General features: G+C 68.3%; 86 protein-coding genes and 5 pseudogenes (1 of these 91 running past the window's edge). 52 read left to right on the forward strand and 39 right to left on the reverse strand.

Annotated features, from left to right (window positions below):
• The 3 genes and pseudogenes from DFQ15_RS03660 to DFQ15_RS03670 all read right to left on the reverse strand — a co-directional run.
• Positions 1-320 carry the 5' end (the start) of an L-threonylcarbamoyladenylate synthase gene (locus DFQ15_RS03660; RefSeq protein ID WP_110464667.1) on the reverse strand. It extends 322 nt beyond the left edge of the window, so the window shows 320 of its 642 coding nt (coding positions 1-320); its start codon is at positions 318-320; its stop codon lies off the left edge, out of view.
• Between the two features lie 64 nt (positions 321-384).
• Positions 385-1,283 (reverse strand): annotated as a pseudogene (locus DFQ15_RS03665) (DMT family transporter); the annotation flags it as partial.
• A gap of 7 nt (positions 1,284-1,290) precedes the next feature.
• On the reverse strand, positions 1,291-2,145 hold the full coding sequence (locus DFQ15_RS03670; RefSeq protein WP_110464668.1) for a 3',5'-nucleoside bisphosphate phosphatase: 855 nt from the start codon (positions 2,143-2,145) through the stop codon (positions 1,291-1,293).
• Positions 2,146-2,497: 352 nt separating this feature from the next.
• On the opposite strand from DFQ15_RS03670, the gene DFQ15_RS03675 reads away from it, so the two are divergent.
• The gene (locus DFQ15_RS03675; RefSeq protein ID WP_110464756.1) at positions 2,498-3,367 is read left to right on the forward strand and encodes an SGNH/GDSL hydrolase family protein; all 870 of its coding nucleotides are present in this window, start codon (positions 2,498-2,500) and stop codon (positions 3,365-3,367) included.
• A gap of 70 nt (positions 3,368-3,437) precedes the next feature.
• On the opposite strand, the gene opgC is transcribed toward DFQ15_RS03675, so the two are convergent.
• Together opgC and DFQ15_RS03685 are read right to left on the reverse strand one after the other, a co-directional pair.
• A complete protein-coding gene (opgC, locus tag DFQ15_RS03680) occupies positions 3,438-4,610 on the reverse strand; it encodes an OpgC domain-containing protein (RefSeq protein WP_110464669.1) in 1,173 nt (390 codons plus the stop codon).
• A 120-nt stretch (positions 4,611-4,730) separates the two neighbouring features.
• A pseudogene (locus tag DFQ15_RS03685) lies at positions 4,731-5,499 on the reverse strand (IS5 family transposase).
• Positions 5,500-5,930: 431 nt separating this feature from the next.
• Here DFQ15_RS03685 and bioB point away from each other — a divergent pair.
• From bioB to DFQ15_RS03725, 8 genes and pseudogenes are all read left to right on the forward strand, one after another.
• A complete protein-coding gene (gene bioB, locus DFQ15_RS03690; RefSeq protein WP_110464670.1) occupies positions 5,931-6,968 on the forward strand; it encodes a biotin synthase BioB in 1,038 nt (345 codons plus the stop codon).
• A gap of 292 nt (positions 6,969-7,260) precedes the next feature.
• Positions 7,261-9,471 carry a bifunctional diguanylate cyclase/phosphodiesterase gene (locus DFQ15_RS03695; protein ID WP_158528999.1) on the forward strand — a complete coding sequence of 737 codons (2,211 nt, stop codon included), beginning with the start codon at positions 7,261-7,263 and terminating at the stop codon, positions 9,469-9,471.
• 112 nt (positions 9,472-9,583) lie between these two features.
• Positions 9,584-10,741, forward strand: a complete 1,158-nt coding sequence (locus DFQ15_RS03700) for an alpha-hydroxy acid oxidase (protein WP_110464757.1) — start codon at positions 9,584-9,586, stop codon at positions 10,739-10,741.
• 122 nt (positions 10,742-10,863) lie between these two features.
• On the forward strand, positions 10,864-11,172 hold the full coding sequence (locus DFQ15_RS03705) for a hypothetical protein (RefSeq protein WP_110464672.1): 309 nt from the start codon (positions 10,864-10,866) through the stop codon (positions 11,170-11,172).
• Positions 11,165-11,569 (forward strand): hypothetical protein, encoded by a 405-nt coding sequence (locus DFQ15_RS03710; protein WP_146228638.1) that lies wholly within the window; start codon positions 11,165-11,167, stop codon positions 11,567-11,569. Before DFQ15_RS03705 ends, DFQ15_RS03710 begins: the two co-directional genes overlap by 8 nt.
• A gap of 91 nt (positions 11,570-11,660) precedes the next feature.
• Complete coding sequence (locus DFQ15_RS03715) at positions 11,661-12,590, forward strand: EamA/RhaT family transporter (RefSeq protein ID WP_110464674.1); 930 nt, start codon at positions 11,661-11,663, stop codon at positions 12,588-12,590.
• A gap of 93 nt (positions 12,591-12,683) precedes the next feature.
• The gene (locus tag DFQ15_RS03720; protein WP_233504264.1) at positions 12,684-13,895 is read left to right on the forward strand and encodes a DNA polymerase Y family protein; all 1,212 of its coding nucleotides are present in this window, start codon (positions 12,684-12,686) and stop codon (positions 13,893-13,895) included.
• A gap of 268 nt (positions 13,896-14,163) precedes the next feature.
• Positions 14,164-15,267: pseudogene (locus DFQ15_RS03725) on the forward strand (DNA topoisomerase IB).
• A 49-nt stretch (positions 15,268-15,316) separates the two neighbouring features.
• On the opposite strand, the gene DFQ15_RS03730 reads toward DFQ15_RS03725, so the two are convergent.
• The 8 genes from DFQ15_RS03730 to DFQ15_RS03765 form a co-directional block, all read right to left on the reverse strand.
• A complete protein-coding gene (locus DFQ15_RS03730; RefSeq protein ID WP_110464676.1) occupies positions 15,317-15,985 on the reverse strand; it encodes a hypothetical protein in 669 nt (222 codons plus the stop codon).
• Positions 15,982-16,350, reverse strand: a complete 369-nt coding sequence (locus DFQ15_RS03735; RefSeq protein ID WP_110464677.1) for a response regulator — start codon at positions 16,348-16,350, stop codon at positions 15,982-15,984. The genes DFQ15_RS03730 and DFQ15_RS03735 overlap by 4 nt, the downstream gene beginning before the upstream one ends.
• Before the next feature lie 65 nt (positions 16,351-16,415).
• A complete protein-coding gene (locus DFQ15_RS03740) occupies positions 16,416-18,641 on the reverse strand; it encodes an ATP-binding protein (protein ID WP_110464678.1) in 2,226 nt (741 codons plus the stop codon).
• Entirely contained in the window at positions 18,638-19,252 is a 615-nt protein-coding gene (locus DFQ15_RS03745; RefSeq protein WP_110464679.1) for a biliverdin-producing heme oxygenase, read from the reverse strand. Before DFQ15_RS03745 ends, DFQ15_RS03740 begins: the two co-directional genes overlap by 4 nt.
• A 141-nt stretch (positions 19,253-19,393) precedes the next feature.
• Positions 19,394-20,239 carry an NADPH-dependent 7-cyano-7-deazaguanine reductase QueF gene (gene queF, locus DFQ15_RS03750; RefSeq protein ID WP_110464680.1) on the reverse strand — a complete coding sequence of 282 codons (846 nt, stop codon included), beginning with the start codon at positions 20,237-20,239 and terminating at the stop codon, positions 19,394-19,396.
• 64 nt (positions 20,240-20,303) lie between these two features.
• The gene (locus DFQ15_RS03755; RefSeq protein WP_110464681.1) at positions 20,304-21,182 is read right to left on the reverse strand and encodes a 2OG-Fe(II) oxygenase; all 879 of its coding nucleotides are present in this window, start codon (positions 21,180-21,182) and stop codon (positions 20,304-20,306) included.
• Positions 21,183-21,212: 30 nt separating this feature from the next.
• Positions 21,213-21,989, reverse strand: a complete 777-nt coding sequence (gene yaaA / locus DFQ15_RS03760; RefSeq protein WP_110464682.1) for a peroxide stress protein YaaA — start codon at positions 21,987-21,989, stop codon at positions 21,213-21,215.
• 191 nt (positions 21,990-22,180) lie between these two features.
• Positions 22,181-25,618, reverse strand: a complete 3,438-nt coding sequence (locus tag DFQ15_RS03765; RefSeq protein WP_110464683.1) for an Rne/Rng family ribonuclease — start codon at positions 25,616-25,618, stop codon at positions 22,181-22,183.
• 528 nt (positions 25,619-26,146) lie between these two features.
• Between DFQ15_RS03765 and DFQ15_RS03770 the strand changes: the two genes are divergently transcribed.
• The 3 genes from DFQ15_RS03770 (at position 26,147) to DFQ15_RS03780 (ending at position 29,112) form a co-directional block, all read left to right on the forward strand.
• Positions 26,147-27,154, forward strand: a complete 1,008-nt coding sequence (locus DFQ15_RS03770) for an RluA family pseudouridine synthase (RefSeq protein ID WP_110464684.1) — start codon at positions 26,147-26,149, stop codon at positions 27,152-27,154.
• Positions 27,155-27,240: 86 nt separating this feature from the next.
• On the forward strand, positions 27,241-27,903 hold the full coding sequence (locus DFQ15_RS03775) for an HAD family hydrolase (protein WP_110464685.1): 663 nt from the start codon (positions 27,241-27,243) through the stop codon (positions 27,901-27,903).
• Positions 27,904-28,083: 180 nt separating this feature from the next.
• Positions 28,084-29,112, forward strand: coding sequence for a S49 family peptidase (locus DFQ15_RS03780; RefSeq protein ID WP_110464686.1), 1,029 nt, complete (start codon positions 28,084-28,086; stop codon positions 29,110-29,112).
• A 93-nt stretch (positions 29,113-29,205) separates the two neighbouring features.
• Here the strand turns inward: DFQ15_RS03780 and DFQ15_RS03785 are convergent, their stop codons facing one another.
• From DFQ15_RS03785 to DFQ15_RS03795, 3 genes are read right to left on the reverse strand one after another with little or no spacing between them, the layout of a single operon-like run.
• The gene (locus tag DFQ15_RS03785; protein ID WP_233504253.1) at positions 29,206-30,360 is read right to left on the reverse strand and encodes an MFS transporter; all 1,155 of its coding nucleotides are present in this window, start codon (positions 30,358-30,360) and stop codon (positions 29,206-29,208) included.
• Positions 30,357-31,130 (reverse strand): SAM-dependent methyltransferase, encoded by a 774-nt coding sequence (locus DFQ15_RS03790; protein WP_110464688.1) that lies wholly within the window; start codon positions 31,128-31,130, stop codon positions 30,357-30,359. Before DFQ15_RS03790 ends, DFQ15_RS03785 begins: the two co-directional genes overlap by 4 nt.
• Complete coding sequence (locus DFQ15_RS03795) at positions 31,127-31,747, reverse strand: Maf family nucleotide pyrophosphatase (RefSeq protein WP_110464689.1); 621 nt, start codon at positions 31,745-31,747, stop codon at positions 31,127-31,129. Before DFQ15_RS03795 ends, DFQ15_RS03790 begins: the two co-directional genes overlap by 4 nt.
• Before the next feature lie 25 nt (positions 31,748-31,772).
• Between DFQ15_RS03795 and DFQ15_RS03800 the strand changes: the two genes are divergently transcribed.
• From DFQ15_RS03800 to nagZ, 22 genes are all read left to right on the forward strand, one after another.
• Positions 31,773-32,327 carry a YceD family protein gene (locus tag DFQ15_RS03800; protein ID WP_110464690.1) on the forward strand — a complete coding sequence of 185 codons (555 nt, stop codon included), beginning with the start codon at positions 31,773-31,775 and terminating at the stop codon, positions 32,325-32,327.
• Between the two features lie 130 nt (positions 32,328-32,457).
• Positions 32,458-32,640 (forward strand): 50S ribosomal protein L32, encoded by a 183-nt coding sequence (gene rpmF / locus DFQ15_RS03805; protein ID WP_055843463.1) that lies wholly within the window; start codon positions 32,458-32,460, stop codon positions 32,638-32,640.
• Positions 32,641-32,746: 106 nt separating this feature from the next.
• Entirely contained in the window at positions 32,747-33,826 is a 1,080-nt protein-coding gene (gene plsX, locus DFQ15_RS03810; protein WP_110464691.1) for a phosphate acyltransferase PlsX, read from the forward strand.
• 4 nt (positions 33,827-33,830) lie between these two features.
• Positions 33,831-34,832, forward strand: a complete 1,002-nt coding sequence (locus DFQ15_RS03815; protein ID WP_110464692.1) for a beta-ketoacyl-ACP synthase III — start codon at positions 33,831-33,833, stop codon at positions 34,830-34,832.
• 65 nt (positions 34,833-34,897) lie between these two features.
• Positions 34,898-35,848 carry an ACP S-malonyltransferase gene (gene fabD, locus DFQ15_RS03820; RefSeq protein ID WP_110464693.1) on the forward strand — a complete coding sequence of 317 codons (951 nt, stop codon included), beginning with the start codon at positions 34,898-34,900 and terminating at the stop codon, positions 35,846-35,848.
• 37 nt (positions 35,849-35,885) lie between these two features.
• Positions 35,886-36,632: a 3-oxoacyl-ACP reductase FabG gene (gene fabG, locus DFQ15_RS03825; RefSeq protein WP_110464694.1), complete on the forward strand. Its 747-nt coding sequence runs from the start codon at positions 35,886-35,888 to the stop codon at positions 36,630-36,632.
• 114 nt (positions 36,633-36,746) lie between these two features.
• A complete protein-coding gene (gene acpP, locus DFQ15_RS03830) occupies positions 36,747-36,986 on the forward strand; it encodes an acyl carrier protein (RefSeq protein ID WP_003058049.1) in 240 nt (79 codons plus the stop codon).
• Positions 36,987-37,043: 57 nt separating this feature from the next.
• A complete protein-coding gene (fabF, locus tag DFQ15_RS03835; RefSeq protein ID WP_110464695.1) occupies positions 37,044-38,291 on the forward strand; it encodes a beta-ketoacyl-ACP synthase II in 1,248 nt (415 codons plus the stop codon).
• 62 nt (positions 38,292-38,353) lie between these two features.
• The gene (locus DFQ15_RS03840; RefSeq protein ID WP_110464696.1) at positions 38,354-38,794 is read left to right on the forward strand and encodes a hypothetical protein; all 441 of its coding nucleotides are present in this window, start codon (positions 38,354-38,356) and stop codon (positions 38,792-38,794) included.
• Entirely contained in the window at positions 38,791-39,420 is a 630-nt protein-coding gene (rpoE, locus tag DFQ15_RS03845; protein WP_110464697.1) for an RNA polymerase sigma factor RpoE, read from the forward strand. Before DFQ15_RS03840 ends, rpoE begins: the two co-directional genes overlap by 4 nt.
• A 63-nt stretch (positions 39,421-39,483) precedes the next feature.
• Positions 39,484-40,227, forward strand: coding sequence for a sigma-E factor negative regulatory protein (locus DFQ15_RS03850; protein ID WP_110464698.1), 744 nt, complete (start codon positions 39,484-39,486; stop codon positions 40,225-40,227).
• A 10-nt stretch (positions 40,228-40,237) separates the two neighbouring features.
• Entirely contained in the window at positions 40,238-41,305 is a 1,068-nt protein-coding gene (locus DFQ15_RS03855; protein WP_233504254.1) for a MucB/RseB C-terminal domain-containing protein, read from the forward strand.
• A 159-nt stretch (positions 41,306-41,464) separates the two neighbouring features.
• On the forward strand, positions 41,465-42,949 hold the full coding sequence (locus tag DFQ15_RS03860) for a DegQ family serine endoprotease (RefSeq protein ID WP_110464700.1): 1,485 nt from the start codon (positions 41,465-41,467) through the stop codon (positions 42,947-42,949).
• A gap of 423 nt (positions 42,950-43,372) precedes the next feature.
• The gene (gene lepA, locus DFQ15_RS03865; RefSeq protein WP_110464701.1) at positions 43,373-45,181 is read left to right on the forward strand and encodes a translation elongation factor 4; all 1,809 of its coding nucleotides are present in this window, start codon (positions 43,373-43,375) and stop codon (positions 45,179-45,181) included.
• Between the two features lie 20 nt (positions 45,182-45,201).
• Positions 45,202-46,182, forward strand: coding sequence for a signal peptidase I (gene lepB / locus DFQ15_RS03870; RefSeq protein WP_110464702.1), 981 nt, complete (start codon positions 45,202-45,204; stop codon positions 46,180-46,182).
• A gap of 47 nt (positions 46,183-46,229) precedes the next feature.
• Positions 46,230-46,589 (forward strand): DUF4845 domain-containing protein, encoded by a 360-nt coding sequence (locus tag DFQ15_RS03875; RefSeq protein WP_110464703.1) that lies wholly within the window; start codon positions 46,230-46,232, stop codon positions 46,587-46,589.
• Complete coding sequence (gene rnc / locus DFQ15_RS03880; RefSeq protein ID WP_374940998.1) at positions 46,590-47,285, forward strand: ribonuclease III; 696 nt, start codon at positions 46,590-46,592, stop codon at positions 47,283-47,285.
• Positions 47,286-47,407: 122 nt separating this feature from the next.
• Positions 47,408-48,352: a GTPase Era gene (gene era / locus DFQ15_RS03885; RefSeq protein ID WP_110464704.1), complete on the forward strand. Its 945-nt coding sequence runs from the start codon at positions 47,408-47,410 to the stop codon at positions 48,350-48,352.
• 230 nt (positions 48,353-48,582) lie between these two features.
• Positions 48,583-49,344: a DNA repair protein RecO gene (gene recO, locus DFQ15_RS03890; RefSeq protein WP_110464705.1), complete on the forward strand. Its 762-nt coding sequence runs from the start codon at positions 48,583-48,585 to the stop codon at positions 49,342-49,344.
• Entirely contained in the window at positions 49,341-50,132 is a 792-nt protein-coding gene (locus DFQ15_RS03895; protein ID WP_110464706.1) for a pyridoxine 5'-phosphate synthase, read from the forward strand. Before recO ends, DFQ15_RS03895 begins: the two co-directional genes overlap by 4 nt.
• Positions 50,133-50,191: 59 nt before the next feature.
• Entirely contained in the window at positions 50,192-50,587 is a 396-nt protein-coding gene (gene acpS / locus DFQ15_RS03900) for a holo-ACP synthase (protein WP_110464707.1), read from the forward strand.
• Positions 50,588-50,620: 33 nt separating this feature from the next.
• Positions 50,621-51,721, forward strand: coding sequence for a beta-N-acetylhexosaminidase (nagZ, locus tag DFQ15_RS03905; RefSeq protein ID WP_110464708.1), 1,101 nt, complete (start codon positions 50,621-50,623; stop codon positions 51,719-51,721).
• 90 nt (positions 51,722-51,811) lie between these two features.
• Here the strand turns inward: nagZ and DFQ15_RS03910 are convergent, their stop codons facing one another.
• From DFQ15_RS03910 to DFQ15_RS03920, 3 genes are all read right to left on the reverse strand, one after another.
• Positions 51,812-52,885: a GGDEF domain-containing response regulator gene (locus DFQ15_RS03910; RefSeq protein WP_233504255.1), complete on the reverse strand. Its 1,074-nt coding sequence runs from the start codon at positions 52,883-52,885 to the stop codon at positions 51,812-51,814.
• A 168-nt stretch (positions 52,886-53,053) separates the two neighbouring features.
• Entirely contained in the window at positions 53,054-54,589 is a 1,536-nt protein-coding gene (gene lysS, locus DFQ15_RS03915) for a lysine--tRNA ligase (RefSeq protein ID WP_110464710.1), read from the reverse strand.
• 232 nt (positions 54,590-54,821) lie between these two features.
• Positions 54,822-55,463, reverse strand: coding sequence for an LON peptidase substrate-binding domain-containing protein (locus tag DFQ15_RS03920; RefSeq protein ID WP_110464711.1), 642 nt, complete (start codon positions 55,461-55,463; stop codon positions 54,822-54,824).
• 50 nt (positions 55,464-55,513) lie between these two features.
• Between DFQ15_RS03920 and DFQ15_RS03925 the strand changes: the two genes are divergently transcribed.
• Positions 55,514-56,068 (forward strand): YggT family protein, encoded by a 555-nt coding sequence (locus tag DFQ15_RS03925; protein WP_110464712.1) that lies wholly within the window; start codon positions 55,514-55,516, stop codon positions 56,066-56,068.
• 30 nt (positions 56,069-56,098) lie between these two features.
• Here the strand turns inward: DFQ15_RS03925 and accD are convergent, their stop codons facing one another.
• The 11 genes from accD to DFQ15_RS03980 form a co-directional block, all read right to left on the reverse strand.
• Complete coding sequence (accD, locus tag DFQ15_RS03930; protein WP_110464713.1) at positions 56,099-56,971, reverse strand: acetyl-CoA carboxylase, carboxyltransferase subunit beta; 873 nt, start codon at positions 56,969-56,971, stop codon at positions 56,099-56,101.
• A 76-nt stretch (positions 56,972-57,047) separates the two neighbouring features.
• Positions 57,048-57,857 carry a tryptophan synthase subunit alpha gene (gene trpA, locus DFQ15_RS03935; protein ID WP_110464714.1) on the reverse strand — a complete coding sequence of 270 codons (810 nt, stop codon included), beginning with the start codon at positions 57,855-57,857 and terminating at the stop codon, positions 57,048-57,050.
• A complete protein-coding gene (trpB, locus tag DFQ15_RS03940; RefSeq protein WP_110464715.1) occupies positions 57,854-59,149 on the reverse strand; it encodes a tryptophan synthase subunit beta in 1,296 nt (431 codons plus the stop codon). The genes trpA and trpB overlap by 4 nt, the downstream gene beginning before the upstream one ends.
• Positions 59,150-59,206: 57 nt before the next feature.
• Complete coding sequence (locus DFQ15_RS03945; protein ID WP_110464716.1) at positions 59,207-59,899, reverse strand: phosphoribosylanthranilate isomerase; 693 nt, start codon at positions 59,897-59,899, stop codon at positions 59,207-59,209.
• A complete protein-coding gene (gene truA / locus DFQ15_RS03950) occupies positions 59,896-60,705 on the reverse strand; it encodes a tRNA pseudouridine(38-40) synthase TruA (RefSeq protein ID WP_110464717.1) in 810 nt (269 codons plus the stop codon). The genes DFQ15_RS03945 and truA overlap by 4 nt, the downstream gene beginning before the upstream one ends.
• 40 nt (positions 60,706-60,745) lie before the next feature.
• Positions 60,746-63,229, reverse strand: a complete 2,484-nt coding sequence (locus tag DFQ15_RS03955; protein ID WP_310593106.1) for a FimV/HubP family polar landmark protein — start codon at positions 63,227-63,229, stop codon at positions 60,746-60,748.
• Positions 63,230-63,480: 251 nt separating this feature from the next.
• The gene (asd, locus tag DFQ15_RS03960) at positions 63,481-64,599 is read right to left on the reverse strand and encodes an aspartate-semialdehyde dehydrogenase (RefSeq protein ID WP_110464719.1); all 1,119 of its coding nucleotides are present in this window, start codon (positions 64,597-64,599) and stop codon (positions 63,481-63,483) included.
• 78 nt (positions 64,600-64,677) lie between these two features.
• Complete coding sequence (gene leuB / locus DFQ15_RS03965; RefSeq protein WP_110464759.1) at positions 64,678-65,778, reverse strand: 3-isopropylmalate dehydrogenase; 1,101 nt, start codon at positions 65,776-65,778, stop codon at positions 64,678-64,680.
• A 204-nt stretch (positions 65,779-65,982) separates the two neighbouring features.
• Positions 65,983-66,633, reverse strand: a complete 651-nt coding sequence (gene leuD, locus DFQ15_RS03970; protein WP_110464760.1) for a 3-isopropylmalate dehydratase small subunit — start codon at positions 66,631-66,633, stop codon at positions 65,983-65,985.
• A gap of 137 nt (positions 66,634-66,770) precedes the next feature.
• Positions 66,771-68,189 (reverse strand): 3-isopropylmalate dehydratase large subunit, encoded by a 1,419-nt coding sequence (gene leuC / locus DFQ15_RS03975; protein ID WP_110464720.1) that lies wholly within the window; start codon positions 68,187-68,189, stop codon positions 66,771-66,773.
• A 56-nt stretch (positions 68,190-68,245) separates the two neighbouring features.
• Complete coding sequence (locus DFQ15_RS03980) at positions 68,246-69,196, reverse strand: LysR family transcriptional regulator (protein WP_110464721.1); 951 nt, start codon at positions 69,194-69,196, stop codon at positions 68,246-68,248.
• Positions 69,197-69,407: 211 nt separating this feature from the next.
• Between DFQ15_RS03980 and DFQ15_RS03985 the strand changes: the two are divergent.
• Positions 69,408-69,522 (forward strand): annotated as a pseudogene (locus tag DFQ15_RS03985) (IS5/IS1182 family transposase); the annotation flags it as partial.
• A 159-nt stretch (positions 69,523-69,681) separates the two neighbouring features.
• Here DFQ15_RS03985 and xopO read toward each other — a convergent pair.
• From xopO to grpE, 4 genes are all read right to left on the reverse strand, one after another.
• Positions 69,682-70,314: a XopO/AvrRps4 family type III secretion system effector gene (gene xopO, locus DFQ15_RS16935; protein WP_146228639.1), complete on the reverse strand. Its 633-nt coding sequence runs from the start codon at positions 70,312-70,314 to the stop codon at positions 69,682-69,684.
• A gap of 441 nt (positions 70,315-70,755) precedes the next feature.
• Positions 70,756-71,907, reverse strand: coding sequence for a molecular chaperone DnaJ (gene dnaJ, locus DFQ15_RS03990; protein WP_110464722.1), 1,152 nt, complete (start codon positions 71,905-71,907; stop codon positions 70,756-70,758).
• Between the two features lie 86 nt (positions 71,908-71,993).
• Positions 71,994-73,934, reverse strand: a complete 1,941-nt coding sequence (gene dnaK / locus DFQ15_RS03995) for a molecular chaperone DnaK (RefSeq protein WP_110464723.1) — start codon at positions 73,932-73,934, stop codon at positions 71,994-71,996.
• Positions 73,935-74,057: 123 nt separating this feature from the next.
• The gene (gene grpE, locus DFQ15_RS04000; RefSeq protein WP_110464724.1) at positions 74,058-74,612 is read right to left on the reverse strand and encodes a nucleotide exchange factor GrpE; all 555 of its coding nucleotides are present in this window, start codon (positions 74,610-74,612) and stop codon (positions 74,058-74,060) included.
• Between the two features lie 274 nt (positions 74,613-74,886).
• On the opposite strand from grpE, the pseudogene rpsF reads away from it, so the two are divergent.
• The 5 genes and pseudogenes from rpsF to dnaB all read left to right on the forward strand — a co-directional run.
• Positions 74,887-75,261: pseudogene (gene rpsF / locus DFQ15_RS04005) on the forward strand (30S ribosomal protein S6); the annotation flags it as partial.
• A 110-nt stretch (positions 75,262-75,371) separates the two neighbouring features.
• A complete protein-coding gene (priB, locus tag DFQ15_RS04010; protein ID WP_055843389.1) occupies positions 75,372-75,662 on the forward strand; it encodes a primosomal replication protein N in 291 nt (96 codons plus the stop codon).
• A gap of 18 nt (positions 75,663-75,680) precedes the next feature.
• Complete coding sequence (gene rpsR / locus DFQ15_RS04015; protein ID WP_055843387.1) at positions 75,681-75,965, forward strand: 30S ribosomal protein S18; 285 nt, start codon at positions 75,681-75,683, stop codon at positions 75,963-75,965.
• Between the two features lie 12 nt (positions 75,966-75,977).
• A complete protein-coding gene (rplI, locus tag DFQ15_RS04020) occupies positions 75,978-76,430 on the forward strand; it encodes a 50S ribosomal protein L9 (protein WP_055843386.1) in 453 nt (150 codons plus the stop codon).
• 190 nt (positions 76,431-76,620) lie between these two features.
• A complete protein-coding gene (dnaB, locus tag DFQ15_RS04025) occupies positions 76,621-78,039 on the forward strand; it encodes a replicative DNA helicase (protein ID WP_055843384.1) in 1,419 nt (472 codons plus the stop codon).
• 88 nt (positions 78,040-78,127) lie between these two features.
• Here dnaB and DFQ15_RS04030 read toward each other — a convergent pair whose 3' ends face one another.
• The 4 genes from DFQ15_RS04030 to DFQ15_RS04045 form a co-directional block, all read right to left on the reverse strand.
• A complete protein-coding gene (locus tag DFQ15_RS04030; RefSeq protein WP_110464726.1) occupies positions 78,128-78,511 on the reverse strand; it encodes a hypothetical protein in 384 nt (127 codons plus the stop codon).
• A 28-nt stretch (positions 78,512-78,539) separates the two neighbouring features.
• Positions 78,540-80,429 carry a PhoH family protein gene (locus DFQ15_RS04035; protein ID WP_110464727.1) on the reverse strand — a complete coding sequence of 630 codons (1,890 nt, stop codon included), beginning with the start codon at positions 80,427-80,429 and terminating at the stop codon, positions 78,540-78,542.
• A 221-nt stretch (positions 80,430-80,650) separates the two neighbouring features.
• The gene (locus tag DFQ15_RS04040; protein ID WP_110464728.1) at positions 80,651-81,130 is read right to left on the reverse strand and encodes a peroxiredoxin; all 480 of its coding nucleotides are present in this window, start codon (positions 81,128-81,130) and stop codon (positions 80,651-80,653) included.
• 123 nt (positions 81,131-81,253) lie between these two features.
• Positions 81,254-81,652: an Mth938-like domain-containing protein gene (locus DFQ15_RS04045; RefSeq protein ID WP_110464729.1), complete on the reverse strand. Its 399-nt coding sequence runs from the start codon at positions 81,650-81,652 to the stop codon at positions 81,254-81,256.
• A gap of 150 nt (positions 81,653-81,802) precedes the next feature.
• On the opposite strand from DFQ15_RS04045, the gene DFQ15_RS04050 reads away from it, so the two are divergent.
• The 9 genes from DFQ15_RS04050 to DFQ15_RS04090 all read left to right on the forward strand — a co-directional run bounded on the left by DFQ15_RS04050 (position 81,803) and on the right by DFQ15_RS04090 (position 89,658).
• A complete protein-coding gene (locus DFQ15_RS04050) occupies positions 81,803-83,026 on the forward strand; it encodes a pyridoxal phosphate-dependent aminotransferase (protein WP_110464730.1) in 1,224 nt (407 codons plus the stop codon).
• A 79-nt stretch (positions 83,027-83,105) separates the two neighbouring features.
• Positions 83,106-84,467 carry a homoserine dehydrogenase gene (locus DFQ15_RS04055; RefSeq protein WP_110464731.1) on the forward strand — a complete coding sequence of 454 codons (1,362 nt, stop codon included), beginning with the start codon at positions 83,106-83,108 and terminating at the stop codon, positions 84,465-84,467.
• Positions 84,468-84,520: 53 nt separating this feature from the next.
• Entirely contained in the window at positions 84,521-84,778 is a 258-nt protein-coding gene (locus tag DFQ15_RS04060) for an AbrB/MazE/SpoVT family DNA-binding domain-containing protein (protein WP_110464732.1), read from the forward strand.
• On the forward strand, positions 84,775-85,179 hold the full coding sequence (locus DFQ15_RS04065; RefSeq protein ID WP_110464733.1) for a type II toxin-antitoxin system VapC family toxin: 405 nt from the start codon (positions 84,775-84,777) through the stop codon (positions 85,177-85,179). The genes DFQ15_RS04060 and DFQ15_RS04065 overlap by 4 nt, the downstream gene beginning before the upstream one ends.
• A complete protein-coding gene (locus tag DFQ15_RS04070; RefSeq protein ID WP_110464734.1) occupies positions 85,176-86,687 on the forward strand; it encodes a threonine synthase in 1,512 nt (503 codons plus the stop codon). Before DFQ15_RS04065 ends, DFQ15_RS04070 begins: the two co-directional genes overlap by 4 nt.
• Positions 86,688-86,747: 60 nt before the next feature.
• Positions 86,748-87,302: a molybdopterin-guanine dinucleotide biosynthesis protein B gene (gene mobB, locus DFQ15_RS04075; RefSeq protein ID WP_259292609.1), complete on the forward strand. Its 555-nt coding sequence runs from the start codon at positions 86,748-86,750 to the stop codon at positions 87,300-87,302.
• 203 nt (positions 87,303-87,505) lie between these two features.
• Positions 87,506-88,798 (forward strand): molybdopterin molybdotransferase MoeA, encoded by a 1,293-nt coding sequence (locus DFQ15_RS04080; protein ID WP_110464735.1) that lies wholly within the window; start codon positions 87,506-87,508, stop codon positions 88,796-88,798.
• 40 nt (positions 88,799-88,838) lie between these two features.
• The gene (locus tag DFQ15_RS04085) at positions 88,839-89,093 is read left to right on the forward strand and encodes a MoaD/ThiS family protein (protein ID WP_110464736.1); all 255 of its coding nucleotides are present in this window, start codon (positions 88,839-88,841) and stop codon (positions 89,091-89,093) included.
• An 85-nt stretch (positions 89,094-89,178) separates the two neighbouring features.
• Complete coding sequence (locus tag DFQ15_RS04090) at positions 89,179-89,658, forward strand: molybdenum cofactor biosynthesis protein MoaE (RefSeq protein WP_110464737.1); 480 nt, start codon at positions 89,179-89,181, stop codon at positions 89,656-89,658.
• Positions 89,659-89,778: 120 nt separating this feature from the next.
• On the opposite strand, the gene DFQ15_RS04095 is transcribed toward DFQ15_RS04090, so the two are convergent.
• Complete coding sequence (locus tag DFQ15_RS04095) at positions 89,779-90,390, reverse strand: MarR family winged helix-turn-helix transcriptional regulator (protein ID WP_110464762.1); 612 nt, start codon at positions 90,388-90,390, stop codon at positions 89,779-89,781.
• 76 nt (positions 90,391-90,466) lie between these two features.
• On the opposite strand from DFQ15_RS04095, the gene DFQ15_RS04100 reads away from it, so the two are divergent.
• Positions 90,467-91,408, forward strand: coding sequence for a tripartite tricarboxylate transporter substrate binding protein (locus tag DFQ15_RS04100; protein ID WP_233504257.1), 942 nt, complete (start codon positions 90,467-90,469; stop codon positions 91,406-91,408).
• A gap of 151 nt (positions 91,409-91,559) precedes the next feature.
• A complete protein-coding gene (locus tag DFQ15_RS04105; RefSeq protein ID WP_374940999.1) occupies positions 91,560-92,792 on the forward strand; it encodes a flavin-dependent oxidoreductase in 1,233 nt (410 codons plus the stop codon).
• Positions 92,793-92,991: the final 199 nt, after the last annotated feature.

The raw sequence follows: 92,991 nt of genomic DNA on the forward strand, positions 1-92,991 counted from the left end.
ACTTCCTTGGAGGCTTCCAGGATGAAGGTGTAGGCGCCGGGGGTGGCCGACTTCAGCAGCCGGAACTGCTTGTTGTCGACCCGCGCGTAGCTGGCCAGCTCGCTCAGGTCGCGGCAGATCAGGGTCAGGTGGTGGCGGTCGTCGACCTGGCGGATGCGCCGCATCGCGTCGACCGCGTCGCGGTCGTCCAGGTGGCAGACCAGCGCGTAGCTGGAGTCGGTGGGCACCGCGGCCACGCCGCCGCGCTGCAGCAGGGCGGCGGCCTGCTTCAGCAGCCGCGGTTGCGGATTGTCGGGATGGACTTCGAAATACTGGGCCATGGTCTTCTTCTCTCTTCAATGCGCTGCGGGGGAGCGGTGCGTCGCACCTCGCCCGGGGTGTGCTTCATCCCTCTGCCGGCTGGACGACGATGCGGCTTTCCCGCACGGTGAGCCAGGCGCCCATCGCGCCGCAGGCCGCGATCAGCAGGATGCCTGCCACCGATGTGCGGTCGGGTACGTGGTCGAACAAGAGCCAGCCCGCCAGAACCGCGAAACCGATCTGCGCGTAGAGACAGGGCATCAGCGTGGCGGCCGGCGCGCGGGCATAGGCCAGGTCAGCAGGAAGTGGCCCACGGTGCCCATCAGCCCCATCAGGCCGAGCGCCAGCCACACGCCGCCGCTGGTGGGCGTGACCCAGACGAACGGCAGGATCGCCGACATCACCAGGGTGCCCACCCAGCCGCTGTAGAACTGCATCACCATCGGGTCCTCGGTTTGCGCCAACCGGCTGGTGAGCACCTGGAACCACGCGTTGCAGGCCACCAGCCCCAGCGGCAGCAGCATTGCCCAGCCGAACGCGTCGCCCCCGGGCCGCAGCACCACCAGCGTGCCGGCGAAACCACCCGCCACCAGCGCCCAGCGCATGCCCGAGACCTGCTGGCGCAGCACGGTGGCGGCCAGCACGGTGATCGCCAGCGGCGTCACCATCACGATGGCGGTGAACTCGCCCACCGGCATGTGCTGCAGGCTGAAGAACGAGAACATGCTGGTCATCATCAGCAGCAGGCCGCGCAGGCATTGGAAGCGCGGGTGTTCGGTGCGCAGCGCCCTGAAGCCGCGGGTGGGAATGATGGCCGCGGTGGTCGACCAGGCCTGAAAGGCATAGCGGAACCACAGCGCCATCGCCAGCGGCACGCTGGCCCCGGCCACCTTGGTGCTGGCATCGAGGGTGGCGAAGCAGGCGGTGGCCACCACGGCCAGGACGAGGCCGGTCAGCGCGGACGGCGCCGGCGTCAACGCCCCGCGTCCTTCACCGTATCCTGTCCTGCAGCAGCGTCCAGACCGGTTCCAGATCGGCCGGCAGAGGCGGCAGGCCGCCCAGGTCGGTGCGGGATTCCTCTGGGCTGTGGAAATCGCTGCCGCGTGAAGCGGCCAGGTTGAACTCGCGCGCCATGTCGGCGTAGGTGACGTATTCCGACGGCGTGTGGCTGCCGGTGACCACCTCCACGCCGCGGCCGCCGTGGGCCTTGAATTCGCTGAAGAGCGCGAACTCCTCGTTGGCGGTGAACTTGTAGCGGCCCGGATGTGCAATAACCGCCACGCCCCCTGCGTAGGTGATCCAGTGCACCGCGTCCGAGAGCGAGGCCCAGCGGTGCGGCACGTAGCCCGGCTTGCCCTCGGTGAGGTAGCGGCGGAACACCTCGGGCGTGTCGCGGCAGACGCCGGTTTCGACCAAAAAGCGGGCGAAATGGGTGCGCGAGATGAGGGCCGGATTGCCGACGAACCGCAGAGCGCCTTCATAGGCACCCGGGATGCCGGCCCGCTCCAGTTGCGCCGCCATCTCGCGGGCCCGCGGACCACGGCCGTCGCGGGTGTCGGCCAGGCCTTGGCGCAGCTCGGCGTTCTCGGCGTCGAAACCCAGGCCCACGATATGCACCGTCTCGTCGGCGAAGGTCACCGACAGTTCAACGCCGGTCAGGTAGGGCAGGCCGACAGCCTTTGCGGCCGCTGCCGCGCGCTGCACGCCCCCGATCTCATCGTGGTCGGTCAGCGCCCACAGCTCCACGCCGTTGGCCTTGGCGCGCGACGCCAACACTTCCGGCGTGAGCGTGCCGTCGGACACCACGGAGTGGCAATGGAGGTCGGCGTTCTTGAAGGTAAGCACGCAGCCATTCTAGGGCGGCCGGTTGGTTATTTTTACGGATGGCGACAACCCAGCTCGGCGCCCAAGCCGGCCGCCGTGGCTGCCTCGCCACGCGCGCTGGTGGTGACCGCGTCGACGGCGGCAGCCGCGCCTGCTGCAGCCTCGGCTCCGGCCCGCCACACGGCGATGCCCGGCGACGACGACTGGCAGAGCTTTCGAACCGGCACGGTATTTGCATGGAGCGATAGGCTTGCATAAGGTACGGTGACCCTACAAATGCGATATCTTTTGCAGGCGACTGCGTAATATCCCGGAACTCTTCGCCTGCTTGCAGGTACCAAGCCTTTTCTTCACTTCATTGCTCGCCACCGCCATGCAACGTGATTTCCCCGTATTCCGTCGCCGTTTCGCCCTCTGTGCTTTCATCGTCGCCGTCCTGGCCGCAGGGGGAGGTTCCGCGGCGGTGCAGGCGGCACCGGCCGGGGACACGTTGGGCATGGCCGCATCGACCAACCCGCTGGCGCGGGCCATTCCCGCTGCCGAATTGCGTTGGCAGTCGAGCATGGCGGCCTTCGCCGCCTCCGACCGGGACAAGGCGCCGGCATCCGATGGCGTGCTGTTCGTCGGTAGCTCCACGATCCGCATGTGGACCGACCTGGCGCAGGACTTCCGCAAGCAGCCGGTGGTGATCAACCGCGGTTTCGGCGGCTCCACCATGGCCGACTGCAACTATTTCGTTAAGCAGCTGGTACTGCAGTACAAGCCGCGCCAGGTGCTGGTGTATGCCGGCGACAACGATCTGGCCGAAGGCCGCACGCCCGAGCAGGTGCTGGAGAGCTTCCAGGGCTTCGTGCGCACCGTGCGCAGCGAACTGCCGGACACCCGTATCGACTACATTTCGATCAAGCCGAGCCCGCTGCGGGCCAGCCTGATGCCCAAGGTGCGCGAAGCCAACGCCTTGCTGGCCGCCTATTTGCGCACCGTCCCCAATGCGCAGTACATCGACGTCTTCACCCCGATGCTCGACGCCACCGGCGCACCACGGATGGAGCTGTTCGGCCATGACCGTCTGCACATGAACGAGGCGGGCTACGATCTCTGGCAGTCGGTGATCGGCGCTTACGTGGATGCGCCGAACGGCAGCCCCGCCGACCGGCCCGCCACCTTGGCGACCAGCGCTCCGCCGGCCGCATCGACATCGGCGCCGGTACTGACGTCCTCGGCGGCCGCGGCCACCCGCTGAGGCGGGCTCGGCCCGGCGCCGGCCGCATGATGGCATGGCGCTCCGTCGGCGCTTACCCTGCGATCAGCGTTCAGCGCGACGACGCGCCCGCCCTGATCGTGTTCGGGGCCTGCCGGGGCGCTTCTTCATCGGGCGGCTTGTCCAGCCACAACGACACCCGCGCGACCAAGTACAGCGTGCAGAAGCAGGCCACCAGCAGCACAGCGTCCATCCACCAAGGGTGGACGACGGGGTTGGCGCCGAAGAAGGTCAGCACAAGCAGCACCACCACCAAGTGAGCGCAGAACACCGGCAGCGATGCGGCGCCCATTGTCTCCAGCCAGGGCAGGCGGGGCATGCGGCGCACCAGGGCCGGGCCGAAGCGGATCGCAATCACCATCAGGCCGAAGAGGTTGATCAGCCGCATCGGCGCCAGAGTCCATTTGTCGAACAGCAGGTTGAGTTGCGAACTGCCCTCGAACGGCGCCTGGCCCACCCGGTGGCGCCAGGTGAAGCCGATCACGACGACGAAGGTGGCGACCACCAGCGTCCAGTTGGGAAAGGTGAAGGGCGGCGCCTGCGGATCGTTGCGGCTGGCGCCCATCCAGAGGCCGAGCATCCACAGGAATTGCCAGCCATAGGTGGCGAAGGAACCGGTCTCGTGGAGCGGCACCGGCATGCCGACGAGGGCATCGGTCGCGTCGTAGATCCATTCGCCCAGCCCGAACTGGGCCAGCACCCAGAGCGCCACGCTCACGCCCATCACCGGGCCCCAGCCGTGGCGCAGCGCGGCGGCCAGTACCCAGGGGCTGGCCAGCATGAAAAGCACGTAGAGCGGCAAAATGTCGAGCAGCGCAGGCTCGTAGACCAGCAGCAAGCCGGCGATCAGCGCGGTGCCGGGGTTTTGAAGGTAGAAGGACATCAGATCCTTCACCGCGGGCTGGTCCACCTTCATCCCGAAGAAGGCGATCACGGTGAACAGGAAGATCAGCGTGGCCGCCTGGCACCAGTAGACCTTGAGCGCTCGGCGGAGGTAGGCCTTCTCCATCTCGGCGATGCTTTTCTTCCAGGCGAGGCGGCCGTAGACCATACCCGCCATGTAGGCCGAGAGCAGTACGAAGCCCTCTGCGGCTGAGACGTAGCCGAAGGGCTGGCCGGCCGGCGAGGTCAGCCGCGTGGGCAGGTGCGTCAGCGTCATCAGCACCAGCATCAGGCCGCGCAGGGCGTCGATTTCCCAGCGGCGGGAGGAGGGCGAGGGCGGCATGGGCGGCGTGGGCTGCAGCGTGGACGGCCGGGGATGGCGGAAGGGTGCGCGGGGCGGCGCGGCGGAAGAGAGTGGCGCAATTGTCGTCCCTGTCCCTCCGCGACGCCTGTAAGAGCGTGTTCAAAGTCTCCTGAGCGGCAAGGCCAGGAATGCCAAGTGGATGAACTGCAAACTGGTGTTGAGCCAGCGCTCGCAGTTTTTCCACAACCGCCGGTTTTTTCCAGCCAGGCGAAGCTGCGCTCGACCACCCAACGCTGGGGCATGAGCTTGAAGGTCGCTCCTTTTGGCAATCTGCACGCTCACCTGCGCACCCAATGTCTCGCGCACACCGTGTGCGAAGAGCGCTCCCACGTAGCCGCTGTCGAACAGCACGCTTTTGACTTGCCCAAGGCTCGACCGGCAGCGCTCCCTTGCGATTTGTCACCTCCGCGGTCGTCACGGCCACCGCATGCGGCAGGCCCTGCGTATCCACCGCGATATGGCGCTTGATGCCCGAGACTTGCTTGCCAGCGTCATAACCTTTCGAGCCCGCCGTGTCCGCGTTCTTCACGCTCTGCGCGTCGATGATCAAATAGCTGCTGCAGGCGTTGCGCCCCTGTCTCGCGCGGGCCGCGCCAACCCGATTTTTTTTAAAGCCTGCTCCAGCAGGCCGCCCCCTTCGCGCGGCTCGCTCCAGATGGTCCAGTACGAATGCACCGTGCGCCACTTCGGGAAATCCTCGGGCAGCATGCGCCACTGGCTAACCGCTGCGCAGCAGATAGAGCAGCGCGCAGAACACCTCGTAGAGATCTACCCGCCGCGGACTGGTCTTCTTGCGCGCGCTCTCCAACAGCGGCTTGATGATCTCGAATTGCGCCCGGCTCATGTCGCTCGGGTAGCTCTCTCTCATCCCCCAAGCGTCTCATACCTCCGGGGGAGACTTTGAATACGCTCTCAGAACATTCGGCCGCGCATCTTGGCGACCCGAAAGTCCACGAGGCACGAAGTCGTGCTCGAGGGCGGCTTGCGCGATATGCTCGGCGGCAGGCTTCGCGGGGTTGCCGGCCCTGGGCGCGGCATCGCCCGAGCAGGCTATGCGGCGGTCGACCGCACCGTTCATTTTCCCGCTTCGGGCGGAGATCTCTGCTGTCGGCATCGGACCAGGCGGTGCTGATAGGCAACCGGTGTCGTCGATCGATGCAGGCAGCTGAATTGGGCGGCTGATCTGCGCCATGTTGCGCGTATCCTCGCCCGCAAAGGCATCCTCTGCGGCCCTGTCGTTGCTGGCCTGGTGTCGACACGCAGTTTTGAGTGCATTCCCCAACTTTCCTCCCAGAATCCATGACCGAGCTTTCATCGCCCCTCGCCCCCATCCATCCCGTCACCCTGCACCGCCCCGCCGCCAGGCCACCGGCGGCGCCCGCCCGCTGGTCGGTGGCCGAGGTGCAGGCGCTGTTCGAGAAGCCGCTGATGGACCTGCTGTTCCTGGCGCAGACGGTGCACCGCCAGCACTGGCCGGCGGGCGACATCGAGCTGGCCACGCTGCTGTCGGTCAAGACCGGCGGCTGCCCCGAGAATTGCGGCTACTGCCCGCAGTCGGCCGAGTTCGACACCGGCGTGAAGGCGCAGAAGCTGATGGAGGTGGACGAGGTGCTGCGGGCCGCCACGGCGGCGCGCGACGCCGGCGCCACCCGCTTCTGCATGGGCGCCGCCTGGCGCGCGCCGAAGGACCGCGACATCGAGAAAATGGCGGTGCTGGTGGAGGCGGTCAAGGGCCTGGGCCTGCAGACCTGCGCCACCCTCGGCATGCTGGAGCCGCAGCAGGCGGTCGCCCTGCGCGATGCGGGCCTCGACTACTACAACCACAACCTCGACACCGCGCCCGAGTACTACGGCGAGATCGTCGATTCGCGCACCTACCAGGACCGGCTCGACACCCTGGCCGCGGTGCGCGCGGCGGGCATCAGCGTCTGCTGCGGCGGCATCGTGGGCATGGGCGAATCGCCGGTGCACCGGGCCGGGCTGATCGCGCAGCTGGCCAACCTGGAGCCGTACCCCGAGTCGGTGCCGATCAACAGCCTGGTGCGGGTGCCCGGCACGCCACTGGCCGACGCGGCGCCGCTCGATCCGTTCGACTTCGTGCGGGTGATCGCGGTGGCCCGTATCACCATGCCGACGGCGCGGGTGCGGCTCTCGGCCGGCCGTCAGCAGATGGGCGACGCGGTGCAGGCGCTGTGCTTCCTGGCCGGCGCCAATTCGATCTTCTACGGCGACAAGCTGCTGGTGACCGGCAACCCGGATGTCGAGGCCGACGTGCAACTGCTCGGCAAGCTCGGCCTGTCGGGCCGCAAGACCCAAGTGGCCGGCGACGGCCACTGATGCGGTGACGTGGGCGGTGCGCTTCGCGCGACGCGCTGAAGCCGCCGCGCACCGAGTGGTTCCTGGCCGGCACCGAGCAGCGCTGCAGGAAGAGGCACGTATCGGGATGCGCGGGACGGGCGTACGGTAGCGGCGCCATGACACACGGGACGCCGCGCGCGGCCCCTCGCCCTAGAATCTGCCATCGCACCCTCGCAGTGCTCTGATCGCCTGCCTCATGTCGCTTACCCCTTTTCGACGGGCATTGCCCCATTTGGCCGTTGCCCTGACGCTAGGCATAGGAACGCTGTTCGTGGCGGAAACGCTCTACAGCCGGCACGAATCGACCGCACTGGCGCAGCGCAACGGCCGCAACCTCTCCAACACGATCGAGGAGAACATCCGGCGCACGCTGGATTTCTACGACCGTTCGCTGCTCGGCCTGGTCGAAGAGCTGAACGATTCGTCCACCATGGCGCTGGCGCCCGGCGTGCGCAACCGGGTGCTGTTCGACAAGGCAATCACCACGACCGGCGTGTCCCAGGTATACGTGGTCGATGCGGAGGGCATCGTCCGGATTTCCAGCGTCAACCTGAGGCCCAATAATCCCAACAGCCTGGCCTACCGCAGCTATTTTCAGGTGCACAAAAACAACCCCGACATAGGGCTCTACATCAGCGAGCCGATCGTGTCGCGGTTCGACGGGCAGCCCTCGGTGGTGGTGTCGCGCCGGCTCAAGGACAAGGACGGCGTGTTCCAGGGCGTGGTCGCCGCGACCATCGGCACCGAGTACCTCAGCGACCTGTTCAACCAGATCAACCTGGGCGCCGACGGCCGCATCACGCTTACCCGCGCCGATGACACCATCATCTCGCGTTTCCCGTACGAAAAGTCGCTGGTCGGGCACGACCTGAGCAAGTCGCCGGTCATGAGCCATTTCCGCGCCACCGGGGAAGATTTTTTCTCGGAAACGTCGGCGATCGACGGCCAGAACCGCCTCTACAACCTCAAAAATTTCGATGGCTATCCCTTGACTATCGTCGTCGCGCAGGCCGCTTCGGTGGTTTATGCGGACTGGGTCCGCCGTTCCTGGCTGATGGGCGGCCTCACGCTCGTGATGATGCTGGCCTGCCTGGGTTTGGGACGCCTGTTCGTGCGTGAACTCGATGCGCGGCAACGCACCACCGAGCTGCTGCACGACGCCGAGCAGGACATGCGCACCATCCTGCACGGTCTGCCCGCGATGGTCGCGTACTGGGACCGTAAGCTCCGGATTCGGTTCGCCAACAACAGCTACCTGGAGAGCTTCGCCGAAACGCCCGAGCCGCCGCCGGTACGGCCTGGCGACACCGCTTTGCCGGCGGAGGCCGAAGGCCTGCGGCTCGCCGGTGCCAATGCCCACCACCTGCACCGCGCGCTGCAGGGCGAGGCGCGTGCCTTCGAGACGCCGCTGATCGACGGCGATGGCCTGCAGCGCCATGTGATGGTGAGCTTCGTGCCCGACCGGGCCGAGGGCAGCGGCGAGGTGCGCGGCGTGTTCGTGCAGGCCACCGACATCACCGAGCGCAAGCTGGCGGAAGACCGTCTGCTGGAGGAGAAGGAACGCTTCCGCGTGACGCTCGCCTCGATCGGCGATGCGGTGGTCAGCACCGATGCGCAGGGCCGCATCACCTACCTCAACCCGGTGGCCGAGCGGATCACCAGCTGGACCTCGGCTGACGCGATGGGCATGCCAGTCGAGTACGTGGTGCCGCTGCGCGAAGGCGCCTTCGACGGGCCCGACCGCAGCCCGATCCGCAACGCGCTGCAAAACGGCCAGGCGGTCGTCGCCAGCGCCAGCGGGACCCTGCTCAACCGGCACAGGGTGCGCTTCGACGTCGAGGACAGCGCCGCGCCGATCAAGGACGCGCACGGCGCGGTCGTCGGCGCGGTGATGGTGCTGCGCGACGTGACCCAGGCCCGCGCGATGGCGCTGCGCATGGCCCACCTCGCCCAGCACGACGCCCTGACCGGCCTGCCCAACCGGGTGCTGCTGGTCGACCGCGCCACCCAGGCGATCGCGCAGGCGGTGCGCGAAGGCACCGGCCTGGCCGTGATGTATATGGACCTGGACCACTTCAAAAACATCAACGACTCGATGGGCCACCGCGCGGGCGACGAGCTGCTGGTGGCGTTCGCCGAGCGCATCTCGCGTGCGCTGCGCCAGACCGATACCCTCAGCCGCCAGGGCGGCGACGAATTCGTGGTGCTGGCCTCGCTCGGGCACGACCCGAACGGCGGCAACGTGCTGGCCGGCGAGCTGGTGCGGCTCTGCGCCGAGCCCTTCGTGATCGAGGACCGGCGGCTTCAGGTGGGCACCAGCGTCGGCGTTGCGCTGTACCCGCACCACGGTCGCAGTTTCGAGGAACTGGCGCGCCATGCCGACATCGCGATGTACGCGGCCAAGCGCGCCGGCCGCAGCCGCTTCACCGTATTCGACGCGTCACTCGAGATGCAGCAGCCGGGCGAGCCGGTCGGCACTTGAGCCGGTGCGGGCGACCGGCCCGCAGGAAACAATGTCCCGCGCCGGACAAGAAAATTCGGCGCGCCCGCCGCCGTGCCGTCCTACGATGGCGCCCGACCCCGAAGGAGCCCGCGTGCCCGATCTCTCCCGCATCACCTGCATCGAGGACTTGCGCCGCGTCGCCCGGCGCCGGGTGCCGAAGATGTTCTACGACTACGCCGATTCGGGCGCCTGGACCGAGCGCACCTACCGCGCCAACGAAAGCGATTTCCAGAAGATTTTGCTGCGCCAGCGGGTGGCGGTGAACATGGAGAACCGCAGCACCCGCACCACCATGGTCGGGCAGGAGGTCGCGATGCCGGTGGCGATCGCGCCCACCGGCCTCACCGGCATGCAGCATGCCGACGGCGAGATCCTGGGCGCCCGCGCGGCCAAGGCCTTCGGCATTGCGTTCACCCTCTCGACCATGAGCATCTGCTCGCTGGAGGACGTGGCCGAGGCCACCGGGCGGCACCCGTTCTGGTTCCAACTCTACATGATGCGCGACCGCGATTTCATCGAGCGGCTGATCGACCGGGCCAAGGCCGCCAATGTCACCGCGCTGCAGTTGACGCTCGACCTGCAGATCCTGGGCCAGCGCCACAAGGACATCAAGAACGGCCTCACCGCGCCGCCCAAGCCCACGCTGAAGAACCTGCTGAACCTGGCCGCCAAGCCGCACTGGTGCTGGGGCATGCTGGGCACCAAACGCCGCACCTTCGGCAACATCGCGGGCCATGCCAAGGGCGTGGACGACCTGTCGTCGCTGTCGTCGTGGACGGCGCAGCAGTTCGATCCGCAGCTCAACTGGGGCGACGTCGAGTGGATCAAGAAGCGCTGGGGCGGCAAGCTGGTCCTCAAGGGCATCATGGACGCGGAGGACGCGCGCCTGGCGGTCGACAGCGGCGCCGACGCGCTGATCGTCAGCAACCACGGCGGCCGCCAGCTCGACGGCGCGCCGTCGTCTATCGCGGAGCTGCCGGCGATCGCGCAGGCGGTGGGCTCGGAGATCGAGGTGTGGATGGACGGCGGCATCCGCAGCGGCCAGGACGTGCTGAAGGCCCGCGCGCTGGGCGCCCGCGGCACGCTGATCGGCCGCAGCTTCCTCTACGGCCTGGGTGCCTACGGCGAGGCCGGCGTGACCCGCGCGCTGCAGATCATCCACAAGGAACTCGACATCACCATGGCCTTCTGCGGCCGCACGCGGATCGACACGGTCGACAGCAGTATCCTGCTGCCCGGCACTTTCTGAGCCGGCGGGGCCGCGTGCCGGCTCCTACGCCGGTGGCCGCCCTGCGCCGACAGGCGGCAACGGAGGCCCCGACGAGAGTAGACGTACTTGCCCGCAAGGGCGCAACTTCTACAGGAGCACCCATGGCACAAGCATCCGGCGGCGGCGACGACGACCGCGCCGCATCCCCCGTTTCCGACGCCACCGCAGCGGCCAAGCCCGACGCGGTAGGCCCGCACGACGAGGGCCAGCTCCCGGGCGGCATCGTCGATGGCGGCTCGGCCGGCGACCGCCAGGCGATCGACCTGGAAGACGACGAAATCTATTCCGGCCGCGGCAACGGTGCCGGCAAGGGTGGCACCACGCACGCGCCCGGCGGCGACAGCGGCCGGCTCGGCCCGCCGTCCGAGCAACTTTCGGATCGCAACGAACCTAGCGACCGCCGTGGTTGACGGCTTCTCGCCCGACCCGTCGGGGAGCGCGGTGACCACGCCGCGTTCCGAGGTGCTCGACGCGTGGGGCGGTGCCGCAGACGCCGATATCTTCCTGCCCACCCGCTACGCCGGTGCGGTACTGGTCTGCGCAAAGTGCGAAAAGCGCGACAAGGGGCCGCGCAAGCTGACCACGAAGACCCTGCGGTTCGAACTGCGCCAGGCGCTGGGGGGCGGCCGGTCGAAGCTGCGCATCGTGCAGACCTCGTGCCTCGGCCTGTGCCCGAGGAAGGCGATCGCGGTGGCCGCGGTCACGCCCGAAGCGGGATCGGTGCTGGCGGCCGTGCGCCGCGAACGCGATGTTCCGGCACTGGCGGCCGGGCTGGTGGCGGCCGCCCCCACTACCCCGCACATCTGACCGCGCTAGACAGACGGGCTGCTGAACCGCCCGCGCGGGTTACGCTTCGCCTCCGATTTCCCGACGGCTCCCCCCGGGCCGCGCCCTTCGCATGTCCCTCATCGCCACCGCCGCCTGGGCGTGGATTCCCATCGTACTTTGGGCCGCGCTGTCACAGACCGTGCGTAACGCGGCGCAGCGCACGCTGACAGCCGAAATCGGCACGCTGGCCGCCACGCTGGTGCGCTTTCTCTACGGCCTGCCGGTGGCGGGTGCGGCGGTCGCAGCGCTGTGCCTCTGGGGCGACGGCCTGGCGCCGCGCTTCGGATGGGGCTATGCGTGCTGGATCGCGCTGGGTGCCGTTGCCCAGGTGGTAGCCACCGCCCTGCTGCTGCTGGGCATGAAGGAGCGTAACTTCATCCTGGCGGTGGCCTATTCCAAGACCGAGGTGCTGCAGGTCGCGCTGTTCTCCAGCGTGTTGCTGCACGAGCTGCCCGGCGCGGTGACGATGTTGGCGATGTTCGCCGCCACGGCAGGCGTGCTGCTGCTGTCGCTGCCACCGGGCCCGCTGCGCGGCAAGGGGAACGGGCCGTTCCGGCAGGGTCGGTCGCTGTGGTACGGGTTAGTTTCGGGCGCCTGCTTCGCGCTCGCCAGCGTCGGGTTCCGCGGGGCGTCGCTGTCGCTGGGCGACGGCATCGCGCCGTGGACGGCCGGCGCCTGGGGCGTGCTCTGGGCGCAGCTGCTGCAGAGCCTGCTGCTGGGCGGCTGGCTGGCGGTGCGGCAGCCTGCGGCGCTCGGCGGGGTGTTGCGCTCATGGCGGCTGTCGGCGTTGGCCGGGTCGATGGGCGCGATGGCGTCGCTCGCCTGGTTCACCGCCTACGCGATGCGCCCGGCGGCCGAAGTGCGCACCCTGGGCCTGGTCGAGGTGCTGTTCAGCTACCTGGTGTCGCGCCGGGTGTTCCGCGAGAGCCTGACCCGTGCCGAGACGCTCGGCCTGGGCCTTGTGGGGGTAGGCCTGGTGGCGATCTGCACCCGGCTGTAGGAGGCGCGCAAGACCCGACGCCTGCGGCGGACCGCCGGCGTCGCTATGCTCGGCCGGGTGAATCCGCTTCCGCGCCGCATCGCCCACCTCGACATGGACGCCTTCTTCGCGTCGGTCGAACTGCTGCGCTATCCGCAGCTAAAGGGCCTGCCGGTGGTGATCGGCGGCGGCCGGCGGCGCGACGACGATGCATTGCTGGCCCATGCGCCCGACGGCGACCTGGCCGCGATCCCGGTCGATGCGTTTGCGCGGCTCGGCGGCTATGCCGGCCGGGGCGTGGCCACCACCGCCACCTATGCGGCGCGGCAGTTCGGCGTCGGCTCGGCGATGGGGCTGATGAAGGCGGCCAAGCTGTGCCCGCAGGCGATCCTGCTGCCGGTGGATTTCGACCGTGTGCGGCACTTCTCACGCACCTTCAAGACCACCATCCTGGAGATCGCGCCGGTGATGGAGGACCGCGGCATCGACGAGGTGTATATCGACTTCACCGACGTGCCCGGCGGCCAGCGCGACGGCGGCCGGGCGCTCGCCCGGCTGATCCAGAAGAGCATCCTGGCGGCGACCGGCCTGACCTGCTCGGTGGGCGTGGCGCCCAACAAGCTGCTGGCCAAGATGGCGAGCGAGTTCGACAAACCCAACGGCATCTCGGTCGTCGGCCCCGACGATCTGGAGACCCGCATCTGGCCGCTACCGGCCCGCAAGATCAACGGCATCGGACCGAAGGCCGACGGCAAGCTGGAGCGCTTCGGCATCCGCACCATCGGCGAGCTGGCGCGCCAGCCGACCGACTGGCTGATGGCGAACTTCGGCAGATCGACCGGCGCCTGGATGCATGCCGTGGCCTGGGGCCGCGACGACCGGCCGGTGGTGACCGAGAGCGAGCCGGTCTCGATGAGCCGCGAGACCACCTTCGAGCGCGACCTGCACCCGGTGCGCGACCGGGCCGAGCTGGGCGCGATCTTCACCGCGCTTTGCGAGAAGGTGGCGGCCGACCTGCAAAGGAAGGGCTATGTCGGCAAGACCATCGGCATCAAGCTGCGCTACGACGACTTCCGCATCGCTACCCGCGACCAGACGATCGCGGTGCCGACCGACGACGCCGCGGCGATCCGCCAGGCCGCCGGCCAGTGCTTGAAGCGGGTGCCGCTGCTGCGGCGGCTGCGCTTGCTGGGCGTGCGGGTGGGGACGCTGTCGCGGCCAAATGCGGCGCACGTGCAGGACGAGACATCGAATATGCCCGTAGCCGGCTATACACGACGGCTTGTTGCTATTAAAAAAGAAGCAGATCATCCCCAGTTGTTCTGAGCGGTCCTGAGGCCGGTGGTCGCCAGGACCATGGCACCGCGGCCCGGGACCGGGGCAAGGCATCGCGCGGGCCGAGTTCGAGCGGAGCCCTGACGCGCGGCGCGCGCACCGCGCCTGCCGCCGCATTCCTACACCGTCGCGCGGTGTGCTGGGGTGTAGTGCAGGGCTTTCGGTGCCCGCACCGCTCCTTTTTCACTGCGCCATGCCCGATATCATCGCCGTATCCGCCGCCCCTTTCCGCATCTCGTCCCGCACCGCCCCGGCTCGCATGCCGCGGCCGGCGCGTCTTCCGGGAGGTCTGGTCTACGTCACTCCAGAGATGCCCGGCCTGAGCCGGTTCAGGCGCGGCAAGGCGTTTCGCTACCGCCGCCACGATGGCGAGTGGCTGCGGGACCCGGACGAGATCGCGCGCATCGACCAGCTCGCGATTCCGCCGGCCTACACCCAGGTCTGGATCTGCCCCCTGGTCAACGGCCATCTGCAGGCCACCGGGCTGGACGCTCGCGGCCGCAAGCAGTACCGCTACCACGCCGACTGGCGGCTGCAGCGCGACGAAAGCAAGTTCGAGCGGCTGGAGGCCTTCGGTTCGGCGTTGCCGCGCATCCGGGCCCGCGTCGCCCGCGACCTGGTGCCGCCCACGGGCGAACCGCTGGGACGCACCGTGGTGCTGGCGACGCTGGTGCGGCTGCTCGACACCACCTACATGCGGGTCGGCAACGAGGAGTACGCCAGCACCAACGGCTCCTACGGCCTGACCACCTTACGGATGCCGCATGCCGGCGTGCGCGGCAGCGTGCTGAAGCTGCGGTTCCGCGGCAAGAGCGGGGTGCTGTAGGAGGTCCAGCTCGACGACCCGCGCGTCGCCCGCGTGGTGCGGCGCTGCCAGCAGCTGCCCGGTCAGGAGCTGTTCCAGTACGAGGACGAGAACGGCATGCCGCACGCGGTCGGCTCCAGCGACGTCAACGACTACCTGCGCGAGATCGTCCCCGGCGACGACGGCCTGCACTTCACCGCCAAGGATTTCCGTACCTGGCACGGCACGGTCCAGGCGCTGGAGCTGACCCGGCTCGCCTGCGGGCAGGAAGGTGCAGCCGCGTACAGTGCCAAGCACGTGCTGGCCGAGGTGGCCAGGCAACTGGGCAATACGCCGGCGGTGTGCAAAAAGTCCTATGTCCACCCTGCTGTGCTGGCACTCGGCGGCACGCTGGGGTCGGACGTGGGCACCGGCATCTCCGGCATCTGGGATCGGATCGCCGGGAAGTCGCAGCGCCAGCGCAAGCTGTATGCGGCCGAGCACCGCCTGCTGGCGTTTCTGCAGGAACACCGCAAGCGGCCGTTTCGGGCGCGTGCCGCGGTCGAGAAAGCCGCCTGACGCCGCGCCCGTGCGCGAGAGGCCCTGCGCACGAGGCGCGGGGGCCGGTTCAGGCCGTCGGGGCGCGCAGGATCACGCGGTCGGCGGTCACGTCGAGCGGCCAGCGCAGGTCGGCGCACAGCATCTGAAGCGCTGCGGCATCGACCTGCAGCCGCCGGGCCGACGGTCGCATCGACAGGTCGAAAGCGGCGCCCGTCGGGGTGCGGTGGAAGTGCAATCCGCCATCGGCAGCCACCGCACGGATCGCCATCGGTGCGGTAGCGCTGTCCTGCAGGTAGCACAGGGTGCCCAGCACCGCATACAGCACGCGGCCGGGGATGACCTCGGGCCAGTCCGCTGGGGCCGCCGCGCTCTCCGACAGCTGCATGTCGTAGAGATCGAGCATCGGCCGTGCCATCTCCATCGCCTGGGCGATGTCGGCGGGCGCCCGCTGGCCGTCCGTCGCCTCGGTGTCCCAGCGGCTCAGCGACCGGATGCCGACCACGGTCAACTGCAGCTGTTCCTCGGTCTGGCCGAGCCGTTTGAGGCTCTGCGCCATGTCGAAGGGTTCGGCGCCCAGGTAGCGGCGCAACACGGTATTGCCCATGCGCACCACCGAAAGGGGCCCCGCCATGTCGTGGCGGATGGCGGGCAGCACCCGCATCAGCAACTCGTGGCGCACGCCCGCGGCATGCCAGGCATCGGCCGGGGCCAGCGCGCCCCTGTCGTCGGGGCTCATCGGTTGTGCGCCACGTCTGCCAGGATGCGTTCGAGCTTCTCGAAGTCGACCGGCTTTTGCATGAAATGCGCGAAGATCGCCATGTCGTCGGCATTGCCGCCGTCGGCCGAGAGGCCGGTCACGGCGATCAGCAGCGGTGTTTCGGCTCCGGCCATCTGCTGCAGCTTGCGCCCCAACTCGGTGCCGTGCATGTCGGGCAGGGTCAGGTCGAGCAGGTAGACATGGGCCGGCGCCTCGGCGGCCATCGCCAGGGCCTGCTGGGCGTTGTAGGCGCAGCGCACGTCGTAGCCCTGCATGTCGAGCAGTTCCTGGAACAGCTCGGCCGCTTCGCGGTTGTCGTCGACGATGAGGATATTGAGTTCCACGGAGCACTTTCTACGAGATCGGGCGCAGCAGGATGCGGGCGACAGGGTCGCACGCGGCGCCTTGCCTATCCAACAGGAGACACGTCGGGCGGCTGCAGGGGCAGGCGTACCGTGAACACCACGTGGGGTTTTTCAAAAGAATAGCCGATGCTGCCGTGGTGGGCGGTAACGATTTCGTTCGCGATGTAGAGCCCCAAGCCCAGGCCGCTTTTGTTGCGCTCGTTGCCGAGCGACTGGCGCTTGAACGGATTGAACAGCACCGTCTCCAGCTCGGGCGGAATCGGCGATCCGACGTTGCTGACGGCCAGATGGACCGCGTCTCCTTCCCGACTGAGGCGCAGCACGATCGGCTCGCCGGAACCTCCGTGGTGGCGCGCGTTGCTCACCAGGTTCGTGACCACCTGCGCGGTGCGGTCGGGGTCCACGTGCGCGATCAGCCGCTCGGGCAGCTCGCGCGTGAACAGGCTGCCCGGATGCGCCAGCAGCGATTCGTCGAGCAGATCGTTGACCAGCGCCGCCAGATCGGTCGGCACGATATTGAGGCCCAGGCCCAGGCCGCCCTGGAGCCGCGATATGTCGAGCACCTGGCTCACCAGCCGCTGCATGCGGCTGCTGGACGACTGGATGCGCTGGCCCAGCCGGCCCTGGTGGTCGCTGCTGCCCTTCTCGAGCACCCGGGCGGCCATGCTGATCGAATGCAGCGGGTCGCGCAGGTCGTGGCCCAGGATCGCCAGCAGCTGGTTGCGGGCGCGGTGGAGCTCGGCCACCCGGGCCGCATTGGCGCGCATCAGCTCGTCGAGCAGCTGGCGGCCGATCTCGAGCGTCGTGGCGTCCCATTCGACCGCCCGGCCGCGCACCGTCTCGCGCCATATGGCGAAAGAGCCGCGCGGCGTGAGGCGCGAGCCCAGCGGGCCGACGGTGTATTCCTTCTCGGGCTTGCCGCCCCACAGGATGGTTTCGATCTGCTCCTTGCGCACCAGCACCAGCCAGCTATGCGACGCGGCGTCGAATCGCAGCCCCAGCACGCCGCACCAGTAGCCCAGTTCCGACTGCAACTGCGGCGGGAACTGCGCCAGCGCGCTCAGGTTGACCATGTGGCCCGACGCGTCGGTATCCGTGTCGTTGAGCCAGCGGACCAGCGCGCGGGCCGCCTCGACCGGCATGTCGCCCTCGACCGACAGCTTGCTGCCGTCGGCGACGATCAGCGCGTGGGCGCCGAAGATGTCCATCAGCGGCTGGCCCAGCGCGACGAAGGCCGCGGTGGGATCGTCGGCGTGCAACGCGCTTTCCATCACGCTGGCGCGGATCGTGGCGGCCGATGCCATGCGGGCCGCATGGTCGCGGGCGGTGACGGTCTGCACGTTGGCGGCCAGGATCTGCGCCACCACGTCGCAGGCCATACGTACCGAATAGGGCATCTGGCGCGGCGCCATGTGGTGGCAGGCGATCATGCCCCACAGCTCGCCGTGCACGACGATCGAGACGCTCATCGACGCGCCCACGCCCATGTTGGTCAGATACTCGATATGGATCGGCGAGACCGCCCGCAGCACCGCGTGGCTCATGTCCAGCGGGGTGTCGGCCGACTCCGTAGTCGCCAGCACGTCGACCGGCGCCGCGCCGATGTCGGCGATCAGGCGCAGCGTGTTCTCGACGTAGAGGCGCCGCGCCTGCGCCGGGATGTCGCTGGCCGGATAGCGACGGCCGAGGAAGGGGTCGAGCGATGCATCGCAGTTCTCTGCGACCACCTCGCCACTGCCGTCGGGGCGGAAGCGGTAGGCCATGACGCGGTCGAAGCCGGTCAGCTGGCGGATCTCGTGCGTTGCCGTCGCCAGCAGGCTGTCGAGCGAGCGCTGGCGCTTGAGCCGGTCCATCGCCCGGTGGGCCTTCGACGCGAAGCCGTCGAGCATGTCGTCCGACTGCTGGCGCAGTTCGTACTCGGCCAGCAACAGCCCCTTGGAGCTGTGCAGGATCAGGTCGAAACTGCGTTCCCCGATCGTCGTCGGGACCGCCAAAGGCAGCGATTCGCCGTTGGCCAGCGCCGCGAATCCGTCGTCGAAGGCCGTGTGGGTCTCGGCGTCGGCGGCGAAGTGATGGGGCAGCAGCGCGGTGCCGAGCGCCGGCAGGATCGGGCCGAGCAGGGCGGCGGCATTGGCGCTGGCGTGCACCAGCCGACGTTCCATGTCGAAGGCGAGCATCGCGCCGTGCGGCTGGATCTGGCCGGGGATGTGGATCGGCTCCCGGTCGCAATTGTCGAGCGTGACCGGTGGGCGGGCGGTGGCCTGGCTCATGCCAGAACCTCCATTCGCTCGAAGCGGCCGACCAGGGCGTCGAAGCCCGCGACCGCGCCGCGCACCGCGGCCGCCGTCTCGGCCGGCGTGCGCACCGCGGCGCGCAGCTCGGCCATGAAGGTCCTCCAGCGGGCACCGACCGCGGCGTCGCCCTGCAGGTAGCGCAGCGGATGCGGTGCCAGGCGCGCCTGCAACCGGCGGTGCAGCATCGCACCGCCGAGCTGGGAGCCTTCCACGACATAGGCCAGGCCCCAGGCATAGGCCAAGGGCTCGGCGGCCGCGCCCGCGCGCAGGGCGTGGGCGGCGGCGGTGTCATGGAAGGTAGGGGCGAGGGCGGGGGCGTGGGCGTCTTGCAGGTCGGCCTCGGCCCTGGCCAGCCGCCGACCCTGCAGGCCGGGCCATTCGGCGGGCACGCCGACGGTGGTCCAGACCGGTGCCAGAGCGCCCAGCCACCAGGTGACGGCCTGGAGATGCCGCACGTAGTCGGGCAACGAGGCATCGGGTGCCGCAAGGGGCAGGGCGCTGTCGAGCTGCTGGTGGATGCCGTGGGTGGCGGCCCGCAGGGCGGCCACCGGATCTGCCGCAGCGGCGACGCTATCGGATGGAGTCACAAAAGCGCTCGACAGGGTTGGCAAACGGGACAACGCATGGCCGCCCATTTTACCAGCGGGGCTTCCGATGCGGGCACGGCGTGGCCTAAGTGTAACAAAACTATGCGCCGTGTGTCGAATTTCCGATGCGGCGTCTTTAGCTCACTGGCGTGCCGTCCGGACGTTGGCCGGCAGCGCCTGCGGATGGCTGGTGCGCAGCGGATTGATGTCGAGGCCGCCTCGGCGGGTGTAGCGCGCGTAGACGGAGAGCCGGTGCGGGCGACAGCGGGTCCAGATGTCCATGAAGATGCGCTCGACGCACTGCTCGTGGAATTCGTTGTGGTTGCGAAAGCTCACCAGATACTGGAGCAGCCCCGCCTGGTCGATCGGCGCGCCGCTGTAGCGGATCTGCACGCTGCCCCAATCGGGCTGGCCGGTGACAAGGCAGTTGCTCTTGAGCAGATTGCTCACCAGCACCTCGCTCACCTCGGGCTCGTCCGCCGCCACGGTGAGCAGTTCGGGCGCAGGGGTGTAGCGGGCGCATTCCACGTCCAGCCGGTCGAGGCTCAGGCCGTCCAGCTCGTGGACCGGCTCCCGGTCGAAGGCGTCGGGCAGCAGCAGTTTCACCCCGACCGAGGACTGGTGCCCGGCCCCGCGCCAGACCGCCTCGCCGATGTCGGCACGCAGCCGGGTGCGCACCGCCTCGGCATCGGCCAGGCGGGTGTTGTTGAAGCTGTTGAGGTAGAGCTTGAACGACTTGCTCTCGACGATGTTGTGCGTCTCGCAGGGCACGGTGACATGCGCCAGCGCCACCTGGGGTTTGCCGCGCAGGTTGAGCCAGCTCAGCTCGAAGGCGGTCCAGAGATCGGCGCCGAAGAAGGGCGGCGCGCCGTCGACGCCGATTTCGGCGCGTTTGCCCGCGCGCGATATCGGGAACAGCAGCGAGGGATCGTACTGGTCGGCATAGGCCGAGGATTGACCGAGCGGGGAGTGTTCCGGGATATTCATGCTATCGAATTCATAGCTGGAAGTCGATGTCCGGCAACGGCTGCGGCTACTATTTTCTGGAAAATCAGACGAATTCGCGCTCGCGCAACCATTTGGTGGCGATCCACTTCTCGCCCGCGAGCACCGGCGCGCCGCCGTGCAGCGTGTGGGTCGAGGGATGCGGCCGTCGGTAGCTGAAGAAAACCGCGTTGCCGCGCTTGGGCGCCACTTCCAGTCCGATGTCGGGAAAAGTGGTGCCGCCGCCGCGCTCGGGTTCGTTGAGGTAGATCACCAGCGTCGCCACCCGCTGCCCGCCCCGGGCGACGATGCCCGGCGTGCCGGGCTCGTCCGGGTCGAAGTAGTCGTAGTGCGGCTTGTATTCGGCGCCCGGCCGGTAGTGCAGCACCTGCAGGCCCTCGCCGTTCTCCAACGGCCAGTTGACCAGCCGGGCGATGCGCGCCTCGAGCCGCTGCACCACCTCGGTCTCGCCTCGGCTGAAGAACATGCCGTCGCTGGTGCGGTCGGCGTTGAGCTCCTCGCCGCCGGTTTTTGTTGCCACGGTGAGGGAGCGCTTCATCCTCGGCTCGGCGTACGCGATCAGCGCGGCGCATTCCTCGTCCGACAGCAGGTTGCCGAAGACGACGATACGCGGATCGGCCATCGCTTGCAGTACGTGCACCTTGCGGTCGCCGACATCGAGGTAGAGCGGCGAATCGTGCAGCGCGGCGTCGGGCACCGGCACGCCGGGGGGCTGGCCGCGGCGCTCGGCCTCGTCTTCCAGGTGGTCGCGCAGCGTGGTCTCCATGGCGTGGACGGCCACCTCTTCCTTCCAACCGGAATCGACCATCGACCGCACGATCACCGGCGCCGCATAGCCCGCCTGGGCCTGCGCGATGATCCAGGCGCGCAGCTCGGGCGTGGCGTGTTGTTGGGAAGCGAGGGCGGTGGCGTTGTCGCGCGGCATGGCGGTGGTCCTTTCGGAAACGGAGGTTGTCTATTCGGCCCGGCGGCGGAACACCAGCCGGTCGGGCTGCGAGGCGCCGGCGTCGAACCGGTAGCCTTCGGCATCGAAGCCCTCCAGCTGGCGCGGCGTCGCGGCCCGGGTCTTCACCACGTGGCGGGCCATCAGGCCGCGTGCGCGCTTGGCGTGGAAGCTGACGATCTTGTACTGCCCATTTTTCCAGTCTTCGAATGCGCAGTCGATCACCCGGGCCTTGAGCACCCGCGTGTCGACCGCGCGGAAATATTCCTGCGAGGCCAGGTTGACCAGTACCGGCGTGCGGTCGGCCTGCAGCCGGGTGTTGAGGTAGTCGGCGATCTGCGAGCCCCAGAAGCGGTACAGGTCGGCACCGGCCGGATTCTGCAGCCGGGTGCCCATCTCCAGGCGGTAGGGCTGAAGCCGGTCGAGCGGACGCAGCACGCCGTAGAGGCCGCTCAGGATCGCCAGATGGTCCTGCGCCCAGGCCAGCTCGTCGGCCGACAGGTTGCGGGCGTCGAGCCCACCGTACACGTCGCCGTCGAACGCCCAGACCGCTTGGCGCGAGTTGGCCGGCGTGGCGCGCGGCGACCACGCCTGGTAGCGCGTCACGTTGAGCGCCGAGAGCGTGTCCGACAGCGACATCAGTTCGGCGATCTGCTGCGGCGAGCGGGTGCGCAGCAGCGCGATCAGGGCCTTCGACCGGGTGCCGAAGACCGGCTCGGTGGCCGGAAGGTCGGGCGGCACCGGCGTGTCGTAGTCGAGCGACTTGGCGGGGGAGAGCAGGAGCAGCATGGAGCGGTATCTTGCAAGTGCGGGAGCGGACAGGCGCCGGGAACGCACACCCGGGCGGGCATGCATGCGGGGGCATTGTCGGCGCACCCGGCTTCCCGCACATCCAGCCCGCCATCGAAAAGGCCGGGCAACCGAAGGCGCTCGGCGGGGCTCGGCGCCCGTGGTTCGCGCGCAGTCACGCGGCGTTCGGATCAACCCGCAGGCGGCACGGTGCCCGGCTGCGGCGCGACGGGCTCGACCGGCTCGGCGTCCTCGAACGCGAGCTTGACGTCGCGCAGATCGCGCTTGGTTTCGACCAGCACCAGGGCAGTGTCCTGCGCCACCACGACCGGCGGACGCTCGCGCGGCACGCGCACCGCCGGCGGCTCGGCCGCCATCGCGGCCTGGGCGGCGGCGATCTTGGCTGCGTCGGAGCCGACCCACTGCAGGCCGCTGCCCTCGGCCAAACGGGCCAGGTCGTTCACTGGCAGCACGAAAGGCGCCGGAGCGGTTTTCGGTGCAGGTGCCGCGACGGCCGCAGTTGCCTGCGCTTGCGCTGGCACGGCTACCACCGGTGCAGGTGCCACCGGGGCGGGTGCAGCGACCGGTACCGGTGCGGCTGCGACCGGTGCAGGTGCCGGCACGGGGCGCGGCACCGGTGGGGCCACCGGCGCTGCGAGCGGCTCGGCCGCAGACACGAAGGCCTGCGCTGCGCGTACTGCAGGCGCCACGGCGCTCTCCGTCGGCAGTACGTCCGCACGCAGTGCCGCAGGGGCGTCGCCCGCGCCACCTTCCACCGGCGGACGGTTGCGCGGCGCACGGGGGGCGCGACGCTGGTCGTCGCTCTGCGGACGGCGCTCCGCCGCTGCCTGTGGCACGTCGGCGGGCGATGCGGCGCCGGTGCTCAGGGCCGCGACATCGGCCGTGTCTTCTGAGGCGATCGGCGTCGGGTTGCGGAAGGCATCGAAGATGCCGCCCTGCGGCGCTTCTTCGTGGGCGGCCGCTTCCAGCGGTGCACGGTCGGGCCTGTCGGCGCGCTCGCCTCGCTCTCCGGCGGCACCGCGCTCGCCACTGCGTTCGCGGCGGTCGCGGCCGTAGCGGTCGCGCGAACGGCGCTCGCGGCGCTCGTCGCTCTCGGCGGCCGGCGCGCCCGCTTCGCCCGAGGCCTGCTGCACCGCGGCTTCGGTCATCGCGGCAGCCTCGCCCGGCGGCAGGACGCGGTCGTGGTGGCGGGGCAAGCCGGCGGCTTCGGACGCACCGCCCGCGGTCCCGGCTTCGCCGGTGATGCCGTCGGTGGATTCACCACGCGGGCGGCGATCGCCCCGCTCGCGGCGGCCGCCTTCCGGACGGTCGCCCCGGTCGTTGCGCTCGCTGCGCTGACGGCGCGGTGCACGTTCGGCACGGGACTCGTCGCCCGGCAGTGCCGGGTCGCCTGGCAGGGCCGCGACCTCGGTCACCGTATCGACGGAGCCGGGTGAGCGCTCGCCGTTGCGCATGTCGCGCGACTCGCGGCCCCGGCCTTCGCCGCCACGTTCGCCACGTTCCGGACGGTCGCCCCGGCCCCGGCCTTCCCGTGGTGGGCGGCCGCCTTCGGGGCGATCGCCCCGATCGGCCGGCGGTGCGCCGTTGGCGGCGGCAGTACCGGCGGCAGGGGCTGCGCGCTCGCCACCCCGGTCGCCGCGTTCGCCTCGGCGGCCGCCGCGGCCGTCGGCGCGGCCCTCGCCACCACGGCCTTCACCGCCGCGGCCTTCCGGCCGGCCGTCGCGGCGGCCGTCACGGCCTGTACCGCGGCCTTCGCCGCCGCGTCCGTTGCGGCGCTGTTCGTCGCCCGCGGCCGGTGCCGGGGCGGGCGCCGGCGCCGGTGCCGGTGCCGGTGCCGGTGCCGGTGGGGTCGCATAACCGAAGAGGCTCTTGAGCCAAGCCAGAAAGCCCATCTCGACCGGTGGCGGCGGCGGTGGTGGTGCGGCCGGCGGGGGAGGGGGCGGCAGCGGGGCCTGAGTCTGCTGCGGCGCGGGCGCTGCGGGGCGGGGCACGGCCTGCGGCGCGGGTGCGTCGGGCAGCACGCCCTTGATCACCGGCGTCTGCTTGTTGGTGGGTTCCTGCGAGCGGCGGGTGACTGTGGTGGGGTCTTCCATCTCTTCGGCCAGCTTGTAGCTCGGCTCGATGCCGTCGAGGCGCGGGTCGTCGTGCTTCAGGCGCTCGAGCTTGTAGTGCGGCGTCTCGAGCGACTTGTTGGGCACCATCAGCACGGTGACGCGCTGCTTGAGTTCGATCTTGGCGATCTCCGGGCGCTTTTCGTTCAGCAGGAACGAGGCGACCTCGACCGGCACCTGCACGTGCACCGCCGAGGTGTTGTCCTTCATCGACTCCTCCTGGATGATCCGGAGGATCTGCAGGGCGGAGCTTTCGGTGTCGCGGATGTGGCCGGAACCGCCGCAGCGCGGGCAGTTGATGTGCGCGCCTTCGGAGAGCGCCGGCTTCAGGCGCTGGCGGCTCATCTCCATCAGGCCGAACTTGCTGATCGTGCCGAACTGCACTCGGGCGCGGTCCTGGCGCAGCGCGTCGCGCAGGCGGTTCTCGACCTCGCGGCGGTTCTTCGACTCTTCCATGTCGATGAAGTCGATGACGATCAGGCCGCCGAGGTCGCGCAGGCGCATCTGGCGCGCGACTTCGTCGGCGGCTTCCAGGTTGGTGCGGGTGGCGGTTTCCTCGATGTCGCCGCCCTTGATGGCGCGGGCCGAGTTGACGTCGACGCTCACCAGCGCCTCGGTGTGGTCGATCACCACGGCGCCGCCGGACGGCAGCGTCACGGTGCGGGCGTAGGCCGATTCGATCTGGTGCTCGATCTGGAAACGGGAGAACAGCGGCGCGTCGTCGCGGTAGCGCTTCACCCGGCCGGCATGCTCGGGCATGACGTGCGCCATGAACTGGTGCGCCTGCTCGTAGATGTCGTCGGTGTCGATCAGGATGTCGCCGATGTCGTGGTTGAAGTAGTCACGGATCGCGCGGATGACGAGGCTCGATTCCTGGTAGATCAGGAAGGCGCCCTTGCCGCCCTTGGCCGCGCCGTCGATGGCGGTCCAGAGCTTGAGCAGGTAGTTCAGGTCCCATTGCAGTTCGGGCGCCGAGCGGCCGATGCCGGCGGTGCGGGCGATGATCGACATGCCCTTCGGGTACTCGAGCTGGTCCATCGCCTCCTTGAGCTCGGCCCGGTCCTCGCCTTCGATGCGGCGCGACACGCCGCCGCCGCGCGGGTTGTTGGGCATCAGCACCACGTAGCGGCCGGCGAGCGACACGAAGGTGGTCAGCGCCGCGCCCTTGTTGCCGCGCTCTTCCTTCTCGACCTGGACCAGCAGTTCCTGGCCTTCGCGGATCACGTCGTTGATGCGGGCCTGGCTGACGGACACGCCTTCGGCGAAGTACTGGCGGGAGATTTCCTTGAAGGGCAGGAAGCCGTGGCGGTCCTCGCCGTAGTCGACGAAGCAGGCTTCCAGTGAGGGCTCCACCCGGGTCACGACCGCCTTGTAGATGTTGCCCTTGCGCTGTTCGCGCCCCTCGATCTCGATTTCGTAGTCGAGGAGCTTTTGTCCGTCGACGATGGCCAGGCGGCGTTCTTCGGCCTGCGTGGCGTTGATCAGCATCCGCTTCATGATGCGTTCCTTTGAATTCAAACTTCGTACCGGCCCGGATGGGGCCCACGATGCCTGAACTGACGCTTCGAAACGAAGGGAATTGCCGGGAAAGCCGCGGCTGCGGACGCCTTAGCGCTGCAGCAGGGGCGGGGGCGCGTGGACGGGGGCGAGGAACGGCTGCAGAGAGGGTTGCGCAGCCGGGCGGGCCGCACGGGCCCGCGGGGGAGGCACCGGCGCCCGGAGCACACCGACGGGCGGGGGCAGAAGCCACCGCCAGAGGGCAGTTACCAGGAGTGTCGGCACGTCTGAAGTCTCGCTTTGATCCGCCGGCCGGCCAGCGCTCAAAGGAGCGCGGGGCCGGCCGGATGGGTGATTCCAATTCTGTTTTTCGAAGTGCCGGTTCGGCCGAAGGTGCTGCGAGCCGCCGCGGGCAGCGGGCCCGCAACTTGCGCGAAAAGCCTTCGGTGGCATCGGCCTGCTGGCGCCGCGGGAGTGGTGTGTGGACTAAAATCCATCAAAATCAAACACTTACACAGCGTCGCGCCAGTGAAACACATTATAGGGGCCAAAGTCGCCGCCGGGGCTCCCGCCGTGCGCCGAGTGACGGTGGACGAGGGCTCCGAAGGCCAGCGGCTCGACAACTTCCTTATCCGAGAACTGAAGGGCGTTCCCAAGACCCATGTCTACCGGATCATCCGCAACGGCGAGGTGCGGGTGAACAGGGGCCGCGCCGCCGCCGATACCCGCGTGGCGGTGGGCGACGTGGTGCGGCTGCCGCCGGTCCGCACCTCGGACGCCGCACAAGCCAAGGCCGCCCGGCCCGCGCCGGCCCGCGCGTTCCCGGTGCTGTTCGAGGACGACCATCTGCTCGCGATCGACAAGCCCGCCGGCGTGGCGGTGCACGGCGGCAGCGGCGTGAGCTTCGGCGTGATCGAGCAGCTGCGCCAGGCGCGGCCCGAGGCCCGCTTCCTGGAACTGGTGCACCGGCTCGATCGCGAGACCTCGGGCATCCTGCTGGTGGCCAAGCGCCGCTCGGCCCTGACCCGGCTGCAGGACCAGTTCCGCGAGCGGGAAACCGGCAAGACCTACCTGGCCCTGGCGATCGGCACCTGGCCGGCTCGGCTCAAGGTGCTCGACCAGCCGCTGCACAAGTACCTGCAGGCCGACGGCGAGCGGCGGGTGCGGATCACCACCCCGGAAGACCCTGACGGCATGCGCTCGATCACCCTGGTCAGGGTGCGACATGCGTCGGCCGCGCGGGCCGAGGCGGGGCTGCCCGCCTTCTCGCTGCTGGAGGTGACGATCAAGACCGGCCGCACCCACCAGATCCGGGTGCACCTGGCCGGACAGGGCCACGCGATCGCGGGCGACGACAAGTACGGCGATTTCGCCTTGAACAAGCGGCTGGCGGCGCAGGGTCTGGGCCGGATGTTCCTGCACGCCTGGCGCCTGCAGTTCAGCCATCCGGCGACGGACGAGCGGATCGCGCTCGTCGCCGAACTGCCGCCCGAGCTGCGCCCCTGGTCCGGTACGGCCGACGCCGCCGAGGCCTGAACGTGCGCCCGCACCTGCAGAATCCGCCGGGGAGCCGCCGCTCTCCGCCTTTCACCCCACAGCCGGACCCTCCGATGTCAGACCTCATGCCCCGTCCCCGCCGCTTCGAACTGATCGCCTTCGACTGGGACGGCACGCTGTACGACTCCACCGGCGCCATCGTCAAATGCATCCAGGCCGCGGTGAAGGACGTGGGCGGCACGGCGCCCACCGACCGCGCCGCCGCCTACGTCATCGGCATGAGTCTGGGTCAGGCGCTGGCCCACGCGGCGCCCGACGTTCCGCCCGAGCGCTATCCGCTACTGGGAGAACGCTACCGCCACCACTATGCCAAGCACTACGAAGACCTGATCCTGTTCGACGGCGTGCTGCCGATGCTCGCCGACCTGAAGGCACGCGGCCACCGGCTGGCCGTGGCCACCGGCAAGAGCCGACGCGGCCTGGACGAGGCGCTGGCCACGGTGCAACTGCGCGGGTTATTCGACGATTCCCGCACCGCGGACGAAACTGCCGGCAAGCCCGATCCGCTGATGCTGCACGAGCTGATGGAGGCCTTCGATCTGCCGGCTGACCGGGTGCTGATGATCGGCGACACCACCCACGACCTGCAGATGGCCCGCAACGCCGGCTGCGCCAGCATCGGCGTGAGCTACGGCGCCCACACGCCCGAGGCCTTCGGCGCGCTGGAGCCGCTGGCCATCGTGCATTCGGTCGCGGAGCTGAATGCCTGGCTCGCGGTCCACGCCTGAGCGCTGCGCAGCCCTGTGCCGGCTGTTGCGCAGGGCCAACAAAACGGCCCGAGGCGACGCCCGAAAGACCGCCTGATCTTGCGTGAGCGGCGGGATAGCCGCACCTGATACAACTCTCTCCTGGGCCTTACAGGGTCCGCTGGCATACTGCTGTCAACCCCCTCAACCCCTGAGTTCTAGATGACCGAGCCGATCTTCCGCGACCCCCTGGATTCCCCTGAAAGAAAGCCTGTAGCCCAAGCGGATGGCCGGCATGATGCTATGAAAAAAGAAGCACTGTCCGCCGGCGGATGGGAGCGTGCCGCGATCGAGAAACTGGCCTTCTCCGCACTGAAGGAACAGCGCGCCGCGCGTCGCTGGAAGACCTTCACCCGGCTGGCCTGGCTGGTGTTCTTCATCGCCGGGGCCTGGATCCTGTTCCACCGCGCGACGCCCACCACCGCCAAGTCGACCGCGCACACGGCGGTGGTCGATATCAAGGGCGAGATCGCCGAGGGCAACGACGCCAGCGCCGAGTTCGTCGTCTCGGCGATGCGCACCGCGTTCGAGGACGACGGGGCGCAGGCCATCGTGCTGCGGATCAACTCGCCCGGCGGCAGCCCGGTGCAGGCCGGCATCATCAACGACGAGATCGTGCGCCTGAAGGCCAAGTACAAGAGGCCGGTCTATGCGGTGGTCGAAGAGACCTGCACCTCGGCCGCGTACTACATCGCCTCGGCCGCCGACCAGATCTTCGTCGACAAGGCCAGCACCGTCGGCAGCATCGGCGTGCTGATGGACGGCTTCGGCTTCACCGGCCTGATGGACAAGCTGGGCGTCGAGCGCCGATTGCTCGCCGCTGGCGAGAACAAGGGCTTCCTCGACCCGTTCAGCCCGCAGACCGACAAGCAGCGGGCCTATGCCCTGGCGATGCTCGAACAGATTCACCAGCAGTTCATCGCGGTGGTGAAGACCGGCCGCGGTGCCCGGCTGAAGGAAACCCCCGACACGTTCACCGGCCTGTTCTGGACCGGCCAGCAGTCGGTCGAGATGGGCCTGGCCGACCACTTGGGCAACCTCGACTACGTCGCCCGCGAAGTGGTCAAGGCCGAGGACGTGGTCGACTACACCCGCCGCGACAACGTCGCCGAGCGCCTGGCCAAGAAGTTCGGTGCGGCGATGGGCGAGGGCGCGATCCACGCCCTGAAGGCGGTGCCCGCGATTCGCTGAACGCCTGCGGCTTGCCGCGGCCGCGCACGACGAAGCCCGCGCGGTGCGGGCTGCGTCGCTTCTGGCGGGCGGCCTGCCGGCCGATGGTGCCGGTCAGTTCAGCGCCCGCCGGGCGCCGACGGCCAGCACCACCGCGAACACCACCACCAGCCACAGCGCGGCGCCGAGCGAGTTGCCCTGCGCGACGAAGCCGATGATCGGCGGGCCGCCCATGAAGCCCAGATAGCCGAGCGACGACACCGCCGCGATCGCATGCGCCGGCGAGCCGCCCGGTACCTTGGCTGCGGCGGTGAAGAGCAGCGGCACGACGTTCGCGAAGCCGATGCCCGCCAGCGCGAAACCCACAAGTGCCACCCTGGGCGCGGCGGCCAGCAGCACCACAACCATCGCGAAAGCGGCTACCAGGGCGCTGGCGCGCAGCAGCACGGCCGGCGCGACGCGGGCCCGCACCCAGTCGCCGCCGAAGCGGGCCGCCGCCATCGCGGCCGAGAAGCTGGCGTAGGCCCAGGCTGCCTCGGCCTGCGGGCTGCCAAGCTCCTGGTGCAGGTAGAGCACGCTCCAGTCGTACATCGCGCCTTCGGCGATCAGGCCCAGCCCGGCGAACACGCCCAGCACCAGCAGCGTGCCGCGCGGCAGCACGAAGCCCGGGATGCGAGGCGCATCGGCGGCGATCGGCAGCGGTACCAGCATCCGCTGCGCCGCCAGCAGCACCGCGGCCGCCAGCACCACCGCGACCAGCGTCAGGTGCCCCTGCGGCCAAGCGAGCAGTACGCCGCCCACGCCCGCGCCGACCATGCCGCCGGTGCTGAACATGCCGTGCATGCCGCTCATCAGGGGCCGCTCGCCGACGCGCTCCAGCTCGGCCGCCTCGGCATTGATCGCCACGTCGAAGATGCCGTTGGCCACGCCGAATACCGCGAGCAGCATCAGCAGCGCCGGCAGTCCGGGCATGACCAGCAGCAGCGAGACGCCCCCCGCCATCGTGACGCCGCACACCCGGCAGACGCCGCGCGGCCCGTAGCGCGCGATCAGCCGGCCGGCCTGGGGCAGTCCCAGCAGGGCGCCGATGCCGGCGGCGAGCATCGCCACCCCCAGCCCGGCTTCGGTCACGCCGTAGAGGGCCCGGACCGTCGGGATGTGCACGCCCCAGGTCGCGAACAGGAAGCCGGAGCAGAAGAACTGCACCCGCGTGGCATGCCGGCTGGCGCCCAGGGCCCGGGCGCCGCGCAACGACGCAACCCCGCTCACGGGCCGATCGCGAAGACCGCGGGAGTGGCGTTGTCGGGCGCGCCGGGACCGGGGTGCAGGCGCCATTCGTGCACCGCGGTGCTGCGGGTGCGGCCGGTCGACAGCGTCAGGCCGTGGCTCACCGACAGCCGGGTGTTGGGCTGCAGCCCGGCGATCAGCGCCTGCAGCAGCGCGGCGTTGCGGTAGGGCGTCTCGATGAAGAGCTGGCTTTGTCCGGTTTTGAGCGCCAGTGCTTCCAGCGTGCGGATGCGGGCGGTGCGCTCGGCCGCATCCTGCGGCAGGTAGCCGGTGAACGCGAAGTTCTGCCCGTTGAGCCCGCTGGCCGCCAGGGCCAGCAGCAGCGATACCGGCCCCACCAGCGGCACGACCGGCACGCCGAGCGCATGCGCGGCCCGCACCAACGACGCGCCGGGGTCGGCGATCGCCGGCATGCCGGCTTCGCTGAGCAGGCCGATGTCGCGGCCCTGCCGGGCGGCCGCCAGCAGCGGGCGGGCGTCGAAGCTGCCGACGGCGTGGTCGCCCTTCTTGTGCACTTCGCGCGGCAGTTCCTGGATCTGCTGCTCCTGGATCGTGGCGGCCAGCGGATGCAGCGCGTCGATGCGCTTGAGATAGGCCCGGGCGGATTTCGCGTTCTCGCAGATCCAGTGGGTGATCCGCGCTGCGCGCCGCAGCGTGGCTTCGGGCAGCGCATCTGTCAGCGGCGCCTGGGTGACGCAGCCGAAATCGAGCGGGGCGGGGACGAGGTAGAGCGTGCCGAGGGTGCTGCTCATGCGATCTGCACTCCCGCGGCGCGCAGCAGGCGGCAGGTGCGGATCAGCGGCAGGCCGACCAGCGCGGTCGGGTCGTCGTTGTCGATCGCGTCCAGCAGCGAGATGCCCAGGCCCTCGCTCTTGGCGCTACCGGCGCAATCGTAGGGTCGTTCGGCGCGCAGGTAGTGCTCGATCTCGGCATCGGTCAGGTCGCGGAAGCGCACCGTCACCTCGGCGATGTCGGACGCCTCGAAGCCGCTGGCCACGCAGGCCACGGTGACGGCGGTGTGGAACACCACCGCGCGGCCGCGCATCCGGCGCAACTGGGCCGTGGCGTGCGCATGGTCGCCCGGCTTGCCGAGCGGCTCGCCGTCGAGGTCCACGACCTGGTCGGAGCCGATCACCACCGCATCGGCATGCTGCCGTGCCGCGGCCAGCGCCTTGGCCCTGGCCAGACGGATGGCGAGTGCGCGGGGTGCTTCGCCGGGCCGGGGCGTCTCGTCGACCCGGGGGGCGGCTACGTCGAACGGCAGGCGCAGCCGCAGGAGCAGTTCGCGGCGGTAGGGCGAGGTCGAGCCCAGCACCAGCGGCCGGCCTCCGGAGGGCCGGGAGAGGATGGTGGCGGTCGGAAGTGTCATCCGTCGATTCTCTTACACTGCTCCGATGAAGACCGACTTTGCTGCCGACCGCCTGGACGTGCCGGCCTTCGCCCTGGCGGCGGCCACCCTGGAGGGCCGCGACGCCCTCCCGACCTTCCCTCGCCTGATGGAAGAAATCGCCGACGAACAGTCGTCCAACACTGTCGACTGGACCGCCATCGGCGAGGAGATCCGGCAAGTGGGCCGTCCGGCGCAGAACTGGCTGCACCTCAAGGTGCACGCGGTGCTGCCGCTGACCTGCCAGCGCTGCCTGGGTCCGGTCGAGCTGCCGCTGGAGATCGAGCGCTCGTTTCGTTTCGTCGAGAGCGAAGAGGCCGCGGTGGCCGAGGACGACGCGGTGGAGGAGGACCTGCTGGTCACCCAGCGCGACTTCAAGCTGCGGGAACTGATCGAGGACGAGTTGCTGATGGCGCTGCCCCCGGTTCCGCAGCACGACACTTGCCCGGTGGAGGTTCCGATGTCGGTGCAAGACCCGGATTTCGAGGAGGCCGGGGCGGAGAAGCCCAATCCGTTCGCGGCGCTCGCCACGCTCAAATTGGCCAAGGACGGGCAGGGCTGACACATCCGGTTATAATCGTCTGCTTCGCGCGATTTCCCAAGCGTCTTGTGGGACCGGTTCGGACCTTCGGGCAGCCGGCCTGACTGGGTTTAGCGCATTCGCCCACTCTTACCCATTCAGGAGCCTCACCATGGCAGTTCAGCAAAACAAGAAGTCCCCTTCCAAGCGCGGCATGCACCGTTCGCACAACGCCCTGACCGTGCCGGGCGTCGCCGTCGAGCCGACCACCGGCGAAAACCACCTGCGCCACCATATCAGCCCGAACGGCTTCTACCGTGGTCGCCAGGTGCTGAAGAACAAGTCCGAAGCCTGACATCGCTCAGTACATCAAGGCCCGGCGCTACTGAATTCGTAGCTCGGGCCTTTGTCTTGATGGCTGTTACCCTTCTCGGCCGCCCTGGCGGCACGGCGCCGCATTCATGATCACACTCGCTGTGGATTGCATGGGGGGCGACCATGGTCCCCGTGTCACGCTCGCGGCGTGCCGCAAATTCCTCGACGACCATCCCGATGCGCAGCTGCTGCTGGTGGGCCTGCCAGAGCCTTTAGCCGGTTTCTCGCACGCGCGGGCCTCGCTCGTGCCCGCCTCCGAAGTCGTCCTGATGGACGACCCGGTCGAGGTGGCCCTGCGACGCAAGAAGGACTCTTCCATGCGGGTCGCGATCCAGCAGGTCAGGGACGGCGAGGCCGCCGTGGCCGTCTCCGCCGGCAACACCGGCGCGCTGATGGCGATCGCCCGCTACCTGCTCAAGACCCTCGACGGGATCGAGCGGCCCGCCATCGCCACCCAGATGCCCAACGCCCGTGGCGGCGCCACCACGGTGCTGGACCTGGGCGCCAACGTCGACTGCACCGCCGAGCACCTGCTGCAGTTCGCCTTCATGGGCGCAGCCCTCGGCTCGGTGCTGAAGGGCGACGACCAGCCGACGGTCGGCCTGCTCAACATCGGCGAAGAGGTGATCAAGGGCAACGAGGTGATCAAGCGCGCCGGCGAGCTGCTGCGCGCGGCGCGCGATTCGGGCGACCTGAACTTTGCCGGCAACGTCGAGGGCAACGACATCTTCAAGGGCACGGTCGACATCGTGGTGTGCGACGGATTCGTCGGCAACGTGGCGCTCAAGGCCAGCGAAGGACTGGCCTCGGTCATCGTCGGTTTCCTGAAGGAAGAGTTCTCGCGCAACGTCTTCACCAAGATGGCCGCGGTCTGCGCCTATCCGGTTCTCTCGGCGCTCAAGCGCCGTATGGACTACCGGCGCTACAACGGCGCGGCCCTGCTCGGGCTGCGCGGGCTGGTCTTCAAGAGCCACGGCTCGGCCGACGAGGTGGCTTTCGAGCAGGCGCTGGTGCGCGCTTATGATGCTGCCCGCAACAACCTCCTGCAGCGTCTGCAGGAGCGGATCGCCCATGCCGCGCCCCTGCTGGCCCGGCAGGCCGCCGTGGCGCCGGCCGCGTCCGCACTTGCGCCTTCTGCCGACATTCCGGCCGCCCTGCACAGATAAGAACATGAGACGCTATTCCCGCATCGCCGGCACCGGCAGCTATCTTCCGCCGCGGCGCCTGAGCAATGCGGAGCTGGCGGTCGAACTGGCGGCCAAGGGCGTCGAGACCTCCGACGAATGGATCGTCGAGCGCACCGGCATCCGCGCCCGGCATTTCGCGGCGCCCGACGTGGGCAGCAGCGACCTGGCCTTGCAGGCCTGCCAGCGGGCGCTGGAGGCCGCGGGCCTCGGCGCGCAGGACATCGACCTGATCGTCGTCGCCACGTCCACCCCCGACATGGTGTTCCCCTCGACCGCCTGCATCCTGCAGCAGAAGCTGGCCCGGACTTCCGAGGCGGCGCAGGGCATCCTGGGTGCGCCGGCCTTCGACGTGCAGGCGGTGTGCAGCGGCTTCGTCTACGCGCTGACCGTAGCCGACGCGATGATCCAGACCGGCTCGGCTCGACGGGCGCTGGTGGTGGGCGCCGAGGTTTTCTCCCGTATCCTCGATTTCAACGACCGCACCACCTGCGTGCTGTTCGGCGACGGTGCCGGCGCCGTGGTGCTGGAGGCCAGCGACACGCCCGGCATCCTGGCGAGCGACCTGCATGCCGACGGCCGCCATGTCGGCATCCTGTGCGTGCCCGGCAACGTGGCCGGGGGCCGGGTCCTGGGCGATCCGCTGCTGAAGATGGACGGCCAGGCGGTCTTCAAGTTGGCGGTCGGCGTGCTGGAGAGCGCGGCGCGCGCCACCCTGGCCAAGGCCGGCAAGACCGAGTCCGACATCGACTGGCTGATTCCGCACCAGGCCAACATCCGCATCATGCAGGGCACCGCACGCAAGCTGAAGATGTCGATGGACAAGGTCATGGTCACCGTAGACCAGCACGGCAACACCTCGGCCGCGTCGATTCCGCTGGCGCTCGACGCCGGCGTGCGCAGCGGCAAGATCACGCCCGGCCAGACGCTGATGCTCGAAGGCGTCGGCGGCGGCTTCACCTGGGGTGCGGTGCTACTGAATTTGTAGCTAGAAGCCGGCGTTTTACGCCGGCTGCAGCCCTTTTTGATATACAAAAAATCACCTTTCTCCGCATGGGCGCTTTCGCATTCGTTTTTCCGGGCCAGGGTTCGCAATCGGTCGGCATGCTCGACGCCTGGGACGGCCATCCCGCCGTGGCCGAGGCAGTGCAGGAAGCGTCGGACGCGCTGCACGAAGACGTGGGCCGCCTGATCGAGGAAGGTCCCAGGGAGACCCTGGCGCTCACCACCAACACCCAGCCGGTGATGCTGGTGGCGGCGGTGGCCGCCTGGCGCGCCTGGAAGGCCGAGGGCGGTGCCGATCCCATCGCCGTGGCCGGCCATTCGCTCGGCGAGTATTCCGCGCTGGTCGCGGCCGGCGTGCTGACGCTGACCCAGGCCGCGCCGCTGGTGCGTTTCCGCGCGGCTGCGATGCAGGAGGCGGTGCCGGTCGGCGTGGGCGCGATGGCGGCCATCCTGGGCCTGGACGCGCAGAAGGTCATCGCCGGCTGTCAGGAGGTGACGCAGTCGTTCGGCACGTCGTCGTCCGAGGTGGTCGAGGCGGTCAATTTCAACGACCCGGGCCAGACGGTCGTCGCCGGCAGCAAGGCCGCGGTCGAGAAGGCCTGCGAGGCGCTCAAGGCGGCCGGTGCCAAGCGCGCGCTGCCGCTGCCGGTGTCGGCGCCGTTCCACTCCACGCTGATGCGGCCCGCCGCCGAGAGGCTGCGGCAGAAGCTGGCCGACACCGCCTTCGCTACGCCGCGCATCGCGCTGGTCGACAACATCGACGTGGCGGTGCAGGACGATCCTGCCGCGATCCGCGACGCGCTCTACCGCCAGGCCTTCGGCCCGGTGCGCTGGGTCGAATGCATCCGGTCGCTCAAGGCCCGCGGCGCGTTAACCGTGGTGGAATGCGGCCCTGGCAAGGTGCTGGCCGGCATGACCAAGCGAATCGATCCCGCACTGGCCGCACTGGCCGTGCACGACCCGGCCACGCTGGCCGAAGCCAAGGCCCTGCTCGCCTGAACGCCGTCCCCGTTTCCGACCCATAGAAAAGAATCGCATGTCTGAAATCGCATTAGCCGGCCAAGTAGCCCTTGTCACCGGCGCCACCCGCGGCATCGGTGCCGCCATCGCCGCCGACCTGGCGGGCAAGGGCGTCAAGGTCATCGGCACCGCCACCAGCGACGAGGGGGCCGCCAAGATCGGCCACGCGCTCGCCGCCCATGGCGGCAAGGGCTACAGGCTCGACGTGACCGAAGGCGATGCCGTCAACACGTTGGTCGATGCGATCGTCGCCAAACACGGCGGGCTGCAGATTCTGGTCAACAACGCCGGCATCACCCGCGACCAACTCGTCATGCGCCTGAAGGACGACGACTGGGATGCGGTGATCGACACCAACCTGAAAGCGGTGTTCCGCCTGTCGCGCGCCGTGATCCGGCCGATGATGAAGCAGCGCTACGGCCGTATCGTGAGCATCACCAGCGTGGTGGGAGCTGCCGGCAATCCGGGCCAGGCCAACTACGCCGCCGCCAAGGCGGGCCTGGCCGGCATGACCCGCGCGCTGGCCCGCGAACTGGGCTCGCGTAACATCACGGTCAACTGCGTGGCCCCCGGCTTCATCGACACCGACATGACCGCATCGCTGCCCGAGGCGCAGCAGAAGGCGCTGCTGGGCCAGATCCCGCTGGGCCGCCTGGGCAAGCCGGTCGACGTGGCGCACGCAGTGTCCTACCTGACGAGCCCGCAGGCGGCCTACGTCACCGGGCAGGAATTGCATGTCAATGGCGGCATGTACATGGGCTGACCTGCCCGGTCGCAGAAGAGTTCCCCGCCGTCCATGGGGTCGGCAGCCCGGCAGGCCGCAAGGTCCTGCGGGCTAAAATCCCCGATTCACTATTTACCACCCTCAGAGGGAAACATGAGCGATATCGAAGCACGCGTCAAAAAGATCATTGCCGAGCAACTGGGCGTTGAAGAATCCCAAGTCACTAACGAAAAGGCTTTCGTGGCCGATCTGGGCGCCGATTCCCTCGACACGGTCGAGCTGGTGATGGCCCTCGAAGACGAATTCGGCATCGAGATCCCGGACGAAGACGCCGAGAAGATCACCACGGTGCAGAACGCGATCGACTACGCGAACACCCACCAGAAGGCCTGATCGGCCCGCGGGCATCCTGCCCGACTTATCTCCTAAGACAAGCAAAGGTTTTTGCGCATGAGCCGTCGCCGCGTCGTCGTGACCGGACTGGGGTGCGTCACTCCCGTGGGTAACACGGTGGCTGATTCCTGGACCAACCTCCTTGCCGGCACGCCCGGTATCGATTTCATCACCCAATTCGATGCCGCCGCCTTCGCCTGCAAGTTCGCGGGCGAGGTCAAGGGCTTCAACATCGCGGACTACATTCCCGAAAAAGAAGCCCGGCACATGGACCGCTTCATTCACCTGGGCCTCGCGGCCGCGATCCAGGCAGTACACGACAGCGGCCTGCCCACCGGCGATGCGTTGGCGGAAGAAACCGCGGTCCGGATCGGCTGCAATATCGGCTCGGGCATCGGCGGTCTTCCGCTGATCGAGAATACCCACACCGAACTGGTGGCGCGAGGCCCGCGCCGGATCTCTCCCTTCTTCGTTCCGGCCTCGATCATCAACATGATCTCGGGACACGTGTCGATCAAATTCGGTTTCAAGGGCCCCAACGTGGCGGTGGTCACCGCCTGCACGACCGGACTGCACGCCATCGGCCTGTCCGCCCGCATGATCGAGTACGGCGACGCCGACGTGATGGTGGCCGGCGGAGCCGAGGCGACGGTATCGCCGCTCGGCGTGGGCGGCTTTACCGCTCCGCGTGCGCTGTCTACCCGCAACGACGACCCCAAGACCGCCTCGCGGCCCTGGGACAAGGACCGCGACGGCTTCGTGCTGGGTGAGGGCGGCGGCGTGCTGGTGCTCGAAGAGTACGAGCACGCCAAGGCACGCGGCGCCCGCATCTATGCGGAACTGGCCGGCTTCGGCATGAGCGGCGACGCGTACCACATCACGTCGCCGGACGTGGGCGGTCCGCGCCGTTCGATCCAGATCGCACTCGACAACGCGGGCGTCAATGCCGACCAGATCGACTACGTCAATGCCCACGGCACGTCGACGCAGATCGGCGATCAGAACGAGACCGATGCGATCAAGGCCGCGCTGGGCGACCATGCCTACAAGACGGTCGTCAATTCGACCAAGTCGATGACCGGCCACCTGCTGGGCGGCGCAGGCGGTATCGAGAGCGTCTTCACCGCGCTGGCTGTCTACCACCAGAAGTCCCCGCCGACGATCAATATTTTCAACCAGGACCCGGCGTGCGATCTGGATTACTGCGCAAATACGGCCCGGGATCTGAGGATCGACGTGGCACTGAAGAACAATTTCGGTTTTGGCGGCACCAACGGCTCGTTGGTGTTCAAGCGACTGGTCTGACGGCGTAGGTTGAGCGCACAGGTTTCCCTTTCATGCATGCTGCGCCCGCGGTTCGCTATCCGGTGACGCGGTCTTACCCTGTCGCCGTGTGGCTCGCCGGGCTATGCGCGCTGGAACTGGCTTTGCTGCTGGCCTGGAGGGCCGCCTCGCCCCAGCCGGCTCCGCTGCACGCGGTGGCATTCGGTTGCTGGGGCCTCGCGACCGCATGGGTGTTCCTGGCGTGGCGCGGCGCGGCGGTCGGCGAACTGGGGTGGGACGGCCAGCACTGGCGCTGGGAGCCGGTCCGTACGACGGCCCACGCACCCGAAGGCGTCGCCCGGTTGCATCTCGATCTCCAAGCCCACGTCCTGGTAAGGTTCGTCCCTGCGCAGGGGCGGGCCGTGTGGCTCTGGCTCGAGCGCCGCTCGGGCAGGCTGCCGCAGTGGCACCTGCTGCGGTGCGCACTTCATGCCGCCGACGGATCGGCGGGCGACTTGGTGGACGGGCAGGCGGTGGTGCGATGACCGAGCCTGTCCCGGCACCGACGGCGGCCGACACCGACCTGATGCTGGTCGAGCGCACCGTCGCGGGCGACCAGCGCGCCTACGGCCTGCTGGTCGCCAAGTACCAGCGGCGGATCGAGCGCCTGATCGGCCGGATGGTGCGCGACAGCGACCTGGTCGAGGACATCGCCCAGGAAACCTTCATCCGGGCCTACCGGGCGCTGCACCAGTTCCGCGGCGACGCGCAGTTCTATACCTGGCTCTACCGGATCGCGGTCAATACCGCCAAGAAAGCGCTGGTCGACATACGCCGCAACCCGGTGATTTCCGAGAATGCGATGCGGTCGGGGGGCGACGACGACGAAACTTCCTTCATCGACAATGAACTAACCAGCGAAGAAACACCCGAAACGGTGTTGGCCGCCAAGGAAATCGCGGCGACGGTCAATGCGGCGATGGAGTCATTGCCCGAGGACTTGCGGCAGGCGGTGACGCTGCGTGAGATCGAAGGCATGAGCTACGAAGAGATTGCCGAAGTGATGAACTGCCCGATCGGCACGGTGCGCTCGCGCATCTTCCGCGCCCGGGAAGCCATTTCGGCCAAGGTCAAGCCTCTGCTGGAAAATCGTTCCGGCAAGCGGTGGTAGAGAGAGTTTTGTTGCAATGCGTGCCCATCGCGATTGCACCCATGCTGTGACACAGGTGATCCCATGAACAAAATCCCTCAAGATTTCGACCGGCTGTCCGCCCTGGCCGACGGCGCACTGTATGGCGAGGAATTCGACCCGACGCTCGATTGGCTGACGCAGGATGCCGAGGCGCAGACCCGGTGGCACGCCTACCACGTGATCGGCGACGTGCTGCGTTCGCCTGATCTGGCGCGGGGCGCGGCCGACATGAATTTCGTGGCCCGCCTGCAGAGCCGGCTGGCGGCAGAGCCGTTGCCACAGCTGGCGGAAGCGCCCGAGACGGCGGTCGTCCACCCCCAGCCGACCGTGGAGGTTTCCCGCGTGACACCGATCCGTGCCGCAACGGCGCGGCCGGCGGCCAATGCCGACGTGTTCCGCTGGAAGGCGGTCGCCGGGTTCGCGTCGCTCGCCGCGGTCGTCGCCGTCGGCTGGAGTTCGTTCGCCGGCATCGCGGGTATCGGCGGCAACGGTGCCGGCGCGGTACTGGCGGCGGCGCCGGCCGGTGCCGCCGCCCAGGGCGCGGATACGGTGCGGTTGGTGTCTGCCGGTGCGGTGCCGGCCACTGGTACGCCGGTCAACCGAACGGCTGCGTTCTCCGCGACCGTGCCGGTCCTGCTGGCCGGTAGCGATACGCCGCAGGTCATGCTCCGCAATCCGCGCCTGGACGAGTTCCTCGCTGCGCACGGACAGGCCACCTCCGGCTCGGTCCTGCAGTCGCCTCCGGGTTTCGTGCGCAATGCGAGTTTCGAAGGCGCCAACCGTTGACCGATCGCCCGTGCGTGGACCGTTCGTCGTGATGCCGGGTCGTCTGGCGCAGGGTGCCGGCTGGGTCGCCGCCTGCCTGGTGGCATGTCTTTCGCCCCTATACGCCGCACCGACCGTCATAGCGGAGGTCGGCCCGTCCGCCCAGACTCTGCCGGCGGCGCCTGCGGCGTCGGCGGTGGCCGAGGTCGACGTGCTGCCGTGGCTGGTTCGCACGCACGAGGCTTCCAAGAACCGGACCTACGCGGGCACGCTCGTCGTGCTGTCGGCCAGCGGGGCATTGTCGAGCTCGCGCATCTGGCACGCCTGCAAGGGCGAGCAGCGGGTCGAGCGGATCGAGTCCTTGACCGGGGCGCCGCGCTCCAGCTTCCGCCGCAACGACGAGGTCGTGACCTTCCTTCCCGAGCTGCACCTGGCCCGCTCCGAGCGGCGCGAGTCCTTCGGCTTGTTCCCCAATCTTCTGCGGGTCGGTGATGCGGCGGTGCGCGAATCCTACGGTGCCCGGCCGCTCGGTACCCAGCGGGTGGCGGGCATGGATACCGAAGTGGTACAGGTGCAGCCGCGCGACGCGTCGCGCTACGGCTATCGGCTCTGGATGGACAAGGCTTCCGGCCTGGCGGTGCAGCTGCAGACACTGGACGGGACCGGCCGGGTGCTGGAGCAAGCGGCGTTTTCCGAGTTGCAGCTGGACGCGCCGGTGCCGATGGACAAGATCGTCCGGATGATGTCCAGCACCGGCGACTACAAGATCGAGAAGCTAGAGGTCACGCGCACCACGGCCGAGGTCGAAGGCTGGGCGCTGGCCCAGCCGGTGGCCGGATTCAAGCCGCTCAACTGCTTCCGCCGATCTGCACCGACCAAGACCGGCACGGTGCAGTGGGTGTTCTCGGACGGCCTTGCCACGGTCTCCCTGTTCATCGAGCCCTACGGCGCCCAGCCGCGCACCGAATCGCAGATGGCGGTAGGCGTGACGCAGATGATGGCGCGCCGGGTCGCCAACGACTGGTGGGTGACAGCCGTGGGCGAGGTTCCGCTTCAGACCCTGCAGACGATGGTCCAGTCGCTGGAGCGCAGGCGCTGACGCAGCGGCTTCGGCGGCCGGCCCTCGCCTGGCGTGCGGCCGTCGCGGGCCTCGCCGCGGATGCGGGCGCCGGCGAGCGGAACCTTCCGTTCCATTTCATTTCAGATGCGTATCGTTGTATCCGGTCTGCCGATATCGGCGGCCCCATGAAAGGTCTCTATGCTGCAGTTTGGTGGGCGTAATCTGAAGGTGCGTGCCCTGACGGGTGCCTTGGCGCTGGCGATGGCCGGCGCGGCCGTGCCTGTGGTACCGGTGATGGCCCAATCCGCACCGATCGGTCAGCGTTCCCTGCCCGACTTCACCGACCTGGTGGACATGGTCGGTCCGTCGGTGGTCAACATCCGGACACTGGAAAAAACCACTCCCCGCAGCGGCGCGGAGGATGCGATGGACGAGCAGATGCTCGAGTTCTTCAAGCGCTTCGGCATCCCGATGCCCAACGGTCCCCGCGGCGGCAACGGTTCGCGCGGACAGCGCCCTCCTCAAGGCGAGGAGCAGCCGCGCGGCGTCGGTTCCGGCTTCATCCTCACCGGCGACGGTTTCGTGATGACCAACGCCCATGTGGTCGACGGCGCCGACGAGGTGATCGTCACCCTGACCGACAAGCGCGAGTTCAAGGCCAAGATCGTCGGCGCCGACAAGCGCACCGACGTGGCCGTGGTCAAGATCGAGGCCACCGGTCTGCCTGCCGTGAAGGTGGGTGACTTGAGCCGGCTGCGGGTGGGCGAATGGGTGATGGCGATCGGCTCTCCTTTCGGCCTGGAGAACAGCGTGACCGCCGGCATCGTCAGCGCCAAGCAGCGCGACACCGGCGACTATCTGCCCTTCATCCAGACCGACGTGGCGATCAACCCGGGCAACTCGGGCGGACCGCTGATCAACATGCGGGGCGAGGTGGTCGGCATCAACAGCCAGATCTATTCGCGCTCCGGCGGGTTCATGGGCATTTCGTTCTCGATCCCGATCGACGAGGCGATCAACGTCAGCGAGCAACTGCGCCAGAGCGGCCGGGTGTCGCGCGGCCGTATCGGCGTGCAGATCGAGCCGGTCACCAAGGACGTGGCCGAGGCGATCGGCCTGGGCAAGCCGCAGGGCGCGCTGGTGCGCGGTGTCGAGACCGGCTCGCCGGCCGAGAAGGCGGGTATCGAGGCGGGCGACATCATCACCCGCTTCGACGGTAAGACGATCGAGCGCACCAGCGACCTGCCACGGCTGGTCGGCAGCACCAAGCCGGGCACCAAGAGCACCGCGACCGTCTTCCGCCGCGGCGCTACCCGCGAGTTGACGATCACCATTGCCGAGATCGAGCCCGACCAGCCCGCGCGCAAGCCGGTGGACAAGGAAGAGGCGCGCCCCACCTCCAACGCCGGCAAGGGCCTGGGCCTGGGGGTGAGCGAGCTCACCCCGGCGCAGAAGAAGGAGTTGAAGCTCAAGGGCGGGGTGCGGGTGGACACCGCCACCGAAGGCGCGGCACGCGCCGGGCTGCGGGAAGGCGACGTGATCGTGGCGGTCGCCAATGTCGAGGTGACCGGCGTCAAGGAGTTCGAGGCCGCGGTCTCGAAGGCCGACAAGAACAAGCCGGTCAGCGTGCTGGTCCGGCGGGGCGAATGGGCCCAGTACGCCCTGATCCGGCCGACCCGCTGAGCGGATCAGCCCCATCCCCGACTCGGGAATAGCGCGGGCTGCCGTCGGTTTTGAGGTGAATCCCGGCAGCCAGATTGGGTAAAATAGTGCGTCTTTTGCACCGGCGCCGGCCGAGGGCGGGACGAAAGCCCCGCATTCCCAGGAATGGCAAACGGTGCACAGGCGATCCACAGATCGCCCACAAGTTGTTCAGATGTGCGGCGGTGCAAATTGTGAATAACTTGTGCATAGATTTTTGCGTTGCCCCCCGGCAACGTTCCTTCCCTCCGGTTTTTGCGCTGTGCGTTCTGGCCTTTTTGCCTACAATGAAGCCCCAACTATCGCAGTTGCCATAGATTGTTGGTTCAGGGCGCGTTGCCAATCAACGCGCCCTTTTTTCTTTGTCCGGGCCGAATAAATTCAATCACTTAACTGTTCCCGTTGATGAAGAACATCAGAAATTTTTCGATCATTGCGCACATCGACCATGGCAAATCGACGCTCGCCGACCGGCTGATTCAGCGCTGCGGCGGCTTGGAAGAACGCCAGATGGAAGCCCAGGTTCTGGACTCGATGGACATCGAAAAGGAGCGTGGGATAACCATCAAGGCGCAGACCGCCGCGCTGCACTACAAGGCGCGTGACGGGCAGGTCTACAACCTCAACCTGATCGACACGCCGGGCCATGTCGACTTCTCGTACGAGGTCTCGCGTTCGCTTTCCGCATGCGAAGGCGCGCTGCTGGTGGTCGACGCGTCGCAGGGTGTGGAAGCGCAGACGGTGGCCAACTGCTACACCGCGCTCGACCTCGGCGTCGACGTGGTGCCGGTCTTGAACAAGATGGACTTGCCCAACGCCGATCCCGACAACGCCAAGGCCGAGATCGAGGACGTGATCGGCATCGACGCGACCGACGCGATCCCGTGCTCGGCCAAGACCGGCATGGGCATCGACGAGATTCTCGAGGCGATCGTCGCCCAAGTGCCGGCGCCGCGCGGCAATCCCGACGGTCCGCTTCGCGCTATGATCGTCGACAGCTGGTTCGATCCCTACGTGGGCGTGGTGATGCTGGTGCGTGTCGTCGACGGCCGACTGGGCAAGGGCGAGCGCTTCAAGATGATGGCGACCGGCACTGTCTACAACGCCGACAACCTGGGCGTCTTCACGCCCGCCAACCTGCCGCGCGATTCGCTGGAGGCCGGGCAGGTGGGCTACATCATCGCGGGCATCAAGGAACTGCAGGCCGCCAAGGTCGGCGACACGATCACGCTCGAGAAGAAGCTGCCCAACAACGCGGGCCCCGCCACCGAGGCGCTGCCGGGCTTCAAGGAAATCCAGCCGCAGGTGTTCGCCGGCCTCTACCCGACCGAGGCGAGCGAGTACGACTCGCTGCGCGACGCGCTGGAGAAGCTCAAGCTCAACGACGCGTCATTGCACTACGAGCCCGAGGTGTCGCAGGCCCTGGGCTTCGGCTTTCGATGCGGCTTCCTCGGCCTGCTGCACATGGAGATCGTGCAGGAGCGGCTCGAGCGCGAGTTCGACCAGGACCTGATCACCACCGCGCCCAGCGTGGTCTACCAGGTGGTGCGCGCCGACGGCGAGGTGCTGATGGTCGAGAACCCGTCCAAGATGCCCGACCAGGGCCGGCTGGAAGAGATCCGCGAGCCGATCGTCACGGTGCACCTCTACATGCCGCAGGAGTACGTCGGCCCGGTGATGACGCTGGCCAACCTGAAGCGCGGCGTGCAGATGAACATGTCCTACCACGGTCGCCAGGTCATGCTGACCTACGAGATGCCGCTGGGCGAGATCGTGCTCGACTTCTTCGACAAGCTCAAATCGGTGTCGCGCGGCTATGCCTCGATGGACTACGAATTCAAGGAGTACCGCGCGTCCGACGTGGTCAAGGTCGACATCCTGCTCAACGGCGAGAAGGTCGATGCGCTGTCGATCATCGTGCACCGCAGCCAGAGCCAGTACCGCGGCCGGGCGGTGGTCGCCAAGATGCGCGAGATCATCAGCCGCCAGATGTACGACGTGGCGATCCAGGCCGCCATCGGCGCCAACATCATCGCCCGCGAGACCATCAAGGCGCTGCGCAAGAACGTGCTGGCAAAATGTTATGGCGGCGACGTGTCGCGCAAGCGCAAGCTGCTCGAAAAGCAAAAGGCGGGCAAGAAGCGGATGAAGCAGATCGGCTCGGTGGAGGTACCGCAGGAAGCCTTCCTCGCGATCCTCCAAGTAGAAGACTGACCCGCACCCGAGACCCATTCATGCAGATCCTCACCTCTTTCGTCCTGGCCGCTTTCGTGGCTTACGGTGGCGCCTGGTACTTCGGTGCCGTCGAAGGCAATTTCGCCCTGCTGATGCTGCTGGCGACCCTGGTCACCGGCGCCTTCTGGATCGCCGACCGGCTGGTGTTCGCCCGCCGCCGGCGTGCGGCCGCGGACGCGCTGGCCGCATCGGCCGTGGCCCGCCGCGAAGAACTCACCCGCCAGGGCATCCGCAAGGTCGATGGTGCCGAAGACGCCGACCTGGGGCAGGCCCGCACCCGCATCCTGATGCAGCCCTGGTGGCTCGACTGGACCGCCGGCCTGTTCCCGGTGATCGCCATCGTGTTCCTGCTGCGCTCGTTCCTGTTCGAACCATTCAAGATTCCGTCTGGTTCGATGATCCCGACGCTGCTGATCGGCGACCTGATCCTGGTGAACAAGTTCACCTACGGCATCCGGCTGCCGGTCGCCAACATCAAGCTCACCGACGGCACGCCGCCGGCGCGCGGCGACGTGATGGTGTTCCGCTACCCGCCGCAGCCCAGCATGGACTACATCAAGCGGGTGGTCGGCCTGCCGGGCGACGAGGTGGCCTATCTGAACAAGCGTCTGACGATCAACGGCAAGCCCGTCGAGACCACCGCGGTGCCCGATTTCTTCGCAGAGGACGCGGTGCGCTACTTCAAGCAGTGGGAGGAACAGCTGGGCACCCACAAGCACCGCCTGCTGATCGACGAAGACCGTCCGGCCTACGTGCCCGGCGCTTCCAACTTCGAAGGCCGCGATCTCTGCCGCTACACCGTCGAAGGCGTCACCTGCAAGGTGCCTGCCGGCCAGTACTTCGTGATGGGCGACAACCGCGACAACTCGCTGGATTCGCGCTACTGGGGCTTCGTGCCCGACAAGAACATCGTCGGCCGCGCGTTCTTCATCTGGATGAACTTCAGCAACCCGTTGAAGCGCATCGGCGGCTTCGACTGAGCGTGCCGGTTGCAGTCTCTTTGCCTTTTCGATATTCGGAGAATTCCATGAAACACCAGCATCCGCCTGCGAAGCACCAGCGCGGCATGGGCATCGTCGGCCTGTTCTTGACGGCCGTGGTCATCGGCTGCGTGGCCATCGTCGTGATGGGCGTCGTGCCGACCGTGATCGAGTACCAGGCGATCAAGCGCGCCGCCGACAAGGCCAGCCAGGAAAACTCGGTCGAGCAGATCCGCAGCGCCTTCGACCGCTACCAGGCGATCGACGACTTCTCGTCGATCAGCGGCAAGGATCTGACGATCGCCCGCGACGGCGACAACTACCGCGTATCCTTCGCCTACCAGCGCAAGATCCACCTGGCCGGACCCGCATCGCTGGTACTCGACTACACCGGCCAGACGAAGTAGGTGGCGGCGCCCCTGAACGCGGAAATCTCCGCCCTCCAGCACCGGCTGCATCACCGCTTCGACGATCCCCAGTTGCTGCTGCGGGCGGTGACGCACCGCAGCTTCTCCAGCGACCACTACGAGCGGCTGGAATTCCTGGGCGATTCGGTCCTCAACCTCGCGATCTCCGACCTGATCTACGGCCGGCTGGGCACGCTGCCCGAAGGCGACCTGTCGCGGGTCCGGGCCAACCTGGTCCGCCAGGAAACCCTGCACGAGATCGCGCTCGACCTGGGCCTGCCGCCGGTGCTGCGGCTCGGCGAGGGCGAGGCCCGCTCGGGCGGCCAGCGGCGGCCGTCGATCCTGGCCGACACGGTCGAGGCGCTGATCGGCGCGGTCTACCGCGACGCCGGCTTCGACGCGGCCGCGGCGCTGGTGCACCGGCTCTTCGCCAAGATCGACATCGCGCCCCACATGCCGGCCGCCAGCAAGGACCCGAAGACCGCGTTGCAGGAGTGGCTGCAGGGCCGCAAAATGAAGTTGCCCAACTACCGCGTGGTGACGACCCTGGGCGCTGCCCATCTCCAGACCTTCGACGTCGAGTGCGAGATCGTCGAACTCGGCCACGCCGAGCGCGGCATCGGCGGCTCCCGCCGTTCCGCCGAGCAGGCGGCCGCGGCCGCGATGCTGGCGTACCTGAAAACGAACAGACCATGAACAACGACGCTACCGACCCTCGTGCTGCACACGGTGGCGTGGAGCCGCCCGCAGCCGCATCCGACGCTCCGGGTCCAGGCCCCGCGGCCGCCCCGCCGGCCGCGGCCGATCCGCTCGGCGCGATGCTGGCCGCCGCCCGCCCGGGCGTGGTGGTCACCGACGTGCCCGTCGCGTCCCAGCGCTGCGGCGTGATCGCCATCGTCGGCAAGCCCAATGTCGGCAAGTCGACGCTGCTGAACGCGCTGGTCGGCCAGAAGATCAGCATCACCTCGCGCAAGGCCCAGACCACGCGCCACCGCATCACCGGCATCAAGACCCGCGAGGAGACGCAGTTCATCTTCGTCGACACGCCCGGCTTCCAGACCCGGCACGGAACCGCGCTGAACAAGTCGCTCAACAAGACGGTGCTGGGCGCCATCGGCGACGTGGACCTGGTGCTGTTCGTGGTCGAGGCGGGCAGCTTCACTTTGGCCGATGCCAAGGTGCTGTCGCTGCTCAAGCCCGGCATTCCGGCGCTGCTGATCGCCAACAAGCTCGACAGCGTGCTGCGCCGCGCCGAGATGCCGCCGTGGTTGAAGGGCATGCAGGAGCGCCACCCTTTCGCCGAGTTCGTCCCGATGTCGGCCAAGAACAAGGGCGACATCGAGCGGCTGTTCGGCATCTGCGCCAAGTATCTGCCGCAGCAGGGCTGGTTCTACTCGCCGGAAGAGCTGACCGACCGCAGCGAGAAATTTTTGGCCAGCGAGACGGTGCGCGAGAAGCTGTTTCGCTTCACCGGCGACGAACTGCCCTACACCTCGACCGTCATCATCGACAAGTTCGACGAGGAAAAGAGCAAGACCCACGGCCGGATGCTGCGCATCGCCGCGACCATCGTGGTCGAGCGCGACGGCCACAAGGCGATGGTGATCGGTGACAAGGGCGAGCGGCTGAAGCGCATCGGCACCGAGGCGCGCCAGGAGCTGGAGAAGTTGATGGACTGCAAGGTGTTCATCGAGCTGTGGGTCAAGGTGCGCTCGGGCTGGGCGGACGACGAGGCGCGGGTGCGGTCCTTTGGGTATGAGTGAGCTCCCCCCCAGGCTGCGCGCTTCGCGTCTTCGCCTACCCCCTGCAGGGGGCGGTGCTGGGTGCCCGGCAAAGCCGGCTCACCTGCACCCTGAGGCACAGGCTTCGCTGCGCTTGCCTGGCTGGTCTGCTGTGGCGGCCGGGTGGCCGGGTCGGGTCGCCGGCACCCTGAGGCGGGCGCTTCGCTGCGCTCGCTTCAAAAGCAAGGCCGGGCGCGTTCGTACGGCGGTGTATGGCGCTCAAGCGGGTCGCTGACGAGCCGGGGTTCGTGCTGCACCAGTACGCCTGGAGCGAGTCCAGCCTGATTTTGGATGTGTTCAGCCGGTCGCATGGGCGGGTGGCGCTGGTGGCGAAGGGGGCGAAGAAGCCGACGTCCAACTTTCGGCCGGTGCTGCTGCCGCTGCAGCCGCTGCGGCTGACCTGGACGCTGTCGCCGGGGGAGGGCGCCGAGATCCATACGCTGCGCGGGGCCGAATGGGCCGGCGGGCATGTGATGCCGACGGGCGATACGTTGCTGTCGGGCTACTACTTGAACGAGCTGCTGATCCGCCTGCTGGCGCGCGACGATGCGCATCCGGCGTTGTTCGATGCCTATGTCGCGGTGGTGCGGGTGCTGGCCTCGCAGCACGGCGAGGCGCTGCAGCCGGTGCTGCGGGCCTTCGAGCTGCGGCTGCTGCGGGAGGTGGGATTTCTTCCGTCGCTCGACCGCGAGACGGCGACGCAGCAACCGTTGATGGCCCACGAGCGCTATGTGCTGGTCGCCGAAGGCGGGCTGCGGGTGGCCCACGACGACGACCGGGTGTCGCTCTCGGGCGCTCAGTGGCAGGGCCTGCACCGCAGCCTGGAGGCCGACGACGCATTCACCGCCACGCTGCGCACCGCGGCCGATGCCGCCGCCGAGTTGAAGCCGCAGTTGCGCAACCTGCTGCACTACCATTGCGGCGTGACCACCCTGCGCACCCGCCAGATGATGATGGACTTGCAAGCCCTATGACCGACGCCACCGCCACCACGGCTTTCCGTCCGCACGCCACCGCGCTGTCGATCAACGTCAACAAGGTCGCGTTGGTGCGCAACACCCGGCACCTGGGCATTCCCAGCGTGACCCGGGCCGCCCGACTGTGCCTGGAGGCCGGCGCACAGGGCATCACGGTGCATCCCCGGCCGGACGAGCGCCACGTCCGGGCCGGCGACGTGTACGAACTGGCCGAGTTGATGCGGGCCTGGCCCGGCCGCGAATTCAACATCGAAGGCAACCCCTCGCAGAACCTGATGGCGTTCATCCGCCGGGTGCGGCCGCAGCAGGCCACCTTCGTGCCCGACAGCGAAGACCAGTTCACCAGCGACCATGGCTGGAGCTTTCCCCAGGATGCCGAGCGCCTGGCGCCGCTGATCGCCGAATGCACCGCGCTGGGCGTGCGCGTCAGCCTCTTCATGGACCCGCTGCCCGAGCAGATGGCCGCCGCCCGTGCCGTGGGCGCTTGCCGGGTCGAACTCTATACCGAGCCCTACGCCGCCGCCTGGCGCACCGACCGGGCCGCGGCCGTGCTGGAGCGCTACCGCGCCGCCGCTCAGGCCGCGCTCGACGTGGGTCTGGGCGTGAATGCCGGCCACGACCTGAACCGCGACAACCTGCCGGCCTTCGTGCGCGGCGTGCCGGGGCTGCTGGAGGTCTCGATCGGCCATGCCCTGATCGCCGATGCGCTGGAGCTGGGGTACGCCGCCACGGTACGGGCCTACCAGCAGGCCATCGCGGACGGCCATGCGGCCAGTCACTCCTGAATTGATAGCTAGAGGTCGGCGTACAGCGCCGGCCAGAGGCCGATTGGGCTTATAAAAAGATGATCTACGGCATCGGCACCGATATCTGCGACGTGCGGCGCATCCGCGCCAGCCTGGGCCGCCACGGCGACCGCTTCGCCGAGCGGGTGCTGGGCGAGGACGAACTGGCCGTCTGGCGGGCCCGCCGCGCACGCTGGCCCGAGCGCGGCGTGCGCTACCTGGCCACCCGTTTCTCGGCCAAGGAAGCCTTCAGCAAGGCGATCGGCCTGGGCATGGTGTCGCCGATGGCGTGGCGCCTGTGCGAGATCCTCAACCTGCCCGGCGGCCGGCCGACCATCGTGCTGCACGGCGCCTTGAAGACCTGGTGCGCGGAGCGCGGCCTGCGCGCCCACGTCACCGTGACCGACGAGACCGACTACGCCGCCACCTTCGTGGTGGTCGAGACCGACGCCTGACGCGCGTCCTGCCCCCGCATCCCGAACGCCCCCATGACCGCTGTTGCGACCGCCTACGCGCCCCTGATCATCGACATCGCCGGCACGGTGCTCACCGCCGACGACCGGCGCCGGCTGGCCGACCCGCTGGTCGGCGGGCTGATCTACTTCAGCCGCAACTGGGAGAGCCGGGCGCAGATCACCGCGCTCTCGGCCGAGATCAAGGCCGTGCGGCCCGACCTGCTGGTCTGCATCGACCACGAGGGCGGCCGGGTGCAGCGGTTCCGGCAGGACGGTTTCACCCACCTGCCGCCGATGCGGGCGCTGGGTGAGGTGTGGATGCACGACGGCCGCGGCGCGGCGGGCAGCGGCGCGATGCGTGCGCTGAACGCGGCCACCGCCGCCGGCCACGTGCTGGCCGCCGAGTTGCGCGCCTGCGGCATCGACTTCAGCTTCGCCCCGGTGCTCGACCTGGACCACGGCGCCAGCGGGGTGATCGGCGACCGGGCCTTCCACCGCGATGCGCGGGTGGTGGCGGCGCTGGCCCAGGCACTGGCCCACGGCATGCTGCGGGCCGGCATGGCCCACTGCGGCAAGCATTTCCCCGGGCACGGCAAGGTGCGGGCCGACTCGCACACCGACATCCCGGTCGACCACCGCAGCCTTGAGACGCTGCTGGCCGACGACGCCGCGCCCTACGCCTGGCTATCGGCCAGCCTCGCCGCGGTGATGCCGGCGCACGTCATCTATTCGAAGGTCGATGCCCGGCCGGCGGGCTTCTCGCGCGTGTGGCTGCAGGATGTGCTGCGGGCGCGCCTGAGCTTCCACGGCGCCGTCTTCAGCGACGACCTGAGCATGGAAGGCGCCCGCCGCATCGAGGGCCGGCTGGTGAGGCATGCCGAGGCGGCGCTGGCCGCGCTCGGCGCCGGCTGCGACCTGGCGCTGCTCTGCAACCAGAGCCTGGGCGACGGCGCCGGCGTGGAGGCGCTGATCGACGGTGTGCGCCAGGCGCTGCACGACGGCACCGCGACCGCCAGCGCCGCGTCGGAGGCACGGCGCCGGGCGTTGCTGCCGCCGGGCCCGGCGCCGGGATGGGATGCGCTGCAGCAGCAGCCGGCCTACCGCCACGCCCGCGGTCTGCTCGCCGCGCTCTGATGCTATCGAATCAATAGCTGGTGGCCGGCGTTCCAGGATGGCCGTGGCCACTTTTCTCTTGAGAACGGCCTGCAGGGCGGGCGCGCCGCTTCACCCGAGCCGCTGCTCCACCGTGTCCATCTGGATCTCGAAGCTGAAGAAGCGGTTGCGGCCCTGGGCCTTGGCGGCGTAGAGCGCCTCGTCGGCCCGCATCAGCATGCTCTCGGCGCTGGTCAGGTCGTCGGGCACGCAGGTGGTGATGCCGCCGGACATCGTGAGAAACCCGCCCAGCGGCGAGGCCGGATGCGGTATCGACCGGCCCCGCAGCACCTGCGCCAGGGCCCGGGCGAAGGTCATCGCGCCCGAGCGGGGCGTGTGGGGCAGGATCAGGGCGAATTCCTCACCGCCGTAGCGCGAGGCCACGTCCCGCGGCCGCATGCATATCTCCTGCAGCAAACGGCCCACCTGGCGCAGGCAGGCATCGCCGCTCACATGGCCCAGCGCGTCGTTGTAGGGTTTGAAATAGTCCAGGTCGCAGAGCATCAGCGTCAGCGGCTGGCCGCTGCGGCGTGCCGCGGCGATCTCCTGGTGCAGCAGCCGGTCGAGTCCGCGCCGGTTCACCAGGCCGGTGAGCGCGTCGCGCTCGACCATCGCATTGAGTTGCCGGTTGGCGGCATGCAACTCGTCCGAGAGGGCGATCAGCCGGTGCCGCATGTCGAGCAACCGGCGCATCGCCCGCAGCTTGGCGATCAGCACCACCGGCTTGACCGGCTTGGTCAGGTAGTCGTCCCCGCCGGCCTCGATGCCGCGCCACAGATCCAGGTCGCCGTCGCGGGCCGACAGGAAGATGATCGGCGTCCAGCCGCCACCGGCTTCGGCCTGGCGCATCTGTTGAGCCACCCAGTAGCCGTCGTGCTCGGGCAGAACCACGTCGAGAAGCACCAGGTCGGGTTTGCGGCCGCTGAACAGCGCCAGTGCCTCGGGACCGTCGGCCGCCTCCAGCACGCTCGACACGCCGGCCGTGCGCAGGTTGGCGACCAACGCCTGGCGCATCGAGGCCTGGTCTTCCACCACCAGCACGGTGAACGCATCGTGGCCTTCCGGGACAGGCGCGGAAGGCAGGGGGGCGGCAGGCGGGGTTGGAGGGGCGGGCGGGTTCATCGATCGGACGGCGCGGCGCGGCATCGGGCCTCTCTAGCTTACGGGCGCGCATGGAGGTTGGATGCAAGTCGCATGTACCGTCGTCCGGATGCAACACGGCCGGGTGCGCGGACGGGCTGGTGTCTGTGGGTGGACGACAGGCCCGCGCAGGCCGAAACCGCTCGGCCTTCCGGCGCGGGGTGGGCAGCGCTCTCAGACTTCCCTGCGCAGGGCCGGGAACAGGATTACGTCGCGGATACTCGGCGAGTCGGTCAGCAGCATCATCAGCCGGTCGATGCCGATGCCGCAGCCGCCGGTGGGCGGCATGCCGTACTCCAGCGCCCGCACGAAGTCGTGGTCGTAGAACATGGCTTCGTCGTCGCCGCTGTGCTTGGCATCGACCTGCGCGTCGAAGCGGGCGGCCTGGTCCTCGGCGTCGTTCAGCTCCGAGAAGCCGTTGCCGAACTCGCGGCCGGTGATGTAGAGCTCGAAGCGCTCGGTCACCTCGGGCCGGTCGTCGTTGGCGCGGGCCAGCGGGCTGATCTCGGTCGGGTGCTCCATGATGAAGGTCGGCTGCCAGAGCTTCTCTTCGACGGTTTCCTCGAAGTACAGCACTTGCAGGCTGGCCAGGCTGCGGCCGGAGAGGCGGTGCTTTTCTTCCGACAGGCCCAGCTTCTTGACCGCGTGGGTCAGCCATTCGGCATCGTCCACCTTGTCGCCGGCCTCGGTGTACTTGACGATCGCTTCGCGGATCGTCAGGCGCTCGAACGGCCGGCCCAGGTCCACCTGCCTGCCCCCGTAGCTGAGCCGCTGGCCGCCCGTGGCCTTCTCGGCGATGGTGCGGACCAGCGTCTCGGTGAAGTCCATCAGGTCGCGGTAGTTCCAGTACGCCGCGTAGAACTCCATCATCGTGAACTCGGGGTTGTGCCGCACGCTGATGCCTTCGTTGCGGTAGCTGCGGTTGATCTCGAACACCCGCTCGAAGCCGCCGACGATCAGCCGCTTCAGGTACAGCTCGGGCGCGATCCGCAGGAACATTTCCTGATCGAGCGCGTTATGGTGGGTCTTGAACGGCCTGGCGTTGGCGCCGCCGGGGATCGGGTGCAGCATCGGCGTTTCGACCTCCAGGAAGTCGTGCGACACCATGAACTCGCGCAGCGCCGATACCGCCCTGCTGCGCGCGGCGAAGCGGGCGCGAGCCGTCTCGTCGGTGATCAGGTCTACATAGCGCTGGCGGTACTTCTGCTCCTGGTCGGCCATGCCGTGGAACTTGTCGGGCAGCGGTCGCAGGCTCTTGGTGAGCATGCGCAGTTCGCTTACCTTGATCGACAGCTCGCCGGTCCTGGTCTTGAACGCGGTGCCGGTGGCCGCCACGATGTCGCCCAGGTCCCAATGCTTGAAGGCGGCGTACGCCTCGTCGCCCACCGCGTCGCGGGTGATGTAGAGCTGGATCCGGCCGGTGCTGTCCTGCACCGTGGCGAAGCTGGCCTTGCCCATGACGCGCTTCAACATCATCCGGCCCGCGACGCTGGCGGCTACCGGCTGCGCTTCCAGCGCCTCGGCATCGGTCGCGCCGTGCGCGGCCTGCAGGGCGGCGGCACGGTCGGCGGGCTTGAAGTCGTTCGGAAAGGCGACGCCGCCGCCCGCGGCCTGCGCGGCCCGCAGCCCCTTCAACTTCTCCCGCCGTTCGGCGATCAACTGGTTTTCGTCGGCGGCGGGCGCGGTGGCGGGGCGGGTGGTGTCGGACATGATGGAGCAGTGGCGGCGGCGAGGCCGCATTCGGCAGGCGAAACCCGCGATTCTAAGTTTTGCCGAGGCGATGCTCCGCATGCCTTTTGCTCGTCGTATGGCGCGACAGTTAGAAGACGGGCAGCAAGCGTAGCGAGCGGGCCTAGCTCGCGTCGAGGACCGGAGATGTACTCCCGTACATCGAGGACCGCAGGCGCGAGATCGGCCCGCGCAGTAGCTTGATGCCCGTCTTCTAGGGAGTGAGGCCGTTGCGGGTGAGGATATCGCCGACCAGCTCGAGCCGCACCACCGGATTCTCCAGCGCCATCAGCCGCTGGCGCAGCTCCAGCGGTATCGGCAGCAGCTCGCACCAGCGGTTGGACACCCAGCCGCAGTCGTCGAGCCGCCAGGGCGGTGCCATCGGCAATGGAGGCGCCTCGGGTGGGGCGGGGCGCTGCTCCAGCGTCTCGATCAGCTGCTGCAGCGCATCGGCGGTCGGGCGCAGGTCTTCGGGCACCTGCACCGCGATGTCGTGGTCGATCTGCTTCACGTCCGCGATCCAGAGGCCGTGGCGCAGCTGTTCCTGCCGCTCGATCCGGAAGCGCTGGGTGCCGGTGCAGCGCAGCACCAGAAGGCCGGGCTGCGGCGTCTCCAGCGTCTCGATCGTGGCGAGGGTACCGACGGTGTTGAAGGATTCGGTGGCGCCGCCGGCCACCCGCACTTCGGAGCCGGCGGTCAACGCCACCACGCCGAAGGGCGCGCCGGCCGCATGGCAGCGGCGCACCATGTCGAGATAGCGCACTTCGAAGATGCGCAGCGACAGCACGCCGCCGGGGAACAGCACCGAGTCCAAAGGGAACAAGGGCAACGAGGTCAGGCTCAGGTCTTGGGGCATCGGCGGCTATCATCCCACGGCTCCCGACCTCCCTGCCCACGGCCGCCTCCATGCTCTACCAAATCCTGTCGTTCCTCCTGGACATCGCGGTCGCTTTCGTCGGCGGGGCCTGTTTGCTGCGGCTCTACATGCAGGCCCAACGGTTGCCCTTCGGCAATCCGGTGGGCCGGCTGGTGTTCGCGATCACCGACTGGATCGTGATGCCCTTGCGCCGGCTGGTGCCGGCCTGGGGTCGCTGGGACATGGCCAGCCTGCTGGCGGCCTACCTGCTGGTGCTGGTGAAGCTGCTGATCCTGTGGGGCGTGCTGGGTGCGGTGACGCCCGCCGGCTACCTGCCGGTGATCGCGCTCTTCGCGCTGGCGCAGCTGGCGATCTCGATGTTCACCGCGCTGCTGATCGTGTATGCGGTGATGTCGTGGGTGCAGCCGCATTCGCCGCTGATGCCGATCGCCGAACGGCTGTGCGCGCCGATCGTCGCGCCGCTGCGCCGCCACCTGCCGTCGGTGGGTGGCTTCGATTTCTCGCCGCTGGTGGCGCTGATCCTGCTGCAGGTGGCCGGCATGGTGCTGGGCGGATTGCAGGGCGAGGTGCTGCGGCTGGTCTAGCCTCAGGCGCCCGTGGGGCGTAGCGTCCCCTTATTCGACCGCGTCGGCCGGCAGGCGCTGCAGCATGGCCAGCGCGCTGGCGACGGTCTTGCGCAGCTGGCGGCGGTCGCAGATGAAGTCGACCGCGCCCTTGGTTTGCAGGAACTCGGCGCGTTGGAAGCCTTCGGGGAGGGTGACGCGCACGGTCGATTCGATCACCCGCGGGCCGGCGAAGCCGATGAGCGCCTTGGGCTCGGCGATCACGATGTCGCCCACGAAGGCGAAGCCGGCCGAGACGCCGCCCATGGTCGGGTCGGTCAGCACGCTGACGTAGGGCAGGCCCTTCTTGGCGAGCCGGGTCAGCGCCGCATTGGTCTTGGCCATCTGCATCAAGGAAAGCAGACCTTCCTGCATGCGCGCGCCGCCGGTGGCGGTGAAGCACAGGAACGGCACCTTCTGCTCGACCGCGGTCTCGACACCCCGCACGAAGCGCTCGCCGACCACGCTGCCCATGCTGCCCCCCATGAAGTCGAACTCGAAGCAGGCGGCGACCAGGTTGACGTTCTGCACCGCGCCGCCCATGACGATCAGCGCATCGGTCTCGCCGGTGTTCTCCAGCGCTTCCTTCAGCCGCTCGGGGTACTTGCGGCTGTCCTTGAACTTGAGCGCGTCGACCGGCAGCACTTCCTGGCCGATCTCGTAGCGGCCTTCGGCATCCAGGAAGGCGTCGAGCCGCGCCCGGGCGCCGATGCGGTGGTGGTGGCCGCAGCTGGGGCAGACGTTCTGGTTCTGCTCCAGGTCGTTCTTGTAGAGCACCGTCTCGCAGCTGGGGCACTTGATCCAGAGGCCTTCGGGCACCTGGCGGCGCTCGGTCGGGTCGGTCTGGGCGATCTTGGGGGGAAGAAGCTTTTCGAGCCAGCTCATGCGAGGTCTCCGGTGGCGGGCATTCAGGGGGCAGGGAGCAGTCGGAGCGCCTTCGGCGCTCCGGAACCGGTCGATTTTACGCGTCGAGCGCCTGGCGGATACCGGCCAGGAAATCCCGGGCGGCCGGCACCACGCCTTCGCGCGGCTGGCGCTCGATCAGCTGGATGATGCGGCTGCCGATCACCACCGCGTCGGCCACCCGGCCCACCGCCCGTGCCGTGGCGGCGTCGCGGATGCCGAAGCCCACGCCCACCGGAATCTGTACATGGGCGCGGATGCGGGGCAGCATCGCCTCGACCGCCGCGGTGTCCAGGTGGCCCGCGCCGGTCACGCCCTTGAGCGAGACGTAGTAGACGTAGCCCCCGGCGATCTTCGCTACCTGCGCCATGCGCTCGTCGGTGCTGGTCGGGGCCAGCAGGAAGATCAGGTCCATGCCGTGGGCCGCGAGCCGCGCGGCGAAGTCGGCGCACTCCTCGGGCGGGTAGTCGACGACCAGCACCCCGTCGACGCCGGCCGCCGCCGCATCGCGGACGAACGCGCCGGCTCCGTGCCTGCCGTCGTAGCGTTCGACCGGGTTGGCGTAGCCCATCAGCACCACCGGCGTGTCGGCATCCTGGGTGCGGAAGGCGCGCACCATCTCCAGCACCTGGCGCATGCCGATGCCGAGCGCCAGCGCCCGCTCGCCGGCCTGCTGGATCACCGGGCCGTCGGCCATCGGGTCGGAGAAGGGCACGCCCAGTTCGATCACGTCGGCGCCCGCGGCCACCATGCCGTGCATCAGCTCGGGCGTGATGTCGGCATAGGGGAAGCCGGCGGTGACGTACGGGATCAGGGCCTTGCGGCCGTCGACCCGCAGCCGGGCGAAGGTGGCGGCGATACGGCTCATGACTGCGTCCCTACGCCCTTGGCGCCCGAAGCGTCGTGCTCGGGCGCCATCGCGCCCTTGACGACGTGGCCGCGCATCGACGGCCGGTCGTAGAAATCGGCGCCCGACAGGTCGGCCACGGTGCCGATGTCCTTGTCGCCCCGGCCCGAGAGGTTGACCAGGATCGACTGGTCGGGCCGCATCGTGGCGGCCATCTTCATCGCATGGGCCACCGCATGGCTCGATTCCAGCGCGGGAATGATGCCTTCGGTGCGGCACAGGTGGTGGAACGCGGCCAGTGCTTCCTTGTCGGTGATGCCGACGTATTCGGCCCGCCCGATGTCGGAGAGGTGCGCATGCTCGGGGCCGACACCGGGATAGTCCAGGCCGGCGCTGATGCTGTGCGTCTCGGTGACCTGGCCGTCGTCGCTCTGCAGCAGGTAGGTGCGGTTGCCGTGCAGCACGCCCGGGCTGCCGCGCAGGATCGAGGCCGAATGCCGGCCGCTGTCGAGGCCTTCGCCCGCCGCCTCGACGCCGATCAGCCGGGTGTTCTCGAACGGGATGTAGGGGTGGAAGATGCCCATCGCATTGCTGCCGCCGCCGACGCAGGCCACCACCGCGTCGGGCTGGCCGCCGCTCAGGAAGGCCGGCATCTGCTCGATGCACTCGGTGCCGATCACGCTCTGGAAATCGCGCACCATCATCGGGTACGGGTGCGGGCCGGCCACGGTGCCGATGATGTAGAAGGTGTTCTCGACGTTGGTGACCCAGTCGCGCATCGCCTCGTTGAGCGCGTCCTTCAGGGTCTTGCTGCCCGAATCGACCGGCACCACGGTGGCGCCGAGCAGCTTCATGCGGTAGACGTTGGGGCTCTGGCGCTTGACGTCCTCGCTGCCCATGTAGACCACGCACTCCAGGCCGTAGCGGGCGCAGATGGTGGCGGTCGCCACGCCGTGCTGTCCGGCACCGGTCTCGGCGATGATCCGCGGCTTGCCCATGCGCTTGGCCAGCATCGCCTGGCCGATCACGTTGTTGATCTTGTGGGCGCCGGTGTGGTTCAGGTCCTCGCGCTTCAGGTAGATCTGCGCGCCGCCGATGTCGCTGCTGGTGCGCGCCGCGTGGTAGACCGGCGACGGCCGTCCGACGAAGTGCGCCAGTTCGTACTGGAATTCGGCGAGGAATTCGGGGTCGTGCTGGTAGCGGGCGTAGGCGGCCCGCAGTTCCTGGATCGCGTGGGTCAGGGTCTCGCTGGCGAAGGTGCCGCCATAGGGCCCGAAATGGCCGGACGCGTCCGGCTGCTGGTAGGCATACATGTGTGAACCGATCAGGGAGGCCGGCGCCGCCGGGGCGGCGCGGGCGAGGTGGTTGGCTTACAGCGCCTGGTCGGCGGCGCGCACGGCCGCGACGAAGCGCTGGATCTTCTGGGCGTCCTTGATGCCCTTGTGGCCCTCGCGCTCGACGGCGGAGCTCACGTCGACCGCGAGCGTCCTACCGCGCGGCCGCAGGGCGGCGATGCCTTCGCCCACGTTTGCAGGCGTGAGTCCACCACTCAAGACGAGGTGAGCGTCGACGCTTGGAGGAAGAAGTGACCAATCGAATGTCTTTCCGCTGCCGCCGTAGCCCTCGACATGGGCGTCGAGCAGGATGGCCCGGGCATCGGCATAGCTGGCGGCGTATTTTACGAGGTCGAACGCCGGTGCGTCCGCGCCGAGGGGAATGCGCGCCGCCCGCAGGTAGGGGCGCAGGCCGTTCTGCGCGGCCATGCGGCACTCCTCGGGCGTCTCGTCGCCGTGGAACTGGAGGCAGGCGCCCGGCACTGCCGAGGATGCGGCGATCACGTCGCCCGCGGCCGCGTTCACGAACAGCAGCACCGGCGTCACGAACGGGGGCAGACGTGCGGCGAGCACCGCCGCGCGCTGCGGGCTGACATGGCGGGCGCTGGCCGGGTAGAGCACGAAGCCCACTGCGTCGGCGCCCGCGTCCACCGCGGCATCGACGTCCTGCTCGCGGGTCAGGCCGCAGATCTTGATCCGGGTGCGCAGGGGCGGGGAGGCTTCGTTCATGGCAGCCCATCATACGCAGCGGTCCGCTGGGGCAGGCCCCAGCGGGCGTCGTAGACCGGCCCCAGAAAATACAACCCGTCGGGCGAGAAGGTGGGCGCCGCGGCCCTGCGCGAGCGGGCCTCCAGCACCTCGCGCATCCACGACGGCGGCTGCTGGCCCTGGCCCACCACCAGCAGGCAGCCCATCAGGTTGCGGATCATATGGTGCAGGAAGGCGTTGCCCTCGAACTCGAAGCGCCAGTAGGCGCCCGGCCACTGCGTGTCGTCGCCGGTGTCGCGGCAGCGGATGTCGGCCCGGTGCAGCGTCTTGACCGGCGAGAGCGCTTGGCAGCTCGATGCGCGGAACGACGAGAAATCGTGGGTGCCGAGCAGATGCTGCGCTGCGGCCTGCATCGCGTCCAGGTCCAGCGGCCGGTGGAACCAGCCGACGCGGCCCGCATCGACGCTGGGCCGCACCGCCGACTGTCGCAGCACGTAGGCGTAGCGGCGCGCAACGGCACTTGCGCGGCAATGGAACTCGGGTGGTACCACTTGCGCCCATTCGACCGCGATGTCGGGCGGCAAATAGCGGTTGGTGCCGCGCACCCACGAGATCGGCAGGCGGTCGATGTCGGTGTCGAAGTGCACCACCTGCATCAGGCCGTGCACGCCCGCATCGGTGCGGCCGGCGCAGAGGGTCGATATGCGCCGGACCGCGAACCGGCCCAGTGCCGATTCGAGCTTGTCCTGGATCGTCTTGCCCGAGGCCTGGCTCTGCCACCCCTCGTAGCCCTGGCCGTTGTAGCTGATCCCGAGGGCCATCCTCACGGCGACGGGGCCGCCGCGGCGCGGTCGCGCGGCCGGACGTTCAATCGAGTTCCGCGAGCATGCCCTCGGCGCGGGTGCGCAGGCTGCCCTTGGCTTCGGCGATCACTTCCTCGACGAGATGGCGCGCACCGTCGGCATCGCCGATGGCCGCGAACTCTTCGGCCAGCGCCAGCTTGGTCGCCAGCGCGTCATCGGGCGACGGCACGCTGCCGGTGATGTCGGCCGGCACGGGCGGTGTCTCGGCCGGAGCGTCGAGGTCGAGCGACAGGGCGTCCATGTCGAAATCGACCGCGGCGGGCATGGGGGCAGGGCTCGCCGCTGGCGCGGTGGCGCTGGAGGCGGGCGTGTCGTTCAGGGTGAAGTCGAGGCCGAAGTCGTCGTCCGCTGCGGGCGCGGCCGCCGGTGATGCCGGCGTGCGAGGCGACGAAGGGAACTCGGAGAAGTCAAGGTCCAGCGAGGGCATGACAGGCGCGGCGACCGGCTCGGGCACATCGTCGACGAAGGAAGGGGTCTTCAAGGGCTCTTGCGGGGCAGCCGCCGGCACCGGGGGCGCCGTTTCGGGGCGGGCATTGCGTGCGACGGCCGATGCCGCTGCGGCGCCGCCGACGCCGGCCGCAGTAACGACGGCGACGGGTGCCACATCCGACAGGGTGGGCTGTGCCTGGTACAACGAGTTGGCCGGCGCCAGCTCCTGGCCCAGGTTGCGGATGCGCTGCCAGTCCTCGCCCTGGCCGTCGGTTACCCGATAGGCCTCGGCCGCGATGGCATGGAAGGCCGGCGCATCGGAACGGCGGGCATAGATTTCTGCCAGCTTCGCATGCAGTGCGGTGCGCTCGGGATGGATGCGCAGGGCGTCCTTCAGGATCTCCTCGGCCTGCAGGTCGCGGCCGTAGGCAAGGTACACATCGGCCTCGGCCACCGGGTCGACGTCGCCGCCCGCATCGAGCTGGCTAGGCGAGTAGCTGGTGGCGATCACCGACTGGTTGCTGCTGGTATCGACATGCTGGCCGCCGCTGTTGCCGAAGAAGGAATCGGCATGCATGCGGCTTTCGAGGAAGCTGTTGTCCTGCACCGCGCGGCGGCGGCGGATCGTGCGGTACGACGCCAGGGCGACGAGTAGGGCGACGAGCAGGCCGGCGACGGCGAACACGCGAGCGTCGTGCAGCAGGCTGCCGAGACCGTCCTCTTCTTCCACGACCGGGGCGGCTGCCGGTGCGGGCGTGGCCGGGGCAGCGGGGACCGCGGCGGGTGGCGCGGCTGCCGCGGTGTCGGCCGGCACCGGCGGCGTCGGTGCCGCAGGTGCGTCGGCAGCGGATACTGCCGTCGAAGGGGACGGGGGTGCGGTGGCCTCGGCGGCGGGTGCCGGTGGCGTCGCCGGCGCAGGGGCCGGCGCGGCGGGAACGGCTGGCGCGGTCACCGCGGGCGTCGCGCCCGGTGTGCTGGCGGCACCCAGGCGGTTCAGGTCGCTGAGGTTCTTCGACAGCTCGGCCGACCGGTTGGCCGCATCGCGGCTGTTGCCGGCCTGGGCGACGCGGTCGGCTTCGGTGCCGGTGGCGCCCTTCGAAAGCATCAGGCGGTCGGGCGGGGTGGCGGCTGCGCGGCGGTCCTCGACCTGGGTCTGTACGCTGCCGGTCACGGAGCGCTGCGGCATGCCGACATCGGCGGCCGGTGCGCGGCCGGCCAGACGGCGACGGAATTCGTTGAAGTCGCGGCTCTGGGCGACCACGATCTGGCGCGCCTGCGGTGCGGGCGTCGCGGCGATCTGCGCGGTGTCGGGCATGTCCAGCACCACGCCGGCGCGCATGCGGTTGACGTTATTGCCGATGAAGGCGTCCGGATTGGCCTGCAGCAGCGCGACCAGCATTTGGTCGAGCGACACGCTCGCGGGTTGGTTGGCGGCGGCGATTCGGCCGGCGGTGTCGCCCGGCCGCACGGTGACCTGCGATGCGCCGGTCGATTGGCGCGGTTCCGCCGCCACGGCAGGCGCACGGGGCGCTGCAGGCGGTCGCTCGACGATCGGCGCGGACGCAGGGGCGGGCACTGCGGCCGCCTGCGGGGCAGGCAGGGCACGGGCTGCGCCCACCGGAGCGACCGATGGTTGCGGTGGCGCGGCGACCTGCGGTGCGATCTGCGGCGCGGCGGCGCGGTTGCTCGGCGGATCGAGCAGCACGGTGTAGTTGCGGGAGACGCGGCCGCCGTTCCAGTTGGCCTCCAGCAGCATTTCCAGGAAGGGGTCGTTGACCGGGCGGCTGCCGGTCACGCGGACCACCGAGCGGCCGTCGGCGCGGCGCGCCAAGCTCATTTGCAGGCCGGCCATGACCGGGCTGTACTCCACGCCCGCGGCGCGGAATGCGGCAGCCGAGGCGGGCTGCAGCACCAGGGTGTCCGCTTCGAGCGCGGTGATTTCGGGAACTTCGATTTCAGCGCGGAGCGGCTCGCCGAGAGCGGACTGCACCGTCATCCGGCCCAGGGCCAGCGCGGAGGCGTTTCCGGCGAAAACCAGACCGCCCATGGCCAGAATCACGGCAGCTGCCAAACGATGCCGTGGCCCTCCGAAAGCTGCGGTTGACGCGGCCCCTCCGGCCTGTACAACCGTCCGATGTTTTTTTGTCATCACTGGCAAACCTTCGCACTGAAAATCAGCGGACGACCATAGCATCAATAATTTTGTATGACAAGGTAACAGCGGGCGCCGAGGGCGTTGCCGTCACCAATGTGGCCCTGTGACAACGTGCCCTCTTTTTTATCGATACGGGTGAAAATTACCGGGCGCGGTCAGCGCGCCAGCAGGATGCGCAGCATGCGGCGCAGCGGCTCGGCCGCGCCCCATAGCAGCTGGTCGCCGATCACGAAGGCCGACACGTATTCCGGCCCCATGTTCAGCTTGCGGACCCGGCCCACGCCGACCTCCAGACCGCCGGTGATCGAGGCCGGGGTCAGTTCCTTGACGGTGACGGCCCGGTCGTTGGGTACCCACTTCACCCACGGGTTGCCGGACTTGACGAGAGACTCGATTTCTTCGAGCGGTAGGTTCTTTCTGAGCTTGAGCGTCAGCGCCAGGCTGTGGCAGCGCATCGCGCCGATGCGCACGCACAGGCCGTCGACCGGGATCAGGGCCGGCGTGTCGAGGATCTTGTTGACCTCGGCCTGGCCCTTCCACTCTTCCTTCGACTGGCCGTTGTCCAGCTGGGCGTCGATCCAGGGGATCAGGCCGCCGGCCAGCGGGGCGCCGAAGAACTCGGTCGGCACGTCGTCGCGGATGGTGGCGGCCACCTTGCGGTCGATGTCGAGGATGGCCGAAGACGGCGTGCGCAGCTCATCTGCCACCGCGTCGTGCACCACGCCCATGCCCTTCAACAGTTCGCGCATGTGGTTGGCGCCGCCGCCCGAGGCCGCCTGGTAGGTCATCGAGCTGACCCATTCGACCAGCCCTTGCTTGAACAGCCCGCCCACGCCCATCAGCAGGATGGAGTTGGTGCAGTTGCCGCCGATGTAGTTCTTCACGCCCCTGTCGAGCGCGCGCAGGATCACGTCGTGGTTGACCGGGTCGAGCACGATGACCGCGTCGTCCTTCATCCGCAGGGTGGAGGCGGCGTCGATCCAATAGCCGGTCCAGCCGGCGGCGCGCAGCTTGGGGAAGACTTCGCTGGTGTAGTCGCCGCCTTGCGCGGTGATGACGATGTCGCAGCGCTTCAACGCCTCGATGTCGAACGCGTCCTGCAGCGTGGTGTTCGTCTTGGCCTGTGCGGGCGCCTTGCCGCCGGCGTTGGAGGTCGAGAAGAAGACCGCGTCGATGGCGTCGAAATCGCCCTCGGCCTGCATGCGGTCGAGGAGTACGGAGCCGACCATGCCGCGCCAGCCCACGAGTCCTACGAGATTGCCTACCTTGCTCATCGCTTGTGCCCTTTCAGAAAATGAATCTGGTTCCCCGGCTCGTCTCGGCCGGGGGTGGGCGCGACGAACCGGGCTGTGTCAGCCTTTAATGGTCGTCTTGGTGGTGGACGAAGACAGCGCTGCGACGACGGCGTCGCCCATCTCGCGGGTGCCGACCTTCGTCGTTCCGGGCGAGTGGATGTCCACGGTGCGCAGTCCCTGGGCGAGCACGGCCTGCACCGCGGATTCGATCCGGTCGGCGGCTTCGGGCTGTTGGAGGGAAAAGCGGAGCATCATGGCAGCGGACAGGATTGTAGCCAAAGGATTCGCGATGCCCTTGCCGGCGATGTCGGGCGCGCTGCCGTGGCTCGGCTCGTACAGGCCCTGCTTCTTGTCGTTGAGCGAGGCCGACGGCAGCATGCCGATCGAGCCGGTCAGCATGGCCGCCGCGTCCGACAGGATGTCGCCGAACATGTTGCCGGTGACCACCACGTCGAACTTCTTCGGCGCCTTGACCAGCTGCATCGCTGCGTTGTCGACGTACATGTGGTCCAGCGCCACGTCGGGGTATTCCTTGCCCACCTCGGTGACCACGTCCTTCCACAGCTGGAAGGTCTCCAGCACGTTGGCCTTGTCGACGCTGGTGACCCGCTTGTCGCGCTTCTGCGCCGCCTGGAAGGCGACGTGGGCGATGCGTTCGATCTCGGGGCGCGAGTAGCGCATCGTGTCGAAGGCTTCCTCGGCGCCGGGGAAGTGCCCGTCGGTGGCGGTGCGGCGGCCGCGCGGCTGGCCGAAGTAGATGTCGCCGGTCAGCTCGCGGATGATCAGGATGTCCAGGCCCGCGACCAGCTCGGGCTTGAGGCTGGAGGCACCCACCAGCTGCTCGTAGCAGATGGCCGGGCGGAAGTTGGCGAACAGGCCGAGGTGCTTGCGCAGGCCCAGGATCGCCTGCTCGGGCCGCAGCGGCCGGTCGAGCGTGTCGTATTTCCAGTCGCCCACCGCGCCGAAGAGGATGGCGTCGGCCGACTTCGCCAGGTTCAGCGTCGCGTCAGGCAGCGGATGGCCGTGCGCCTCGTAGGCGGCGCCGCCGACCACCGCGGTCTCCAGTTCCAGCGGCAGGTCGAGGACGTTCAGGACCTTGACGGCCTCGGCCACGATTTCGGTCCCGATGCCGTCGCCCGGCAACACTGCGATCTTCATGCTCATGCTTCTATGCTCACTTTTTGATAGCTGCTGGTCGGCGCCGTTCGCCGGCCGTGGCTATTATTTCTTTGAAAATTCCAGAGAGGGCGTGAAAGAACCGTAGCGAGCAGCCCGAGTGTGCAGCGAGGACCGGAGCCGTACTTGGGTACGGTGAGGACCGCGGCTGCGCAATCGGGTTGCGCAGTAGGTTCTCTCGCGCCTTCAGCCGACCATCGTGTGGGCCAGCCAGGGCTTGGTCGCCAGGCGCTCGGCCTCGAACGCCAAGATCTTGTCCTTGTGCTGCAGGGTCAGCCCGATGTCGTCGAAGCCGTTCAGCAGGCAGTGCCGGCGGAAGGCGTTCACCTCGAACGGGATCTCCTGGCCGCCCGGCTCCACGATCATCTGGCGCTCCAGGTCGACCGTCAGCCGGTAGCCGGGGAACGCATGGCTCTCGTCGAACAGGCGGGCGATGGTCGCCTCGGGCAGCACGATCGGCAGCAGGCCGTTCTTGAAGCTGTTGTTGAAGAAGATGTCGGCGAAGCTGGGCGCCAGGATGGCGCGGAAGCCATACTGGTCCAGCGCCCAGGGCGCGTGCTCGCGGCTCGATCCGCAACCGAAGTTCTTGCGCGCCAGCAGGATCGAGGCACCGGCGTAGCGCGGCTGGTTCAGCACGAAGTCGGGGTTCGGCTTGCGGCTGGCCGGCTCCTGGCCCGGCTCGCCGTGGTCGAGGTAGCGCCACTCGTCGAACAGGTTCACGCCGAAGCCGGTCTTCTTGATCGACTTCAGGAACTGCTTCGGGATGATCGCGTCGGTATCGACGTTCTCGCGGTCCATCGGCGCGACGAGGCCCTGGTGTACGGTGAATTTCTGCATGCTTGTCTTTCTTTCCTCGGCGGTCACGTATCCCTGTCTTTCTCAGCGAATGCCGCGGAACCGGCTTGGCCGGGTCGCTGGCGTTGCCCCCTGCAGGGGGCGGGCGAAGACACGAAGTGCGCTGCCTGGGGATGTACTTAAATTTTGCGGATATCGACGAAGTGGCCGTGGACCGCTGCCGCTGCCGCCATCGCCGGCGAAACGAGATGCGTACGGCCACCCGCGCCCTGGCGGCCTTCGAAGTTGCGGTTGCTGGTGCTGGCGCAGCGCTCGCCCGGCTCCAGTCGGTCGGCGTTCATCGCCAGGCACATCGAGCAGCCGGGCTCGCGCCATTCGAAGCCGGCGGCCTTGAAGATCTCGTGCAGGCCTTCGCGCTCGGCCTGATCCTTCACCAGGCCCGAGCCCGGCACCACCATCGCCACCTTGATGTTCCGGGCGACCTTCCGGCCGAGCTTCTTGACCACCGCGGCGGCCTCGCGCATGTCTTCGATCCGGCTGTTGGTGCAGCTGCCGATGAAGATTTTGTCTACGTAGACGTCGTCGAGCGCCTTGCCCGGTGCCAGGCCCATGTAGTTCAGGGCGCGCTCGATCGCGTCGCGCTTGCCGGCGTCTTTTTCCTTGTCCGGGTCGGGCGTGCGGTCGTCGATGCCCAGCACCATCTCGGGCGAGGTGCCCCAGGTGACCTGCGGCACGATCCGGGTCGCGTCCAGCTCGACCACCGCGTCGAAGGTGGCGTCCGGGTCGGACTGCAGCGTCTTCCAGTAGGCGACCGCCTGGTCCCATTCGACGCCGGTGGGCGAGAGCGGGCGGTTCTTCACGTAGTCGATCGTCTTCTGGTCCACCGCGACCAGACCGGCGCGCGCACCGGCCTCGATCGCCATGTTGCAGACGGTCATGCGGCCTTCCATGCTCAACGCGCGGATCGCCGAGCCGGCGAACTCGATCGTGTAACCGGTGCCGCCGGCGGTGCCGATGCGGCCGATGATCGCCAGCACGATGTCCTTGGCGGTGATGCCTGGGGCGACGGCGCCCTCGACCTTGATCAGCAGGTTCTTCGCCTTCTTGGCGAGCAGGGTCTGCGTGGCCATGACGTGCTCGACCTCGCTGGTGCCGATGCCGTGGGCGAGCGCGCCGAAGGCACCGTGGGTGGAGGTGTGGCTGTCGCCGCAGACGACCGTCATGCCGGGCAGGGTGGCGCCGTTCTCGGGGCCGATGACGTGCACGATGCCCTGGCGTTTGGAGAGGAACGGGAAGAACGCGGCCGCGCCCGATTCGGCGATGTTCGCGTCGAGCGTGGTGATCTGCTCCTTGCTGATCGGGTCGGTGATGCCGTCGTAGCCGCGCTCCCAGCCGGTGGTGGGCGTGTTGTGGTCGGCGGTGGCGACGATGGAGCTGACGCGCCATACCTTGCGGCCGGCCACGCGCAGGCCTTCGAAGGCCTGCGGGCTGGTGACTTCGTGCACCAGGTGCCGGTCGATGTAGAGCACGGCGGTACCGTCTTCTTCGGTGTGGACGACGTGCTCGTCCCAGATCTTGTCGTAGAGGGTGCGTCCCATGGTGGAGCTTCTTTCGCAGGTGGGGAATCTGTTCGGAATGTTCGCTGCGGCGCGGACTAGGCTGCCGCCCGCTCGGCTCTCTCGGCGGGCGCGGCGAGGTGGTCGACCAGCAGGCGCGCGGTGACCGGCAGCGCCGCGAAATCGCGGGCCAGCAGCCGCAGCTCGCGGGCGGCCCAGGCGTCCTGCAGCGCCACGGCGCGCAGCGTGCCGACGCCTCCCATCAGGGCGAAGGCCCGGTCGGGCAGCACGCCGATGCCAAGGCCGTTGTCGATCATCCGGCACATCGCGTCGAGGCCGGTCACCTGCATCCGCAGCCGCAGGGGCCTGCCGGCCTGCGCCGCGGCCTTCTGCATCGCCAGGCCGATGCTGCTGGCGGCATGCAGCCCGACGATATCGTAATCGAGTGCTGCTACGAAATCTATAGCGTCATGTCGGGACAGAGCGTGGGCCTGCGGCACGACGAGCACCAAACGGTCGTGCCGGTAGGGCAGGCTCTGCAGCGGCTCTTCCCGGGCGCTGGCGGTGGCGGGGTAGTGGGCGATGCCGAGGTCGGCCGCGCCTTCGCGCACCGCCTGGGCCACGTCGGCGCTCAGGTGCTCCTGCAGGTCGATCTTCACCTGGCCGTGCTGCAGCACGAAGGCGCCCAGGTCTTCGGGCAGGAACTGCACGATCGCAGAGATGTTGGCATGCACCCGCACATGGCCGCGCACGCCCTCGGCGTATTCGCTCAGCTCGCCCTGCATCTTCTCCAGGCCGAACAGCACCGAGCGGGCATGGTGCAGCAGGTTCTCGCCGGCGGGCGTCAGCTTCACGCCGCGGCTGTGGCGGTAGAGCAGGGCGGTACCGACGGCCGCCTCCAGCTCTGCCAGGCGCTTGCTGACGGCCGATGCGGCGATGAATTCGCGCTCCGCCGCGCGGCCGATGCTGCCCAGCTCGCACACCGCGACGAAGAGCTGCAGGGAGGTGAGGTCGATACGGCGGGCGAAGCTGCGGTCGGGGTTCTTCATCGGGGTGGCGTCATCGTCGTCTGCGATGCATCGACTATTTTCCTAGATAAAAAGCGCGTTAGCCATCGCGTTTGACGATGTTTTGCATGGCGAACGGTGCATGCGCCGTTCCCGTGCGACGCTTTCCGGCATCGGCACCCGAACGGCTATACCTGCCGGATCCGCGCTCTCATGCATCCACCCCGGACGGCCATCGCTCTGCCCTCCCATCGGGCCATGCGGGGATGTCGTCAAAGCCCATAACCTGCTGCACGGTCAAGAGGTCGATGCGTTCGGCGATGCGGGCGACCAGGGTGCCGCCAAGCGGCCCGATGCCAAAGCCGATCATGAGTGCGTTTGCGCGGGCCCTCGACGGCCAAAACGGCCGGAGATCGGAGCGGCCACCGCGCTGATCGACACCGAAAGCGAAGCAATTCGGCATCTGCACCAGGAATTTATCGTTCTCAGCGGTCTATCTCGGCCGACTCCGCTTGTGCGGACGTGTACTAATTGTTGATTCTGCTACGCGCGTTTCGGGCCGTCTCATATTGGGTTTTATATGACGACAGATCACTAATTGCATTATTCAGGGCTCGTATAGTAAGTTGTCTTTGAGCTGCATCGGTCTCGGTTTCCAGATCTTGCCGCAGCTCATCAATCAGAAAATTTTTATCGTCTATTGCCTCTTGAAGTTCCTTGAGTGCATTATCGGTAACCACGACGTTCTGCGATGAAGAGCCGAGTTGAGAGGTTCGCTTGCCTCCACCCAAAAGAGAGTTGGGCGTGAACGGAATTTCCAATCCACCAGGCGCCGGTTTAAAATCTCGCTGTTGGAGCGTATCGAGTGCGGTCAGGTAAGGGCTGTTGGAAGTGCCGGGTTGCATGGAAATGTCCTTGCGCTGTGCCTCGAAAGCCTTGTTTCGCCAATCGCTTCCGGAAAACCGGGTATCGACTTGTTCCGGCTCTGGCGCCAGCGTCTTGTTCTTGATCGTCGACAGGCCCTGAAGTGCAGGATCGGATGATTTGGGCGCAGGTGCCGCAGAACCGGCTACGGATTGCGGCGTATCACGCGGCGATTCTTGAGAGGTGAGCCAATAGGCGGGAGCATTGCCGGTCGATCCGGTGGAATGAATTTCCATGGAATACTCTTTCAAATCAATAATCAGTTAGAGAGTGCTATGCGTCCGTCAAAAACCGTTGCGTGATAAACCTTGCAGAAATTAACCGGTTCCTTGGAAATTATGAAAAGCTTATGTGACTCAACGGATTATGGAAAAGTGCATAACACACTCCAAGTATTACTTGAACACGGACGCTTCAGGAGCGATGAGCGAAGGGTTGCCCGCAATGCCGAATCATTCGCGTTGGAATGACCCACCGTTGCTGCTACCGGAATTGGAAGATTATGCTGGCGGAGATCAGCGCGCGCGAGTTGCTCAACGAGCAGATCCAGGCCTGCATCCTCACATGAGCCGGCACGCCGCGTGCGCCGGCATCTCGTGGACCGTGCTGCCGCACGTTCTTCGCATCGGCTGCGGCGGTCGGCCCCGCAGCTCCGGCTCAGGGCTGTATGCCGCGCCTCAGCTGAACAGGTTCTTCAGCTTGTCGGTCCAGCTCTCGCCGGTGGGCGAGTGCTTGCCGCCGCCCTTCTTCAGGGACTCTTCCAGTTCGCGCATCAGCTTGCGCTGGTGCTCGGTCAGCTTGACCGGCGTCTCTACCGCGATGTGACAGTACAGGTCGCCGGGGTAGCTGGCGCGCACGCCCTTGATGCCCTTGCCGCGCAGCCGGAACTGCTTGCCGGCCTGGGTGCCTTCGGGGATGTCGATGGCCGCCTTGCCGGCCAGCGTCGGCACCTCGATCTCGCCGCCGAGCGCTGCGGTGATGAAGCTCACCGGCACCTGGCAGTGCAGGTCGTCGCCGTCGCGCTCGAAGATGTCGTGCTTCTTGATCCGCACCTCGATGTGCAGGTCGCCCGGCGGTCCGCCGTTGGTGCCCGGCTCGCCGTTGCCGACGCTGCGGATCGTCATGCCGTCGTCGATGCCGGCGGGGATCTTGATCTCGAGCGTCTTCTGGCTTTTGATCCGGCCCTGGCCGTTGCAGGTGGGGCAGGGCTCGGGAATGATCTTACCGGTGCCGTGGCACTGCGGACAGGTCTGCTGCACGCTGAAGAAGCCCTGGCGCATCTGGACCGATCCGGCACCGTTGCAGGTGGTGCAGGTGATCGGCTTGGTGCCGGGCTTGGCGCCCGAACCGTGGCAGGTGTCGCAGTTGTCCCAGGTCGGCACGCGCAGCTGTACGTCTTTGCCCTTGGCCGCTTCCTCCAGCGTGACCTCCATCGCGTAGCTCAGATTGGCGCCGCGGTAGACCTGGCGGCCGGTCGCACCGCCGCGCGCGCCACCGGCGCGCTGCTGGCCGAACATGTCGCCGAAGATGTCGCCGAAAGCCTCGGCGAAACCGCCGAAGCCTTCACCGCCCGCCCCACCGGGGCCGCGCATGTTGGGGTCGACGCCCGCGTGGCCGTACTGGTCGTACGCCGCCCGCTTCTGACCGTCGGAGAGCATCTCGTAGGCCTCCTTGGCCTCCTTGAACTTCTCCTCGGCCACCTTGCCGCTGTCACCCTGGTTGCGGTCGGGGTGGTGCTTCATCGCAAGCTTGCGATAGGCCTTCTTGATGTCCTCCTCGCTCGCGTTCTTCGCGACGCCGAGAACCTCGTAATAATCTCTTTTCGCCATCTGGTGGAAACCCGGTTACCTGGAGCGGGAGCGCCGCGCCGCCCTTTGCGGGGCGCTGCGCGGCGCAGAGGGTGGGTGCCGCGCGCTCAGCCCTTCTTGACTTCCTTGACTTCGGCGTCGACCACGTTGTCGTCGGCCGGCGCGGCGGAGGCCTGCTGTTGCGGCTGCTGGTCGGCACCCGGTGCGCCGCCGCCCGCAGCGGCCTGCGCCTCGGCGTACATCTTCTCGCCCAGCTTCTGGCTGGCGGCCATCAGCGCCGCGCTCTTCTCGTCGATCGCGGCCTTGTCATCGCCCTTGAGCGCTTCTTCCAACTCCTTGGAGGCTGCCTCGATCTTCTCCTTCTCGCCGGCTTCGAGCTTGTCGCCGTGCTCGCCCAGCGACTTCTTCACGCCGTGCAGGCTGGCTTCGGCCTGGTTGCGGGCCTGGACCAGCTCGACCTTCTTCTTGTCCTCGGCGGCGTTCAGCTCGGCGTCCTTCACCATCTTCTGGATCTCTTCCTCGGAGATGCCCGAGTTGGCCTTGATGGTGATCTTGTTTTCCTTGCCGGTGGCCTTGTCCTTCGCGCCGACGTGCAGGATGCCGTTGGCGTCGATGTCGAACGACACCTCGATCTGCGGCGTGCCGCGGGCGGCGGGCGGAATGCCTTCGAGGTTGAACTCGCCGAGCGCCTTGTTGCCCGAGGCCAGCTCGCGCTCGCCCTGGAACACCTTGATCGTCACGGCCGGCTGGTTGTCTTCGGCGGTCGAGAAGGTCTGTGCGAACTTCGTCGGGATGGTCGTGTTCTTGGTGATCATCTTGGTCATCACGCCGCCCATCGTCTCGATGCCGAGCGACAGCGGGGTCACGTCGAGCAGCAGCACGTCCTTACGGTCGCCCGACAGCACCTGGCCCTGGATCGCGGCGCCCACGGCCACGGCTTCGTCGGGGTTGACGTCGCGGCGCGGCTCCTTGCCGAAGAACTCCTTGACCTTCTCCTGTACCTTGGGCATGCGGCTCATGCCGCCGACCAGGATCACGTCGTTGATGTCGGAGACGCTGATGCCGGCGTCCTTGATCGCCATGCGGCAAGGGGCCATGGTGCGCTCGATCAGCTCGTCCACCAGGCTTTCCAGCTTGGCGCGGGTCAGCTTGATGTTGAGGTGCTTCGGCCCGGTGGCGTCCGCCGTGATATAGGGCAGGTTGACGTCGGTGGCCGCGGACGACGACAGCTCGATCTTCGCCTTCTCTGCGGCTTCCTTCAGGCGCTGCAGGGCCAGCACGTCCTTGCCCAGGTCGACGCCTTGCTCTTTCTTGAACTCGGCGATGATGTAGTCGATGATGCGCTGGTCGAAGTCTTCGCCGCCCAGGAAGGTGTCGCCGTTGGTGGAGAGCACCTCGAACTGCTTCTCGCCGTCGACGTCGGCGATCTCGATGATCGACACGTCGAAGGTTCCGCCGCCCAGGTCGTACACGGCGATCTTGCGGTCGCCCTTTTCCTGCTTGTCGAGGCCGAAGGCCAGCGCTGCGGCCGTCGGCTCGTTGATGATGCGCTTCACATCCAGGCCGGCGATGCGGCCGGCGTCCTTGGTGGCCTGGCGCTGGGCGTCGTTGAAGTACGCGGGCACGGTGATCACCGCCTCGGTCACGGCTTCGCCCAGGTAGTCCTCGGCGGTCTTCTTCATCTTGCGCAGCACTTCGGCGCTGACCTGCGGCGGCGCGAGCTTCTGGCCGCGCACTTCCACCCAGGCGTCGCCGTTGTCGGCCTTGGCGATGGCATAGGGCATCAGGTCGATGTCCTTCTGCACTTCCTTCTCTTCGAACTTGCGGCCGATCAGGCGCTTGACGGCGTAGAGCGTGTTGCGCGGGTTGGTGACGGCCTGGCGCTTGGCGGAGGCGCCGACGAGGATCTCGCCGCCTTCCTGGTAAGCGATGATCGACGGCGTGGTGCGTGCGCCTTCCGAGTTCTCGATGACCTTGGTGGTGTTGCCTTCCATGATGGCCACGCACGAGTTGGTGGTGCCGAGGTCGATACCGATGATCTTGCCCATGAGAATTTCTCCTGATCTGAAAAAGTTTGCTTGTCGTCGAGTTGTGGATAACTTCGCGCAGTTCAAGAGGCCGGTGCCTACGAATTGCGCAGTGCCGCCCTCACGGCATCCACTGGAAAAGGGTTACTTGGGCGCGGCGACCACCACCAGCGCGGGGCGCAGCGTGCGCTCGGCGATGGAGTAGCCCTTCTGCAGCACCGAGACCACGGTGTTGGCCTCCTGCTCCGACGGCACCATGCTGATCGCCTGGTGCAGGTGCGGGTCGAACTTGGTGCCGGCCTCGGGCTGGATCGCGATCACCTTGTTGCGCTCGAGCGCGGCGGTCAGCTGGCGCAGCGTGGCCTCTGCGCCTTCTCGCAGCTGCTCGGGCGTGGCTTCCTTCACCGACAGGCCGGCCTCCAGGCTGTCGGCCACCGGCAGCAGGCTTTCGGCGAAGCTCTCGACGCCGAACTTGCGGGCCTTGGCGATTTCTTCCTCGGCGCGGCGGCGGGCGTTCTCGGCGTCGGCCTTGGCGCGCAGGTACTGGTCGGCCAGGTCGGCGCTCTTGGCCTGCAGCGCGGCCAGTTCGGCCTGCGCGGTGGCGAGCGCGTCGGAGGCGTGGGCGTGCATCGCCGCCTCGACTTCTTCGGGGCTGGCGTCTTCGGGCACGTTCGGAGGAGATGCGGTGTTGTCGGTCATCGTTTCGGAAGTGTTTCGGGTGGACACGCGCGCCACATGCAGGCGCTTTCGGGTATTTCAAGAGACGAGACCCGTCGGCAGGATTTCCGCCGGGCATCGTCGCCATGGGCACATGGTTGCCAGGGGTACCGATTGCAAGGGGCGGGAGCCAGGCGAAAAGCCAGGCTATAATCGCTGGCTTTGCCTTGTCGTACCGCTACCGACGCAGCGGACGACTGTTTCTCAAGGCCGCCATCAGCCGACAGGCAGGGCGGTTCAGCCACAAGGAGAGTCTATGCGTCATTACGAAATCATCCTGCTCATCCACCCGGATCAGAGCGAACAAGTTCCGGCCATGCTGGAGCGCTACAAGGGCATGATCACCGCTGGCGGTGGCAAGGTGCACCGTGTGGAAGACTGGGGTCGTCGCCAACTGGCCTACCTCATCAACAAGCTGGCCAAGGCGCACTATCTGTGCGTCAACATCGAGGCCGACCAGGCCGTGATGGCCGAGCTGGAGCATGCCTTCAAGTTCAACGATGCCGTGCTGCGCCACCTGACCGTGGTCCGCAAGCAGGCCGACACCGGCCCGTCGTCGATGATGAAGACCGTCGAGCGCGAAGAAGCCCGCAAGGCGCAGCAAGCCGAATTCGCCGCTTCCGGCGAACGCGGTGACCGCGGCGGCGACCGGGGCGACCGTGGTGGTGACCGCGGCGACCGGGGTGGCGAGCGCCAGGAGCGCGGCGACCGCGACCGTTAAACGGTCCTCGTTCGCGCGGAGTGGGTAACCAGGTCGTCCTGACCGCCTGCATCGTCGAATCCAACGCCATCCGCTACACCCCCGCCGGGCTGCCCGCCCTGGATCTGCGACTCGAACACGAGTCGAAGGTCACCGAGGCAGGCCAGTTGCGGGATGTGCGGGCCTCCGTGAAGGCGGTGGCGTTCGGTTCGGTGGCGGAGCGGCTGGTACGGCAGGCCGTCGGCAGTGGCTGGCGGTTCACCGGTTTTCTCGCCACGCCGCGCAACGGCAAACAGCTCGTCCTGCACATCCAGGAATTCCAGCCAGATTAATTTTTGAGAGGTTCCATCATGGCCACGTTCAAGAAATTCAACAAAGACAAGCGCCCGAAGCGCAACACCCAATCCCTGCTGTTCAAGCGCAAGCGCTTCTGCCGCTTCACCGTCGCCGGCGTCGAAGAGATCGACTACAAGGATGTCGACACGCTGCGTGACTTCATCGGCGAGAACGGCAAGATCATCCCGGCCCGCCTGACCGGCACCCGCGCGATCTACCAGCGTCAGCTCAACACTGCCATCAAGCGCGCGCGCTTCCTGGCGATGGTCCCGTACAGCGACCAGCACAAGACCAACTAAGGAGCCTCTGTCATGCAAATCATCCTGCTCGACAAGGTCGTGAACCTCGGCAATCTCGGCGAAATCGTCAAGGTCAAGGACGGCTACGCCCGCAATTTCCTGATCCCGCAAGGCCGCGCCCGCCGTGCCACCGAAAAGGCCAAGGCCGAATTCGAAGCCAAGCGCGCCGAACTGGAGAAGGCCGCCGCTGCGAAGCTGGCCGAATCCGAAGCCCAGGGCGAGAAGCTCTCCGGCACCACGGTCAAGCTCACCCAGAAGGCCGGCGTCGACGGTCGTCTGTTCGGCTCGGTCACCAATGCCGACATCGCCGAAGAACTCGGCAAGAACGGCTACAAGGTCGCGAAGTCGCAGGTCCGCCTGCCGAACGGCCCGATCAAGACCATCGGCGACAGCACCGTCAGCGTGCAGCTGCACACCGACGTCACCGTCGAGATCACCGTCACCGTCTACGGCGAGACCGCGTAAGCGTTTCCTGCCCGCCCCTGCAAAGGCCGCCTTCGGGCGGCTTTTGCTTTTGGGGCGCGGCGCGGCACATCCGAAAAGTCGTCCCGCACTGCCCACCGCGAATCCACGGCGCGTCCACCGTTTGCCCCCAGCCTTGTCCACAGGGTCGCACCCGTTTGCGGCTTAGGATGGAAGGCTTCCCGAGAACCCCATGCCCGCCACTTCGACCTTTCCTCCGTTCGACCCGTCGGACGCGCCGTCTTCTGCCGACCGCGAGGTGGCGCAGCTGCGCATTCCGCCGCACTCCATCGAGGCCGAGTCCAGCGTGCTGGGCGGCCTGCTGCTCGACAACGGCGCCTGGGACCGGGTGGGCGACCTGCTGAAGGACGACAACTTCTACCGATACGAGCACAAGCTGATCTACGGCGCCATCGGCGCGCTTATCAACGCCTCGAAGCCGGCCGACGTGATCACCGTCTTCGAGCACCTGCAGAGCCAGGGCAAGGCCGAGGAGATGGGCGGGCTGGTCTACCTGAACCAGCTGGCGCAGTACGTGCCGAGCGCGGCCAACATCCGGCGCTATGCCGAGATCGTGCGCGAGCGCGGCATCCTGCGCAAGCTGGTGACCGCCAGCGACGAGATAGCCACCAACGCCTTCAATCCGCAGGGCCGGCCGGTCGCCAAGATCCTCGACGAGGCCGAGCAGAAGATCTTCAACATCGGCGAGGAAGGCTCGCGGATGAAGCAGGGCTTCCAGAGCATGGACACGCTGGTGGTCGAGCTGCTCGACCGGGTCCAGGAGATGGCCGACAACCCCAACGACATCACCGGCGTGCCCACCGGCTTCATCGACCTCGACCGGATGACCTCGGGCCTGCAGGCCGGCGACATGGTGGTGCTGGCGGCGCGGCCGTCGATGGGCAAGACGGCGTTCGCGGTGAACATCGCCGAGCACGTGGCGCTCAACGAGGGTCTGCCGGTGGCGGTGTTCTCGATGGAAATGGGCGCCTCGCAGCTCGCGGTGCGGATCGTCGGCTCGATCGGCCGAATCGACCAGGGCCACCTGCGCACCGGCAAGCTGAGCGACGACGAATGGCCGCGGCTGACCGAGGCGATCGAGCGGCTGCGCACCGTGTCCTTGCACATCGACGAGACGCCCGGCCTGACGCCCAGCGAGCTGCGCGCCAACGCCCGGCGCCTGGCACGCCAGTGCGGCAAGCTCGGCCTGATCGTGGTCGACTATTTGCAGCTGATGAGCGGATCGAGTTCCAGCGGCAGCGACAACCGCGCGACCGAGCTGGGAGAGATCTCGCGGGGTTTGAAGATGCTGGCCAAGGAGCTGCAGTGCCCGGTGATCGCGCTGTCGCAGCTCAACCGCTCGGTGGAACAGCGCACCGACAAGCGGCCGATGATGTCCGACCTGCGCGAATCGGGCGCCATCGAGCAGGACGCCGACATCATCATGTTCATCTACCGCGACGACTACTACAACAAGGACAGCAAGGAGCCGGGCGTGGCCGAGGTGATCATCGGCAAGCAGCGCAACGGCCCCACCGGCACGGTGAAGCTGGCCTTCCTGAAGCCGCTGACCCGCTTCGAGAGCTTGGCGACCGGTTCGGGGGATTTCTAGCCGTTTTGGGCATGAAAAATGCTGGAAGCCGTTGAGTGGCGCCGACTTCTAGCTATTTATTTTGTAGCTAATCGTCGGTGCGGACCGCCTAGCGCTGCGCGGCCCAGATCACCAGCATCCCCACGCTGGCCAACAGCACCAGGCAGGTGCCGCCCAGCAGCCGCACCCGCTTCTGCAGGCCGTCCACCACGGTCACGATCTTGGCGTTCTGCTCGGCGAGCGAAGCGATCAGCTCGGCCGAATCGCGCTGCTCCTTCACGAGCATCGCGACCTGGGCCTGCAGCGCGTGCGCCAGCGCGGCGACGGTCCTGGGGTCGGTGGTGGCAGGCATCGGCACGGTCGCGGCGGCGGGCCTGGCCGCCTCGCGGGTGGAGGTGAACAGCTTCTTGGCGCCCTTGACGATCTTGGGCGTCGCCTCGATCACGTCGCCCCAGGGCACCAGCCGCAGCGCGGTCATCCAGCCTAGTGCCATGCGGGTGCTCCTGGGGCGGCGCCGGTCGTCACAGCACTTCGCTCGCGAAGTCGGCCAGGCGCGAGCGCTCGCCGCGGGCCAGGGTGATGTGCCCGCCGTGCGGCCAGCCCTTGAACCGGTCGACCGCGAAGGTCAGGCCCGACGAGCCTTCGGTGAGGTAGGGCGTGTCGATCTGCGCCAGGTTGCCCATGCAGATGATCTTGGTGCCCGGACCGGCCCGGGTGATCAGCGTCTTCATCTGCTTGGGCGTGAGGTTTTGGGCCTCGTCGATGATCACGTACTTGTTGAGGAAGGTGCGGCCGCGCATGAAGTTCAAGCTCTTGATCTTGATGCGCGAGCGGATCAGCTCGTTGGTGGCCGCGCGGCCCCATTCGCCGGCGTTGCCGCCGTCGCCCTTGGCCAGAAACTCCAGGTTGTCGTCGAGCGCGCCCATCCAGGGGCCCATCTTTTCCTCTTCGGTGCCGGGCAGGAAGCCGATGTCCTCGCCCACGCTCACCGTGGCGCGGGTCATGATGATCTCGGTGTAGCGGCGGTCGTCCAGCACCTGGGTCAGGCCGGCGGCCAGGGCCATCAGCGTCTTGCCGGTGCCGGCGGTGCCGGTGAGGGTGACGAAGTCCACCTCGGGGTCCATCAGCAGGTTCATCGCGAAGTTCTGCTCGCGGTTGCGGGTGTTCACGCCCCAGATCGCGTTCTTGGCGGACCCGTAATCCTTGAGCGTCTGCAGCACCGCGGTCTTCTCGCGGATCTCGGTGACGCGGGCGTAGAGGCTCTGCTCGCCCGGCGCCTCGAAGTAGGCGAACTGGTTGACCATCAGGCTCGGCACCACCGGCCCGGCGATCCGGTAGTAGGTGCTGCCGGCGTTCTGCCAGCTCTCGACGCTCTTGCCGTTCTTCTCCCAGAAATCGGACGGCAGCGCCAGCGCGCCGGAGTAGAGCAGGTCGCCGTCTTCCAGCACCTTGTCGTTCTGGTAGTCCTCGGCGTCGAGGCCCAGGGCGCGGGCCTTGACACGCATGTTGATGTCCTTCGACACCAGCACCACCGCGCGCGGCGCGTGGCGGGTGCGCAGCGCTTCGACCACGCCAAGGATCTGGTTGTCGGCCTTGCCCTGCGGCAGGCTGGTCGGCAGGGTGTAGTCGAGCGTCTCGGTCTGGAAGAACAGGCTGCCGCCGGCGCTCCGGTGGCCGGTGGTGTCGAGCTTGAGGCCCTTGGCGATGTCGGCGCCGCGGGCGGCGGCCAGCGCGTCGAGCGTGCGGCTGGCCTGGCGGCCGTTGCGCGCGACCTCGGTCATGCCCTTCTTGTGGCCGTCCAGCTCCTCCAGCACGATCATCGGCAGGAAGATGTCGTGTTCCTCGAAGCGGAACAGCGAGGTCGGATCGTGCAGCAGCACGTTGGTGTCGAGCACGAAGAGCTTCGACGGGCCCGTGGCGCGCGTCCTGCGGCCGCGCGCCGCCGGGGCCTGCACCGGCGGCGCGGCGGCCGCCACCGGAGCCGCTTCGGCGGGCGCCGCCGCGGGGGCCGGGCGCGCCCGGCCGCGTACGGCGGGTGCGGGGACGGCCGGCGCCTCCACCGGTGCGTTCGCCACCTGCTGCGGGGCCGTGGCAACCGTCGCGGCCGCAGGCGCCGGGGTACGGCGGCCGCTCGGGTGGGCGGTCAGCAGCGAGGCGGTCGCCGGGCCGGCGGCCACCAGTGCGTCCGGCACCGTCGGCGCCTGGTCGTCCGAGCGCTCCGGGGTCTGGCGGGTGATCGGCGCAGCCTTCAGGCGGGTGGTACGTGCCGCCGCCGGCTCTGCCATGTCCGGGGCGGTGCGGCGGCTGGGCGGCGCCCGGCGGGCGGGCGGCGTCGTGGCCGATTCTCTTGCGTCGTAGGCTTCGGCGGGAAGGATGGCGGCGCGTTTCGAGGGAGCGGGGGGCAGGGGCATGGGGCGTTCAGCTCGCGTGGAAAGGGTCAACGGGAGGGTCGCCGCACCGGCGGTTGCCGGCGAGGGATGCCTGGACGACGGTCGGAAAGCAGGGCGACAAACGAAAAAGCCGTCTGGAACACCAGACGGCTTTGGAAGGAGGGGTGCAGTGCAAGGCCCAACAGCATCGGATCATTATGCATGACCCCCGTGTCGGCCCGCGGCCGCATCCGGCAGGCGCCTCAGGCGGCCTTGCGGGTGATTTCCTTGACGGCGGTCAGCACCTCGTCGACATGGCCCGGCACCTTCAGGCCGCGCCACTCGGCGGCCAGCAGGCCGTCGGCACCGATCAGGAAGGTGCTGCGTTCGATGCCCTTGACCTTCTTGCCGTACATGATCTTGTTCTTGACCACGCCGAACATGTGGCACATCTTCTCTTCGGTATCGGCGATCAGTTCGAACGGCAGTTCCAGCGTGGCCTTGAACTCGTCGTGCGACTTCATGTTGTCGCGGGACACGCCGAACAGCGTGGCACCGGCCTTCACGAAGTCCTTGTACCGGTCGCGGAACTGCATCGCTTCGGTCGTGCATCCCGGGGTATTGTCTTTAGGGTAAAAGTACAAAACCATCACGTGGCCGAGGTGCGACGTGTTGGAGACTTTGATTCCGTTCGTGGCGTTCGCTTCGAATTCGGGAATGGGCTTGTTGACAACGATCGCCATATATCTTCTATTTCCCTGTGCCAGGATGTAGTCGTTGAAAGCTGGGGAAAAAAGGATGCTATCGTCCTTGATGGTCCCAACCGCAACTGCGAATTTTACCACTTCGTGGATTTTCCCCGTATTTCAGCCGTCCGAAGTACGTGTGCCCGGCAGGGGCTCCAGCAGCAACGCGGCCAACACGTGCCGCCCCTCGCCCGCCAGGATATTGTAGGTACGGCAGGCGGCCGCCGTATCCATCGTCTCCAGTCCGATCTGCCGCGCGATCAGCGGCCGCAGCCACGCGGTCGGCGCGAACCGGTTGCGCAGGCCGCTGCCGAAGAGGATCAGCTCCGCGTCCAGCCCGGCCAGCGTCTCGAAGTGGGCGGCGCTCAGGTCTTCGAAACGGCGGCACGGCCAGTCGATCCGCTCGCCGCGCGAACCCAGGATCACGCTCGATTCGATGCGCTCGGTCCCTAGACCGATCCAGCCCGGGCCGTGGCCGCCGATGGAGGGCGCGTCGAACTTGTCGGGCTGGAGTTTCATGGCGGGGGGCGGGAAGTGGGGAGCGTCGGAAAAGCGGGGCGCCAGCGCGGTCGCGCGCGTCGGCGGGCACCGCGGCGGGCCGGCTTTGCACGTGGCAAACTGTGGTTCAATTATAGGTTTCCCCGCTGCCGCCCGCCCTCCGGAGGAACCTTGAAGGCCATCCAGAAATCCGCCAAGCTCGCCAACGTCCTCTACGACATCCGCGGCCCCATAATGGACCGGGCCAAGCAGATGGAGGAAGAGGGCCAGAAGATCATCAAGCTCAACATCGGCAACCTGGCGGTGTTCGGCTTCGATGCGCCGGAGGAAGTGCAGCAGGACATGATCCGCAACCTGCCCAACTCGGCGGGTTATTCCGACAGCAAGGGTATCTTCGCGGCGCGCAAGGCGGTGATGCACTACACCCAGGAGCAGGGCATCGCGGGCGTGACGCTCGACGATATCTACCTGGGCAACGGCGCCTCCGAGCTGATCGCGATGTCGACCAACGCGCTGCTCAACGACGGCGACGAGCTGCTGCTGCCGATGCCCGACTATCCGCTGTGGACCGCCTCCACCAGCCTGTCGGGCGGCACGCCGGTGCACTACCGCTGCGACGAGGCCGACGGCTGGATGCCCGACCTCGACGACATCCGCGCCAAGATCACGCCGCGCACCAAGGGTATCGTGGTGATCAACCCGAACAACCCGACCGGGGCGCTCTATTGCACCGAGCTGCTCAAGAGCCTGGTCGACATCGCCCGCCAGCATGGACTGGTGCTGTTCGCCGACGAGGTCTACGACAAGGTGCTCTACGACGGCGTGCGGCACACCGCCATCGCCAGCCTGTCGGAAGACGTGCTGACGCTCACCTTCAATTCGCTCTCGAAGAGCTACCGCTCCTGCGGCTACCGCGCCGGCTGGCTGGTGGTGTCGGGCGACAAGAAGGCGGCGCGCGACTATATCGAGGGCCTCAACATGCTCTCGAACATGCGGCTCTGCGCCAACGTGCCGGGCCAGTGGGCGATCCAGACCGCGCTCGGCGGCTACCAGAGCATCAACGACCTGGTCGGCCCCGGCGGCCGGTTGCGCCGCCAGCGCGACCTGGCCTACGAACTGATCACCGCGATCCCCGGAGTGAGTTGCGTGAAGCCGCAGGCGGCGCTCTACATGTTCCCGAAGCTCGACCCTGCCGTCTATCCCGTAGCCGACGACCGCCAGTTCTTCCTGGAGCTGCTGCAGGAGACCCGGGTGATGCTGGTGCAGGGCACCGGCTTCAACTGGCCCGACACCGACCACTTCCGGATCGTGTTCCTGCCGCACGAGGACGACCTGCGCGAGGCCATCGGCCGCATCGCGAAGTTTCTCGAGAGCTACCGCAAGCGCCGCGCCTGAGCGGAGTGCCCCGGCCTTTTCCGATGGCGTCGCATGCGCGGCGCCGCATCCCGTAGTCGCAGCGTTCCCCGAGAGAGATATGAAACCGATTCAAGTAGGCGTGCTGGGCATCGGCACCGTCGGCACCGGCGTGTTCGAGGTGCTGCGGCGCAACCAGGAAGAGATCAGGCACCGTGCCGGCCGCGGCATCGAGATCGTGGCCGTGTCGCGGCGCGACCGGGCCAGGGCCCGCGAGATCGTCGGCGATTCGGCGCGGGTCGTCGAAGACCCGCGCGACATCGTCCGCAACCCCGGGATCGACATCGTCGTCGAGCTGATCGGCGGCTGCACCCTGGCGCGCGAGCTGGTGCTGGAGGCGATCGCCGCCGGCAAGCATGTCGTCACCGCCAACAAGGCGCTGCTGGCGGTGCACGGCACCGAGATCTTCGAGGCCGCGCACAAGAAGGGCGTGATGGTGGCGTTCGAGGCGGCCGTCGCCGGCGGCATCCCGATCATCAAGGCGCTGCGCGAAGGCCTCACCGCCAACAGCATCCAGTGGCTGGCCGGCATCATCAACGGCACCACCAACTTCATCCTGTCCGAGATGCGCGACAAGGGCCTCGATTTCGACGTGGTGCTCAAGGAAGCCCAGCGCCTGGGCTATGCCGAGGCCGACCCGACCTTCGACATCGAAGGCGTCGACGCCGCGCACAAGGCCACGCTGATGAGCGCCATCGCCTTCGGCATCCCGGTGCAGTTCGACAAGGCCTACGTGGAAGGCATCACCAAGCTCGGCGCGCGGGACATCCGCTACGCCGAACAACTCGGCTACCGCATCAAGCTGCTGGGTATAGCCAAGCGCCGCGGGGGCACGGGAGCGACCTCTGGCGAGGTCAGTGGCATCGAGCTGCGGGTGCATCCGAGCCTGGTGCCGGCCAAGCGGCTGATCGCCAACGTCGAGGGCGCGATGAACGCGGTGATGGTGCAGGGCGACGCCGTCGGCACCACGCTCTACTACGGCAAGGGCGCCGGCAGCGAGCCGACCGCCAGCGCGGTGATCGCCGATCTGGTCGACATCGCCCGCCTGCATACCGCCGACCCCGGCCACCGGGTGCCGCACCTGGCGTTCCAGCCCGACGCAGTCCTCTCCAACGGCGGCGACCTGCCGGTGCTGCCGATGGCCGAGACCGTCACCAGCTACTACCTGCGCCTGCGCGTGGCCGACCAGGCCGGCGTGCTGGCCAAGGTCACCGGCCTGCTGGCCGAGGCCGGCATCAGCATCGACGCGGTGCTGCAGCGCGAAGCCGACGAGGTCGCCGGCGAGGGCGCCACCCAGACCGACGTGATCATCCTGACCCACGACACCCGCGAAGGCGCCATCGACGGCGTGATTGCCCAGATGCAGGCGCTGCCGACGGTGCTGGCGCCGATCGTGCGGATCCGCAAGGAAGAGCTGGCTTGAAGCCATTCGGCAAGCGGTAATACAATTCGAGGTATTACTTTTCCGGAGATCCCATGGGTTACGCACTCACCGTTAAAAGCCAGGTCACGATTCCGAAAGCGATTCGCCAGCACTTGAAGGTAGCGCCGGGCCAGGAGGTCGAATATGAGCCGCTGCCCGATGGCAGCGTGCGCATGACGGCCGCCGTGCCGGAGAAGCGCGATGTGGAAGACATCCGGGCGGCCCTGCGGAAATGGCGGGGTACCGGGTTGCTGAAGCAGTCGACCGAGGAAATCATGCGATTCACCCGCGGCGAGGATGCGATGCGATGACCCTGGTCGATGCCAACGTGCTGATCGATCTGATCGAGGGTACGTCCGATTGGTATGGTTGGAGCGAAGAGCATTTGCTGCAAGCCGCATCGGCCGGTCCGCTTTTCATCAACGCGATTGTCTATGCCGAGATCGCCCGTGACTTCGAGAGCCAGGCCGACCTGGCGAGTTTCCTGCAGGAATTACGCATCGGCATCGATCCGATCGACCCGGATACGGCCTTTCAGGCGGCGCACGCCCATGCCCGCTACCGCATTGCGGGCGGCCAGCGCGCAGCAACGCTTCCCGACTTCTTCATCGGTGCACACGCCAACGTGCGGGGATGGGCTTTGCTCACACGCGACAGCAAACGCATCCAGACCTACTTTCCCGACGTGGCATTGATCTGTCCTCTCGCATGAACTACCTCTCCACCCGCGGCCACCCCGAGCGCAAGCGTTTTTCCGACATCCTGCTGGAAGGCCTGGCGCCCGACGGCGGGTTGTACCTGCCCGAGCATTATCCGCAGGCCGACGCCGCCACCCTCGCGCGGTGGCGCACGGTGTACGACACGCAGGGCTACGCCGCACTGGCGTTCGAGATCCTGTCGCTCTACATCGACGACGTTCCCGCCGCCGACCTGAAGGCGATCTGCGAGAAGACCTACACCCGGGCGGTCTTCGGCACGAAGGAGATCGTGCCGCTGCGCGAACTGGAAGACGGCGTGTACCTGGAGGCCCTCTCCAACGGACCGACGCTCGCCTTCAAGGACATGGCGATGCAGCTGCTGGGCAACCTGTTCGAGTACGAACTGGGCCGCCGCGGCGAGGAACTCAACATCCTCGGCGCCACCAGCGGCGACACCGGCAGCGCGGCCGAGTACGCGATGAAGGGCAAACAGGGCGTGCGCGTCTTCATGACCTCGCCCCAGGGTCGGATGAGCCCGTTCCAGCAAGCGCAGATGTTCAGCCTGCAGGACGCCAACATCCACAACCTCGCGATCGCCGGCGTGTTCGACGACTGCCAGGACATCGTCAAGGCGGTGAGCAACGACCTGGAGTTCAAGCGCAAGTACCGGATCGGCACCGTCAATTCGATCAACTGGGCGCGGCTGCTGGCGCAGGTCGTCTACTATTTCGCCGGCTACTTCCAGGCCAGCCGCGCACCCCAGGCCCCCACGCTCGGCACTGGCGTGTCATCGCTGCCCCCCGAGGGGGCGCATTCCGCCTCGGGGCGGCCCGGCGGCGGAACCGACCAGAAGGTCAGCTTCACCGTGCCGAGCGGCAACTTCGGCAACGTCTGCGCCGGCCACGTGGCCCGCATGATGGGCCTGCCGATCGCCCGGCTGGTGGTGGCCACCAACGAGAACGACGTGCTCGACGAATTCTTCCGCACCGGCGTCTACCGGGTGCGCGGCAGCCAGGACACGCACGAGACCTCCAGCCCGTCGATGGACATCAGCAAGGCGAGCAACTTCGAGCGCTTCGTGTTCGACCTGCTGGCGCGCGACGGCGACGAGGTGAGGCGGCTGTTCTCGGACGAATTGAACGCCCACGGCAGGTTCCACCTGCAAGCGCACGCCTCCTTCGCCGACGCCTCGGGCAAGTACGGTTTCGCCAGCGGCCGCAGCACCCATGCCGACCGCGTCGCGACCATCCAGGACACCTGGAAGCGCTTCGCGACGATGGTCGACCCGCACACCGCCGATGCGCTGAAGGTGGCGCGCGAGCAGCTGCAGCCCGGCGTGCCGATGGTGGTGCTGGAGACGGCGTTGCCGATCAAGTTCGCCGCCACCATCGTCGAAGCCCTGGGCCAGGAGCCGGAGCGGCCGAAGCAGTTCGACGGCATCGAATCGCTGCCCAAGCGCGTCGTGCCGCTGCCGGCCGACGTGGCCGCGGTGCAGGCCTACATCGCCCAGCACTGTGCCTGAGCCGCGGACGACCGTTTTGCGAGTCGAATCGTGCGCTGGCCGGCGTCCGGTGCCGACCTTTTGCTATCGATTCAGGAGCGTACGGTGAACGTGGTCGGCTTCGCCGGTTACTCGGGCTCCGGCAAGACCACGCTGCTCGAACCGCTGATCGCCCACCTGGTGGCGCGCGGCATGCGGGTGGCGGTGGTCAAGCATGCGCACCACCGCTTCGACATCGACCACGAGGGCAAGGACAGTTGGCGCCACCGCAAGGCCGGCGCCTGCGAGGTGCTGGTGGCGTCCGACGTGCGGTTGGCGCTGATGCGCGAATACCCGGCGCCACAGGAGCCGGAGGTGCACGCCCTGATCGCCGAGATCGACCCGACGGTCGATTGGGTGCTGGTCGAGGGCTTTCGCGGCAGCGACCTGCCCAAGGTCGAGATCTGGCGCACGCCGACCGCCGACTTCGCCGGCCACCCGGCGCGCTATCCGCAGGACGCCGCGATCTGCGCCGTCGCCACCGACCGGCCCGCGGCCCTGCCGGTGCCGACCGCGCTGCCGCTGCTCGACCTGAACGACGCCGCCGCCATCGGCGACTGGCTGCTGGCGCACGCGGCCCGCTTCGCTTACCCCTAGGAGGCTGCGCAGCAGAAGGCGTCGAAAGCGAAAAGCGGCCCCAGCGAGGACAGTTTTTGCCGGGCTCGCTGCCGCATAGCATGGCTATGGGGCAAGAAGCCGGTGAAAAATGGACCGCTGCGGTCGCTTTGCAGCCGACGATTCTTCTGCTGCGCAGCCTCCCAAATGCGCTAGCCCGGGGCGGATGCGCCGAAAATACCCGCATGACCTCCACCCCACCATCCCCTGCCGCGCCGCTGGCGCGCGGCGCGCCCCGCAAGACGCTTACCGCGCTCGACGACGCGCTGGCCGAGCTGCTCTCCTGCGCCGAGCCCCTGTCCGAAACCGAAAGCGTCTCCACCTTCGACGCCGACCGCCGGGTGCTCGCCGTCGACCTGGTCTCCGCCCTTCAGGTACCGCCGCACGACAACAGCGCGATGGACGGCTACGCGGTGCGCACCGCCGACACCGCCCGTCCCGGCACCGAACTGCCGATCTCCCAGCGCGTCGCCGCCGGCCAGGTGCCGCAGCCGCTGCGGCCCGGCACCGCCGCGCGCATCTTCACCGGCGCGCCGGTACCGCCCGGCGCCGACGCGGTCGTGATGCAGGAGAACTGCACCGCATTGCCCGCGTCCGCGTCCGCGGGCGCCGGTGGCGACGCGGTGCGGATCGACATCGCGCCCGCCGCCGGCCTGGCGATCCGGCGCGCCGGCGAAGACGTCGCCCGCGACGCGGTGGTGCTGCCGCGCGGCACGCGGCTCGACCCGGCCGCGCAGGGCCTGGCGGCCAGCATCGGCTGCGCCACGCTGACCGTGGCACGCAAGCCCCGCGTGGCGCTGTTCTCGACCGGCGACGAGCTGGTCATGCCCGGCGACGTGCCGGCCGACCGGATGCCGCCCGGCGCGATCTACAACTCCAACCGCTTCCTGCTGCGCGCCCTGCTGCTGCGCGCCGGCTGCGAGGTGACCGACCGGGGTGTCGTGCCCGACGACTTCGCCGCCACGGTCGAGGCCCTGCGCGGCGCGGCCGAGGCGCACGACCTGGTGCTGACCAGCGGCGGCGTCTCGGTCGGCGAGGAGGACCATGTGAAGCCCGCGGTGCGGTCGCTCGGCACGCTCACGCTGTGGCAGATGGCGATCAAGCCCGGCAAGCCCTTCGCGTACGGCCGCGTCGGCGCGGCGCATTTCATCGGCCTGCCGGGCAACCCGGTGTCGAGCTTCGTCACCTTTTTGATGCTGGTGCGGCCCTTCCTGCTCAAGCTGCAGGGGGCGACGCAACTGGCCCCCACGCCGCTGCCGATGCCCGCGCATTTCGACTGGGGCAAGGCCGAGCATCGACGCGAGTTCCTGCGCGTCGCGCGCAACCCCGCCGGCGGCTTGGAGCTGTTCGGCCACCAGGGCTCGGGCGTGCTGACCTCGATGGTCCGAAGCGACGGCCTGGTCGACAACCCGGCAGGCACCGCGATCGCGCACGGCGACACGGTGCGCTTCCTGCCGTTCTCGGAGTTGATGGGATGAAGCAAGCGCGCACCGCGGTGCGCCGGCACGAAGGTTTTTTATGAGCAAAGTCACGCTGCGCTTTTTCGCCTCGGTGCGCGAGGCCGTCGGCACCGGCACCGAGTTGCTCGAGACCGACGCCGCCACCGCCGGCCAACTGCGCGACGAGCTGATCGCGCGCGGCGGTGCCTGGGCCGAGAGCCTGTCGCACGACCGGGCGGTGCGGGTGGCGATCGACCAGGTGCTGAGCACCGAATCGGCGCCGTTGCGCGATGGAGCCGAGGTCGCGTTCTTCCCGCCGGTCACCGGCGGTTGATCCGCCCGCGCGGTGCCGCTCCGAACGGGCGGGGCATGCGTCATCCTGGACAGGCCGCCGTCGGGCCGGTGCCACAATCCGCCGCATGACGTCCCCACGCAGCGCGCCGCGCGTCTCGATCCAGACCGCCGATTTCGATCTCTCCGCCGAAGTGGCGGCCCTGCGCGAGGGCGACGGCGGCGTCGGCGCGGTGTGCAGTTTCGTCGGCACGGTGCGCAGCCGCAATGCCGGGGACGACGTGGCCTCGATGGAGCTGGAGCACTATCCCGGCATGACCGAGAAGTCGATCGAGGCGATGGTCGACGCGGCGCATGCCCGCTTCGACATCCGGGCGGCGCGGGTGATCCACCGGGTGGGGCTGCTGGCCCCCGGCGCGCAGATCGTGCTGGTGGCGGTCGGCTCGGCGCACCGGGGCGAATCGTTCCGGGCCTGCGAATTCCTGATGGACTACCTGAAGACCCGGGCGCCGTTCTGGAAGAAGGAGCAGACGCCCGGCGGCGGCCGCTGGGTGGATGCCCGCAGCAGCGACGATGCCGCGCTGGCCCGCTGGGGCATCGAATTCTAGCGAAAAGTGGGTGTAGCCGGCTATCCGCGCCGGCTTCCAGCTATCGAAAATGTAGCATCTGAGGGGCGACTTCCGTAGACGCTGCCCCGGGGCGTGCGGAGCGGGTCGCGCGGCCCCGCCTCAGCCCTCGTCGCCGGCCTCGTCGTCGTCCTCTTCGCCGGCGTCGGCCACGCCGGTCCGCACCAGCGGCGCGCGGGCTTCCGGCTCCAGTCCTTGCGTCATCAGCTCCAGCAGGTCGGTCAGCTGCTGCCGCTGATTTTGGCTCAGCGGCGCCATCAGCCGCTGGTAGGCGCGCTCGGCCAGGGGCTGCGCATCGGCCAGCAGGGCCCGGCCCGGTTCGGTCAGCGCCAGGTGCAGGCTGCGCCGGTTGTCGGGCGTGGTGCTGCGCACCAGCAGCTTGCGGGCTTCCAGCACCCGCAGCACCCGCAGCACGGTGACCTTGTCGAAGCCCAGAGCCCGCGCCAGACTGGCCTGGTCGAGGCCGGGCCGCGCCTGCAGTACCGTCAGCGCTCCGTACTGAGCGGGTGTCAGGCCGACCTCGCGACAGGTGTCTTCAAAGAGCGAGGCGGATATCTGGTGGGCGCGCCGCAGCAGGAAGCCGGGGCGGACATAGAGGCGGGCCAGGCTTTCGGCGGGCGTGGGGGCGCCCAGGATTCTCTCGGATGCAGACGCAGATGCAGATGCAGCAGCGGCTTCGGCAGAATGGACAGATCGCAAGTCTTGAGAGGTCATCATGGGCAGTGAGGTGGTGAATCGCCGGGAAGCCGCGCATTGTCTGGCAACAATGGTCGCCTTGGCGACAGGTGGCATGCCACTTGTGCTGTCCGCCCAGGACCCGCCGGCCGGCGGTGGCGCGCTGGCACCGCTGCGGCTGGTGGTGCCGTTCACCGCGGGGACCGGCATCGATTTGGTGGCCCGCAGCATCGGTCCGCGGCTGGGCGAGCGGCTCGGCCGCCCGGTGGTGGTGGACAACCGGCCCGGCGCGTCGGGCAACATCGGGACCGACGCGGTAGTGCGCGCGGTGCCCAACGGGGCCACGCTGTTGGTGACGGTCAGCACGCTGGTGATGAACCGCAGCCTGTATCCGCAGCTGCCCTTCGATCCGCTGAAGGACCTGGTACCGGTGTCGCAGACAAGCTGGGGCCAGCTGGTGCTGGTGGCGTCGCCGCAATCGGGCCTGCGCACCGCGGCCGACCTGCTGGCGGCGGCCCGTGCGCGGCCGGGCCGGCTCAACTACGCATCGCCCGGCGTCGGCACGCCGCACCACCTGGCGATGGAGCTGCTCAAGACCACCGCGCGGGTCAGCATCACCCACATCCCGTACCGCGGTACCGCGCCGGCGGTGACCGACCTGCTGGGCGGCCAGGTCGACGTGATGTTCCTGCCGATCCATGTGGCGCTGGCGCACCTGAAAGCCGGCAAGCTGCAGGGCCTGGGCATCGGCGCCGAAAGGCGCCATCCGCTGCTGCCCGACCTGCCCACGCTGCGCGAGGCCCGGGCCGGCGACGTGAACGTGACGATGTGGTACGGCATCTTCGCGCCGCCGCGCACGCCGCCCGAGTGGGTCGCGAGCCTCAACCACACGCTGCAGGGCATCCTGGCCTTGCAGGAACTGCGCACCGCCTTCCAGACCCAGGGCATGGACCCGATGGGCAGCACGCCCGAGGCGTTCGGGCGGATGGTCGCGGAAGATGCCGAGCGCTGGGCGCGGGTGGTGCGGACGCAGAACATCAAGCCCGAAGGGATTTAGCTCGCCCCCAGGCTTGCCCACTACGTGTGGCCGCCCACCCCTGCCGGAGGGCGCTACCGGCAGACCGGCGAAGCCGGAATCTGCGGTCGCCATGGAAATACGCTCTTTAATGAGTGGTCTTGGAGCTTGGCTCGATGACTGGAGGATGTGCGTGAAGCAGCGGATTGCGATCGTCGGGGGAGGGATCGGGGGCTTGGCGCTGGCGCTGGCGCTGCATGCGCGCGGCATCGGCAGCGAGATCTACGAGGCGGTGTCGGCGTTCGGCGAGGCGGGGATGGGAATCACGCTGCTGCCGCATGCGATGCGCGAGCTGGCGGCGCTCGGGGTGCAGCCGCAGCTGGAGGCGGCGGGCATCGAGAACCTGGAGAGCGTGTTCTACAACCGCTACGGCCAGTTCATCTACCGCGAGCCGCGCGGCCGCCATGCAGGCTATGCGCTGCCCGAGCTGGGCATCCACCGCGGCACGCTGCACCGCATCCTGTACGAGGCGGTACTGGCCCGGGTGGGCGCGGCCCATGTGCACACCGACCACCGCTGCGCCGGGGTGGAGCAGGACGCGAGGGGCGCCACGCTTCACTTCGTGCGCAGCTCCGACGGCGCACCGCTGCCGGCGGTGCGCGCGGCCACGGTGGTCGCCTGCGACGGCGTCAACTCCGCGGTGCGGCGCCAGTTCTATCCCGACGAGCGGCCGGCCTTCGCCGGCATCAACACCTGGCGCGGGGTGACCCGCCACCCGCCGATCCTCACCGGCAAGAGCTACATGCGGATCGGCTCGATCCAGACCGGCAAGATGGTCGTCTACCCGATCGTCGACGCGGTGGACGCCGGCGGCCTGCAGCTCGTCAACTGGGTGGCCGAGATCCAGCGCCCCGGTGCCGCGATGAACGACTGGAACCGGCGCGGCCGGCTCGAGGACGTGCTGCCGCTGTTCGCGGACTGGCGCTTCGGCTGGCTCGACGTGCCCGCGCTGATCGTCGGGGCCGACCATATTCTCGAATACCCGATGGTCGACAAGGACCCGGTCGCGCAGTGGACCTTCGGTTGCGTCACCTTCCTGGGCGACGCGGCGCATCCGATGTACCCGCGCGGCTCCGGCGGATCGGCCCAGGCGCTGATCGATGCGCGCACCCTGGCCGAGGAGCTGGCGCGCATGGGCGAGGGGGCCGACACCTGCGCCGCGCTGCTCGCCTACGAGGTTCGGCGCCGGCCCGCCACCGCCCGCATCGTCGAGACCAACCGCACCGTGCCGCCCGACTTCATCAACACCACCGTCGATGCGCTCAGCGGCGGGAGGCCCTTCGGCCATATCGACGACCTCATCAGCCAGAAGGCGCTGCGCCGCATCTCCGACGAATATAAGCAGGCGGCCGGCTTCGCGCTGTAGACCGAAAAATCCAGTGAGGAAGTGGCTCGGGCCGGTGTTCGGCGACGGCTCGTAGCCATCTTTTCGATGGCCGCACTCTTGCCCTGGGAGAGGGTGGGGGCGAGGGGCTCCGCGACCGGCTGATGATGGCCGAGGCTCCTTCTTGGCGCTGCGGCTGATGGGTGCGGAGGCGGGATGTCGCCCCCGCGGGCTGCGTCCC

The sequence above is a fragment of the Xylophilus ampelinus genome, from assembly GCF_003217575.1.
GTDB classification, from domain to species: Bacteria; Pseudomonadota; Gammaproteobacteria; order Burkholderiales; family Burkholderiaceae_C; genus Xylophilus; species Xylophilus ampelinus.

Coding starts and splice junctions, on each gene's coding strand:
- trpB (WP_110464715.1), bottom strand. CDS start 59,149: ATGTATGCCTACCAGCAGCCGGACGCGTCCGGCCATTTCGGGCCCTAT.
- dnaB (WP_055843384.1), top strand. CDS start 76,621: ATGCCCGCCACTTCGACCTTTCCTCCGTTCGACCCGTCGGACGCGCCG.
- yaaA (WP_110464682.1), bottom strand. CDS start 21,989: ATGCTGCTCCTGCTCTCCCCCGCCAAGTCGCTCGACTACGACACGCCG.
- recO (WP_110464705.1), top strand. CDS start 48,583: ATGGCGCTCAAGCGGGTCGCTGACGAGCCGGGGTTCGTGCTGCACCAG.
- DFQ15_RS04090 (WP_110464737.1), top strand. CDS start 89,179: ATGACGTCCCCACGCAGCGCGCCGCGCGTCTCGATCCAGACCGCCGAT.
- DFQ15_RS03705 (WP_110464672.1), top strand. CDS start 10,864: ATGGCACAAGCATCCGGCGGCGGCGACGACGACCGCGCCGCATCCCCC.
- DFQ15_RS03675 (WP_110464756.1), top strand. CDS start 2,498: ATGCAACGTGATTTCCCCGTATTCCGTCGCCGTTTCGCCCTCTGTGCT.
- lysS (WP_110464710.1), bottom strand. CDS start 54,589: ATGTCCGACACCACCCGCCCCGCCACCGCGCCCGCCGCCGACGAAAAC.
- DFQ15_RS03765 (WP_110464683.1), bottom strand. CDS start 25,618: ATGAAGCGGATGCTGATCAACGCCACGCAGGCCGAAGAACGCCGCCTG.
- DFQ15_RS04095 (WP_110464762.1), bottom strand. CDS start 90,390: ATGACCTCTCAAGACTTGCGATCTGTCCATTCTGCCGAAGCCGCTGCT.
- DFQ15_RS03720 (WP_233504264.1), top strand. CDS start 12,684: ATGGACGCCTTCTTCGCGTCGGTCGAACTGCTGCGCTATCCGCAGCTA.
- DFQ15_RS03925 (WP_110464712.1), top strand. CDS start 55,514: ATGCTCTACCAAATCCTGTCGTTCCTCCTGGACATCGCGGTCGCTTTC.
- acpS (WP_110464707.1), top strand. CDS start 50,192: ATGATCTACGGCATCGGCACCGATATCTGCGACGTGCGGCGCATCCGC.
- plsX (WP_110464691.1), top strand. CDS start 32,747: ATGATCACACTCGCTGTGGATTGCATGGGGGGCGACCATGGTCCCCGT.
- leuD (WP_110464760.1), bottom strand. CDS start 66,633: ATGCAGAAATTCACCGTACACCAGGGCCTCGTCGCGCCGATGGACCGC.
- dnaJ (WP_110464722.1), bottom strand. CDS start 71,907: ATGGCGAAAAGAGATTATTACGAGGTTCTCGGCGTCGCGAAGAACGCG.
- DFQ15_RS03850 (WP_110464698.1), top strand. CDS start 39,484: ATGAACAAAATCCCTCAAGATTTCGACCGGCTGTCCGCCCTGGCCGAC.
- DFQ15_RS03875 (WP_110464703.1), top strand. CDS start 46,230: ATGAAACACCAGCATCCGCCTGCGAAGCACCAGCGCGGCATGGGCATC.
- fabD (WP_110464693.1), top strand. CDS start 34,898: ATGGGCGCTTTCGCATTCGTTTTTCCGGGCCAGGGTTCGCAATCGGTC.
- opgC (WP_110464669.1), bottom strand. CDS start 4,610: ATGCCGCCCTCGCCCTCCTCCCGCCGCTGGGAAATCGACGCCCTGCGC.
- DFQ15_RS04070 (WP_110464734.1), top strand. CDS start 85,176: ATGAACTACCTCTCCACCCGCGGCCACCCCGAGCGCAAGCGTTTTTCC.
- DFQ15_RS03775 (WP_110464685.1), top strand. CDS start 27,241: ATGCCCCGTCCCCGCCGCTTCGAACTGATCGCCTTCGACTGGGACGGC.
- leuC (WP_110464720.1), bottom strand. CDS start 68,189: ATGGGACGCACCCTCTACGACAAGATCTGGGACGAGCACGTCGTCCAC.
- DFQ15_RS03980 (WP_110464721.1), bottom strand. CDS start 69,196: ATGAAGAACCCCGACCGCAGCTTCGCCCGCCGTATCGACCTCACCTCC.
- DFQ15_RS03910 (WP_233504255.1), bottom strand. CDS start 52,885: ATGCCGCGCCGCGCCGTCCGATCGATGAACCCGCCCGCCCCTCCAACC.
- bioB (WP_110464670.1), top strand. CDS start 5,931: ATGACCGAGCTTTCATCGCCCCTCGCCCCCATCCATCCCGTCACCCTG.
- DFQ15_RS03800 (WP_110464690.1), top strand. CDS start 31,773: ATGAAGACCGACTTTGCTGCCGACCGCCTGGACGTGCCGGCCTTCGCC.
- fabG (WP_110464694.1), top strand. CDS start 35,886: ATGTCTGAAATCGCATTAGCCGGCCAAGTAGCCCTTGTCACCGGCGCC.
- DFQ15_RS04040 (WP_110464728.1), bottom strand. CDS start 81,130: ATGGCGATCGTTGTCAACAAGCCCATTCCCGAATTCGAAGCGAACGCC.
- DFQ15_RS04045 (WP_110464729.1), bottom strand. CDS start 81,652: ATGAAACTCCAGCCCGACAAGTTCGACGCGCCCTCCATCGGCGGCCAC.
- trpA (WP_110464714.1), bottom strand. CDS start 57,857: ATGAGCCGTATCGCCGCCACCTTCGCCCGGCTGCGGGTCGACGGCCGC.
- DFQ15_RS04060 (WP_110464732.1), top strand. CDS start 84,521: ATGGGTTACGCACTCACCGTTAAAAGCCAGGTCACGATTCCGAAAGCG.
- DFQ15_RS04065 (WP_110464733.1), top strand. CDS start 84,775: ATGACCCTGGTCGATGCCAACGTGCTGATCGATCTGATCGAGGGTACG.
- accD (WP_110464713.1), bottom strand. CDS start 56,971: ATGAGCTGGCTCGAAAAGCTTCTTCCCCCCAAGATCGCCCAGACCGAC.
- DFQ15_RS03895 (WP_110464706.1), top strand. CDS start 49,341: ATGACCGACGCCACCGCCACCACGGCTTTCCGTCCGCACGCCACCGCG.
- DFQ15_RS04030 (WP_110464726.1), bottom strand. CDS start 78,511: ATGGCACTAGGCTGGATGACCGCGCTGCGGCTGGTGCCCTGGGGCGAC.
- DFQ15_RS03945 (WP_110464716.1), bottom strand. CDS start 59,899: ATGAACGAAGCCTCCCCGCCCCTGCGCACCCGGATCAAGATCTGCGGC.
- DFQ15_RS04085 (WP_110464736.1), top strand. CDS start 88,839: ATGAGCAAAGTCACGCTGCGCTTTTTCGCCTCGGTGCGCGAGGCCGTC.
- rpsR (WP_055843387.1), top strand. CDS start 75,681: ATGGCCACGTTCAAGAAATTCAACAAAGACAAGCGCCCGAAGCGCAAC.
- DFQ15_RS04055 (WP_110464731.1), top strand. CDS start 83,106: ATGAAACCGATTCAAGTAGGCGTGCTGGGCATCGGCACCGTCGGCACC.
- queF (WP_110464680.1), bottom strand. CDS start 20,239: ATGAATATCCCGGAACACTCCCCGCTCGGTCAATCCTCGGCCTATGCC.
- DFQ15_RS03730 (WP_110464676.1), bottom strand. CDS start 15,985: ATGAGCCCCGACGACAGGGGCGCGCTGGCCCCGGCCGATGCCTGGCAT.
- DFQ15_RS03815 (WP_110464692.1), top strand. CDS start 33,831: ATGAGACGCTATTCCCGCATCGCCGGCACCGGCAGCTATCTTCCGCCG.
- leuB (WP_110464759.1), bottom strand. CDS start 65,778: ATGAAGATCGCAGTGTTGCCGGGCGACGGCATCGGGACCGAAATCGTG.
- asd (WP_110464719.1), bottom strand. CDS start 64,599: ATGAGCAAGGTAGGCAATCTCGTAGGACTCGTGGGCTGGCGCGGCATG.
- rpoE (WP_110464697.1), top strand. CDS start 38,791: ATGACCGAGCCTGTCCCGGCACCGACGGCGGCCGACACCGACCTGATG.
- DFQ15_RS03920 (WP_110464711.1), bottom strand. CDS start 55,463: ATGCCCCAAGACCTGAGCCTGACCTCGTTGCCCTTGTTCCCTTTGGAC.
- DFQ15_RS03780 (WP_110464686.1), top strand. CDS start 28,084: ATGACCGAGCCGATCTTCCGCGACCCCCTGGATTCCCCTGAAAGAAAG.
- DFQ15_RS04100 (WP_233504257.1), top strand. CDS start 90,467: ATGCCACTTGTGCTGTCCGCCCAGGACCCGCCGGCCGGCGGTGGCGCG.
- DFQ15_RS03715 (WP_110464674.1), top strand. CDS start 11,661: ATGTCCCTCATCGCCACCGCCGCCTGGGCGTGGATTCCCATCGTACTT.
- nagZ (WP_110464708.1), top strand. CDS start 50,621: ATGACCGCTGTTGCGACCGCCTACGCGCCCCTGATCATCGACATCGCC.
- dnaK (WP_110464723.1), bottom strand. CDS start 73,934: ATGGGCAAGATCATCGGTATCGACCTCGGCACCACCAACTCGTGCGTG.
- DFQ15_RS04035 (WP_110464727.1), bottom strand. CDS start 80,429: ATGCCCCTGCCCCCCGCTCCCTCGAAACGCGCCGCCATCCTTCCCGCC.
- acpP (WP_003058049.1), top strand. CDS start 36,747: ATGAGCGATATCGAAGCACGCGTCAAAAAGATCATTGCCGAGCAACTG.
- era (WP_110464704.1), top strand. CDS start 47,408: ATGCTGGCCGCCGCCCGCCCGGGCGTGGTGGTCACCGACGTGCCCGTC.
- xopO (WP_146228639.1), bottom strand. CDS start 70,314: ATGGAAATTCATTCCACCGGATCGACCGGCAATGCTCCCGCCTATTGG.
- DFQ15_RS03755 (WP_110464681.1), bottom strand. CDS start 21,182: ATGCCGCGCGACAACGCCACCGCCCTCGCTTCCCAACAACACGCCACG.
- lepA (WP_110464701.1), top strand. CDS start 43,373: ATGAAGAACATCAGAAATTTTTCGATCATTGCGCACATCGACCATGGC.
- DFQ15_RS03795 (WP_110464689.1), bottom strand. CDS start 31,747: ATGACACTTCCGACCGCCACCATCCTCTCCCGGCCCTCCGGAGGCCGG.
- fabF (WP_110464695.1), top strand. CDS start 37,044: ATGAGCCGTCGCCGCGTCGTCGTGACCGGACTGGGGTGCGTCACTCCC.
- rplI (WP_055843386.1), top strand. CDS start 75,978: ATGCAAATCATCCTGCTCGACAAGGTCGTGAACCTCGGCAATCTCGGC.
- DFQ15_RS03790 (WP_110464688.1), bottom strand. CDS start 31,130: ATGAGCAGCACCCTCGGCACGCTCTACCTCGTCCCCGCCCCGCTCGAT.
- DFQ15_RS03740 (WP_110464678.1), bottom strand. CDS start 18,641: ATGAGCCAGGCCACCGCCCGCCCACCGGTCACGCTCGACAATTGCGAC.
- rpmF (WP_055843463.1), top strand. CDS start 32,458: ATGGCAGTTCAGCAAAACAAGAAGTCCCCTTCCAAGCGCGGCATGCAC.
- DFQ15_RS03860 (WP_110464700.1), top strand. CDS start 41,465: ATGCTGCAGTTTGGTGGGCGTAATCTGAAGGTGCGTGCCCTGACGGGT.
- grpE (WP_110464724.1), bottom strand. CDS start 74,612: ATGACCGACAACACCGCATCTCCTCCGAACGTGCCCGAAGACGCCAGC.
- lepB (WP_110464702.1), top strand. CDS start 45,202: ATGCAGATCCTCACCTCTTTCGTCCTGGCCGCTTTCGTGGCTTACGGT.
- DFQ15_RS04080 (WP_110464735.1), top strand. CDS start 87,506: ATGACCTCCACCCCACCATCCCCTGCCGCGCCGCTGGCGCGCGGCGCG.